97 protein-coding genes, 2 tRNA genes, 1 other RNA gene and 1 pseudogene (2 of these 101 only partly in view) are annotated in these 115,343 nt (G+C 52.2%); 38 read left to right on the forward strand and 63 right to left on the reverse strand.

The window, feature by feature from the left end; genetic code table 11:
- Nucleotides 1–103 carry the final stretch of a DedA family protein gene (locus tag GOB58_RS01340; RefSeq protein WP_086554313.1) on the forward strand. Its footprint begins 560 nt before the window's first position, so the window shows 103 of its 663 coding nt (coding positions 561–663); its start codon lies off the left edge, out of view; the stop codon is at nt 101–103.
- On the forward strand, nt 100–1,050 hold the full coding sequence (locus GOB58_RS01345; RefSeq protein ID WP_086554314.1) for an SDR family oxidoreductase: 951 nt from the start codon (nt 100–102) through the stop codon (nt 1,048–1,050). Before GOB58_RS01340 ends, GOB58_RS01345 begins: the two co-directional genes overlap by 4 nt.
- On the opposite strand, the gene GOB58_RS01350 is transcribed toward GOB58_RS01345, so the two are convergent.
- Nucleotides 1,031–3,430 (reverse strand): helicase-related protein, encoded by a 2,400-nt coding sequence (locus GOB58_RS01350; protein ID WP_173559118.1) that lies wholly within the window; start codon nt 3,428–3,430, stop codon nt 1,031–1,033. The genes GOB58_RS01345 and GOB58_RS01350 overlap by 20 nt on opposite strands.
- Before the next feature lie 298 nt (nt 3,431–3,728).
- Between GOB58_RS01350 and GOB58_RS01355 the strand changes: the two genes are divergently transcribed.
- The 4 genes from GOB58_RS01355 to GOB58_RS01370 are packed head-to-tail and all read left to right on the forward strand — an operon-like array spanning nt 3,729 to nt 8,814.
- Nucleotides 3,729–4,643: a ferredoxin--NADP reductase gene (locus GOB58_RS01355; protein WP_369824724.1), complete on the forward strand. Its 915-nt coding sequence runs from the start codon at nt 3,729–3,731 to the stop codon at nt 4,641–4,643.
- A gap of 49 nt (nt 4,644–4,692) precedes the next feature.
- The gene (gene gorA / locus GOB58_RS01360) at nt 4,693–6,090 is read left to right on the forward strand and encodes a glutathione-disulfide reductase (protein ID WP_173559119.1); all 1,398 of its coding nucleotides are present in this window, start codon (nt 4,693–4,695) and stop codon (nt 6,088–6,090) included.
- 42 nt (nt 6,091–6,132) lie between these two features.
- Nucleotides 6,133–7,482, forward strand: coding sequence for a dihydroorotase (locus GOB58_RS01365; protein WP_173559120.1), 1,350 nt, complete (start codon nt 6,133–6,135; stop codon nt 7,480–7,482).
- Between the two features lie 12 nt (nt 7,483–7,494).
- Nucleotides 7,495–8,814: an Hsp70 family protein gene (locus tag GOB58_RS01370; protein WP_173559121.1), complete on the forward strand. Its 1,320-nt coding sequence runs from the start codon at nt 7,495–7,497 to the stop codon at nt 8,812–8,814.
- Here GOB58_RS01370 and GOB58_RS01375 read toward each other — a convergent pair.
- From GOB58_RS01375 to GOB58_RS01385, 3 genes are read right to left on the reverse strand one after another with little or no spacing between them, the layout of a single operon-like run.
- Nucleotides 8,792–9,256, reverse strand: a complete 465-nt coding sequence (locus tag GOB58_RS01375; RefSeq protein WP_173559122.1) for a hypothetical protein — start codon at nt 9,254–9,256, stop codon at nt 8,792–8,794. The two genes, GOB58_RS01370 and GOB58_RS01375, sit on opposite strands and share 23 nt — an antisense overlap.
- A gap of 12 nt (nt 9,257–9,268) precedes the next feature.
- Nucleotides 9,269–10,402: a DegT/DnrJ/EryC1/StrS family aminotransferase gene (locus tag GOB58_RS01380; protein ID WP_173559123.1), complete on the reverse strand. Its 1,134-nt coding sequence runs from the start codon at nt 10,400–10,402 to the stop codon at nt 9,269–9,271.
- 2 nt (nt 10,403–10,404) lie between these two features.
- Nucleotides 10,405–12,417 (reverse strand): polysaccharide biosynthesis protein, encoded by a 2,013-nt coding sequence (locus tag GOB58_RS01385; protein ID WP_173559124.1) that lies wholly within the window; start codon nt 12,415–12,417, stop codon nt 10,405–10,407.
- 65 nt (nt 12,418–12,482) lie between these two features.
- On the opposite strand from GOB58_RS01385, the gene GOB58_RS01390 reads away from it, so the two are divergent.
- Nucleotides 12,483–13,508: an MraY family glycosyltransferase gene (locus GOB58_RS01390; RefSeq protein WP_173559125.1), complete on the forward strand. Its 1,026-nt coding sequence runs from the start codon at nt 12,483–12,485 to the stop codon at nt 13,506–13,508.
- 171 nt (nt 13,509–13,679) lie between these two features.
- Here the strand turns inward: GOB58_RS01390 and GOB58_RS01395 are convergent, their stop codons facing one another.
- A complete protein-coding gene (locus GOB58_RS01395; protein ID WP_086553500.1) occupies nt 13,680–14,099 on the reverse strand; it encodes a MarR family transcriptional regulator in 420 nt (139 codons plus the stop codon).
- 161 nt (nt 14,100–14,260) lie between these two features.
- Complete coding sequence (locus GOB58_RS01400; RefSeq protein WP_173559126.1) at nt 14,261–15,709, reverse strand: leucyl aminopeptidase family protein; 1,449 nt, start codon at nt 15,707–15,709, stop codon at nt 14,261–14,263.
- Between the two features lie 139 nt (nt 15,710–15,848).
- On the opposite strand from GOB58_RS01400, the gene GOB58_RS01405 reads away from it, so the two are divergent.
- The gene (locus GOB58_RS01405) at nt 15,849–18,386 is read left to right on the forward strand and encodes a helicase-related protein (RefSeq protein WP_173559260.1); all 2,538 of its coding nucleotides are present in this window, start codon (nt 15,849–15,851) and stop codon (nt 18,384–18,386) included.
- A gap of 173 nt (nt 18,387–18,559) precedes the next feature.
- Entirely contained in the window at nt 18,560–18,892 is a 333-nt protein-coding gene (fdxA, locus tag GOB58_RS01410) for a ferredoxin FdxA (RefSeq protein WP_086553502.1), read from the forward strand.
- Nucleotides 18,893–19,067: 175 nt separating this feature from the next.
- Here fdxA and cyoD read toward each other — a convergent pair whose 3' ends face one another.
- The 5 genes from cyoD to GOB58_RS01435 all read right to left on the reverse strand — a co-directional run bounded on the left by cyoD (nt 19,068) and on the right by GOB58_RS01435 (nt 24,289).
- Nucleotides 19,068–19,400 (reverse strand): cytochrome o ubiquinol oxidase subunit IV, encoded by a 333-nt coding sequence (gene cyoD, locus GOB58_RS01415; protein ID WP_086553503.1) that lies wholly within the window; start codon nt 19,398–19,400, stop codon nt 19,068–19,070.
- On the reverse strand, nt 19,400–20,005 hold the full coding sequence (gene cyoC / locus GOB58_RS01420; RefSeq protein ID WP_086553504.1) for a cytochrome o ubiquinol oxidase subunit III: 606 nt from the start codon (nt 20,003–20,005) through the stop codon (nt 19,400–19,402). The genes cyoD and cyoC overlap by 1 nt, the downstream gene beginning before the upstream one ends.
- Nucleotides 20,005–22,002, reverse strand: a complete 1,998-nt coding sequence (gene cyoB, locus GOB58_RS01425; RefSeq protein WP_086553505.1) for a cytochrome o ubiquinol oxidase subunit I — start codon at nt 22,000–22,002, stop codon at nt 20,005–20,007. Before cyoB ends, cyoC begins: the two co-directional genes overlap by 1 nt.
- Nucleotides 22,002–22,931, reverse strand: a complete 930-nt coding sequence (cyoA, locus tag GOB58_RS01430) for a ubiquinol oxidase subunit II (protein WP_086553506.1) — start codon at nt 22,929–22,931, stop codon at nt 22,002–22,004. Before cyoA ends, cyoB begins: the two co-directional genes overlap by 1 nt.
- A gap of 581 nt (nt 22,932–23,512) precedes the next feature.
- Nucleotides 23,513–24,289, reverse strand: a complete 777-nt coding sequence (locus GOB58_RS01435; RefSeq protein ID WP_086553508.1) for a Bax inhibitor-1/YccA family protein — start codon at nt 24,287–24,289, stop codon at nt 23,513–23,515.
- Nucleotides 24,290–24,498: 209 nt separating this feature from the next.
- Between GOB58_RS01435 and GOB58_RS01440 the strand changes: the two genes are divergently transcribed.
- From GOB58_RS01440 to GOB58_RS01450, 3 genes are all read left to right on the forward strand, one after another.
- Entirely contained in the window at nt 24,499–25,044 is a 546-nt protein-coding gene (locus GOB58_RS01440; RefSeq protein WP_086635592.1) for a 2'-5' RNA ligase family protein, read from the forward strand.
- A gap of 182 nt (nt 25,045–25,226) precedes the next feature.
- The gene (locus GOB58_RS01445; RefSeq protein ID WP_173559127.1) at nt 25,227–27,455 is read left to right on the forward strand and encodes a PQQ-dependent dehydrogenase, methanol/ethanol family; all 2,229 of its coding nucleotides are present in this window, start codon (nt 25,227–25,229) and stop codon (nt 27,453–27,455) included.
- Nucleotides 27,456–27,511: 56 nt separating this feature from the next.
- Nucleotides 27,512–28,933 carry a c-type cytochrome gene (locus tag GOB58_RS01450; RefSeq protein ID WP_173559128.1) on the forward strand — a complete coding sequence of 474 codons (1,422 nt, stop codon included), beginning with the start codon at nt 27,512–27,514 and terminating at the stop codon, nt 28,931–28,933.
- A gap of 113 nt (nt 28,934–29,046) precedes the next feature.
- Here GOB58_RS01450 and GOB58_RS01455 read toward each other — a convergent pair whose 3' ends face one another.
- The 7 genes from GOB58_RS01455 to GOB58_RS01485 form a co-directional block, all read right to left on the reverse strand.
- Nucleotides 29,047–30,348: a glycerate kinase type-2 family protein gene (locus tag GOB58_RS01455; RefSeq protein ID WP_173559129.1), complete on the reverse strand. Its 1,302-nt coding sequence runs from the start codon at nt 30,346–30,348 to the stop codon at nt 29,047–29,049.
- A gap of 121 nt (nt 30,349–30,469) precedes the next feature.
- Nucleotides 30,470–31,327, reverse strand: coding sequence for a carboxylating nicotinate-nucleotide diphosphorylase (gene nadC, locus GOB58_RS01460; protein ID WP_086635594.1), 858 nt, complete (start codon nt 31,325–31,327; stop codon nt 30,470–30,472).
- A gap of 30 nt (nt 31,328–31,357) precedes the next feature.
- Nucleotides 31,358–32,353, reverse strand: a complete 996-nt coding sequence (nadA, locus tag GOB58_RS01465; RefSeq protein WP_173559130.1) for a quinolinate synthase NadA — start codon at nt 32,351–32,353, stop codon at nt 31,358–31,360.
- A gap of 131 nt (nt 32,354–32,484) precedes the next feature.
- Nucleotides 32,485–33,018: an adenine phosphoribosyltransferase gene (locus GOB58_RS01470; RefSeq protein WP_086635669.1), complete on the reverse strand. Its 534-nt coding sequence runs from the start codon at nt 33,016–33,018 to the stop codon at nt 32,485–32,487.
- Between the two features lie 163 nt (nt 33,019–33,181).
- Nucleotides 33,182–35,407 carry a response regulator gene (locus GOB58_RS01475; RefSeq protein ID WP_173559131.1) on the reverse strand — a complete coding sequence of 742 codons (2,226 nt, stop codon included), beginning with the start codon at nt 35,405–35,407 and terminating at the stop codon, nt 33,182–33,184.
- Nucleotides 35,408–35,482: 75 nt separating this feature from the next.
- Entirely contained in the window at nt 35,483–36,751 is a 1,269-nt protein-coding gene (locus GOB58_RS01480; protein ID WP_086553516.1) for a multidrug effflux MFS transporter, read from the reverse strand.
- Between the two features lie 109 nt (nt 36,752–36,860).
- A complete protein-coding gene (locus tag GOB58_RS01485) occupies nt 36,861–37,571 on the reverse strand; it encodes a TVP38/TMEM64 family protein (protein ID WP_143216337.1) in 711 nt (236 codons plus the stop codon).
- 118 nt (nt 37,572–37,689) lie between these two features.
- On the opposite strand from GOB58_RS01485, the gene GOB58_RS01490 reads away from it, so the two are divergent.
- The 12 genes from GOB58_RS01490 to GOB58_RS01545 all read left to right on the forward strand — a co-directional run bounded on the left by GOB58_RS01490 (nt 37,690) and on the right by GOB58_RS01545 (nt 56,084).
- The gene (locus GOB58_RS01490) at nt 37,690–38,751 is read left to right on the forward strand and encodes a COX15/CtaA family protein (RefSeq protein ID WP_173559261.1); all 1,062 of its coding nucleotides are present in this window, start codon (nt 37,690–37,692) and stop codon (nt 38,749–38,751) included.
- 129 nt (nt 38,752–38,880) lie between these two features.
- A complete protein-coding gene (locus tag GOB58_RS01495; protein ID WP_173559132.1) occupies nt 38,881–40,386 on the forward strand; it encodes a glycosyltransferase family 25 protein in 1,506 nt (501 codons plus the stop codon).
- A gap of 292 nt (nt 40,387–40,678) precedes the next feature.
- A complete protein-coding gene (locus GOB58_RS01500; protein ID WP_173559133.1) occupies nt 40,679–42,253 on the forward strand; it encodes a 2-isopropylmalate synthase in 1,575 nt (524 codons plus the stop codon).
- A gap of 213 nt (nt 42,254–42,466) precedes the next feature.
- A complete protein-coding gene (locus GOB58_RS01505; RefSeq protein WP_086553519.1) occupies nt 42,467–43,513 on the forward strand; it encodes a rod shape-determining protein in 1,047 nt (348 codons plus the stop codon).
- A 164-nt stretch (nt 43,514–43,677) separates the two neighbouring features.
- Nucleotides 43,678–44,583, forward strand: coding sequence for a rod shape-determining protein MreC (mreC, locus tag GOB58_RS01510; protein WP_173559134.1), 906 nt, complete (start codon nt 43,678–43,680; stop codon nt 44,581–44,583).
- A gap of 15 nt (nt 44,584–44,598) precedes the next feature.
- Nucleotides 44,599–45,165, forward strand: coding sequence for a rod shape-determining protein MreD (locus GOB58_RS01515; RefSeq protein ID WP_086553521.1), 567 nt, complete (start codon nt 44,599–44,601; stop codon nt 45,163–45,165).
- 19 nt (nt 45,166–45,184) lie between these two features.
- Nucleotides 45,185–47,104 carry a penicillin-binding protein 2 gene (gene mrdA / locus GOB58_RS01520; protein ID WP_086553522.1) on the forward strand — a complete coding sequence of 640 codons (1,920 nt, stop codon included), beginning with the start codon at nt 45,185–45,187 and terminating at the stop codon, nt 47,102–47,104.
- Nucleotides 47,105–47,107: 3 nt separating this feature from the next.
- Nucleotides 47,108–48,256: a rod shape-determining protein RodA gene (gene rodA, locus GOB58_RS01525; RefSeq protein WP_086553523.1), complete on the forward strand. Its 1,149-nt coding sequence runs from the start codon at nt 47,108–47,110 to the stop codon at nt 48,254–48,256.
- 248 nt (nt 48,257–48,504) lie between these two features.
- Nucleotides 48,505–49,896, forward strand: a complete 1,392-nt coding sequence (locus GOB58_RS01530; RefSeq protein WP_086553575.1) for a sugar porter family MFS transporter — start codon at nt 48,505–48,507, stop codon at nt 49,894–49,896.
- Between the two features lie 255 nt (nt 49,897–50,151).
- The gene (locus GOB58_RS01535; protein ID WP_086553524.1) at nt 50,152–51,330 is read left to right on the forward strand and encodes an efflux RND transporter periplasmic adaptor subunit; all 1,179 of its coding nucleotides are present in this window, start codon (nt 50,152–50,154) and stop codon (nt 51,328–51,330) included.
- Nucleotides 51,331–51,334: 4 nt separating this feature from the next.
- On the forward strand, nt 51,335–54,541 hold the full coding sequence (locus GOB58_RS01540; RefSeq protein ID WP_086635600.1) for an efflux RND transporter permease subunit: 3,207 nt from the start codon (nt 51,335–51,337) through the stop codon (nt 54,539–54,541).
- 61 nt (nt 54,542–54,602) lie between these two features.
- Nucleotides 54,603–56,084 carry an efflux transporter outer membrane subunit gene (locus tag GOB58_RS01545; protein ID WP_407651725.1) on the forward strand — a complete coding sequence of 494 codons (1,482 nt, stop codon included), beginning with the start codon at nt 54,603–54,605 and terminating at the stop codon, nt 56,082–56,084.
- Here the strand turns inward: GOB58_RS01545 and GOB58_RS13185 are convergent.
- The 9 genes from GOB58_RS13185 to hrcA form a co-directional block, all read right to left on the reverse strand.
- Nucleotides 56,069–56,203, reverse strand: coding sequence for a hypothetical protein (locus GOB58_RS13185; protein ID WP_265792739.1), 135 nt, complete (start codon nt 56,201–56,203; stop codon nt 56,069–56,071). The two genes, GOB58_RS01545 and GOB58_RS13185, sit on opposite strands and share 16 nt — an antisense overlap.
- Nucleotides 56,204–56,262: 59 nt before the next feature.
- The gene (locus GOB58_RS01550) at nt 56,263–57,507 is read right to left on the reverse strand and encodes a hypothetical protein (protein WP_086553526.1); all 1,245 of its coding nucleotides are present in this window, start codon (nt 57,505–57,507) and stop codon (nt 56,263–56,265) included.
- Nucleotides 57,508–57,510: 3 nt separating this feature from the next.
- Entirely contained in the window at nt 57,511–57,951 is a 441-nt protein-coding gene (locus GOB58_RS01555) for an ExbD/TolR family protein (protein WP_086553527.1), read from the reverse strand.
- Nucleotides 57,952–58,077: 126 nt separating this feature from the next.
- A complete protein-coding gene (locus tag GOB58_RS01560; RefSeq protein ID WP_086553528.1) occupies nt 58,078–58,503 on the reverse strand; it encodes an ExbD/TolR family protein in 426 nt (141 codons plus the stop codon).
- 1 nt (nt 58,504) lies between these two features.
- The gene (locus GOB58_RS01565) at nt 58,505–59,536 is read right to left on the reverse strand and encodes a MotA/TolQ/ExbB proton channel family protein (protein ID WP_086635602.1); all 1,032 of its coding nucleotides are present in this window, start codon (nt 59,534–59,536) and stop codon (nt 58,505–58,507) included.
- Nucleotides 59,537–59,637: 101 nt separating this feature from the next.
- Nucleotides 59,638–60,345 (reverse strand): energy transducer TonB, encoded by a 708-nt coding sequence (locus GOB58_RS01570; protein ID WP_233127714.1) that lies wholly within the window; start codon nt 60,343–60,345, stop codon nt 59,638–59,640.
- A gap of 425 nt (nt 60,346–60,770) precedes the next feature.
- A protein-coding gene (gene prfB / locus GOB58_RS01575) for a peptide chain release factor 2 (RefSeq protein ID WP_143216338.1) occupies nt 60,771–61,902 on the reverse strand; the annotation gives its coding sequence in 2 pieces (ribosomal slippage) (nt 60,771–61,832 and nt 61,834–61,902; 1,131 coding nt in all).
- 49 nt (nt 61,903–61,951) lie between these two features.
- Complete coding sequence (locus tag GOB58_RS01580; RefSeq protein WP_086635604.1) at nt 61,952–64,648, reverse strand: penicillin-binding protein 1A; 2,697 nt, start codon at nt 64,646–64,648, stop codon at nt 61,952–61,954.
- Nucleotides 64,649–64,715: 67 nt separating this feature from the next.
- Nucleotides 64,716–65,789 carry a heat-inducible transcriptional repressor HrcA gene (gene hrcA, locus GOB58_RS01585; RefSeq protein WP_086553577.1) on the reverse strand — a complete coding sequence of 358 codons (1,074 nt, stop codon included), beginning with the start codon at nt 65,787–65,789 and terminating at the stop codon, nt 64,716–64,718.
- Nucleotides 65,790–65,955: 166 nt separating this feature from the next.
- Here hrcA and rph point away from each other — a divergent pair, with 166 nt between their 5' ends.
- Nucleotides 65,956–66,684: a ribonuclease PH gene (gene rph / locus GOB58_RS01590; RefSeq protein WP_173559135.1), complete on the forward strand. Its 729-nt coding sequence runs from the start codon at nt 65,956–65,958 to the stop codon at nt 66,682–66,684.
- A gap of 3 nt (nt 66,685–66,687) precedes the next feature.
- Complete coding sequence (gene rdgB / locus GOB58_RS01595; protein WP_086553534.1) at nt 66,688–67,287, forward strand: RdgB/HAM1 family non-canonical purine NTP pyrophosphatase; 600 nt, start codon at nt 66,688–66,690, stop codon at nt 67,285–67,287.
- Nucleotides 67,288–67,343: 56 nt separating this feature from the next.
- On the opposite strand, the gene GOB58_RS01600 is transcribed toward rdgB, so the two are convergent.
- Together GOB58_RS01600 and GOB58_RS01605 are read right to left on the reverse strand one after the other, a co-directional pair.
- Nucleotides 67,344–68,093, reverse strand: coding sequence for a class I SAM-dependent methyltransferase (locus GOB58_RS01600; protein ID WP_086553535.1), 750 nt, complete (start codon nt 68,091–68,093; stop codon nt 67,344–67,346).
- Between the two features lie 32 nt (nt 68,094–68,125).
- Nucleotides 68,126–68,677: a flavodoxin family protein gene (locus tag GOB58_RS01605; RefSeq protein ID WP_086635605.1), complete on the reverse strand. Its 552-nt coding sequence runs from the start codon at nt 68,675–68,677 to the stop codon at nt 68,126–68,128.
- A 116-nt stretch (nt 68,678–68,793) separates the two neighbouring features.
- On the opposite strand from GOB58_RS01605, the gene GOB58_RS01610 reads away from it, so the two are divergent.
- Entirely contained in the window at nt 68,794–69,186 is a 393-nt protein-coding gene (locus GOB58_RS01610; RefSeq protein WP_086553537.1) for a winged helix-turn-helix transcriptional regulator, read from the forward strand.
- A 95-nt stretch (nt 69,187–69,281) separates the two neighbouring features.
- On the opposite strand, the gene rpsA is transcribed toward GOB58_RS01610, so the two are convergent.
- The 3 genes from rpsA to aroA form a co-directional block, all read right to left on the reverse strand.
- A complete protein-coding gene (rpsA, locus tag GOB58_RS01615; protein ID WP_086553538.1) occupies nt 69,282–70,994 on the reverse strand; it encodes a 30S ribosomal protein S1 in 1,713 nt (570 codons plus the stop codon).
- Between the two features lie 301 nt (nt 70,995–71,295).
- Nucleotides 71,296–71,940, reverse strand: a complete 645-nt coding sequence (gene cmk, locus GOB58_RS01620) for a (d)CMP kinase (RefSeq protein ID WP_173559136.1) — start codon at nt 71,938–71,940, stop codon at nt 71,296–71,298.
- Nucleotides 71,937–73,298, reverse strand: coding sequence for a 3-phosphoshikimate 1-carboxyvinyltransferase (aroA, locus tag GOB58_RS01625; protein WP_173559137.1), 1,362 nt, complete (start codon nt 73,296–73,298; stop codon nt 71,937–71,939). The genes cmk and aroA overlap by 4 nt, the downstream gene beginning before the upstream one ends.
- A 251-nt stretch (nt 73,299–73,549) precedes the next feature.
- Between aroA and GOB58_RS01630 the strand changes: the two genes are divergently transcribed.
- The gene (locus GOB58_RS01630) at nt 73,550–73,888 is read left to right on the forward strand and encodes an FYDLN acid domain-containing protein (RefSeq protein ID WP_086553541.1); all 339 of its coding nucleotides are present in this window, start codon (nt 73,550–73,552) and stop codon (nt 73,886–73,888) included.
- 46 nt (nt 73,889–73,934) lie between these two features.
- Here the strand turns inward: GOB58_RS01630 and folB are convergent, their stop codons facing one another.
- The 6 genes from folB to ffs all read right to left on the reverse strand — a co-directional run bounded on the left by folB (nt 73,935) and on the right by ffs (nt 78,265).
- Nucleotides 73,935–74,336, reverse strand: a complete 402-nt coding sequence (gene folB / locus GOB58_RS01635; RefSeq protein WP_086553542.1) for a dihydroneopterin aldolase — start codon at nt 74,334–74,336, stop codon at nt 73,935–73,937.
- A gap of 10 nt (nt 74,337–74,346) precedes the next feature.
- Nucleotides 74,347–75,150, reverse strand: a complete 804-nt coding sequence (locus GOB58_RS01640) for an SDR family oxidoreductase (protein WP_173559138.1) — start codon at nt 75,148–75,150, stop codon at nt 74,347–74,349.
- A 29-nt stretch (nt 75,151–75,179) separates the two neighbouring features.
- Nucleotides 75,180–75,773: a recombination mediator RecR gene (gene recR, locus GOB58_RS01645; RefSeq protein WP_086553544.1), complete on the reverse strand. Its 594-nt coding sequence runs from the start codon at nt 75,771–75,773 to the stop codon at nt 75,180–75,182.
- Nucleotides 75,774–75,779: 6 nt separating this feature from the next.
- A complete protein-coding gene (locus GOB58_RS01650) occupies nt 75,780–76,103 on the reverse strand; it encodes a YbaB/EbfC family nucleoid-associated protein (RefSeq protein ID WP_086553545.1) in 324 nt (107 codons plus the stop codon).
- A gap of 86 nt (nt 76,104–76,189) precedes the next feature.
- Nucleotides 76,190–78,109, reverse strand: a complete 1,920-nt coding sequence (locus GOB58_RS01655; protein ID WP_173559139.1) for a DNA polymerase III subunit gamma/tau — start codon at nt 78,107–78,109, stop codon at nt 76,190–76,192.
- A 58-nt stretch (nt 78,110–78,167) separates the two neighbouring features.
- Nucleotides 78,168–78,265, reverse strand: an RNA gene (gene ffs / locus GOB58_RS01660) — signal recognition particle sRNA small type.
- Between the two features lie 233 nt (nt 78,266–78,498).
- On the opposite strand from ffs, the gene GOB58_RS01665 reads away from it, so the two are divergent.
- Entirely contained in the window at nt 78,499–78,849 is a 351-nt protein-coding gene (locus GOB58_RS01665; RefSeq protein ID WP_143295965.1) for a hypothetical protein, read from the forward strand.
- Between the two features lie 13 nt (nt 78,850–78,862).
- Here the strand turns inward: GOB58_RS01665 and mdoH are convergent, their stop codons facing one another.
- From mdoH to GOB58_RS01680, 3 genes are all read right to left on the reverse strand, one after another.
- Entirely contained in the window at nt 78,863–81,004 is a 2,142-nt protein-coding gene (gene mdoH / locus GOB58_RS01670) for a glucans biosynthesis glucosyltransferase MdoH (protein WP_173559140.1), read from the reverse strand.
- The gene (locus GOB58_RS01675) at nt 80,992–82,557 is read right to left on the reverse strand and encodes a glucan biosynthesis protein (protein WP_086553549.1); all 1,566 of its coding nucleotides are present in this window, start codon (nt 82,555–82,557) and stop codon (nt 80,992–80,994) included. The genes mdoH and GOB58_RS01675 overlap by 13 nt, the downstream gene beginning before the upstream one ends.
- 91 nt (nt 82,558–82,648) lie before the next feature.
- The gene (locus GOB58_RS01680; RefSeq protein ID WP_086553550.1) at nt 82,649–83,002 is read right to left on the reverse strand and encodes a winged helix-turn-helix domain-containing protein; all 354 of its coding nucleotides are present in this window, start codon (nt 83,000–83,002) and stop codon (nt 82,649–82,651) included.
- Between the two features lie 137 nt (nt 83,003–83,139).
- Between GOB58_RS01680 and GOB58_RS01685 the strand changes: the two genes are divergently transcribed.
- Nucleotides 83,140–83,622, forward strand: a complete 483-nt coding sequence (locus GOB58_RS01685) for a GNAT family N-acetyltransferase (RefSeq protein ID WP_242005180.1) — start codon at nt 83,140–83,142, stop codon at nt 83,620–83,622.
- Between the two features lie 2 nt (nt 83,623–83,624).
- Here the strand turns inward: GOB58_RS01685 and recA are convergent, their stop codons facing one another.
- Nucleotides 83,625–84,662, reverse strand: coding sequence for a recombinase RecA (gene recA / locus GOB58_RS01690; protein WP_086553551.1), 1,038 nt, complete (start codon nt 84,660–84,662; stop codon nt 83,625–83,627).
- A 258-nt stretch (nt 84,663–84,920) separates the two neighbouring features.
- Nucleotides 84,921–86,276, reverse strand: a complete 1,356-nt coding sequence (locus GOB58_RS01695; protein ID WP_173559265.1) for a gamma-glutamyltransferase — start codon at nt 86,274–86,276, stop codon at nt 84,921–84,923.
- A gap of 247 nt (nt 86,277–86,523) precedes the next feature.
- Here GOB58_RS01695 and GOB58_RS01700 point away from each other — a divergent pair, with 247 nt between their 5' ends.
- Nucleotides 86,524–87,297, forward strand: a complete 774-nt coding sequence (locus GOB58_RS01700) for a DsbA family protein (protein WP_173559142.1) — start codon at nt 86,524–86,526, stop codon at nt 87,295–87,297.
- 53 nt (nt 87,298–87,350) lie between these two features.
- Here the strand turns inward: GOB58_RS01700 and hemA are convergent, their stop codons facing one another.
- Nucleotides 87,351–88,619 (reverse strand): 5-aminolevulinate synthase, encoded by a 1,269-nt coding sequence (hemA, locus tag GOB58_RS01705; RefSeq protein ID WP_086553553.1) that lies wholly within the window; start codon nt 88,617–88,619, stop codon nt 87,351–87,353.
- A gap of 89 nt (nt 88,620–88,708) precedes the next feature.
- Complete coding sequence (locus GOB58_RS01710) at nt 88,709–89,185, reverse strand: hypothetical protein (protein WP_086553554.1); 477 nt, start codon at nt 89,183–89,185, stop codon at nt 88,709–88,711.
- A gap of 245 nt (nt 89,186–89,430) precedes the next feature.
- On the opposite strand from GOB58_RS01710, the gene GOB58_RS01715 reads away from it, so the two are divergent.
- From GOB58_RS01715 to GOB58_RS01725, 3 genes are read left to right on the forward strand one after another with little or no spacing between them, the layout of a single operon-like run.
- A complete protein-coding gene (locus GOB58_RS01715) occupies nt 89,431–91,422 on the forward strand; it encodes a transketolase-like TK C-terminal-containing protein (protein ID WP_173559143.1) in 1,992 nt (663 codons plus the stop codon).
- Nucleotides 91,407–92,429 (forward strand): type I glyceraldehyde-3-phosphate dehydrogenase, encoded by a 1,023-nt coding sequence (gene gap / locus GOB58_RS01720; protein ID WP_173559144.1) that lies wholly within the window; start codon nt 91,407–91,409, stop codon nt 92,427–92,429. Before GOB58_RS01715 ends, gap begins: the two co-directional genes overlap by 16 nt.
- Complete coding sequence (locus GOB58_RS01725; protein WP_086553557.1) at nt 92,429–93,652, forward strand: phosphoglycerate kinase; 1,224 nt, start codon at nt 92,429–92,431, stop codon at nt 93,650–93,652. Before gap ends, GOB58_RS01725 begins: the two co-directional genes overlap by 1 nt.
- A gap of 50 nt (nt 93,653–93,702) precedes the next feature.
- On the opposite strand, the gene GOB58_RS01730 is transcribed toward GOB58_RS01725, so the two are convergent.
- The 8 genes from GOB58_RS01730 to GOB58_RS01765 form a co-directional block, all read right to left on the reverse strand.
- Entirely contained in the window at nt 93,703–94,365 is a 663-nt protein-coding gene (locus tag GOB58_RS01730) for a tyrosine-protein phosphatase (protein WP_173559145.1), read from the reverse strand.
- Nucleotides 94,366–94,437: 72 nt separating this feature from the next.
- Entirely contained in the window at nt 94,438–94,971 is a 534-nt protein-coding gene (locus GOB58_RS01735) for a GNAT family N-acetyltransferase (RefSeq protein ID WP_322973222.1), read from the reverse strand.
- Between the two features lie 48 nt (nt 94,972–95,019).
- Complete coding sequence (locus tag GOB58_RS01740) at nt 95,020–96,495, reverse strand: hypothetical protein (protein WP_173559146.1); 1,476 nt, start codon at nt 96,493–96,495, stop codon at nt 95,020–95,022.
- 164 nt (nt 96,496–96,659) lie between these two features.
- A complete protein-coding gene (locus GOB58_RS01745) occupies nt 96,660–97,442 on the reverse strand; it encodes a succinate dehydrogenase iron-sulfur subunit (RefSeq protein WP_173559147.1) in 783 nt (260 codons plus the stop codon).
- 36 nt (nt 97,443–97,478) lie between these two features.
- Complete coding sequence (gene sdhA / locus GOB58_RS01750) at nt 97,479–99,290, reverse strand: succinate dehydrogenase flavoprotein subunit (protein ID WP_086553561.1); 1,812 nt, start codon at nt 99,288–99,290, stop codon at nt 97,479–97,481.
- 92 nt (nt 99,291–99,382) lie between these two features.
- Entirely contained in the window at nt 99,383–99,799 is a 417-nt protein-coding gene (sdhD, locus tag GOB58_RS01755; protein WP_086553562.1) for a succinate dehydrogenase, hydrophobic membrane anchor protein, read from the reverse strand.
- A gap of 1 nt (nt 99,800) precedes the next feature.
- The gene (sdhC, locus tag GOB58_RS01760; protein ID WP_086553563.1) at nt 99,801–100,271 is read right to left on the reverse strand and encodes a succinate dehydrogenase, cytochrome b556 subunit; all 471 of its coding nucleotides are present in this window, start codon (nt 100,269–100,271) and stop codon (nt 99,801–99,803) included.
- 147 nt (nt 100,272–100,418) lie between these two features.
- On the reverse strand, nt 100,419–101,438 hold the full coding sequence (locus GOB58_RS01765; protein WP_086553564.1) for an aspartate-semialdehyde dehydrogenase: 1,020 nt from the start codon (nt 101,436–101,438) through the stop codon (nt 100,419–100,421).
- Between the two features lie 169 nt (nt 101,439–101,607).
- Here GOB58_RS01765 and zwf point away from each other — a divergent pair, with 169 nt between their 5' ends.
- The gene (zwf, locus tag GOB58_RS01770) at nt 101,608–103,158 is read left to right on the forward strand and encodes a glucose-6-phosphate dehydrogenase (protein ID WP_173559148.1); all 1,551 of its coding nucleotides are present in this window, start codon (nt 101,608–101,610) and stop codon (nt 103,156–103,158) included.
- Between the two features lie 51 nt (nt 103,159–103,209).
- Here zwf and GOB58_RS01775 read toward each other — a convergent pair whose 3' ends face one another.
- The 6 genes from GOB58_RS01775 to xseA all read right to left on the reverse strand — a co-directional run bounded on the left by GOB58_RS01775 (nt 103,210) and on the right by xseA (nt 108,972).
- Nucleotides 103,210–104,682, reverse strand: a complete 1,473-nt coding sequence (locus tag GOB58_RS01775) for a mannitol dehydrogenase family protein (protein ID WP_173559149.1) — start codon at nt 104,680–104,682, stop codon at nt 103,210–103,212.
- A gap of 145 nt (nt 104,683–104,827) precedes the next feature.
- On the reverse strand, nt 104,828–105,637 hold the full coding sequence (locus GOB58_RS01780; protein ID WP_265792760.1) for a creatininase family protein: 810 nt from the start codon (nt 105,635–105,637) through the stop codon (nt 104,828–104,830).
- Between the two features lie 32 nt (nt 105,638–105,669).
- On the reverse strand, nt 105,670–106,848 hold the full coding sequence (locus tag GOB58_RS01785) for a phosphoserine transaminase (protein ID WP_173559150.1): 1,179 nt from the start codon (nt 106,846–106,848) through the stop codon (nt 105,670–105,672).
- Between the two features lie 34 nt (nt 106,849–106,882).
- Nucleotides 106,883–106,969, reverse strand: a tRNA-Leu gene (locus tag GOB58_RS01790).
- 83 nt (nt 106,970–107,052) lie between these two features.
- The gene (locus GOB58_RS01795; RefSeq protein WP_086553568.1) at nt 107,053–107,394 is read right to left on the reverse strand and encodes a BA14K family protein; all 342 of its coding nucleotides are present in this window, start codon (nt 107,392–107,394) and stop codon (nt 107,053–107,055) included.
- Nucleotides 107,395–107,511: 117 nt separating this feature from the next.
- Nucleotides 107,512–108,972: an exodeoxyribonuclease VII large subunit gene (xseA, locus tag GOB58_RS01800; RefSeq protein WP_173559151.1), complete on the reverse strand. Its 1,461-nt coding sequence runs from the start codon at nt 108,970–108,972 to the stop codon at nt 107,512–107,514.
- Between the two features lie 67 nt (nt 108,973–109,039).
- On the opposite strand from xseA, the gene purD reads away from it, so the two are divergent.
- Nucleotides 109,040–110,314, forward strand: coding sequence for a phosphoribosylamine--glycine ligase (purD, locus tag GOB58_RS01805; protein ID WP_173559152.1), 1,275 nt, complete (start codon nt 109,040–109,042; stop codon nt 110,312–110,314).
- An 85-nt stretch (nt 110,315–110,399) separates the two neighbouring features.
- The gene (locus GOB58_RS01810; protein ID WP_173559153.1) at nt 110,400–110,900 is read left to right on the forward strand and encodes a GAF domain-containing protein; all 501 of its coding nucleotides are present in this window, start codon (nt 110,400–110,402) and stop codon (nt 110,898–110,900) included.
- Between the two features lie 75 nt (nt 110,901–110,975).
- Here GOB58_RS01810 and GOB58_RS01815 read toward each other — a convergent pair.
- Both GOB58_RS01815 and GOB58_RS01820 read right to left on the reverse strand, forming a co-directional pair.
- Nucleotides 110,976–112,469: pseudogene (locus GOB58_RS01815) on the reverse strand (CoA-acylating methylmalonate-semialdehyde dehydrogenase).
- Between the two features lie 47 nt (nt 112,470–112,516).
- The gene (locus GOB58_RS01820) at nt 112,517–113,674 is read right to left on the reverse strand and encodes an iron-containing alcohol dehydrogenase (protein WP_173559154.1); all 1,158 of its coding nucleotides are present in this window, start codon (nt 113,672–113,674) and stop codon (nt 112,517–112,519) included.
- A 167-nt stretch (nt 113,675–113,841) separates the two neighbouring features.
- Between GOB58_RS01820 and GOB58_RS01825 the strand changes: the two genes are divergently transcribed.
- The gene (locus GOB58_RS01825) at nt 113,842–114,741 is read left to right on the forward strand and encodes a LysR family transcriptional regulator (RefSeq protein ID WP_173559155.1); all 900 of its coding nucleotides are present in this window, start codon (nt 113,842–113,844) and stop codon (nt 114,739–114,741) included.
- A 2-nt stretch (nt 114,742–114,743) separates the two neighbouring features.
- On the opposite strand, the gene GOB58_RS01830 is transcribed toward GOB58_RS01825, so the two are convergent.
- Both GOB58_RS01830 and GOB58_RS01835 read right to left on the reverse strand, forming a co-directional pair.
- Nucleotides 114,744–114,819 (reverse strand) — tRNA-Lys (locus tag GOB58_RS01830).
- A gap of 66 nt (nt 114,820–114,885) precedes the next feature.
- Nucleotides 114,886–115,343 carry the end of a ParB/RepB/Spo0J family partition protein gene (locus tag GOB58_RS01835; protein ID WP_173559156.1) on the reverse strand. It continues 466 nt past the right edge of the window, so the window shows 458 of its 924 coding nt (coding positions 467–924); the start codon falls outside the window, past its right edge — the gene reads right to left on this strand; it ends in the stop codon at nt 114,886–114,888.

Here is a 115,343-nt window from a genome sequence, read left to right on the forward strand (position 1 = left end):
CGGCACATCGTTTCTGTTTCTCAAGAAGAATGAAAAACGTCTGACGGAGGAAGCCTTGAAAGCAGCTGAACAAAACGAACATCTGCGGATTCCATCCGCATGAGTGTCTGGCATAAATGGTCTGTCACCTCCAGACAGCCTTCTCTGAGCGGGCGCGTTGCGCTGGTCACAGGGGGCAACAGTGGTCTCGGGTTTGAAACAGCCTGTGGCCTGGCAAAAAGAGGAGCAAAACTCCTGCTGCCGGTACGCAACCCAGCAAAAGGGGAAGAGGCTCTTAAAGCTCTGTCTCAGCGTTGTCCTGGCGTTCAGGCACAGCTATTACAGCTTGACCTTGCGTCTCTCGCTTCTGTCAAAGCCTGTGCTGATTCTGTGTTTAACCACACTGAGCAGCTCGATTTTTTAATTAATAATGCCGGTGTCATGGCTCCCCCGCGCAGGCAGGAAACACTGGACGGATTTGAGCTGCAGTTCGGAACTAACCATCTGGGGCATTTTGCTCTGACAAGCCACCTGCGCCCGCTGCTTCAGGCTGCCAGAGGAGGCGGTACCGTTGTAACTGTCGCCAGCCTGGCCGCTCACAAAACACATATTCATTTTGATGACCTGCAGTTTCGTCATCACTACAGCCCGTTCACAGCCTATCAGCAAAGTAAGCTGGCAAACCTGCTGTTTGCCCGCGAACTTGCCCGCAAAGCCGGAGAGGCAGGCTGGGCACTGCATTCCCGCGCAGCACATCCGGGCTGGTCTTCAACTTCAATCATTGCCAATGGTCCGGCAGCTTCTACGCCCCCGGCTCTGAGTATACTGCAACGCACTGCCGGTGGTGCTGTGCTTCGCCTTATGGGGCAGTCAGCCGCACGCGGTGCCGAGGCCTCGCTTTATGCCGCCCTCTCTCCCGATGCCTGCGATGGTGATTATTATGGCCCGCAGGGCTCTCAGGAAAGACGCGGCCAGCCTGGGCCAGCCCGCGTGCCGGCCGAAGCACGCAAAACCAGCACAGCTGAACGGCTGTGGGATGTTTCCGAGCGCCTTACCGGCGTGGCATGGTAATTTTTTTACGGCCGCCATCTTTTGGCGGCCCGCGACGCTCACGGCTACTGGCTGTGCGGGTATGACTGTGCTGGCGCAGCACAGTTTCAATCCAGTCATTCAGTTTCCGTGTCGTTTCCTCGGCCTCTTCCCGTTCAGGATAAAAATCAGGGAAGCGCAACGCCAGCCACCGCCAGGCCACAAGCCTTTTATGGCGTTTTTCTGCACGCTCAAGCTCTTCACGCCCGGCGCGCTCACCCGGAACCAGATGCCCCGTGCCAGGAGGATGCACACGCCGCCCGGCAGCATGGTCAGCAGCCCAGCCAATAAGGCGCTTAATACCATTATCACGGTCATCAACCGGGCACATGGCATAAGACCAGCGCGTTACCAGGTCGAGGCCTTCCACCCCCTCAAGGGCTGAAGCAATCGCAAAAGCCTGCTCCATATCTGCCAGACGATAATTCGGGTCATCTTTACGCAATACAGCCCGATGAATACGAGCCAGCACACCGTAAAGGCTGTCTGAACCAATTTCAGCCGCCACAGCCTTAATAATATCTGCATCAGGCTGCACATAAGGGCGTAAATCATCAGGAAGCTCTGCGCCGGCTTCAAGCTGACGACGCAAAAAAGCCGGGCTGCCAGCACCGGCCAGCACGGCCACCTCACCCACTTCATGTTTGCCATAACGCCCGGCACGGCCACCAATCTGCTTGACTTCCTGCACACGCAGGTCACGGGTCTGGCTACCATCAAATTTCTTCAGAGCCGCAAAAATAACGCGTTTGATAGAAAGATTAAGCCCCATGCCAATAGCATCAGTGGCAACCAGAATATCTGCACCGCCCGAATTAAAACGCTGTGCCTCAGCACGACGCACTTCAGGGCTGAGTGCACCATAAACTACAGCAACCCGACGACCATGCTGCATAAGCGCAGCCCGCAGATCAAGCACCTCACGACGTGAGAAAGCAATAAGGGCATCACCAGCCACAAGATCAGCCAGCCTGACCGGGTGGCCGGAGGGGTGCAGCGGGCTTTTACGCTCAAGCGTAATTTCATCCAGCGGATCACCACACAGCTCGGCAATACGACGCACCATAGGAATACAGTCCGGCGCACCAAGCACATATAAATGGCGGGCAGGTGCACCCATAATCGCAGCGGTCCATGCCGCACCACGGTCTGTGTCAAATAACATCTGTGCTTCATCAATCACAGCCACATCGACCGGATTATGAAAAGGGCACATCTCAACCGTTGCAGCCAGGTGACGACTCCCCGACACAACAATACGCTCCTCCCCCGTTGCCAGAGAAGCCTCTACACCGCGCGATGCCAGAGCCTCGCGGAACTCATGTGCCAGCAGGCGCAGCGGCGCCAGAGCCAGGCCGCTTTCAGCCTGAGCCAGCGCGTTCAGTGCAGTGTATGACTTACCGCTGTTCGTAGGGCCGGTCACCAGCGTAATACGCCGGTTAAGCGAGCGGGCTGTACGAAAATGCGCGGCATAGCGGTCCAGAGCCGCCACGCGGGCAATCACCGAGTTGGCAACCTTACGGCCCATATCAGGCTGCACTCTGGGGCTGCCTGCAACAGGAGAACCCTGGTCACGCCACTCACTCAGCTTATCACGCAGGGTAATCAGCTCAGCAGGATCAAACTCCCACCGCTCACGCCCGCCCGATTCGCTGACCTTACGCGCAACCGGCAGACGATTCTCGGCAATCCAGCGCAAAGCCTCTTTGTGCGAACACCGCAGCAGACGTGGCACGTCTTTAAAAGAGACAAGACTTGCCTCCCACTCAGCAAGACGCTGCTCTTCGCTCTGACGTCTTTCCTGAGCAGTGCGCTCAATGGCATGAGCTGCCTTCTGCCTCTGAGTTTCTTCACGGCGTACCGTTTCAAGAAATGGATCGCCGTCAGGCAGACCAAACGCAACAGCAACAGCCAGCAGCAGCAGGTCAACCTGACCAGGTGATAATACCCGCCCGGTATCAAGCAGGTCAGCCTGAATCGCATCAAATGCCTTACGCGGTGTGCTGGCGTAGGCACGCAGGCGCGCCTCAGCCACCGGAGCTAATGCCCGCTCAAGGGCTGCATCGTCGGCATCAGGGTCTGTCAGTGTACTGACAGCTTCTTCTATCTCATCACGGGTGACCCAGATACGGCCACTGCGACGTGTCAGATCGATCAGACGGGAGATACGCTTTTTACGTCTGACAACACACAGAATCGAGCGAAAAGCTTCATCAGAAATATCACGGGCACCGGGCTCAAGAGCCCTGGCAACGCGACGCAGAATTTCAGGTTCTTCACGGGCCTCAACAGACAGCCCTGTGCGGGACATAACCTGGACAAAAGCCTCTCGGGCGGGGGACGCATACTGTTCTGATGTCATAGATCACTCATGCGTCATCCTGACGTGAGGAACAATGCCCCTGAGCTCATGCAGGCTCTTTTTTCGAAAAAACTTCATATAAAAATGCATCTCTGAGGCCACATAACGCACACGCAACGGAGAAATTACACTTTAGGACTGGCAGAAACCCGCCTCTGCCCTTAAAAACGCCGCCAGCACCGGAAAAATACGCCCCCGGATTAAAGCTCCTGTGTCATTCGGGCGTAACTGGCCAGAACGCACAGACCAGGTAACCGGGCTTTTTCTTTGATCTGTATAAACGGAGTATAAAGCGGCCATGTCTGTCACCTCATCAGAAACACTGAGCGGACCTTCTTTTGATGCCCTGCCGAAATTCTCTGCCTCTGAAGTGCCTGATGGCGTGCTGCCCGTCGAAGGCCACGAAGGCATGTGGCACCTTGCACCACCGACCAAAGAATATGCGCATCTCTACCCTGCAAAAGTTCTGACCGTTCATCACTGGACAGAGCGACTGTTCAGCTTCACCACGACACGTGACCCGGGCCTGCGTTTTGAAAATGGTCAGTTCGCCATGATCGGGATGGAACTCAACGGCAAGCCACTGCTGCGTGCTTACTCTCTGGCTTCTCCTAACTATGAAGACGAACTTGAGTTCCTCTCCATCGCGGTTGAAGATGGTCCTCTGACATCACGCCTGCGTCACGTTAAAGTGGGCGATACTGTTCTGGTTGGCCGCAAACCAACAGGCACGCTTATTCTTGATAACCTGCGCCCTGGCCGCAACCTATATTTCCTTTCAACCGGCACGGGCCTCGCTCCTTTCATGAGCCTGATCAAGGACCCTGCCTGCTATGAAAAATTTGACCGCGTTATTCTGACCCACACCGTGCGCGTGTCAGGCGAGCTGGCCTATGCCAACCACATTCGCCACGAGCTGCCACAGCATGAGTTCCTCGGGGAAGATATCGCCGCCAAACTGCTCTACTACCCGGCTGTAACCCGTGAAGATTTTGCCGTGACCGACCGTATCACCACACTGATCGAAAACGGGCAGATCTTCCGTGATCTCAACATTCCTGAGCTCGACCCGGAGCATGACCGCGTCATGATCTGCGGGTCACCGGAAATGCTGGCTGACACCGAGGCCCTGCTTGAGGCACGCGGCTTTGACGAAGGCAACATGTCTAACCCTGGTTCTTACGTGGTTGAAAAAGCGTTCGCAGAACGCTGATAAGCTGTTTTTACCCTGCTACATCTCTGCTGCATAAGGAGCTCACACCATGCCCCACGATTTTGACCTTCTTGTTATTGGTGCCGGATCAGGCGGTGTGCGGTGTGCTCGCATAGCAGCGGGGCATGGTGCCCGTGTGGCGGTTGTTGAAAGCCGCCACTGGGGTGGCACATGCGTTAACCTGGGCTGTGTGCCCAAAAAGCTCATGGTGCAGGCCAGCGAATATGGGGCGCTCGTTGACGACAGCGCAGGCTTTGGGTGGTCAAACACCCGGGGCACACACGACTGGAGCAAACTGATTGCCGCTAAAGACAAAGAGATTACACGTCTGAACGGTATCTATATCTCTATGCTCGAAAAGGCTGGCATTACCCTGTTTACGGGTCATGCCCAGTTTGAAGATGCACATACTGTGCGCATCATGCCTTCGGCCCTGGCCCCTGACGCTAAGGCGCAGACTGTGAGCGCAAAAAAAATTATCATTGCAACAGGCTCAGAACCTGTCAGAGCCGACATTCCCGGTGCTGAGCTGGCCATTACCTCTGACGAGGCTTTCTACCTGAAAGAAAGACCCGAATCCGTCGTTATCATCGGTGGCGGTTATATTGGCCTCGAATTTGCCGGCATTTTTGCGGGCCTGGAGTCACGGGTTGACCTGGTCTACCGTCAGCCTGAACCGCTGCGCGGATTTGATCAGGATATGCGAACGGCGGTGAAAGAGGCGGTTAACGCAAAGGGGATTCAGCAACACCCCTCCGCCTCGCCACAGGAAATCATACGAACCGGCACCGGATACGCCGTAACCCTGGATAATGGCACAACACTCAATGCAGACTGCGTGATGTTTGCCACCGGCCGACGCCCTAAAGCTGGTAATCTGGGGCTGGAGAAAGCCGGCGTTAAAACAGAAAAAAGCGGTCGTATTATTGTCGATGATACGCAGGAGACCTCTCAGCCTGGTATTTATGCCATTGGCGATGTGACTGACCGCATTAACCTTACACCCGTTGCCATTGCTGAGGGGCACAATCTGGCTGACAGGCTGTTTGGCAAAGACCCGGCCCGTACATGGTCAATCGACACCACCCCTAAGGCTGTGTTCTTCACCCCTCCTCTGGCTTCTGTCGGACTGAGTGAGGAAGAAGCCGCACGCAATGGTGCAGTTGATATTTATCTCTCGCGTTTTACCCCCATGCGCCACACGCTGAGCGGACGCAGAGAACAGAAAACCGTTATGAAACTGGTGGTTGATCAGGCCAGCCAGAAGGTGGTCGGCGTGCATATGCTGGGCGATGATGCTGCTGAAATTATGCAGGGCTTTGCCGTTGCTGTAACTGCAGGCCTGAAAAAGATCGATTTTGACCGCACGGTTGGCATCCACCCGACCTCGGCAGAAGAGCTGGTAACCATGCGCACCCGCACGCGTGAAACACCACACACACCCTGAGTTATTCTGCCCACCCTTTTTCTTTTTTTCAGGAGCAGCAGCATGCCTCTCTCTCATAGTCATTCTGACGACACCTATGATCTGGTGCTCAAAGGTGGCAGCGTTGTGCTGCCCGATGCCACAGTTATCACCGACATCTATGTCAAAAATGGCCGTATCGCCCGTATTGGTGGCCAGGGCAAAGCTGCCCGTGTGCAGGACTGCACAGGTCTGACCGTTTTACCCGGTGTCATTGATACCCAGGTACATTTTCGTGAGCCCGGTGCGACCGAGAATGAAGACCTCGAATCTGGCAGCCGTGCTGCTGTGCTCGGCGGAGTTACCGGCGTTTTTGAAATGCCCAACACAAAACCCACCACCTCAACCCCTGAAGCCATTGCTGACAAACTCAGCCGCGCGCGTGAACGGATGTGGTGTGAGCATGCTTTTTATGTCGGGGCTACGACAGATAATGCTGATCTGTGTGGTGAGCTTGAAAAATTACCCGGCACAGCAGGCATTAAAATCTTCATGGGGTCATCAACCGGCAACCTGCTGGTGTCAGATGACAGCATTCTTGAGCGGATCATGCGTTCTGGCTCACGTCGCATTGCTATTCATGCTGAAGATGAGGAACGCCTGAAAGAACGACTCGATATTCGTGTCTCAGGTGATCCGTCCTCTCATCCTGTCTGGCGTGATGATGAAACCGCATTACGCGCCACAACCCGTGCTCTGCGTCTGGCGCGTAAGACAGGCCGCAGAGTGCATATTCTGCATGTTACCACCCCGCAGGAGCTGGAACTGATTTCGCAACATCGCGACATTGCCAGCTGTGAGCTTACCCCTCAGCATCTGACACTGGCGGGTGAAGAAGCCTATGCACGCCTGGGCACCTATGCCCAGATGAACCCGCCGATTCGCTCAGGCGCACATCGCGATGGCCTGTGGCACTGGGTCAGCCAGGGGCTGCCTGACATTATGGGGTCTGACCATGCGCCACACTCCATTGAAGCAAAGAGCAAAGAATACCCCGCCACCCCTTCAGGCATGCCTGGTGTGCAGACCTTCCTGCCGCTTATGCTTAACCATGTTGCACAGGGTCGCCTCACACTGCGCCGCCTGGTCGACATGACATCAGCGGGGCCACAGCGCCTGTTTGGCCTTGTACGCAAAGGGCGGATTGCTGTTGGCTATGATGCTGACTTCACTGTTGTTGACCTCAAGGCCACCTGGACAATTGAAGACAAATGGCTTGCCTCAAAATGCGGCTGGTCACCTTTTACCGGCATGAGCATTACCGGCCGGCCAACCGGCACCATCATTCGGGGGCATCAGGTCATGTGGGAAGGCACTCTGGCCGACAAAGCCACTGGTCAGCCCTTTATCTTTGATGCGACTGACCGCAACTAACCCAGCCTGACTATGACTGACATATCAACAATGACTTCTCCTCTCAGCCTTGGGATCGACTTTGGTACAACAAACAGTGTTGTCGTGCTCTCACACCCTGATGGCGCGACCGAAACACTCCGTTTTACCTTCCCTGATCGTGATACACCTTCAGACACCTGCCGCACGCTACTCTGTTTCTGGCAGGAGGAAGAAGGTTCACGCATCATTCAGCACGAAGCCATAGGCGAAGCCGCTATTGATGCCTGGCTGGAAGACCCGGCTGAAACCCGTATGATTATGTCAGTCAAGTCATACCTCGCGCAAAAATCATTCCGCGAAACACAGGTTTTCAGCAAGCGCCTGACACTTGAAACCCTGATTGCCCGTTTCCTTGCCAGCCTGATGAGAGCTGTAAAGCTCGACCCGGCTCAGGTGAGTGTAACTGTCGGACGGCCCGTAACCTTTGCCGGTGACATGCCTGATGATGCTCTGGGCGAGAAACGTCTGCGCGACAGTTTTAAAGCTGCCGGCTTTTCGCATGTCTCCCTGGCCTGGGAGCCAGAAGCCGCAGGCTGGCGCTTTGCCCAGCGCCTCACACAACCCGCCACTATTCTGGTTGGCGACTTTGGCGGCGGCACCAGTGACTTCTCAGTGCTGCATTTTGACCCCGACCGCCCGGATCGTACCCGCCCCCTGGGCCATTCAGGCACAGGTATTGCCGGGGATCAGTTTGATAACCGCATTATCAGCAATGTCGTTGCCCCTCTGCTGGGGCGTGACTGTACCTATCGGGTGATGGGAGGGGAACCTCTGCCTGTACCCATCGAGTGGTATAATGCCCTTGGCCACTGGCACCGTCTGGCCCTGATGCGCACCCCCCGCACCATGCGTGACATGGAAGATGTCTGCCGCACTGTGTCAGAGCCAGATAAGCTACAGGCGTTTATTGACCTGGTTGAAGACCAGCAGGGACAATCGCTCTACCGCGCCGTAAGTGCCGTTAAAACAGCCCTGTCGCATGCAGACAGTGCCGAACTGGTGTTCAGGCATGGTAAGCTTAACATCAGACACACCGTCACACGCTCTGATTTTGAACACTGGATTACCCCAGACCTGGAACGATTTAATGCCACAATAGAACGCGCACTCAACAATGCCGGGCTAAATGCAGCAGAAATCGACAGGGTCTTTCTGACGGGTGGCACCTCTTTCGTGCCAGCGGTTCGTCAGCTATTTATTGACCGCTTTGGGGCAGACCGTGTCGATACCGGTGGTGAATTCGTATCTGTGGCTGAGGGACTGGCCCTTATCAACCGACAGAACCGCGTTATGGAAAATCAGTGCGCCTGAACAGGTGCTGATCAACCAGCATGCGCAGCGGAGCAAACTGTTTTTTTGAAAAATGTTCGCTTCGCACGTGCTGACCATCAGGGCTTTCGACAAACACTGTGTCATTCCAGTCTGCGGCGCTAATTCCGGTCCATAATGTCAGGTCCAGAACCTCTTTGCCCTTATCGTCAAAAAGGGTGACGCGTGAATCACCTGATGAGGGAGGCGTCGTGCTTAGCGGCCCCCACCCCCCCTTATGCTGCGTAAACCATGTATTCAGCATGCTCACCTCTGCATCTGTCAGCATACGTTTATGGCGCATAGGGCCAACTTCTATGCTGCCACTGGCCACCTGTGGAAAAATCACAGGTTTCAGATCAGGTAACGCATATGTCCAGATCAGGATGGGGGTTCCGATCACCAGCACAAAAAAGCCAAGCAGAGCGGCAGCTTTTTTTGACATCTCTTCTCTTTCTTATCCACGCACAGCGGCAATAACCCGGGCGACTTCAGCGTCTGTCAGGTCAGGGTGAACAGGCAGGGCGAGAATACGCGTTGCCAGGTCATCTGACACAGGCAGGGCCTCCCCGTCATGGTGGTCCTGATAAGCAGGCTGACGATGCAGTGGCAGAGGGTAGTAAATAGCAGACGGTACCCCTTTCGCACTCAGGCGGGCCTGCATGGCCTCACGCTCGGCCTGATTTTTCAGCAACACAGCATAAACAGCCCAGGCGCTTGCACTATCTGCCACACGCACCGGCACCTGCACATGCTCTTTCAGCCCTGTATCATAAGCTCGTGCAACATGCTCACGACGGGCAAGGTCTTCTTTGAAAAAATCCAGTTTCGCCAGCAGAACTGCCGCCTGAATCGTATCAAGCCGGCCATTCATACCTGTACGCATCACCTGATAACGTGTTTTACCCTCACCATGTGTGCGCAGCGAGCGATAAAGCTCAGCACGCTCAGGGTCATCTGTCAGAATGGCACCGCCATCCCCATAACCACCGAGTGGTTTAGAAGGGAAGAAAGACAGAGTGGTTGCAACAGCCTCTCGTCCCAGAGGGCGGCCATTAAGTGCGGCACCGAATGCCTGCGCACAGTCGGAAAGAAGAAAGAGACCTTCCTCCTCAGCAATGGAACGTAACTCAGCCCAGGGAGCAGGCTGACCAAACAGGTCAACACCCACAATAGCACGGGGTGTCAGCCTGCCTGCCTGCCGCACAGCTTTGATACGGGCCCGCAAATGCACCGGGTCGATCTGAAAGGTATCGGGGTCAACATCGACAAACACAGGCGTTGCCCCGAGCACCAGAGGAACTTCAGCCGTTGCCGTGTAAGTAAAGGCCGGGAGGAACACCGCATCACCCCGCCCGATATTTTCAGCCATCATCACAATCTGCAACGCATCTGTGCCTGAAGAGACACCGACACACTCAGCCGCGCCGCACCATTCTGCCAGGCGCTGTTCTAGCTCTGCCACTTCAGGCCCCATCACGAAGCGACAATGCTCAAAAACAGCGTCAACCCGCTGCTTTAAGACAGGACCAAGCCGCTTCTGCTGTGCTGCCAGATCAAGAAACGCTACTGGTTTTTCTGCTGCGCTCATTCTTATACCACCTGTTCTGTGTGATCAGACTGTGAAGGATACAACTCCGGAATTTTATCATTTTCTGCGCCCTGGGCAGAATGAACCTGACCATCAGGATTATGCCTGAATTCAGGAACCAGCAATGTCAGCACACGCAGGGCTGCCTGTACGTCACCCTGACGTGCCAGAGATGTGATCTGATCGACCGCGCGGGAAACCTCAGCCAGATCAACTACACGCGGGGTTGCCATAAGCAGGCCGGGGTTATCAGTTGGCACCGGAGCCTCGCGCCCGTGAAAAAGTTCTTCATATAATTTTTCGCCTGGACGCAGACCCGTAAATTTTATGGCAATATCATCATCAGGGCGCAGTCCGGCCAGACGAATCATCTGCCGGGCCAGATCAACAATTTTGACCGGCTCACCCATATCAAGCACAAAAATACCACCATCACGCAGCAGAGCATCTGTGTCTGAGCTGCCGCGCTGACTGCGCACGCCTCTGACACTGGCCTGAAGCACCAGTCCTACCGCCTCAGGCACTGTCATAAAATAACGACACATATTGGGGTGCGTTACGGTCAGCGGGCCACCACGCTCAAGCTGGCGACGAAACAGAGGCACAACAGAGCCTGTCGACCCCAGAACATTGCCAAAACGTACGGTGACACATCGCATCATAGAACGGTCGGTCACAGCCCTGGCCTGAATATCAAGTGCCTGGCAGTACATTTCAGCCGCACGCTTTGCTGCCCCCATCAGGCTGGAAGGGTTAACTGCCTTATCAGTAGAAATAACCACCATGGCCTGTGCACCGTGGCGGGCAGCACTATCGGCAACAACGCGGGTACCATGCACATTGGTCAGCAAACCCTCAGCCGGGTTAGCCTCAACAATAGGCACATGCTTCAGTGCTGCGGCATGAAACACCAGAGCAGGCTGGTGCTGTGCCATAACGCGCTCCATCCGCTCTTCATCACGCACATCGGCAACAACAATGCTGCGCGGCACATGCGGCGCGAGCTCAACAAGCTCAACCTCAATCTGCCAGAGCTCAAACTCACCGTGATCGAGCAAGACCAGATGCTTCGGCTCAAGGCAGGCAATCTGCCGCACCAGTTCAGACCCAATACTGCCCCCTGCCCCTGTGACCAGGACCGTCTGTCCTGTAATCAGCTGCTCCATCCCTTCACGATCAAGCGGGATCTGCGGGCGGTTAAGCAAATCTTCCAGCGGAATGGGGCGAAGTTCCACCCGCTCAGCCGGTGTAAGGGCAGTCAGAGCCGGAATACGCATCACAGCGATATTATATGCAGCCGCTGTGTTAAGCAGGTGAGATAAACCTGCCCCCCTGAACAAAGGCTCAGTCACCACCAGGGTCTCTGGCAGGTTACCGACCCGGGCCAGACGCTCAAGAATGGTCTGTACCTCATCCACATGACCGAGAATCGGAATATTATGTAAACGTCTGCCCGCCTGGTTCGTGCCCAGGGCGATCAGACCAGCCACTTTCACCCCTTCTTCAGGGTTACGCTCCATGGCCCGCAAAAAAAGATCGGCTCCGGCATCGACGCCAACCAGCACAACACAGCGCTGTGCAGCCCGAAACTGCCGCAGCCTGTGCGCCAGGCGGTAGGCGACGCGCAGCCCACCCAGAAGAACAAGCAAAACCAGAGCATAAATAATCGGGAAAGTGAAACTGGGCAGAGGGTAATGCATGACATACAGCCCCAGCGAAAATAACGCTGAGCTGGCCACCGATGCCCCGGCAATACCCATCAGGTCTGACACGCCGGAAAAACGCCAGTACTGCTGTGGCATACGAAATGGCAGGCCACTGACCACCAGAGTAACAGCCCCGCCAGCCAGAAACCACAAAGGGTGCAGCAGACCATCCTGCGGAGCCGCAAGCCAGCGGGCTATAGGCGCAGCAAGGGCGGCCAGCATTCCATCAAGCAAAATGTTGACCAGAATTCTGTTAAGTGGTCGTAATCGGAGATTACGATGCAAAGGCTCTGAACATTGCGGTACCATCACTCTGATCCTATAGCCTAGCAGCACCCATCCTAGAAGCGGTACAACCCTGCGATTTAAGCCCCATGTTACTATCTGATCCCACTCTGGCTGTTTTCTGTCTTTTTTGCGCTGCTTTTTTTGCAGCTGGTCTTGTACGCGTCATGATTAACCTGGCCGTTCTTGATCATCCAGGCGACCGAAGCTCTCACGAAACCCCTACTCCCAAGGGTGGCGGCGTAGGGGTTATGGCCTCTTTTTTCCTCTTTTTTCCGTTAGTGCAGGATATTACAGGACATAGCGTGCTCCGCACAGATGTCTTTCTGACGGCGCTGGCAACTCTTTTCCTGGCCGCTATCTCGTGGTTTGATGATATGTATCAGTGGCCGGCCTTCATTAAGCTGGCAGCACAATGTATCGCTTCCGCTCTGGTCATTGCCGGCGGGACGGCCGTGGCATGGCCTGGTCACATATCAGGCATCATCCTCTCCGTCATATGGCTGCTGTTTATTACCAACGCCGTCAATTTTATGGATGGTCTGAATGGGCTGATTTCAGGCTCGCTGATTGCTGGTAATTTTTTTGTTGCTGCCGTTGCAACTTATTACGGCTTTCCTGATCTGATGTGGTCTGCCCTGATGATGGCAGCGTGCCTGCTGGGCTTTTTGCCTTTTAACTACCCTAAAGCCAAAATTTTTCTCGGTGACATTGGCAGCCAGAGCTGTGGCCTGCTGGCGGGCACATCAGCCCTTTATATGACACGTCATACTCCGCTGCCTTCAGGCTGGCTTCTGGGGCCATCACTACTGTTTCCACTTATTTTTGATGTAACTTTTACTCTGCTTCGTCGCACACTGGCCAGGCAGTCTTTAATGCAGGCCCATCGCGGTCACCTTTATCAGGTGCTGCACCGCAGCGGTATGAATGCGGCGCTAATTACTGTGTGCGAATGCCTTTTTGTTGTGTGGGGCGGTGTTGTTGCTGTTTATGTCGCACACCAGCCACCAGTCAGCGGTGTATGCATAGCCCTGCCCCTGTTGCTGCTGCCACAAATGGGCTGGCTGGCTCTGGCTGTTATACGCACAAAAAAACACCCTGTAGGAAGGTGGTAAGAAACATTTATACTTTTTTACAGGGCACCAGACAGAGCTGTAAAAAACCTTAACGGAATGTATCGCCAGGGCAACACCAGCCGCCACAGGCTAAAACCATAAAAAAACAGCGCCTGCCAGATGGCGAAGCGCTGTCTCTTTCTGCGGGTTGACCGCAATACTCTTCAGATATCAGGCTGCTGCAACGCGCAGGCGGCGACGCACAGGCTGCACCTTCCTGCTCACGTCCTGAGCAACGCTTTCAATGCTTTTGCCAGCTGTTACATCCATAATCGCACAAATCTCTTTAAGATATGCTGCACCTTTAGGTGTGCGCTGCACCAGCACAGAACGACGATCAAGCGGATCAACCTTACGACGTGCCAGGTCAAACTCACCCAGACGGTCAAGAGCACGGGTAATCGCAGGTTTTGATACGTTCAGACTTGAAGCCAGACCACGCACCGTATGTCCGCTCTCATCAAGATAACAGGTCAGAAACACACCCAGCTGACGTGCTGACAGATCAGGGCCTTCACCCTTTACCAGCGCAACCACGGTGTCACGCAGCATTTTAACCAGATCCTGAGCCTGATTCTTATTATTAGCCATGGCCGTTTATCCTTCCTGTTTTAATGCCGATGAGAGTTTTGCAGCAGGCCATCGGCTCCCTGTGACCGGTTCCGGTCGTTATGTCACGATCTTATATAGGAATCGAAACGAATTATAAAAGGACATCAATGCATAACAGGTCTGTAATTTTCACATTTTTTTTATGATTCCGTTTTTTTTGTAATATTCAGAAGGACATCGCACGCGGCAAAAACTGCTCTGATCGCAGGAGAATCGCCACCTTCAGGCCTGCCAGGCCGGGCGCTGTCATTCCAGGCATATGTATCGATATGCACCCATTTCTGGTCTGGTGTCACAAAACGTTCAAGAAACAACGCGGCTGTAACAGCCCCGGCATGCGGTTTATAGGTAATGTTACTCAGGTCAGCGACTGAGCTGTTTATCCAGCCGGCATACCCCTGCCACAATGGCAAACGCCACAGCGGGTCAGCCTGCTGCTGCCCGGCCTCAAGCAAAGCCTGCGCTGCTTTATCGCTGTTCGTAAACAGAGCTGGCAGGTCTGGTCCCAGAGCAACACGGGCTGCACCGGTCAGCGTGGCCATATTCAGCAAAAGGTCAGGCTGATGCTCTCCAGCTTCCGTCAGCAGATCAGCCAGGACGAGTCGTCCCTCAGCGTCGGTATTGCCAATTTCTACCGTCAGGCCTGCACGGCTTTTCACCACATCAAGCGGACGCATAGCCCGGCCTGAAACACTGTTTTCAACACACCCCAGACGCACTTCAAGGCGTATGGGCAGATCCTGCGTCATAATAAGGCGGGCGAGCGCAAGTACTGACGCAGCTCCCCCCATATCCTTCTTCATGCGCAACATGCCTGAAGAGGGTTTCAGGTCATACCCGCCCGAATCAAAGCAAACCCCTTTGCCCACGAGGGATAGTAAAGGCGATTTTTTAGAGGCACCACTTCCCTGCCAGCGTGCAACAGCAACGCGGGGGCGTCGCTCTGACCCCTCACCCACATGTGCAACGAGCGGATAATTTTTACGAAGCTCTTTACCTTTAATAACGTCAACCTCTGCCCCCAGTGAGGTCAGAACGTCATACGCTGCCTGAGCCAGCTGCTTTGGCCCTAACAGGTTAGCCGGCATGTTAATAAGGTCACGGGCCAGCCAGACAGAGCGCGCCGTCTCAACAGCCTGCCCTTTATTTTCTTCTTTCGTAACAATAAGCCGGGTTTTCTGTCCGGGTTTATCCTTTGCTTTAAGAGCATAGCGGTAGGCTCCGAGACAGAAGCCAAGAAGAACATCATCACGCTCAATATCGTCCGGCATTTTTGCCTGCCAGTCACCTGATGGCAGGTCACGTGCCAGCTGGCCGAACTGATAAGGATGCCGCTGCCCCGCAGGCTCAAGCCCTATAAAACAGACAGGCACACCGTTTTTGCCCTGTACATTCAGGAACTGACCAGGCTTGCCGGAAAAATCGCATGCGTGCGCAAAAGCAATACCTTCCTTGCTCAGTACTTCACTGAGAACTGCATCTTCACCGGCGCGTACGCCATAGACAAACCGTTCCTCTGATGCAGAGTCTGCTGTCACGACAAGGCATTCGGCAGCCCGAACATGCAGCTTTTGTTTTTTCTCTGCCATAAAAATGCGCTCCTCTGTGCGTTCTGATACAGAGCCGGATGCAGCAAGCCTTGCTTTTCTTCTCCGGCCGGATGACCATGGAAGCACAATGAATACCCAACGTCACCTGTCTGTTCGCCCCCGCCCGGCCCAGCCAGAAATGCAGGCCCCTGTCAGAGCGATTCTTGGCCCCACCAACACGGGCAAAACGCATCTGGCACTAGAGCGCATGCTGGCACACCCCTCTGGCATTATGGGCTTTCCACTCCGTCTGCTCGCGCGTGAAAATTACGAGCGCATGGTTAAGCTTAAAGGTGTGAGCCATGTCGCCCTGATTACAGGGGAGGAGAAGATTATTCCGCCCGGCGCACGCTGGTTCTCCTGCACGACTGAAGCCATGCCACTCGACAGGCCTGTCAGTTTTATTGCGATTGATGAAATTCAGCTCTGCGCTGACCCTGAGCGTGGGCATATTTTCACTGACAGGTTACTAAACGCCCGTGGACAGGAGGAAACGCTCTTTCTTGGGGCTGAGACCATTGCGCCTCTGCTACGCAGCCTTGTACGCCACATTGAGATTGAAACGCGGCCACGCCTGTCAAACCTGAACTGCACCGGCTTTACCCGCCTCAGCCGCCTGCCACCACGTACGGCAATTGTCGCCTTCTCGGCGGGAGATGTGTACGCCATAGCCGAGATGATCCGCCGCCGCCGGGGCGGATGTGCCATTGTTATGGGGCAGCTCTCACCCCGTACACGCAATGCACAGGTCGCCCTGTATCAAAATCGCGAAGTTGATTATCTGGTTGCGACAGATGCCATAGGCATGGGCCTGAACATGGATATTCACCATGTCGCCTTTGCAGGGTTATCAAAATTTGACGGCTCAGGCCGCCGCTTTCTGAGTGCACCTGAAATTGCACAGATTGCCGGCCGTGCCGGCCGTGGCACTCTTGATGGCACCTTTGGCACCACAGGCGATTGTCCGCCTTTGTCAGAAAACATAACAGAAGCTGTTGAAACGCATCAGTTTGAGCCGCTGCATCATCTTTACTGGCGCAACAGTTCGCTCGATTACAGCTCTCCTGACGCCCTGCACGCCAGCCTGTGCCGCAAAACACCGGCAGCAGGGTTGTGGAGCGCACCCCCCGCCTCTGACCTGCTCACACTCATCGCCCTGATGCGTGATACGACTATACAAAATTTATGCCAGGCTCCCGGGCACGTACAACTGCTGTGGGATGTTTGCCAGATTCCTGATTTTCGTAAACTGGGCGAAGACAGTCATATTCGCCAGTGTGCACAGATTTTTGTCACACTGCGCCGTAAAGGCCGTCTGCCCTCTGACTGGCTGGAAACACGCCTGGTTAACCTTGAACGCACCGAAGGCGACATTGAAGACCTGATGCACCGCCTGATGGGAATTCGTTTATGGGCCTACGTTGCCAACCATATCGACTGGGTTGAAAAGCCCGAACACTGGCGCGCCCGCACCCGCACTGTTGAAGACGCACTCTCTGACCTGTTGCACGAACGCCTGGCCGCACGCTTTGTCGATAAACGGGCCACGAGCCTGGCACGCAGGCTTGAAGAGGCCGACAGTGCCCCTCTGCTTTCAGCTATTACCAGAACAGGCGAAGTCAGCGTTGAAGGCCACCCTCTTGGCAGGATGCACGGCTTCCACTTTGTACCGGATGCTGACGTTTCTGCTCCCGACCAGAAACTGCTGCTGCGTGCCGCACGCCGCGCAGTAAGAAGCGAAATACCTCGCCGGGTCGCACAGTTTCTCCAGACTGAAGATGAAACCCTGACTTTTGACCTCTCTACCGGTGCCTTATTGTGGCAGGGTGATCATATCGCCTCTCTTCAGGCCGGAGAGACACTGTTCAGACCTGGTGTCTGTGTCACTGGCTCTGATTTTTTAGAAACAGCACACCGCGAACGAATTCGCGTACGCCTGAATGAGTTTGTAACAAAGCGCATTATCACAATACTGAACCCGCTCTTTCGGGCTGTTAAAGCTGTTGCTGATGTGCCTGTTCTGCGCGGCATAATGCATGAGCTGCTTGAACAGGGGGGCATTATGCCTCTGCCTGCCGCTGAGTATCTGACGCATAAAAATGCCGCCACTCTCAAAAAATACGGGATCATATCAGGGAGCAGTACACTCTACAGCACAGCGGCCATGCGCCCTCAGGCCATGCACTTACGTGCCCTGCTACTCGCTGTTCAGACAAACCAGCAGCTACCTCCGCTGCCACATGCTGGTGCTGTTTCGTTTAAACATAGCGCACTGCCCTCTGAGACCAGCGCTGCAACGCTCTTATTACTCAGCAAAATCGGGTGGGTCAGAAGCGGACCATTATGGATCCGACTCGATATTGCTGAAGAAACCCGTAAAAGACTGCACACGCTGACCAGAAGCGGTGCCAAACCTATACCGGCTGATATTGCCAGCCGGCTCGGCAGTTCCCGGTCCGCTCTTCCCTCAGTCTTAAAAGGGTTGTCTTTGCGCCTTAAGATGCCTGAAATACTCTCTGAAAATCAGATTGGCCCTCAGGCTCCTGTTCTTTTGTACTCTCAAAAACCAGCAGCCGCGAAGCGCTTCCCCTCACCGCGCAAACGCAAAAGAGTGCAGAACATACCACCTGCATCAGGCCCGTTTGCGGCCCTTGCCGTACTGCAATCACGCTCATAAGGCTATCAGCACCTGACAGGAAAAAAAGAATACATTTTGTAAACCGCTTGCCATGAACGACAAACCGCATCATATCATGCGCCATACTTTGTGGTGCGACTGCCTGTAGTCGTGCCTTGTTTGCCCCCCGGCCAGATATCACGTCAGGCCCCCAGATAATTTCGGAGAAAGCAATGACCTACGTGGTCACTGAAAACTGCATCCGCTGCAAATTCATGGACTGTGTAGAAGTCTGCCCTGTTGACTGCTTCTATGCTGGCGAAAACTTCCTGGTTATTAACCCCGACGAGTGCATTGACTGCGGCGTGTGCGAACCGGAATGCCCGGCTGAGGCTATCTTCCCTGACAGTGACGATCGCGCAACTGCATGGGCAGAGCTGAACGCTTCTTACGCAGAAAAATGGCCCAACATTACCCGTAAGGGCACACCACCTGCTGATGCAGAAGAATGGAAAGACAAGCCCGGTAAGACCGATATGCTTTCTCCCGAGCCACATAAAGCCTGAGGGTTACCGCTTTTATCCTGCGGTTCGGAATGCGCTCTTCCTGTTTCAGGCGAGCGCATTTTTTTTGGGCATATGATTACATGAGCCTGAAGCCGGGCATAAAAAAACCCCGGGGCATTACCCCCGGGGTTTTTTTATTGTTCAGGCCGGCATCATACCAGCCTGAAACTATGTCTTATCGGGACATCATCTGCACAGCAGCATTATTCATAACGAACAATGTACCGATGATTACGATGCTGACAAAGCCAATCGTAAACACGAAGCAGATATTATTCCAGCGATGCTCTGAATGACCACCCATATGCAGGAAGTAGTGCAGATGCACCACAACCTGGATGATAGCCAGAAGAGACAGCGTCAGGATTGTCGCTGAAGGAGACAGGCTGTGCGTTACAACGATAGCAAACGACAGGACTGTCAGGATAACGGCGAGAACAAACCCGATAATGTATGAAGATACACTACCGTGGCTCTCACCGGAGGAGGTTGTGTTATGTTCACTCATCAGATCATGCTCGCCAGATATACGTAGGTGAAAACACAGATCCAGACGATGTCCAGAAAGTGCCAGAACAGGCTCAGGCAGGTGAGCTTGCTCATCATACGTTCCGGGATCGTCTTCGTGCCTGCAAGCTGAACCATAAGGGTCAGAATCCAGAGCAGACCAAAGCTCACGTGCAGACCGTGTGTTGATACCAGCGTAAAGAACGCTGACAGGAACGCACTGCGGTCAGGACCTGCGCCTTCGTGAATCAGACCAATAAACTCTTTCACTTCGAGGCCAACAAAGCCCAGCCCCAGCAGGAACGTAATGCCCAGCCAGACAATAACCTTGTTAATCTCATTTTTATGGGCAGCAATCATGCCAAACCCATAAGTGATAGAGGAAATCAGCAGTAATGCTGTCTCGAGGGCAAGGCCCCCGATTTCGAAAAGCTGGTGGCCATTAGGGCCACCGTTAAACTGGTTACGCAGAACTGCAAAGGTCGCAAAAAGCGTACCAAAGATAATGCAGTCCGTCATGAGGTAGACCCAGAACCCGAACACTACCGGAGACTCGTGGTGGTGCTCGTCGTGGCCTGCGGTCTGAATAGTTGTATCGTGTGCCATTATTCAGCTGCCTGTGCCATCAGTTGACGGGAATACTCTTGCTCAGTGCGGGCAACTTCTTCAGCCGGAATATAGTAGTCGATGTCTTTATCAGCACTACGAATAATAACCGTAGCGATGATGCCAACAAGACCAATAACAGCAAGCCACCAGATATACCAGATCGCAGCAAAACCCAGAACAAAAGCAAATATACCAGCTGACAAACCAGCAGCAGTATTTCTGGGCATGTGAATAGGTGCATACTGCACACCTTCACCAGCACCACGTGTATTAATGCCGTGCTCTTTATCATGCATGTATGCATCAAGCTCATGCACGTGAGGAACGATAGCAAAGTTATATACAGGAGGAGGAGAAGAAGTAGACCACTCCAGAGTGCGACCATTCCACAGATCACCGGTAAGATCACGGTTTTCAGGAAGGTTGCGATCACGGATAGAAACGTAGAGCTGTGTCAGCTGACAGACAATGCCAAGCAGAACCAGAACCGCACCGAACATAGCAACCAGAATCCATGGGTACCAGTTAGGATTGTCATAATGGTTCAGACGACGGGTCATGCCCATGAAGCCAACGACATAGAGTGGTGTGAAAGCAAAGAAGAAACCAAAGAACCAGAACCAGAAGGCAGCAATGCCCCATGATTCATTGAGCTTGAAGCCCATAACTTTGGGGAACCAGAAGTTCATGCCACAGATGTAACCGAAGTAAACACCACCGATAATCACGTTATGGAAGTGAGCAATCAGGAACAGAGAGTTGTGGAGAACAAAGTCAGCGCCAGGAATAGCCAGCATAACGCCGGTCATACCACCAATGGTGAAAACCACCATGAAGCCAACAGCCCAGTACATGCAGGCGTGGAACTGAACGCGCCCTTTGTACATGGTGAACATCCAGTTAAACAGCTTCACACCCGTCGGGATGGAGATAACCATTGTGGCAATACCAAAGAAGGCATTGACATCAGGACCTGCACCCATGGTGAAGAAGTGGTGAACCCAGACGAGGAAAGACAGAATCATGATCGAGCAGGTTGCATAGACCATGGTGGCATAGCCAAACAGAGGCTTGCCTGAAAACGCAGGAACAACTTCTGAGAACACGCCAAAAGCTGGCAGAATCAGAATGTAAACTTCAGGATGCCCCCATGCCCAGATCAGGTTGAGGTAAAGCATCTGATTACCGCCACCGTCATTGGTGAAGAAGTGCATACCCAGATAACGGTCAAGACCCAGAAGTGCCAGAGCAACTGTCAGGACAGGGAACGAAACCATGATCAGAATAGAAGAACAAAAAGCAGTCCAGGTGAAAACAGGCAGTCTCATCCAGCTCATGCCAGGAGCACGCATTTTCACGATGGTCACAAAGAAGTTCACACCGGTCAGCAGCGTACCGACACCAGCTATCTGCAATGCCAGAATATAGTAATCGACACCGACACCAGGACTAAACTGCTTTTCTGACAGAGGCGGATAAGCCAGCCAGCCACACTGTGAGAACTCACCGATAAACAGAGAAACGTTTACCAGAATGAACCCGACAGCTGTCATCCAGAAGCTAAGGTTGTTCAGGAACGGGAATGCAACGTCACGTGCACCAATCTGCAGAGGCACGATGAAGTTAAACAGACCTGTCATGAACGCCATAGCCAGGAAGAAGATCATAATCGTGCCATGAGCACTAAAGATCTGGTCATAGTGTTCAGGCGGCAGATAACCAGGGCTGCCGTTAAATGCCAGAGCCTGCTGGCTACGCATCATAATCGCGTCAGCAAAACCACGGAAAAGAGCAACCAGAGCCAGAACGATATACATTACCGCCAGGCGCTTATGATCGACAGAGGTAAACCACTCTTTCCAGAGGTAACCCCATTTACCAAAATATGTAATCAGCCCCAGGACAGCAAGGCCGACAACGGCAACGCCCGCAAATGTACCGACAAGAATCGGTACATGAATGGGGATAGCCGATAGAGATAATTTCCCTAACATTAATCCTGTTCCTTCATATTCATGCCGGACATTGCAGACTCCATACGACCGTCAGGAGCAACTTTTTTATGCATGACCATACCGTTGTTATATTTACCGACAATTGAGTCGAACATGTCAGGCTCAACGTGAGCATAAAATGCATAAGGATTCTTTACGCTCGGCTTCAGAAGCTGTTCGTAAGTCTCTTTATTCAGCTGATCGGAGGAAGCTTTAACTTTCTCTACCCAGTCTCTGTACTCTTCAGCATTCATAGCAAGAGCTACGAACTTCATGTCAGAGAAACCTTCGCCGCTAAAGTTAGCTGAAAGGCCCTGATACTGACCTGGCTCGCTGGCCATCAGATGAAGCTGCGTCTGCATTCCGGCCATGGCATAAATCATTGAGCCAAGACGTGGAATAAAGAAAGAGTTCATAACGGAATCAGAAGTGATAACGAAATGGACTGGTGTATTAACCGGCATAGCAAGCTGGTTAACTGTCGCAATACCCTCTTCCGGATAAATAAACAGCCACTTCCAGTCGAGAGCGACCACCTCAACCTCAACAGGCTTTGTCGTCGCCTGAGCTTCTAACGGCCTGTAAGGGTCGAGAGAATGACAGGTCTTATAGGTAATCGTGGCAAGAAAGATGATGATGAGAACCGGGATACCCCAGATCACAACTTCAATCTTGTTCGAGTGACACCACTTAGGCAGATATTCTGCACTGGTGTTTGACTGGCGATAATGCCAGGCAAACAGCACCGACAACAGGATAGTCGGGACAACCACAATCAGCATTGCAATTGATGAGGTCACAATAAGAGATTTAATTTCCTCACCAACCGGCCCTTTCGGGTCGAAAACACCTGCATCACACCCGGCAAGCAGCAACGCTGACGATAAGCCACCCAATCGTGCCATCCTCGCCAGTAACTTGTTTTTCATCGCACGCCTCTTGGTTCTGACATAAAATTAACCTCAACTTCAAGCACTTCGCGTAGCCATACAGACTACAGCAACACGAAGAGCACGCTCATGCTCTTCTGCCAGACAATGACGTGGCATAACAGAAGAATGAAAACGCTTTGGGCCTTAGTCTATTCCTAAAGCAGAGATTCTCAATGTCTGAAAAAGTCCATCTGCCCTGCATTTTCTCAGGGGCATCAGGCCTTAAAGCCTTCTTTGCGGTAATATTGCACAGATTTCTGACGGTAACAGTTTGTTGTTTTTAAAGAGCTGACATACTTCACTAATTGTTACGAAATATTTCAAATTCATAAAAAGTGATGAATTAACCATTGAAAAACAGTTAATTAAATAAAAAAAATCATCACATGGATTAAAAATTACAAACATACATAAAATATACAACTACCCCTGATTTTACCTCATAAAAGCATACTCTTTTGGTACTGATTACTATTTTCCTGCAATTGTTTTTTCATAAAAAAACCCGACATTTCTGCCGGGTTTTTACGTTCGAGATGCATAAAAAATTATTACAATATAAAAACAATATAAAAAACTTAACTATCAGAATTACGCACACCCATAAAATTTAACAAAAACTGAAATAGGTTAATGAAGTTCAGATACAGAGCAAGGGCGTCATAAACGCTGCGTTTCGCTGTAATCTCAGGAGCCTCATACATTGCATACTGAGAGTATGTAACGCGAATCCGCTGCGCATCATAAGCTGTAAAAGCCGTAAATATGAACACACCAATCACGCTATAAATAAAATAGACAGCCGGGCTTTTCAGAAAAATATTTACAAAACCAGCAATAATCAGACCAAACAGCCCCATCATCAGAAAAGAGCCAAATTTCATCATATTTGCTTTTGTTGTGTATCCCCACAAAGAGGTCGCAGCAAACATGCAGGACGTCACCAGGAAAACCCGCATAACAGACGTACCGGTATAAAGAACCAAAATACTCGAAAGGCTGGCACCCATCGTTGCGCAAAGCAGCCAGAACAATGTCTGAGCAGCCTGTAACGACAGCCTGTTAATGCCAAAAGACATAACAAGTACAAATGCCAGAGGCGCCATCATAACTACAATGCCCAGCATAGTCGGGCTTTCCACCAGCCCGCCGGCACGTGGCACAGCATGGAAAAGCAGATGCCGCAAACTGCCAGAGGCAACCACATAAGCCACTATAGCAGTAAGCAGCAAACCTGACGCCATCCAGTTATAAACGCGCAGCATGTAAGCCCGCAGGCCGGCATCAAGGCTCGCTCCCTGTGCACCCCACCCCGAGGTGGTGGCTGATGATCGGAAGTCGTGACCAAACGACATGTTTTACTTCTCCTTAAATGATGAAGAGACCAGCTTTTGTTGTCATCTCGTAGTCATTATGCACTATACGATAAAAAGAAGGATTTGTATTGTATTGTGTGCGACCTCTGCCCTGTTTTCGTGCTGCTCTTGAGCGTGACAGCGTCAGGGACAATCAGCTGCTGGCTTTTTTCCTGCCTGAAACATAAGGTTATAAAGACGAGGATTCAATGTATCTTACCCTCGGAATTACACTCCCTGAAAGTATTCGGGCTCCTCTGGCTGAACTCCAGCACTCTTTCTGGACAGAATACTGGGAACCGGTTTCCTTTTTAATGCTGCCACTCTGCATTATCGGCACGTTACCCTCACGCCAGGCAGCGGCCGAACTTGATCACGCGCTCAGCACATTACCCATCACGCCGGATATGCCACTTGAGCCTGAACATTTTGATGTTTTTTCACGTAATGAAACTATTTCACTCGAAGTCAGAGTCCGCTCAGCACAACTCAGACATTTGAGTCTGAAAACAGACACTCTTTTAAAGCGAATCGGTATTAAACCTGTCCGTCCGGCAACCCCTCTGACAATCCCGTTCTGCAAAGTTTCGCAGGTTGCCCCTGAAGATATCAGCGCCTGGATGCAGCTTCACCACGCTTTTCGCCTTCCGGCCACAACAGTAAGTACACTCACACTTTTTAGCTCATGGAAGACAGAACAAACTGTGCACTACACAGAAGAAGAAAGCTACCCTACGCAACTGCATGCCTCATAACCATCCGTTATGTCATGATAGTGAGTTGAAAAGATGGTAATTAACCGTAATAAGAACCGCAAATTCCTGCTCGGTTTCCGTCAGGAAAAAGAGTAGACCATATCGGAACAGTAACGGATAAAACCAGCTGATCCGCTAACATTTTGTTTTTTCCTCACCACCAGCCCGAGGACACGAACGGTATGACCCGATACGCCCCCCTTAAGAGATATTCTCTGCAAGGGTTGCTCGCAGCAGGAACAATTTTTGCTGCATCTATGTCTCTGACACCTCTTTCTGCCCAGGCCGCACCTGTAGCCGACACGGGGCAGGCTATCATCCATGCGGATGATCATCCTGAAAACTGGCTAAGTTACGGTCGCACCTACAGCGAGCAGCGCTATAGCCCCCTGGATCAGATTAACCGCTCAAACGCGGATAAACTGAAACTGGCATGGTATTTTGACCTTGATACCAACCGTGGTCAGGAAGGCACCCCGCTGGTTGTCGATGGCGTCATGTATGCCACAACCAACTGGTCTAAGATGAAGGCACTGGATGCAGCAACCGGTAAACTTCTGTGGGAATATGACCCCAAGGTACCAGGAAACATTGCTGACCGCGGCTGCTGCGATACTGTAAACCGTGGCCCTGGATACTGGAACGGAAAAGTATTTTTTGGAACTTTTGACGGCCGTCTGATCTCTCTCGATGCTAAAACAGGCAAAAAAGTCTGGGAAGTCAACACAATCCCGCAGGATGCCGCTCTGGGCAAACAGCGTTCTTATACTGTTGACGGTGCCGTTCGTATTGCCAAAGGTCTGGTTCTTATCGGCAACGGCGGGGCAGAATTTGGTGCCCGCGGCTTTGTTTCTGCCTTTGATGCAGAAACCGGCAAGCTGAAATGGCGTTTTTATACCGTACCAAACAATAAAAATCAGCCCGACCATGCCGCATCTGACGATGCGCTGATGAACATTGCCTATAAAACATGGAGCCCGACAGGTGCCTGGACACGCCAGGGCGGCGGCGGCACTGTGTGGGACTCGATCGTATATGACCCGGTCACAGATCTGGTGTACCTGGCCATCGGCAACGGCTCTCCATGGAACTACAAATACCGCTCAGACGGTATTGGCGATAACCTCTTCCTGGGCAGCATCGTTGCTATCAGACCTGAGACAGGCGAATATGTCTGGCACTTCCAGGAAACCCCGATGGACCAGTGGGATTATACCTCAGTTCAGCAGGTTATGACCCTGGATATGCCCATCAATGGCGAAATGCGCCATGTGATCGTGCATGCACCTAAAAATGGCTTCTTCTACATTATCGATGCCAAAACCGGTGAATTCATCTCCGGCAAAAACTATGTCTATGAGAACTGGGCTCAGGGTCTTGACCCTAAAACGGGTCGTCCGATCTTCAACCCCGACGCTCTCTGGACCCTGACCGGCAAAGAATGGTACGGCATCCCTGGTGACCTGGGCGGCCATAACTTCGCGGCCATGGCTTACAGCCCGAAGACAAATCTGGTCTATATCCCGGCACAGCAGGTTCCGTTCGTTTATAAAAACCAGGTTGGTGGCTTTAAGCCTCATAAAGATTCCTGGAACCTCGGGCTGGACATGGCCAAAATTGGCCTGCCTGACACACCCGAAGCCCGCACGGCATTCATGAAAGACCTCAAAGGCTGGATTATTGCCTGGGACCCGCAGAAACAGAAACCCGCCTGGACTGTTGACCATAAAGGGCCATGGAACGGTGGTATTCTGGCAACCGGTGGTAACCTCCTCTTCCAGGGTCTCGCTAATGGTGAGTTCCATGCCTATGACGCAACCAATGGCACAGACCTGTTCCATTTTGACGCACAGAGCGGCATCATCGCACCACCAATTACCTATAGCGTAAACGGCAAACAGTACGTTGCGGTAGAAGTGGGCTGGGGCGGTATTTATCCGTTCTTTATGGGCGGCATGGCCCGTACCTCTGGCTGGACAGTTAACCACTCACGTGTTGTCGCTTTCGCACTTGAAGGTAACGCTGCTCTGCCACCACAGAACGACAGGGGCTTCCTGCCGGTTAAACCTCCTGCACAGTATGATACCAAAGTGACAGAGCAGGGTTACTTCCTGTTCCAGACCTACTGTGCTGCCTGCCATGGTGACAACGCTGAAGCCGGTGGTGTGCTGCCTGATCTGCGCTGGTCCGGGTCTATCCGCCACCAGGATGCCTTCTATAATGTTGTAGGACGTGGTGCACTGACCGCCTACGGTATGGATCGCTTCGATGCGAACATGAAGCCTGACCAGATTGACGATATTCGTCAGTACATTATCAAACGCGCCAATGAGACCTATCAGCGCGAAGTTGATGCCCGTAAAAACCAGCAGAACATCCCTGCTAATCCGACTCTTGGTGTCACGCCATGAGATGCGACACGAGTCATACAGTACTTCCGCCCTCAAGCACCTCGCGGGGAAACGCAATGATTAAAGGACTCAAAGCAGCTCTTGGAACCGTCTTTGTGGGTCTTCTGGCAGGCACATCGCTCGCCCATGCCCAGAGCACAGACGGTGAGCTGATTAAAAAAGGCGAGTATCTTGCTCGCCTTGGTGACTGCGTAGCCTGTCATACAAGCCTGCATGGTAAGGTTTTTGCCGGTGGCCTGGCTATTCAGACCCCCATTGGCACCATCTACTCCACCAACATCACACCTGATGCGGCAGATGGTATCGGAACGTATACAGAGGAACAGTTTGCTGACGCCGTAAGACGTGGCATTCGTAAGGATGGCAGCACCCTCTACCCTGCTATGCCTTACCCTTCCTTCTCGAACATTCCTGATGACGACATCAAAGCGATGTATGCCTATTTCATGCACGGCGTGAAACCGGTTGCACAGCCTAACAAAGCGGAAGATATTACCTGGCCGCTTTCTATGCGCTGGCCACTGGCCGTATGGCGCATGATGTTCGCCCCGACACCAGCACCCTTTACACCGGCACCAGGTACAAAACCTGATGTTGCCCGTGGCGAATTTATTGTCACAGGCCCCGGACATTGTGGCGCCTGCCATACACCCCGTGGTTTCGCCATGCAGGAAAAAGCAATGAACGCCTCTGGCGGTCCTGTTTACCTGAGCGGCGGTGGCATTATTGATAACTGGATCGCACCAAGCCTGCGCAGTGACCCTGTTCAGGGCATCGGTCGCTGGTCTGAGGACGATATTGTCGAGTTCCTTAAATCAGGCCGTACTGACCATGCAGCTGTGTTCGGTGCCATGGCTGACGTTGTAGGCTGGAGCTCTCAGTATTTCACAGACTCTGACCTGCATGCCATTGCCAGCTACCTGAAATCTCTGCCTGCTGTACCTGCACCTCAGGGTGACTATAAATACGACCCGTCAACAGCACAGGCTCTTGATTCAGGCAACACAGCTATCACAGCCGGCGCAAAAACATATGTTGAACAGTGCGCTATCTGTCACCGTAATGACGGTGGTGGCGTGCCTCGTATGTTCCCGCCACTCGCAGGCAACCCTGCTGTTGTGTCTGACAACCCGACATCTGTCGCGCATATCGTTGTTGATGGTGGCATTCTCCCACCCACCAACTGGGCGCCATCAGCTGTTGCAATGCCAGCTTACAAAACAACGCTATCTGACCAGCAAATCGCTGATGTTGTGAACTTTATCCGCACCTCATGGGGCAATAAAGCACCAGCTAACGTTACAGCTTCTGACATTCAGAAACTGCGCGTTACGCATACGCCAATCGATGCACCAACACGCACATGGGGCAAAGGTGGTGTTGATACCGCAACATGGGGTCTGTTCTATCCACAGCCTTATGGTGCCGGATGGACGTTTGCACCACAGACCCACACGGGTGAAGACGACGCTCAGTAAGACCTGAGCTAAGACATAGTGCTTCTGATTTATCAGGAGCACACGTCAAAAAGCCCCGCGACGAGCAATCATCGCGGGGCTTTTTTTATAGCGGCTATCAGACCGTGCTATAATTATTGTATAAAAATAATCCGTATATCGTTGACATTCACCATAGTCGGGCCGGTTATCACGAGGTCATCCGTCGCGCTGAAATAACTATAACTATCGTGCCCTTTCAAAAAATCAGATGCACTTAACCCAGCCTGCTGTCCCCGCATTAACGTATCCGGGGTAATGATCGCTCCCGCAGCATCTTCCGTGCCATCAATACCATCGCTGTCACCTGCCAGAGCCCATATACCTGCCTCACCTGCCAGAGCCTGAGCAGCAGCAAGCAAAAACTCTGTGTTGCGCCCTCCACGGCCTGCAGCTTCCCCCTTACGAATCGTCACTGTTGTCTCACCACCGCTCAGCAACACAACAGGCCCGGCAACAGGTAAACCATGCTGCCTGACCGAACGCGCCACCCCTGCCAGTACAACACCAGCGGCAGCGCTCTCGCCTTCTATCGCATCACCCAGGATAAGTGATGCAACACCCGCTTTTTCAGCCTTTTCTGCAACGGCTTTTAAAGCCTGAAGCGGTGTTGCGATCATGTGCACCGCGCCATTAACCTGCCGGGCCTGAGTGCGTTTTTTTTCTGTCTCAGCTTCTTTAAACAACGCGACCCGGGCACTGTCAGGCAGCTCAATGCCATAACGCTCAATAATATGCAGAGCCTCCGCCGCTGTGGCGGAAGAGAATATCGTTGGTCCGCTGGCGATAACCCCCGGGTCATCACCGGGCACATCGCTCATGACAAAAGTTTCAACCCTGGCCGGGTAAGCCGCCTGCGCCAGCTTGCCACCTTTAATAGCTGACAAATGACGACGCACAGCATTCATTTCAGAAATTGTCGCCCCTGAACGCAGGAGCGCTTTATTCACACTCTGCTTTTCCTCCAGGGTTACGCCTTGCACCGGAGACACCAGCAGCGACGACCCGCCACCTGAGATCAGCGCAATAACCATGTCCTCAGGGCCGAGCCCCGATACAGCCTTTAAAATAGCCTGAGCTGCCGATTCGCTACGGGCATCAGGTACAGGATGAGAGGCCTCAAGAATAGTAATATGACGTGTTGGCACCGCATGGCCGTCACGGGTAACGACAACGCCTTCAAGGGGCACATCCGGCCAGGCATTTTCAAGGGCAGCAGCCATAGCAGCTGAAGCTTTGCCTGCCCCGACGACAACGCAGCGTCCTTTCGGTTTCTCAGGCAACATGCCAGCCAGAACAAGAGAGGGCTGCACACTGGCAACGGCCTCTTCAAATAACGAGTGCAAAAACTGTCGCACCTGCTGGTCTGACCAGTATGCCGGGGACTGAGGTGACATATGTCTTACTCCTGATCAACACGAATGCTGATACTGTTCCATAAAGCAATGTCAGCTGTCTTGTCGCAAGCGCGTTACAGCACCCGGTCAGGAAATTACATGCGCGTGAGGCGTAAAGTGCTCAGAGTGCCTTTTCGAAATCAAGTCCGAAATCAAGCGCTTTGACAGAATGAGTAAGCCAGCCCAGCGAGAGCAGATCAACCCCGGTCTGCGCAATAGCAGGAGCTGTTTGCGGGGTAATACCGCCTGAAGCCTCAGCAAGAAACCGGCCATCAATACGCTGCACTGCGGCCCTCAGATCATCGGGCGACATATTATCAAGCAGCACAGCATCTATATGCTTTTCGTTCAGAATCGCATCGAGCTGGGCGAGCGTATCAACCTCAACCTCAATTTTGACCATATGCCCTGCCGCTGCCCGTGCGCGTGCCACAGCGGCGCCCACACTACCTGCCAGCGCGATATGATTATCTTTGATCAGAATAGCATCATCAAGGCCCATACGGTGACTAACACCGCCTCCTGCCCGCACAGCATATTTCTGAATCGCGCGAAAACCCGGCAGTGTTTTACGGGTGCAGCAAATCTGTGCTTTTGTACCTGCAACACTACGCACAACCTCCGCTGTGGCAGAGGCAATACCGCTAAGGTGAGAGAGGAAGTTAAGGCCCACACGCTCGCCCGTCAGCACAGCGCGGGCAGAACCTTCAACAACTGCCACAATATCCCCGGCAGCAAGGGTATCTCCCTCAGCTTTCAGCCGTTCAAAATGCAACTGCGGGTCTGTCAGGTGAAAAGACAGACGCATCAGGTCCAGTCCTGCCAGAACGCCTGCTTCACGGCTTCTGACCACAACCCGCACACGATCGCTCTCGCCAATCAGGGCCCCGGTTGTAATATCCCCTCCACGCCCCAGATCTTCAAGCAGACCGGCACGCACCAGAGGTTCAAGCATAATATCGGGCAGAGGGAATAACATCCGGTGATTTCCTGAAAGAAAAAACAGCGATCAGACAGCGAGCATACGCTCAATAGCCAGGCGGGCCGGTTCGGCTACGGCCTCATCTACCGTAACTGGCACAGTCTGCGTTTCGAGCGCATGACGTATTGCCGCAAGTGTAATGCGCTTCATATGCGGGCACAAATTACACGGACGCACGAAGTTAACATCAGGATGCTGCACAGCGAGATTGTCACTCATTGAGCACTCTGTCACCAGCAGTACACGCGATGATTTTTCAGCTGAAGCAACATAATCTGACATACCCGCTGTCGAACCTGAAAAATCAGCCTCAGCCACTACCTCTGGCGGGCATTCAGGATGAGCCAGCACAACAAGGCCGGGGTAAGCTTTGCGCCACTCACGAATTTCTTGCGGGGTAAAGCGCTCATGCACTTCACAATGACCTTTCCAGGTGATGACTTTCACCCCTGTTTCTTTCGCAATATTCTGCGCAAGAAACTCATCAGGGATCATAATCACTTCCTCAACGCCAAGGCTTTCAATCACCTTTTTGGCGTTCCCTGAGGTACAGCAGATGTCACTCTGCGCTTTTACATCAGCAGATGTGTTCACATAGGTCACGACCGGCACACCGGGGTAACGCTGGCGCAAAAGTTTTACATCATCAGCCGTAATCGACTCAGCCAGAGAGCAACCTGCCTCAGCTGAGGGAATAAGGACTGTCTTTGACGGATTAAGTAGCTTGGCTGTTTCAGCCATGAACTCAACCCCGGCCATAACTATAATATCAGCCTCAACGGTCTGTGCCTCACGAGCCAGAGCCAGCGAGTCACCAACAATGTCGGATACACAATGAAAAATTTCCGGTGTCTGATAATTATGCGCCAGAATGACAGCGTTATGCTCCTCCTTCAGTCTGAGGATCGCTGCGACATCATCCGCAAAAGTGGCCCACTCCATAGCAGGAATAACACCCTTTACCCGCTCATAAAGTGCGCTGGCTCTATCCTGCCAGACAAGATCCTGCGAATGCCGGGTCATTATTTTTTTCAACTCCAGAAATCAAAATATTTCCGGAATGTATCGAAGAGTGATCTTTAGCACCAGCCTTTGCCTCACATGCAAGCTGCACTATCATGTGAGGCAGAAACTACAACGCCGTAATGACTGTATCAGTCTTCATATGAAAGCAAAGTTTTTACTGGTATATCAAGCTTCTCGCGGCCGCCGAGGGCTGTCAGCTCGACCAGAAGAGACGCACCGACAACATTGGCTCCGGCCTTGCGCAGCAGAGCGACAGAAGCTGCCAGTGTACCACCGGTTGCCAGCAGATCATCCATCACAACCACCCGCTGACCAGGCTTAATTGCATCAGCCTGAATCTGAAGTGTATCACTGCCATATTCCAGGTCATACGTATGAGAAATTGTCTCACCTGGCAGTTTACCTGGCTTGCGCATCATGAGCAGGCCACAGCCAAGACGGTCGGCCAGAGGAGCCGCGGTCAGAAACCCACGTGATTCAACCGCTGCGAGCATATCAGGCTGCCATGGTGCAACCTGCCGTGCCACACGTGCCATAGCAATCTGCCAGGCATCAGCATCACGCAGAAGAGTCGAAATATCGTAAAACAGAATGCCTGGCTTAGGAAAGTCCGGAATATTGCGAATATAACGCTTAAGATCGATCTCTTCGCGGTTTGTCATGACTTCTCTGTCCCTTCCTGGTGTCTTCTGAGCTGCAGACATAAAAACGGGTGCACCTCACATCCGCCCTGTCATCCCGCCATCGCAATTGCGGGCAGGCCAAGCCGGCACAGGCTCTACCCCGCCACATGGTCATCAGGCAAGAGAAACCCCGTCAAAGCTGTTAGTTTTTATTCAGAGCTGTTGCAACGGCCTGCACCAGTTCCTTTCGTCTAAAAGGTTTGGCCAGATAAGAGGCTCCCTCAACACCACCTGGCAGATTTGCGCTCTCAGATGTCAGCTCACCCGACATATACACCACAGCCAGCCCCGGATTCTGCCCGGAGAGAACCTGTGACAGAGCAAGACCATCAAACGGTGCCGGAAGCTGGATATCGGTAATCAGCAGATCGAGCTTCTCCTGCTGTGTTGCAATTTCTATCGCCTGCTTACCATCTTCAGCCTCAAGAACTTCATGGCCTGCCATCTGCATAATTGTGACAACGATATCACGAATGGCGGCATCATCCTCAACAACAAGAACACGGGCCTGGCAGGCTTCAGTTTTTACCGCCGTGTCTGCAACCAAAACTTTTGTCTCTTCAAGCTTACAGGTTGTTGCAGCACAAGGCAGCCAGAGTGATACAACCGTACCATGGCCTGTGCCGGTCTCAACCATCACACGACCGTTTACCTGCTGTGAAAAGGCCAGAACCATTGGCATCCCCAGGCCAGTCCCGGCTCCCTCCCCTTTGGTAGTAAAAAACGGCTCAAACAAACGATGCAGCACGTCGTCTGTCATACCGCTGCCTGTGTCTGTCACATCAAGACGAACCCAGTTACCGGCAGGCAGCGGCGTCGGGTCTGACACCACCCGTCGGTGGCGGCCCTCCTCAAGTGGCAAACTCATCAGATCTGTGTTCATAGCAAACACGACATTACGGGCTTCGATTTTGAGCTTACCGCCCTTTGTCATGGCATCACGCGCATTGATAGCCAGATTCAACACAGCACTTTCAAGCTGGGCAGGATCAGCTCTGACTGGCCAGACACCAGCCACATCACAACATTCAACCATGATATGAGAGCCGATAACACGGGCCAGCAACCCGTTAAGAAAAGAGAACAAATCCGAAAACATAAGGGAATCCGGCTTCGTGGTCTGCCGGCGCATAAAGCTTAATAACTGTCCGGTCAGTGCCTCTGAGCGACGGGCGGCATGGGTAGCTGCAAAAATATACTCCTGACGACGTGCAATATCTTCAGGCCCTTCATAATCTGTAACCAGTTCAAGATTACCCAGAATAACCGTAAGAAGGTTTTTAAAATCATGAGCAATGCCTGCTGTGAGCTGCCCGAGGGCTCGCAGTTTCTGCGCTTCACCCAGTGCACGCTCACTACGCAGACGCAGGCTGATATCTGCAATTGTCAGCACAAAACCATGGCGCGATGCGGCACCATCTGCCGCGAAAAAAAACGTACGACACACCTCAAGGTCAGCACCATCGGGGCCTTTACACTCTGTAAGGACGGGCGGAACATCCTCACCTCGGTCGAGAAAGGGCTTAATATGGCCAAAAGGCTCAAGAAAAGACATGTTGCCGGCGACCAGCACAGCATTCAGCTCATCATAATGCAGCCCCAGCTTCAGAAAATCTTTCTTAAGCCCGAGGATCAGAGACAGCTGTTCGTTCCAGTGCCACAGGCGCCCGTCAGCACCAAACACAGCCATGCCCAGGCTCAGGCTGTCGAGCGTTGCACGCAGACGAAGTGCCAGGTCACGTGATGAGGCCTCAGCCCTGGCTGCGACAAGTGAAGAACGGTCAAGAACCCACCCAGCAGCAATAAGACTGAGCACACCAGTCAGAACACCCAGCAACAACAAACGCCGCTGCCAGCCCGTGTTACGCAGCATATCTGCCACACGCCCTGCCTGATTAAGGGTACTGACCCGACTGAGAACTGACAGATTTTCATCAAGAGCGGAAAGAAGGCTCTCACCCCCCTGAGGCATTTCTGTAACACCTGAGGGCCAGGCCGCAATAGCCTGCAAATTTTGCCCTACCATATTGAGTGATTCAATACGATTAGCGCCGACACGCTCCTGAACCGACCTGAAAGAGCTATAATCAGATAAAGCGTTTTCGAGCTCACCAATTGCTTTGCTGTAGCAACTGGCATCATCAGGCTTATTCCGGGCAAGCCAGGCATAATAGCAAATACGCGCACGGCTCGTCGCACGGTGCAACGTGCGCAGATAACTGCCCGCCGTTGTGCTCTGGCGGTCAATATTCCCCCGGCGGGCCATCTCGTTACCAAGCTCGATACTCATAGTACCAAAGGTAACAATTAACAAACCTGCACCAATCAGTGCCAGAATATGAGCTCGTCTCGCCGGATGCCGCGCCATAATTTATCGGCTCTTTCTCATTGGTGTCATACCATCATGTGTTAGATAAAATGCATCAGGGATACAGATTTCTGCTTATACCTGATCTTTCTGTGCATCTGGCCGAAAAAAACTAATCACCAGCATAACCACGGTGCCAAACAGCATACAGCAGGCCATTGGCAGAGCTGAAACCGCAGAAAACTGCCCCAGAACAACACCAGCCAGAGCACCCAGCACATACTGCATTGTACCTGCAAGCGCCGTTGCTGCTCCGGCAAGAGCTGCATGGTCAGCCAGTGCTCCCATCATTGCATTAGGATAAATAATGCCGGTTGGTGCCAGGGTCAGCAGCATAGCACCGATAATAAACAGCACAGAATATGGCCGTATCTGAGGGGATGCGTAATACTGGGTCCAGATCACGACAGCAACCAGAAGAGCCGCACCAGCCACCGCAATTTTAATTGCAATGCCTAACAGTTTGCCAGCATCAATGCGCCCGACCAGCATACCATTAACCTGTGAGGCACCAATCATAAACACTGAGAAAAAGCCAAAAAGCATCGAAAACTGCAATGGCGTAAAGCCATACATTTTAATGAACACAAAAGAGGCAGCAGTCAGGTAACTGAACTGCATAAAAGTCGAAAAGCCGGTAATCCATGCATGTGAACTAAACGGACGATTACCCAGCAACATGGCATAACGCCCAAGCAGCGTCTCGACTGACAGCGTATTGCGACGCACTGGCGGAAGTGTTTCAGGCAGCAGAGTAAGAACGAAAAAAACCGAAAAAGCACCGTAAGCGGCCGAAGCCCAGAAAATAACCCGCCAGGAGGTTACCGCCACAACCAGCCCCCCCAGCATGGGAGCCAGAATAGGCACAACCCCCATGACCATAACCAGCCGTGACATCATTTTTGCTCCGGCATTACGATCTGGCACCACATCTCTGACGCAGGCGGTTGGAATAACCAGACTGGCAGAAGCCCCGACAGACGCAACAAAACGCGCAACAGAAAAAGTCACAATATCAGTTGCAAACGCACAGACAGCCGAAGCCAGAGCATAAATAAAGCAACCAATCAGCAGGGGACCTCTGCGGCCAAACCGGTCAGAAAGCGGGCCAACACTGAGCTGCCCAATGGCAAGACCGACAAACCAGATGGAGAGTGTAAGCTGCACGTTGCCTGCACTTGTATGCAACGTCTGCTGCATAGCGGGGAAAGCAGGCAGATAAATGTCTGTTGAAATCGGGCCAACAGCCGTCAGAAACCCCAGCAGCAACACCAGCCAGCCAGGTATTTTTTCACCAAATGGATGACCTGTCGCCGTTTTTTGTGATGTGGAAGCAGAAGCCATACGGCACTCCAGAAATTAACAAAAATTTGCAATTACAAACAAGGCAACTGAAAGCACTACACTATGCTTTCCTGATATTTTTTAAGTAAAACAAACCGTCAGCACCTGATTATAACCTCTCATCGCGAGGAAAGACTTCTTTTTCAGGTGAAACCAGCCTGCCCAGACGCGAGCCACGCCACAACCATACACCTAGCACAGCAGACAAAACGAATAACCCGCCTCCGGCGACAGCCTGCCATGCGGCATCAAAACGAACACCAGCACCAAGTAAAACAGCAACCAGATTCTGAGGCAGCCCCCCAAGAGCTGTCGCCCCCAGAAAAGGGAAAAACCTCATACCTGAGACGCCACCAAAAATATTCAGCAACAATGAGGATCCTACAGGCAAAAGGCGCAGAGTAAGCACACTCAGAAAAGGCTCCTGCCTTACAAGCACATCAATGCGGCTAAAATACTGCCCCATTTTTTCCCGCGCCCATCCAGGCGCTGCCAGGCGTGACCAGTAAAAACCAGCAGCACACCCGGCACACGAAGCTATAGTTGTCAGCCAGATACCCTCGGCCGGCCCGTAGGCCAGGCCTGCAGCAAAACCAGCAATATGCCGGGGCAGACCAAACGCACACCACAAGGTTGCACCACATATAAAGAGGCACCGCCCTCTGAATCCGTGCCGCAAAAGCTCTGTGCTGCTAAAGATATGATCAAAACCCGGCAGATGGCGCAGCATCACAGCGCCCGCCGCCAGCAAACCAAGCATAATAACGGGACGCAGAACTTTTGTAACGGACTGCATGAAGGTGGGCGAAACAAACGTCATGCACCGGCGCTAGCATTTTCTTGCAGGAACCCGCAAGCAGGGTTTAAACCCTTCAAACAGATATCATCCTGATGACACAAAGGCTGCCATGTCCTCTTCTCCGCTCCGTTCTGCCGATATGGCCCCCCATCATCGCCGGTTAATTTCTGGCTGGCTCTTTGTTCTGAGCTTTATGATTCTGGGGATGATAGCCATTGGCGGCATAACCCGCCTGACTGGTTCGGGCCTGTCAATTATGGACTGGCAGCCTGTCAGCGGTTTTATTCCACCTCTGTCGCATGCCGAGTGGGAGAGGCTTTTTGCACTCTATCAGACCATTCCCCAATATCATCTTCAGCATGAAGGATTTGGTCTGGCCGGTTTTCAGAAAATTTTCTGGGCTGAGTGGATTCACCGTTTCTGGGGCCGCCTGATGGGCCTGGTGCTCATTCTGCCACTCAGCTTGTTTATCTATAAAAAAATGATCACCCGGGCTCTGGGTATCAGGCTTTTTATCTTTTTCATTCTGGGTGGTCTTCAGGGTGGTATTGGCTGGGTTATGGTGGCCTCAGGCTTTCGCCCTGGCAGCACAGCTGTCGAACCTGTTAAGCTGGTGCTGCACCTGAGTGCTGCTCTGATTTTATATGTCGCTATTCTCTGGACAGCATTTTCTGTCCGCTGGCCTGCCCCTGCTGCTGAAACTTCAGCTGAGCCCTCAGCTCCTGCACGGCTGGCAAGTGTAATGCTGAAATTTGGGATGGGACTGATTTGCCTGACCATTATTGCCGGTGGCTTTACAGCAGGTACACATGCAGGCTTTGCCTATAATACCTTCCCACTAATGGAGGGGCACCTTATACCCACAAACTATTCTGCATTAAGCCCGATGTGGATGAACTGGATTGCCAACACCGCAGCTGTGCAGTTTGACCACCGGCTGCTGGCAACTCTGACCGCACTGACAATTTTATCAACCCTGGCCATCGGGCTCAAAGCATTTCGCGTGGGGAGTCGCACCCATAATGGTATGATGCTGCTGGGGTGGGCTGTGCTGATACAATATGCCCTTGGCGTGACGACATTGCTGCTGGTGGTGCCTGTATGGGCCGGGGCTGTGCACCAGACCTTTGCCGCAGTTCTGCTCGGGGTTATGCTCTTTGTGCTGCATAGCCTGCGCGACAGACAGGCTCTCTCGGGCTAACGTTCAGGGGGGCCTCACCTCGCCTGACCGATACAGCCAGAAGGCACAGGCCAGCACCCTCATATTTACCTGCTACCTGGCCATCGTGTATCGAACAGAGACAGCACATAAAAGCAGGGAGCATTCCTCTTGGATAAGCAGACGTCTGACCTGACCTCTCTCCTTGAAGATGCTCTGACAGTCAGGCAAAATCTTTCTTTTTACAGAACTCGCGTCAGAGAGCTCTCCCGGCATTGCGACCAGCAGGAAGCCTCACATAACAAAAGAATAAACGATCTTCAGGCTGAAATTCAGAGCCTGCACCAGCAGGCGGAGGCCTCACGCCATGCACTGGCGAGCCTGAAGGCCTCATCATCATGGCGGCTGACAGCACCACTCAGAGTAATAGCCCGACTGGCACATAAGGGGCTGACCTTTGCAAAGCTTCTCGCGACAGGCCGCTTTGCTGACATCCGCACTCTGTTAAAAAAGGCGGGGGTAACACGTCCCTCCGTTAAAGATTGCGCATATACTCCAGGCGCTATCCTCATTCTTTCCCGACCGGATGATACATCCGGCATGGCACGCGCACTTAGTGCCGCTCTGACGGCTGCTGGCTTGAAAGCTGAGACTGTCAGCTCCATGCCAGATATCTGCACAGCACAGTTCTGTTTTGTCATTAACCCGCAAAAGTTTGAGGAACTTCCTCCCGCTACCCACCGGATATGTGTGCAGCCAGCATTTACACCAGGTTCGCTGCCTGAGAACTATGTGGCAATATTAAAAGACTCACGGGCCGTACTGGCAGAATCACAGCAGGAGATAGAAGCTCTTGCACAGCAGGGCATTACCTACCCCTCAGTATTTTATGTGCCAGAACCCGGTAGTGAAGGTGATTTTCACTTTTTTCTCTGTCGCCTGATGATGGCTCTGGGAGCAACAGATTTCTCAGCCCTCTATGATCAATGCGCGCAGCATGAAATAAAAACTCAGCTTATTGCACTCAGCCTGCCCGAAACCTTTGAACGCCATGAATTATTAAAAAGCAAAACCTCTGCCGCGCTGGTGTTTCCTGGTCTGCGTGCCACACCGGGGTGGGTCGGGGCTGCCTGCAGCTTTAAATACCTTGCCAAAAAACTACTTGAGGCCGGGGTCGAACAGGCTCTTATTTTTGAAGATGATGCTGAGTTTACAGAAGGGATGAACCCCGAAGATATTCTCAGCTTTGCTCTGAAAATCCGCCAGGAGCATTGCAGGTGGGATGTCTTTTCGGCCTTCATCTCTGACCTGCACCCTGACGCCATCATCTCCTCAGTGTTTGAGGCAGACGGACGGCAATGTGTTCTGCTTAACCGCATGGTCGGCATGGTGTGCAATGTCTATTCACGCAACGCACTGGCACTAATCGCAGAATGGGATGAAACAAACCCTGATGTCGGACACAACACGATTGACCGTTACCTTGAAGCACATGATGACCTGAAAATCGTCACGACCTGCCCCTTTCTTGTCGGACATAATGAGGAAATGACCTCATCTTTATGGCACGTAAAAAACAGCACTATGAACCATGCCTTCACGACAAGCTCGAACCTGTTATTCGAGAAAATCTGGCAGTTCAGAACAGAGAAAGCTCTTAAACAGGGTAAAGAATAACTCTCACTTCAAATATAATCACGCTGCTTTTACATCATTTCGCGCCAGAAACTGAGTTGCCTTCGGCTCATCATGCCTATATGGTCACCCGCATGAATTCCGTCCCTTTCGCCGCTGACCTGATGTGGTGTGCCATAATGGCGCAGGCGAAACGCGCGTCTCTGACTTCGGACCTCCTCCTACGACTTATCTGCCCCTGAGCGGTCACAGCGGCCTCGTGCCGTCACGCTTAGGGGATAGTGAACTGTAGCCTGCTTTCCGAACTCAGAATCCGTTTACAAGGACATTTCTCATGTCATTCGATCACCCCTCTTTCGGCAAAATAGACGCAAGCCGCGTCATCATCTTCGACACCACCCTGCGTGATGGCGAGCAGTCTCCCGGGTTCTCAATGAACCTGGCTGAAAAACTGCGTATGGCTGAAGCTCTGGCCACACTAGGTGTGGATGTTATTGAGGCAGGCTTTCCGGTCGCCTCAAAAGGGGACTTCGAATCCGTTAATCAGATCGCCCGGCACACGAAAGGGTCTGTCATCTGTGCCCTGGCCCGCACAGGTGGAGCAAAAGATATTGCCGCCGCAGGTGAGGCACTGGCTCAGGCTGAACGCAAACGTATCCACAACTTTATCTCCACCTCTCCGCTGCATATGAAATATAAACTGCGGATGGAGCCGGAGACTGTTCTGGAACTGATTACCACCGGCAATACAGCAGCCCGCAACCTGACAGACGACGTTGAATGGTCAGCCGAAGACGGCTCCCGCACAGACCCTGACTTTCTGTGTCGCTGTGTTGAAGCTGCTATTAAAGCCGGTGCCACAACTATCAACATCCCCGACACCGTAGGCTATGCCACGCCGGAAGACATGCTGCGTATTTTTTCTATGCTGCGTGAGCGCGTACCCGGTGCTGATCAGGTAATTTTCTCAGCTCATAACCATAATGACCTTGGCCTGGCCGTTGCTAACACACTGGCCAGTGTCGAAGGTGGCGCACGCCAGATCGAATGCACTATTAATGGCATTGGTGAACGTGCCGGCAATGCCGCTCTTGAAGAAATCGTTATGGCATTGCGCACCCGCAACGACCAGTACCCGTTCACAACGGGCATCAACACACCTGACCTGCTGAAGGTGTCACGTATGCTGGCAACCATTACCAGCTTTGACGTGCAGCCGAATAAAGCCATTGTTGGCCGTAATGCCTTTGCTCATGAGAGCGGCATCCATCAGGATGGGGTGCTGAAAAATGCCGCAACCTATGAAATCATGACCCCTGAAAGCGTTGGCTGGACCCGCTCATCACTGGTCATGGGCAAGCACTCAGGGCGTGCAGCCTTCCGTGATAAGCTGAAAAGCCTGGGTTACGATAGCCTGGATGATGCCAAGCTGAACGATGCTTTCTCACGCTTTAAAGACCTCGCAGACCGAAAAAAAGCAGTCTACGATGAAGACATCATCGCTCTGGTAGACGACGAAGTACGTGACCATGCACATATTCGTTTTGAACATCTGAAGCTTGCCTCTGTCTCTGGCCAGCCTTCTGACGCAGAGCTGACGCTTAATGTTGAAGGCAAGGTCATCACAAGTCAGGCAATTGGCAACGGTCCGGTTGATGCAGCATTTAATGCACTTCAGGCTGCATTTCCACATGATGCCAGGCTGGCGCTGTTCTCAGTCGCTGCTGTAACTGAAGGAACAGATGCTCAGGCCCGTACGTCAGTCAGACTTGAAGAAGACGGAAAAATGGTTGATGGCCAGGGCGCTGATGCAGACACGGTTGTCTCTGCCGTGCGGGCCTACGTTCATGCACTGAACAAATTACTGATCAAACGTGACCGTACGGAGCCAGAAGCACTTACAGTCTGAGCTGATTATACCGGGGGTAAAGCCCTCTCCCCCGGTATAGAAAACAATTGTTAATGTTTTTTCGTAATGTTTCTTGCCGAAAAGGTCTTGTGCCTCAGGTGCTGCATAGGTAATTCCTCCTTCATATGAATTAATCTGATCCATGCAGAGAAAAAGGCCTCACTACTCTGCTGTTACGATCACATAGTGCGGCCCTTAAACCAGGAGTCCTGGATGTTATCTCGTCTGCTAGGTCTCATGTCCGCTGACATGGCAATTGACCTGGGTACTGCTAACACTCTTGTCTATGTTAAAGGGCGCGGCATCGTTCTTAATGAACCGTCAGTCGTTGCGATTACCGAAATTAAAGGCAAAAAGCAGGTCCTGGCGGTCGGGGAAGAAGCAAAGCTGATGGTTGGCCGTACACCGGGCAATATTACTGCTATTCGCCCGATGCGCGACGGTGTTATCGCCGATTTTGATGTTGCTGAAGAAATGATCAAACATTTCATTCGCAAAGTACATAATCGCCGGGCCTTTACCAGCCCGCAGATTATCGTTTGCGTACCCTCAGGAGCAACAGCCGTTGAGCGCCGCGCCATTCAGGAGAGTGCCGAAAGTGCTGGTGCACGCCGTGTATTCCTGATCGAAGAGCCTATGGCTGCAGCTATCGGGGCCGGCCTGCCTGTGACAGAGCCCTCAGGCAGCATGATTGTCGATATTGGCGGCGGCACAACCGAGGTTGCTGTTATCTCGCTGGGTGGCATCGTTTATGCCCGCTCTGTACGCGTTGGTGGCGACAAAATGGATGACGCCATTATCTCCTACATCCGGCGTACACATAATCTGCTTATTGGTGAGAGTTCTGCCGAGCGCATTAAAATAAAACTGGGCTCAGCCATGATGCCCGACGACCCGGATGACCAGGGCCCCTGGCTTGATGTCAAAGGGCGTGACCTGATTAACGGCGTCCCCCGCGAGGTACAGGTCTCTCAGGCTCAGATTGCTGAAAGCCTGATGGAGCCGATCAGCCAGATCATTGATGCTGTGAATACAGCACTTGAAAACACCCCTCCTGAACTGGCAGCGGATATTGTCGACAAAGGTATTGTGCTGACCGGTGGCGGTGCTCTGCTTTACCGTCTGAGCGATGTGCTGCGTCTGTCAACCGGTCTGCCTGTCACAGTTGGCGAAGACCCTCTCTCATGTGTTGCTCTGGGCACCGGGCGCGCACTGGAAGAAATGAAACGCCTCCAGAATGTGCTGACATCGATGTACTAATTACTATAGTATCGTCGGGGAGTTCTGTTGAAACAAGATTCTCTGACGATTAATACTATTCTCTTCGGCCTGCGTGACAGAAAGGATGTATCGTAAACCATGAGACAGAGGAGACTTCCCCTCCTGCGTGTCTGCACTTTACGATACAGTGGGGCTGTATAACCGTGATTCCTGTCTCCATTCAGCTCCGCCTGGCCCTGAACAGGCTTACGCTCCCCGCACTCATTCTTCTTTCTGCCGGTATTATAATTGCCGGTCAGGCTGATCGTAAAAGAAGCGAGAAGGTGCGTATGTGTGTGGCCGATGCTCTGGCCCCTGTGTGGTCGGTTGTGACCGCAGCGGAAGAGCGCGCCATTGCTGTCACATCGGCCTTACATGAAGCCAGCCATCTCGCCTCGGAAAATACCCGCCTCAGAACAGAGAATGAGAATTTACGCCGGTGGTATGATGTCGCAGTCTCTCTGACCAGAGAAAACGATTCACTCAAAACGGCCCTGCACTGGATTCCCGAAGACGCTCCAACCTTTGTCACGGGACGAGTCGTTGCAGATAGCGGCAGTATTTATGCGCGTGCTGTCCTGCTGATTGCAGGAGCAGACAGTGGTGTAAAAGCAGGTAATATTGCTCTCGCAGCTAACGGGCTGGCAGGGCGTGTAACAGAAACCGGCGCTCATTCAGCCCGTGTATTGCTGATTACCGATATTTCAAGCCGCCTGCCGGTACTGCTTGAATCAAGCCATGCCCCTGCCATAATGGCAGGCGATAACTCCCCTATGCCCAAACTCATGTATTATGCGCAGGACATACACCCGCTGGAAGGAGAGCGTGTCGTCACAGGCGACCAGGCTGGTGCTTTTCCCGCAGGCCTGCCTGTTGGTACAGTCCATTATATTATGCCGGGACGACCTGTCGTTATACCCTACGCAAAGCTTGATCATCTTGTTTTGCTACGCATTTTTAATTTTGGTCAGGCTCAGGTTGAAGCTCCCGATGCACCAGGTCACGTACCACTGGCACCGCCACATAAAACGCAGGAGCCTCCGTTTACTAAGCTTTTTAACCAGGGATAAGGGCATAATACACTCATGAAGCCCGATTCCTCCCGGAACTCCTGGGAAGCAGAAATTCAGCCTCATCAGACCATCTGGAGCAGGCTGGACCACGGTGCACGGCGATTGTTGCCGGGTATTCTCTGCTTTTTCATCATTATTATCTGCGCGGCACCTCTGCCTGTGCCTGGCATCACTGAGATTTTGCCTGCGTTTATGATCACAACTGTTTTTTTCTGGTCAGCGTGGCACCCCTCTTCTATGACGAGCCCGGTGGTTTTTTTACTTGGCCTTTCTATGGACTTTGTCAATTTCACCCCGCTGGGGGTTAGTGCGCTGCTCCTTTTACTTGTTCATAGTGTCGCTTTTTATTCACGTTTTGGCATTACACGCCTGCCTTTTCTGCTATCATGGCTTATATTCGCTTTTATTGCCCTCGGTGTCTGCCTGCTACAATGGAGCTTTGCCTGCCTGTTCAGACTACACATCCTGACACTGTCCCCGGCTTTATTCGAAGCGACATTGTGCGTTGGTTTCTACCCTGCTCTCTCGGTTCTGTTCTCCTGGGTTATCCAGAAGTTCAACGACCGGGAAGATATCTGATGCAGAAAGATGGTGCATCATGAGGTTCAAACGCCGTAAGCGCGATATAAAGCGCCTTATGCCTGCCAAAACTCAAAAAGACCCATCACGCGGTATTTTTACGCGCAGGGCCTTGCTGATTATGGCCCTGCAAACTGGCGCTCTGGGGCTTCTGGCCCGAAAACTTTATGGTCTGCAGGTTGAAAATGGCGATAAATATGCACGCATGGCTGCAAGCAACCGGGTTAGCAAACGCTACCTGGCACCACCGCGAGGCCATATTGTCGATCGCTATAACGTAGCGCTTGCCAGTAATAAGGAAAACTGGCGCGCCCTTCTGCTGCCCGAAGAAACGACAGATGTGAACGGCACGATTGAGCGGTTTTCAACTATCATTCCACTTGATGAGCATGACCGTGCCCGCATTTTGCGCGAAATGCGCCATAAACGCCGTTTTGTCCCGGTTATGCTGCGAGACTTTCTCTCGTGGGATGAGATGGCCCGCATTGAGCTCAATGCGCCCTCGCTCCCTGGTGTTCTGATCGATGTCGGCACACGGCGCGTCTATCCTGAAGGTGAGTCTCTGGCCCATATTATCGGCTATGTTGCGCCCCCCAACGAGCGCGATGTCGCACGGTCAGCCCTGCTGGCTCTGCCTGGTATGCGTGTCGGGCGTGCTGGTATTGAACAAAGCCAGGACACAACACTCTGCGGCACAGCAGGCTCTGTCGAAATGGAGGTTAACTCAGTCGGCAGGGTTATCTCTGAGCTGAACCGGGCTGAAGGTACATCAGGGACGAAAATTGGCCTGACAATCGACAGCGTGCTGCAGCATGCAGTTCTTGGTCGCATTGGTGATCAGACTGCCTCTGCCGTTGTCATGAATTGCCGCAATGGTGAGGTGCTGGCAATGGCCAGCACACCTTCTTTCGACCCCTCACTCTTCGATAGTGGTGTCAGTCACACACAATGGCTTGAATGGATCAACAACGAACGAACCCCTCTGATCAATAAAGCAGTTGCCGGTGTGTACCCTCCGGGCTCAACTTTTAAGCCTGCGGTTGCCATGGCAGGGCTGAAGGCTGGTCTCATTTCTCCTTCCGACCGGGTCTTCTGCCCTGGTCATCTGGACGTAGGCGGCACGCGCTTTCACTGCTGGTCACGATGGGGGCATGGGTCACTTGACCTGCACCAGGCCCTTAAATTTTCCTGCGACGTGTATTTTTATGAGATGGCACGCCGCATCGGCATGGACCATATTGCAGAAACAGCCCACAGCTTCGGCTTAGGCACTCCGCTTGATATTGAGCTGCCACATACCCGCACCGGCCTCATCCCGACCCCGACCTGGCGACAGGCACACCACCACCACTGGAATGGTGGCGATACCATTGTCAGTGGGATTGGCCAGGGGTTTGTGCAGGTGACCCCCCTGCAACTGGCAACCTATACCTCGCGCCTGGCAACAGGGCGGGCTGTGCAACCCCACCTTGTACGCTCTCTGAATGACGAAACCGGCCCACAGGCAACGGCCGAACACTGGCCGGAACTTGATATGCCCGCTGCCGGGCTGGCTGCCCTGCGTAGTGGCATGTTTGCCGTGGTGAATGAACCCCATGGCACAGCCCCCAAAGCAAAACTGACTATTCCGGGTGTTATGATGGCCGGCAAAACCGGCTCGGCTCAGGTCAGACGCGTATCGCGGGCACTGCGTGAAAGCGGACACTTCAACTCGGCCAATCTGCCGTGGGAATACAGGCCACATGCCCTGTTTATCTGCTTTGCACCCTACGATAATCCACAATATGCAGTCTCGGTCGTTATTGAGCACGGTAACGCAGGTGCAGAAGCCGCGGCCCCGCTGGCACGCGATATCATGACTGACACACTTCTGCGCGACCCGGCAAACCACATCACACCACCACCTGAGCGTGTTGCTGACGCATCAGACACACAATAGACAATGAAATTTCACAAACGTCTGCTGCGCGCCGAACCGAGCTTTCGGCTTTTATCCAAACTCTGGCGTATCAGCTGGCTTTACGTTCTGCTGATCTGCACACTTGCTGCCGCAGGATATATCACACTTTACTCTGCTGCCGGCGGAGCCCCTTACCCGTTTGCAGCACCTCAGGCCGCACGTTTTGCTGTGGGACTGGTGATGATGATCACCATTGCCATGCTGCCACCCAAAGTGCTGATACGCGCCGCGTGGCCTCTTTATATTTTTTCTGTTGCTCTGCTGGCAGCTGTTTTGCACATGGGGCATGTTGGCAAGGGGGCTGAACGCTGGCTTATTATTGGCGGCGTACAGGTTCAGCCCTCTGAATATGCAAAAATAGCTCTGGTGCTTGTTCTGGCTGCATGGTTCCATCGTCTGAACCACAGGCAGATGGGCAACCCGCTCTGGCTGCTGCCCCCGGCCTTTATTGTTCTGCTGCCCGTTGTGCTGGTACTTAAAGAGCCAAACCTCGGCACAGCAACAATTATTGGTGGTATCGGGGCAGCTCTTTTCTTCGCTGCGGGCATGAGGCTATGGCAGATTGTGTTACTTGTACTCCCCGTACCTTATCTGATTAAAGTTGCCTACAGTCACCTGCATGACTATCAGCGCGCCCGGATTACCACCTTTCTTAACCCCGAAAGCGATCCCCTTGGGGCAGGTTATAATATTATCCAGTCAAAAATTGCGCTGGGATCAGGCGGCATGTGGGGACAGGGTTACCTCAAAGGCTCTCAGGGGCAGCTTAACTTTCTGCCTGAAAAACAGACTGACTTCATCTTCACCATGATTGCTGAGGAATGGGGTTATGCCGGTGCATTAACAGTTATCAGCCTGCTGCTTATCATTATCCTTGGCGGTATGCTCATGGCCATACGCAGTCGCAACCGCTTTGGCCGCCTTGTCGCACTGGGGATCAGCGTCAACTTCTTTCTCTATTGCCTGGTCAACCTCTCAATGGTCATGGGAGCGATCCCTGTTGGTGGTGTTCCCCTGCCTCTTGTGTCTTACGGTGGTTCAGCAATGCTCAACGTTATGATGGGTTTTGGCCTGCTACTCTCAACATGGGTGCATCGTGATTCCCGCTTTGGAGAAAGCGAGCCTGACTAAAAACCAGGCCGGTCCCCTGCTACACAAGAAGACCTGTATATCTGTAAACAGATTACTCACTGAGAGTAAGCAATCTTTAACGGCTGCTAAAACCAGAGAAAAATATATCCCTTTTATCACACCGATGTGATAAAAACCCCCGACTGCCGTAGTAAGAAATAAGATAACGCCCCACCCTAAGGGCCAGCGATCTATCTCACGGCATAGTCTGATAAAGAATAATAATGCTGCACGGAAAATCTTGTAATATGCCAGAAACGTCCCCTGATTCTTCAGAGTCCTCTTTTACCGTAAAAAGTGCTGTCATTGGCATACTGGCGGCAACAGCCGGGCTTATGTCCGGACTGGATATCGGTGTGATATCAGGAGCGCTTGATTTCGTCTCACGCGAATTTCATGCCTCGACCATGCAGCAGGAATGGATTGTCAGTGGCATGATGGCCGGTGCGGCTATCGGGGCTATTCTGGCAGGGTGGCTGGCCCGTATTACAGGCCGCAAATGGTCTCTTGTTATCGCCGGTATTATCTTCATATTCGGCTCTCTTGGATGCGCGGTGTCATGGTCAGTCATGAGCATGATTGTAAACCGTGGACTCATGGGGCTTGCCATCGGCATTGCAGCTTTTACCTCTCCTCTCTATCTCTCAGAAATTGCCAGTAAAGAAACACGCGGCGCCATGATCGCCACGTACCAGCTAATGATCACGGTTGGTATTCTGGTCGCTTTTATCAGTGATACATTATTCGCTTATCATGCGCAGTGGCGATGGATGTTTGGTGTTATTGTTATACCGGGCGTTTTATTTGTCATCGGCGTCCTTTTTCTTCCCTACAGCCCTCGCTGGCTGATGATGAAGGGGCGTAAAAAAGAAGCACACAGCGTGTTAGAAGACCTTCGCCCTGATTCACATGATACAGCCGCAGAAATCCGCTCAATTGAAGCACAGCTGACGTCAAGAAAAGGTGGTTTTTCTCTGCTGAAAAGCAACTCTAACTTTCGTCGCTCAGTTGCTCTGGGTGTGTTGCTTCAGGCCATGCAGCAGTTCGCCGGCATTAACGTCATTATGTACTATGCGCCCAAAATTTTTGCTCTGGCAGGCTTTGTCGGCGAATCTCAGATGTGGTGCACGGCTGTTGTCGGATTTGTTAATGTGCTTGCAACGCTGGCAGCCATTGGTCTTGTAGACCGCTGGGGCCGTAAGCCTATTCTGTACTGTGGCTTTGCCACCATGGTTTTCTCTCTGGCCGGCCTGTCATGGCTGAATATAACAGGCATGGAAACCCAGACCGCCAGCATAATGTGCGTATTCTTTGTGATGATCTTTATCAGCGCACACGCTATGTCCGCCGGGCCGCTCATGTGGGTGCTGTGCTCTGAAATTCAGCCCATGAAGGGGCGTGACCTCGGTATTACCATTTCAACACTCAGCAACTGGATCTCCAACATGATCGTCGGGCTGTCTTTCCTCAGCATTCTTAACGGGCTGGGCGGCGGCTGTACTTTTGCTCTGATGGCCGGACTCAACGGTCTTTTTCTGCTCCTGACCTGGCTCTATGTCCCTGAAACGAATGATGTCTCTCTGGAGCAGATTGAGAAAAACCTGATGATGGGTAAAAAATTAAGAAATATAGGTCAGTAACCCATTTTACGCCGGGGGAAACCCCGGTAAAAAATTTAAAACATATATAAATATCAATATGTTATAATAACATTTTACAACCATACCCTTGACACATTCTGAACAAATTCTATATCGTCGCTAACGTGAAACGGTAGAATATTCATTTTATTCCTTATTAACGTTTCCCCAGCTGCAAAGCACCCCATCCCCCGACCCCGTTCAACGGGGTTCCTGCGCACATATTGTTTTTTAAAGACAGGATTCGCCAGAGTGATGACTCCCTATACTCCCCTGCGCCCATTTCTGGCCTCTGCTGTTGCTTTGCTTGCTCTGGCAGGATGTGAACGTAAAAGCACTCAGTCAGGGGCAATGCCGCCACAAAGCGTTGATTACGTAACCATGCATACCCAGTCGGTGGTCATGACCACCAGCCTGCCTGGTCGTACTGATGCTTTTGAAATTGCACAGGTACGCCCTCAGGTAACCGGCATTATACAAAAACGCCTGTTTATTGAGGGGGCTGACGTTGTTGCTGGCCAGCAGCTTTATCAGATCGACCCCTCACGCTACCAGGCAGCCTACACCACGGCAAAAGGTCTCCTGGAAGAGGCAGAGGCAGCTGAAATCACAGCCCGCGCCAAGCTTGACCGTTACCGCAACCTGGTAAAAGACCACGCTGTCAGCCGGCAGGAATATGACGATGCTCTGGCCACTGAAAAAGAAGCTATGGGGCGTATTCTCAATGCAAAAGGTCAGGTTGAGAGCGCACAGGTCAACCTGAACTACACAAAAATGAATGCGCCCATTACAGGGCGTATCGGCCGTACCCTGATTACTGTTGGTGCGCTGGTTACTGCCAATCAGACCAACGACACAGCAACCATTACGCGCCTTGACCCGATTTATGTTGACGTGAATATGCCGGCCATCACACTGCTGCGCCTGAAGCGCGAGCTGGCTGAAGGCCGCCTGAAACGTCAGCCCGATGGCCGGGTGCCTGTCTCTCTTACCCTTGAGGATAATTCGGCTTACGAATTTAAAGGGCGCATGGCGCTGTCTGAGGTTAACGTCAATACCTCGACCTCCTCTGTTGTCATCCGTGCTATTATGCCTAACCCACAGAAGCTGCTTCTGCCGGGCATGTATGTTCATGCCCAGCTTGAAGAAGGTACAGACCCCAACAGCATTCTGGTCCCGCAAAAAGCTGTCAGCCACAACTCACATGGTGACCCTGAAGTCTGGGTTATCAAACAGGACGATACGGTTGAGCGTCGCAAAATTCAGACCAGTCAGGCACTTGGTGACAACTGGCTTGTAACAGCCGGTCTGCAGGACGGAGACCGCGTTGTGGTAACAGGCCTGCAAAAAATCAAACCTGGCGGCCACGTTAAGCCGACTGAGGTTGCCTCAGCACAGCCAGAAACCACAGAAAACCTGAACAGAGGACACTGACCTCATGTCCCTGGCTCGTTTTTTTATTGACCGACCCGTCTTTGCATGGGTCATCAGCCTTATCATCATGTTGCTTGGTGGCCTGTCGCTTTTCCGGCTGCCTATTGCGCAGTATCCCAGCATTGCGCCGCCACAGATAGCCATTTCGGTCACTTACCCCGGTGCCTCTGCTGACACGGTAAACAACACAGTTGTACGCCCCATTCTTCAGCAGATGTTCGGCCTTGACCATCTGGAATATATTTCTGCACAATCATATGCTTCCGGACAGATGGAAATTGACCTGTCTTTTGAGCAGGGCACAAGCCCTGACATTGCCCAGGTGCAGGTGCAAAACAAACTTCAGCTGGCGCAGCCAAAACTGCCGTCAGAAGTTACCGCTCAGGGGCTGAGCATCACCAAAGCTGTTAAAAACTTCATGATGGTGGTCAGCTTCATCTCGACTGACAACAGTATGAATGGCGGCGATATTGCCGACTACGTGGCTTCTAACATCTCAGATCCGCTCAGCCGTATCACAGGTGTGGGTGACCATACGCTGTTCGGCTCAGAATACGCCATGCGTATCTGGATGGACCCTGACAAGCTGTTCAATTACGGCCTGACTGTCACAGACGTACAAACTGCCATTCAGAACCAGAACCTTCAGGTCTCATCAGGTGAGCTGGGTGGCCTGCCGGCACGCAAAGGTATTCAGCTCGATGCCACCATTATCGGCCCGACCCGTCTGACAGACCCTGAGCAGTTTAAAAAGATTCTTCTGAAAGTGCAGCCTGATGGTTCACAGGTGCGCATCAAAGACATCGCCACTGTTGAGCTGGGCCCTCAGACCTACAACACTGACTCTTTCTACAATAACCATCCTGCCTCTGGTATGGCTCTTAAGCTGGCACCTGGTTCAAACCAGCTCTCCACCGAAGCTGCGGTTAAAGAGAAAATCAGTGAACTGGAAAAATTCTTCCCGCCAGGCCTGAAGACTGTTTATCCGCTCGATACGGCGCCCTTCATTGTTCTTTCGATCCAGGAAGTCGTCATTACCCTGCTTGAAGCTATTGGCCTGGTCTTTCTGGTCATGCTGATCTTCCTGCAAAATTTCCGGGCGACACTGATACCAACAATCGCTGTGCCGGTTGTTCTGCTGGGTACTTTTGGCCTGCTGAATATACTGGGCTACTCGATCAACACTCTGACCATGCTGGCCATGGTGCTGGCCGTTGGTCTGCTGGTCGATGACGCGATTGTTGTGGTTGAAAACGTTGAACGTGTGATGACAGAGAGCAAACTGTCACCCGTTGAGGCCTCAAAAGTTTCAATGGATGAAATCTCAGGCGCTCTTGTTGGTATCGTTCTGGTCCTGACAGCAGTCTTTCTGCCCATGGCAGCCTTCTCTGGCTCTGTCGGGGTCATTTACCGGCAGTTCTCAATCACCATTGTTTCTGCCATGTGGCTTTCAGTACTGGTCGCTATGGTGTTAACGCCGGCCTTGTGCGCAACTATGCTCAAAGCTGGCTCTCATGAAAAAACGACCGGTCTTGCCGGATGGTTTAACCGTAACTTTGAAAAGATGACCCGTGGGTACCTTCATGGTGTCAATTTTCTGGTCCGGCATCTGGCCCTGTCATTTCTCGGGCTCTTCCTCGTCACGGGCTGCGTTATCTTTCTCTTTTCAAAGTTGCCTGGCGGCTTCCTTCCTGATGAAGATCAGGGGCTGGTGTTCGGGCAGATTACAATGCCTGTTAACACCCCTATGGAAGAAACCACCCGTATCAACCATGAAGTCACAGATTATATTCTTAAAACCGAGGGAAACCTGGTTGAATCAGTCTATGCTGTGAATGGCTTTAACTTTGCAGGTCAGGGGCAAAGTGCCGGGGCATTCTTTATCCGTCTGAAAGACTGGGATTTGCGTACAAAACCCCAGGAAACCTCAACGGCTATTGCAAACCGCATCATGAATCATTTCTGGACCAATCCTAAGGCCCAGATCTTCGCTGTTAACCCTCCTGCTGTACTGGAACTGGGTAACGCTACCGGTTTTGACCTTGAGCTTGAAGACCGCGGCCACCTTGGACATGAGAAACTGCTTGCTGCACGTAACATGGTTCTGGGCATGGCCGCACAGGACAAGCGTCTGGCAGCTGTTCGCCCGAATGGTATGGAAGATGCATCTCAGTACAACCTCAATATTGACCGCGAAAAAGCTAATGCCCTTGGCATTACAATCGCCAGTATCAACAACACCATTCAGGGGGCACTGGGCTCGATCTATGTAAACCAGTTTCTGCGCAATGACCGCGTAAAGCAGGTTTATATTCAGGGTATTCCTGATGCCCGTATGCTGCCATATGATCTGAACAAATGGTATGTTCATAACGGCAACAGCACCTCAGCTGGCAGCAATAACGCCAGCAGTGTGGTCGTCAATGTCAACGACACAATGACACCGCTGAATGCCTTTATCTCAGCTAACTGGATTGTCGGCCCGCAAAAAGTTGAAAACTATAACGGTTTCAACTCATACGAAATACTTGGCCAGCCTGCACCAGGCTACAGCTCAGGTGATTCAATCGCTGCGATGCTCGACATCATGAAAAAGCTGCCTAAAGGAATCGGCTATGAGTGGACCGGCCTTTCATTTGAGCAGCTGGCCTCCGGCTCTTCAACCGGGCCGCTATATGCGCTGGCAGGCATTATCATTCTGCTCTGCCTTGCAGCATTGTATGAAAGCTGGGCTATTCCGTTTGCTGTTATTCTGGTTGTGCCTCTGGGTGTTCTGGGGGCTATTGCCGCAACCCTGTTCCGCGGCATGGATAACGACGTTTACTTCCAGGTCGGGCTTCTGACCACAGTCGGGCTGGCTGTTAAAAATGCCATTCTGATTGTCGAATTTGCTAAGGCTGCCTTTGAAAAAGGTGAAACCCTGGAAGAAGCAGTAAACACCGCGGCACGTGAGCGTCTGCGTCCTATCCTGATGACTTCTATCGCCTTTGTTGTCGGTGTTTTCCCGCTGGCCATTGCAACCGGTGCTGGTTCGGCCTCTCGTCTGGCCATTGGCACAGCCGTGGTGGGTGGGATGTCAACAGCGACATTACTGGCTGTCTATTTTGTTCCTGTTTTCTTCGTGGCTGTTCTGCGTCTTTTCCGGGTAAAACGCCTGAGTGAAAAGCAGGAGCATACCCAGGATTCACAGCCTTCTCATGGGGGGCACTAAACATATGCCGACTTTACTCTCCTCGTTCACCCCCCTGCGCCTGCAGGCACTCTCCCTTGCTATGGCAGGGGGGATGCTTTCGGGGTGCACCATGATCCCTAAATATAAGCGCCCTGCTCCGCCGCTGGCGACCTCGTGGCCTGCTTACCAGAACACGGGTAACCCACGCCTGCAGCAGGCTGCTACCGACATAGGCTGGAAAGACTTTTTTGTTGACCCGCGCCTGCAGGCCCTGATTACCATTGCCCTGCGCGAAAACCGCGACCTGCGTGAAGCGGCTGCAAATATCAGCGAAGCTCAGGGGCTTTATGATACGCAGCATGCTGGCCTTTTTCCGACAATTTCTGCCACCGGCGGGCCAATGTATCAGGCCCCTTCCGATGCCGCTGGTCTGACCTTTGCACCAGGGCTGGATGCCGGAAAAAGCAATAACGCAGCCTTTGGTGATGGCCGGGTTTTTAAATACTACCAGGGTGGCATTGGCTTTTCGTCTTACGAAATTGACTTTTTCGGACGTATTCGCAGCCTGTCACGCCAGGCCGCTGAAAATGCACTGGCTAAACAGTCCTCTCTGCAGGGCATGCTCATAAGCGTTGTCTCACAGGTTGCTATCGCCTACATCACCTGGCTTGGAGATAAAGAAACCCTTGATCTGGCCAATAGCACTCTTGCCAGCCAGCAGGACACCCTGCGACTCACACAGGCTAAATACCGCAATGGTGAGGCAGATTTACTGACTGTACGGCAGGCTGAAACACAGGTCAGCCAGAGCGCCGCCCTTAAGGCTGATACCCAGCGTAAGCTCGCTCAGGATGAAAACCTGATTGCTCTGCTGATTGGCGCCCCATTACCCGCTGACCTGCCCGCTCCCCGCCCGCTGGGTCAGCAGACATTGCTGGCTGACCTGCCTGCCGGGTTGCCATCAGACCTGCTTGAGCGCAGACCTGATATCGTCGCTGCCGAGCACAACCTTCTGGCAGCTCAGGCAAATATCGGGGCAGCAAGGGCAGCATTCTTTCCCCGCATCACACTGACAGCTAATGATGGTATTTCGAGCCTTCAGTTCAATAAACTCTTTACCTCAGCTGCCACAACCTGGGGCCTTAACCCCCAGATTCAGATCCCTCTGTGGACGTGGGGCATTAACAGCGGCAACCTGAAAACATCGAAAGCCCGACGCAACACGCAGATAGCCACATACGAAAAAACTGTGCAGACAGCGTTCAGAGAGGTCGCAGATGCACTGGCGGCCCGTGAAGCATATCTTGACGAGCAAAAGCAGATGAATGCCCTGGTCAGTGCCTCGGCTGATGCATTTTCTCTTGCACAGAAACGCTTCAATGCAGGGACAGATTCTTACCTGACAACGCTTGTTTCACAACGCTCGTATCTGCAGGCGCGTCAGTCACAGATCACCGTGAATGTTGCTAATTATCAAAACCTGGTCACGGTTTACCGCACACTCGGCGGTGGCTGGAAAGAACACACAACAGAACCCGCCACAAATCAACACACCCGTGAGAAAGGTCAGGCTCCGGCCTGATCTCCTCTCTGAGGTCTGTCGATAAACGGCAAAAGTTTAAGACGTTGTGCATGCAGCAACGCATTACGCTGCAAAATATTTTGCATCGCTACAGCAAATAATAAATTTTCAGGGGTCAAACCAGGTCACCCTGCCTGCGTCTCGGTAATAAAGGGACACAGGCGGGGGATAATAAGCTTTATTTTTTGCCAGCCTGGTGAATAGCAGCAGATTTTAACTTCAGGATCCACAACTGAGCGATGTCATGCGTGCCATCGTCACCTTCAACTGTGTTAAGAGTCTCGATAGCCTGATCTTTCTGACCAGCCTGTAGCTGTGCAAGACCTAACTGCAGGCGAGCAAGATTAACATTGCTCACACCCTTAGCAATTGCCTGCTGCATCAGGTCAAGGCCTTTGCTGGCATCACCAAAAGACACATAATTATAACCTACTGTCAGCAAAGCATCGCCTGTTTTTGCTTTGAGAGCCGTAGCCTCGTCAGCTGCGATTGATGCTTTTTTTGCAGCGATATCTTTTTCAACCAGAGCTTTCAGGCGCGCCTGACGGCTGGCTTCAGCACCCTGGCCCAGAATACCTGCGCTGTAACCCTGATTCATCAGATCAAGAGCCAGCTGAGGCATACCTTTCTGCACAGCGATCTCTGTCATTTCCATAAAATCGCGGGCCTGGGTAATGTTACCGGCAGCGAGGCGAATTCTGTAAACGTCAAGCTGGAGAGCCTGCGGAATTTTTGGGTTTACAATCAGACCATGCAGCAGAAGGTCCCAGTATTCCTTTTTAGGGTAGTAGGTAGCCAGCAGAACATAAGCATGTGTGCTGATAGTATCCTGCTTCAGAGCTGTCGCACTGGCGGCCAGCATTTGCAGCTGAGCTTCAGCTGGTACTTTTTTACTCTTAATCTCAGCAGCGATCCGGGGAGTCAGCAGGTTAACTGTACCCTGATAATCTTTTTGCAGATAATATGACTGAGCGAGCAGTGTATCGAGAACTGGCGAATTGCCATAATCATGCTGATAACGCTGAATAGCCTGAATAGTTGCAGGATAGTTACCTGCTTTATAGGCCATTGTCGCTTCAGACATCAGCATCTGCTCTTTAGCAGCTTTTGTCGTACGGGGTGACGCAATCAGCTTGTCATAGGCTGCGGTTGCCGCGGCCAGATTACCTGTCTGCGATGCAACTGCTGCCCGCATCTGAGCAATGACGTAAGTGTCGTACTCTGAATTTCCCTTTATGGCATCAGCTTTATTAACCGCACTCATCGCCTGGTCATATTTATGACCGGCAAGAGCCGTTTGTGCCTGCTGCAAAGCTGTGGCCACCCCGGCAGAAAGAGTCGTTTCCGCCGCATGGGCAACCGGCTGTGCAACTGAAAAAGCCACACAGGCAGCCAGCGTGATGCGTAAAAGATGAGACGACATAGATTACTGTCCTTCTGTGAATTGCTCGAGGCCTACGATACCAATTTTCCTGACCCCGAGGCGCTGAGCATCAGCCATGATATGGATGACCGTTTTGTAGTCTGCGAGACGGTTAGCCTGCAGATGTGTTTCGGCCTGGTCATCCTCCGGCACAGCCGCGACCTCACGCAAATGCGCCTGCAGATCATCTTCACTGGTAATGGGCGCACCATTCCATGTGATGCTGTTGTCAAAATCAACCGCAATTGTCGCGACAGGAACCTCATGCGTCGGAGGCGGCGGATTCCCCTGAGGCAGGTCAATCGACACAGCCTGTGTCTGCAACGGAATTGTAATAATAAGCATAATCAGCAAAACGAGCATCACGTCAATCAACGGGGTGGTGTTGATATCAACAATGCCTTCGTCTTCAGTCGTGCTGTCTGATCCGAGATTCATGCCCATAAGCTGTTACTTTCTCACCAATGCTCTGTTTTTTCAGTCTGACAACGCGTCATAATCAGACTGAAAAAGCAGAAAGAAGACGGTTTTGCTCCTGCCATAATGGCAAAAGCAAAACCTGACTTCAGTTTAGCCGTCTTTTGGTTTTTCTGTAATGAAGTCGATATGCGAGATACCGGCCTCCTGACAGGATTCAACCAGCTTGCCCACGGCCTCATAACGGGCCTTTACATCACCTCTGATCTGTATCTGAGGCTGGGGCTGCATGCGGGCAACTTTATCCAGATGAGCCATCAGGTCAGCACGCCCCTTGAGGAGCGTCTGGTCCCAGTATGCCTGTCCGTTTTCAGTCACTGCAAGCACAACGTTACCATTTTTGGTCTGCGTCGGCTGGTTCATATCCTTCGGCAGGTTAAGTTTCACCGTGTGTGTTGCAACCGGAATTGTGATCAGAAAGATGATCAGCAACACCAGCATGACGTCAACGAGTGGAGTGGTGTTGATGGCCGAAACGACCTCATCCTCTCCCCCGCCGTCTCCGACAGACATACCCATATCAGCCTACCCGTTCTGAAGTCGTAATTGTGGTCTGTGAATCGTCAGCGCGCACTACGATTTTAGGTGCATTACCATGACGAACACCACCAATCAGAATGGACTGCAGATCAGCAGCAAAATCACGAACTTTATCCATTGCACCTTTGTTACGACGTACCAGCAGGTTGTAACCCAGAACAGCAGGAACAGCTGTAGCCAGACCAATTGCCGTCATAATAAGGGATTCACCAACAGGGCCGGCAACTTTATCGATAGAAGCCTGACCAGCAATACCGATAGCTGTCAGCGCATGGTAAATACCCCAAACAGTACCAAACAGCCCAATGAACGGTGAGGTTGAACCCACTGTACCAAGGAAGGCGAGGCCTTTCTGCAGGTTGTTCTGAATGTTGTTGACTGAGCGCTGAAGAGAAACAGAAGTCCAGCTATTCAGGTCAATAGTCTCCTGCATGGTGCCTTCATGGTGCTCAGCAGCTGAGATACCGGTTTCTGCAATATAGCGGAACGGAGACTTAGGCTGAAGCGCGCTGGCTCCTTCCTGGATAGACGTTTTGGTCCAGAAGTTCTCTGTTGCCTGTTTTGCAGCGCTGAACAGACGTGCCTGCTCAATGAACTTCACGATCATGATGTACCATGTACCCAGTGACATCACCAGCATGATCAGCAGCACACCACGTGCAATCACGTCACCGTTTGACCACAAAGCACCCAGACCATAGGGGTTAGCTTCTTCTTTGGTTTCAGGAGCAGGTGCAGGTGCAGGGGCCGCGGCGTCAGGAGCTACACTCGGAGAAACCTGTGCATCGCCTGCAGCCGGAGCAGCGGCAGAAGCATCAGGGGCAGTGGCAGGAGCAGGTGCCGTACCATCAGCAGGTGCCGGAGCAGGTGCTGATGCAGGATCAGAAACAGCCGGGGCTGCAGGGGCAGGTGCTGATGCATCCTGCGCCAGAACCGGAGCAGTCGTTGCCAGCATGACAGCCAGAGCCGGAACCACAAGACCTGACACCGGAAAACGAGACAGTCTGATCATGAAAACTAAAATCCTTCTTCGTGTTACAAACTGATACCCAGGCTTCTGGTGCGTGGGTATCAGGTAGTTATTTTCCCGAAAGCAATGACAGCGACCGGACTTTAATCGTCCAGTCTGAATTTGATAACGTAGACCTTACGGAGCTCTTTGACAGGCACACCGTTCTTCGTTGCCGGGCGATAACGCGCCTTATGAACGTAATCGAGTGCAGCCTGAGAAAAAGCATCGCCTCCCTGGACCGATTTGACCGAACAGTTGCTGGTCATGCCGGTTGTTTCCACATCACAGACAACAGTCACACGCCCTTCAATGTTTTCCTCTTCCATCTCAGGCGGGTAAACAGGCCGCGCATTATTGAGCGGTGATGTCCCTGCCGTTGTATCCGGAGAGTCAGAAGGTGGTGTATTCGATGCAGCCTCGGTGACCGGTGGCACAGGTGTCGTAACAGTCTGTGGCGGAGACGGCTCCTTTGGCGGCGTACGCGAGACATGCCGGATCGGTGGCTTAGGTGGCGGTGGCACCTCAATCTTCGGCGGCGGTATGAACGGCGGCGGCGGCACAGTCATAACCGGCGGCGGTGGCGGTGGCGGTGGCGGTGGTGGCGGTGGTGGCGGTGGTTCCACAATCCTGGTTTTCACAGGAGGCTTTGGCACAGGCACACTTGTTGTTGCCCCCATTCCCCAGATCAGCCCTGTCACTGCAAAAATATGCAGTAAGACGGTAATAATCAGGGCTATAACACCGACAACAGCTCCTGCTCCGATGGCACGCGACACCGGTTTATGTTGCTGTTGTGCGAGGTCTTGCATGTTTCTGTATCCTCCTTCTTCCACGCCAGCCATCAGATACTGGTCGCATCCTTACTCTCTGACGAAATCTCTTCCGTCGGGTCATAACCCGTTACGCAGCCATCAGCACCAGGACGATCAGACAGCATTATGAGCTACCCGCTCCCTGCCTCCAATTGGCCTATCTGCGGGGCATTATGTCAAGAATGATCTTGTCTAAAAAAAACCCTCATAAGCAAAAAAAATACACATCATCAATTTTTTTCTGAAAAAATAATAAATTTTCTCAATTCACCCTCAGAACAATTCTTCATAAATTTTATTCACTATCGTAATGATACGAAACAAAATCGTATTTTCGTCCTCAAAACACCACATTTTCAGGTAAAAATAAAGCAGGCTATGCGACGCCAGCCTGCTTTGTCATAAAAACTTCTTATCTGATATTAACGTGCGACAGCGCTTGCCTCTGAACGCGTTGCGCCAACTCTTGCAGCAAGAGCCGCCGCCATAAAACTATCAAGATCCCCGTCGAGGACAGCTCCGGGATTGCTGCTTTCAACGTTCGTTCGCAGATCTTTAACCATCTGATATGGTGCAAGAACATAAGAACGAATCTGGTGCCCCCAGCCAATATCAGTTTTGGCGGCCTCAGTCGCTGCGGCAGCAGCCTCGCGCTTTTGCAGTTCAGCCTCATACAAACGCGCACGCAACATCTGCATGGCGGTTGCACGGTTGCGGTGCTGAGAACGGTCCGTCTGACATGCAACTACAATGCCTGTCGGAATATGCGTGATTCGGATAGCAGAATCAGTTTTGTTAACGTGCTGCCCACCTGCTCCTGATGCGCGGAAAGTATCTACTCTCAGTTCCGAATCATTCACTTCGATCTCAATCGAATCATCAATGACGGGATAGACCCATACTGAAGCAAACGAGGTCTGCCTGCGTGCAGCTGAATCGAAAGGCGAAATACGCACCAGACGATGTACCCCGGCTTCGGTTTTCAGCCATCCATACGCATTAGGACCAGATACCAGAATAGTAACAGACTTCAGCCCGGCCTGCTCGCCCTCCGAACTTTCCATCATAGTCACTTTATAACCGTGAGCCTCAGCCCAGCGGGTATACATACGCAGCAGCATTTCGGCCCAGTCCTGCGCCTCTGTGCCACCTGCCCCGGCATTAACCTCAAGATAGCAGTCATTACTGTCAGCTTCACCCGAGAGCAGACTTTCAGTCTCGCGCCGGCTGACTTCTTCAGCATATTCCCTGAGCGTTGCAACAGCTTCCTGCACCACGTCGGCATCGCCTTCCGCTTCAGCAAGCTCAACAAGCTCACAGACATCCTGCACACCCTGCTCAAGGGCCAGAACCCCTTCAATCTGTCCGGCCAGCAGCGTACGCTCACGCATAAGCTCCTGTGCTTTTTCAGGGTTATTCCATAATTCAGGGTCTTCTGCCTGGTTGTTCAGTTCTGCCAGTCTGGCTTCAGCGACATCCCAGTTAAAGATGCCTCCTCAGCAGTGCCACTGACTGCTTTATCTGGTCGTTAAGGGCATCTGTCTCGCTCGACATCGAACCTGTTCTCCTGGTTACTCAAAAAAATTCAGATCTTGTTCAGACCTCAATAAAGGCCACCCATACCAATGTCACCCCCCGAAGGCTGTGACGGCTCAGTTCTTGCTGGCCCACCCGGTGCAGCACCGGTGCCTGAAATATCGCCCGTGCCGGGACCGGCACCCATGTCACTTTCAGACGCAGGCATGTTCTCAGCACCGGTATCAGCGGCTGTCAGCTCCTGAGAGGCACCATTATCTGAAAGGCTGACACTGACGCCTGGAATCTGTCCGGCTTTAAAGCCGTCTATCCCGACACTGCGCCCGGCATTGTATTGAACAAGGGTGATACCCTCCGGCACACGAAAATCGAGTTTGGGATATCCCTCAAAGACTTTCGTCATAATTTTGTTCCACATTGGCGCAGCAAGCACACCGCCGGTCTCATTACGCCCAAGAGAACGCGGAGTATCAAAGCCAACCCATACCACCGTAACGATATCAGGGGAGTAACCAGCAAACCAGGCATCATGAAAATCCTGACTTGTGCCCGTCTTACCTGCAACGGGGTAATCTATACCCTTACCTGCATAATACCCGGTACCATGGCGTATCACGTCCTCCAGCATAGCCGTGACCTGAAACGCGCTCTGGTCTGTCGCGACATGAACGCGGTTGTCCTGCAAAACAGGCATATCATCAACACCAGGCTTTGCTTCATCCGCTGCGGCAAGCGGTGTCACAACATCCTGCGGACCCATACCTGTTGGGAAAATAGCATCAGGCTGACCGGCAGATGCAGCCGGTGTGACGGGGGCGTCCCCCTCTTTAGCAAGGTGCGCATCACGGGCCGGGGCAGTTACAAGAGACAGCTGCTCAGGGTGCCAGAGCACTTTTCCATCCCGGTCCTGCACGTCATCTATTAATGTCGGGGTTACCCTGGCGCCACCGGCAGCAAGCGTTGCGTATGCAGCCGCCTCCCTCAACACAGTTGTTTCTACCGCACCCAGAGCCGCCGGCAAAACATGAGGCATAGACTGTACCAGGCCAATATCCTCAGCCATAGCAGCTACGTTTTTAATGCCGATATGCGCAGCCAGGCGGATAGTCACAAGATTACGGGATTCTCTGAGCGCATCATGCAGCGAGGTAGGCCCCCAGAAATCCTTCTCATAGTTACTTGGGTGCCAGGCTCCATATGTCACAGGCGCATCATCAAACACCTGCGAAGGAGAGATATTCTGCTGCATTGCGACAAGATAAACAAAGGGCTTAAAGGAAGAGCCTGGCTGACGCAGCGCCTGTGTGGCACGGTTAAACTGCGACATACGAAACGACCAGCCCCCTACCAGTGACATCACGCGGCCGGTGCGTGAGTTCATGGTGACAATCGCACCCTCAACCTGGGGAATCTGCATCAGCGCAACGCTCTTCCCTCCGGCCTGAGGCTCAACCATCACGATATCGCCTGCCCGAAGAGGATGAGAGCGCCTGGCCCAGATCAGATCACGTGCAGGGAGGATACCAGTCTGAGAAACACGCACGCCCTCTTCTGCATTACGACGCACAACTGAGCCCTCAAGCCAGCCAATACGCCCTTTAAGCGGGTCAAGCACAATGCCAGAGCGCCACTGCTCCAGCATACCCGGAGGAGCAGCCACGCTACCAAGGGCTTTTACCCACTCTGCCTCCTGCGTGTCCGCACCAATATCAGCAATATGCATAACCGGACCGCGCCAGCCGCCGTGCGATCTGTCATAAGCCATCAGCCCCTGCCTGAGCACGTTCTGCTCATAAAGCTGCAAGGCCGGATCAAGGCTGGTATGTACTTCCAGCCCGCCCTGCATGGTCGTCTCCTGGCCATAGCGCCCGATCAGCTCGCGCCTGACCTCTTCAGCAAACCATTCAGACCCCGGAGCCGGACCAGGACGCACAAACGTATGAGGAATAAGAGGTTCAGCCTGAGCAGCTTTGGCAGCCTCAGCTGTAATGGCTCCGGTTTCAACCATACGTGACAAAACCCAGTTACGCCGTCCAAGAGCAGCCTCAGGGTAGCGGACAGGGTTGTAGTTTGTTGGTGATTTTGGCAGTGCTGCAAGAAAAGCGGCTTCAGCATCATCAAGCTGATCAAGCGGCTTATTAAAATAAGTCTGTGCCGCAGCAGCAATACCGTAAGCCCCGCTGCCCAGATAAATTTCATTAAGATAAATTTCGAGAATTTTCTCTTTCGACAGCACCCCTTCAACACGCAGGGCCAGAAATGCCTCTTTCGCCTTACGCTTCATAGAAAGAGACTGTGTACCCAGCAGCATAATACGTGCCACCTGCTGCGTAATCGTAGAAGCCCCGATCGGTCTGCGCCCTTTATCGCGCGTAAGATCGGTCAGACCAGCACGGATAATCGCCAGGGGGTCAACGCCTTTATGGGTCCAGAATTTCTGATCCTCAGCAGCCAGAAACGCATTACTGACACGTTCAGGAATAGCACTGAAAGGCACAAAAATACGGCGTTCACTGGCCAGCTCAGCGATCATACGATCATCCGAGGCATAGATGCGGCTCATCACGTCAGGCTGATAATTTTTCAGCCCTTCAACTGTTGGCAGTGAGGAGACCAGCTCCTCATACTGATGCCAGACGACAAGGCCACCGCCAGCCATGCCCACAAGCACAATTGCAGCGCCTGCGCCAAGGGCCCGGCGCCAGATACGAAAACGGGGACTGCGCACAGTCAGCTTTTTTTCAGAAGACGAATCTTTTGTCATGCCGGCTTTTTACCCATTATCATATTCTGGCGCGTTCTTTATATTATCGTGTAGCAAACTGACCGACTTAGCCAAGCATTTCACCTAAAAACCGTGCAGTATAATCAACGACCGGAATAATACGCCCGTAATTAATACGTTTTGGCCCTATTACACCAATAGCGCCAACAATACGATTAGTCTCGTTGCGGGCCGGGGCGACCACCATGGACATGCCAGAAGCTCCGAACAAACCGCTTTCAGCCCCGATAAAGATGCGAACACCCTCTGAACTTTCTGCCAGTTCTAACAAACTCAGCATTGTCTCCTGTGCTTCAAGCCGGTCAAATAAAGTCTGTATAGCCTGCAAACGCTCCTGCCCGGCAACATCCGTCAGCAGGCGCGACTGACCTCTGACAATTAATGTGCCACCCCGTTCACCGGTATCTCCGCCCCATATAGCAAGCCCGCGCTCAACCACATCAGCAGTCAGCTCATCAAGCACATGCCTGTTGTCAGAAATTTCTGTGCTCACACGTTCACACAACTCAGACAATGTTGCTCCCTTAAGTCTGGCATTCAGGTAATTAGCCGCTTCAACCAGAGCCGACGCAGGCACCCCTGCCGGAATTTCTGTCACACGGTTTTCAACCCGCCCATCTGTACCAACCAGCACAACAAGGGCACGATTACCGCCCAGAGCAACAAACTCAATATGCTTAACAGCTCCCTCACTTTTAGGCGCTATGACAAGACCTGCTGCGTCAGACATACCTGAAAGTAATGAAGATGCCTCCGTCATTGTATCCTGCAATGAGCGCCCGCGTGCCTCCAGCGTATGGCTGATCCGTGTCTGCTCTTCTTCCGAGAGCGCCCCAAATTGCAAAAGACCATCAACAAACAGACGCAGCCCGGCCTCAGTTGGCAAACGCCCCGCTGAAGTGTGCGGCGAAAAAAGCAGACCGGCTTCGGTCAGAGATGCCATGATATTGCGCACCGTTGCAGGAGACAGCGGCTGGCTCAGCCTGCGTGCGAGCGTACGCGACCCGACAGGCTCACCATTGGCCATATATTCTTCCACCACTTCACGCAAAATCGTGGCAGAACGCCGGTCAAGATCAGGAGGCAAAGCACTGCCAACAGGGAACACACCAGGTCTCATCATCTGCTCTGCTCCTCCTCACCAGGGCTGCATTGTGGGTTTCTTAATCATTTAAAGCAATTTTTTAGCACACACACCATTCTCGTCATACTGAACTGACGATAGTGTCACCTTTGTGTCGTTCGCCTGCCTGGTGAACAAACTATGATTTAAGGAGTTTCTTTACATGCGCCCTTCAGGTCGTCTGCCCAGCGAGATGCGTACTATTACCATCGACACCAGCTTTTCCCACCATGCCGAAGGCTGCGCTCTCATCCGCGTGGGTGGCACAGAGGTACTGTGCACAGCCAGTATTGAAAACCGTGTACCTCCGTTTCTTCGTGGTCAGGGCACCGGCTGGGTCACCGCAGAATATGGTATGCTGCCCCGCGCCACACATTCACGCGGCAGCCGCGAAGCCGCAAAAGGTAAACAGTCAGGTCGCACACAGGAAATTCAGCGCCTTATCGGGCGTTCGCTTCGTGCTGTGACAGATCTGAAAGCCCTTGGTGAAATGAGCATCACCCTCGACTGTGATGTGCTTAATGCTGATGGAGGCACACGCTGCGCGTCAATAACCGGAGCATGGGTAGCTCTGCGCCTGGCTCTGGGCAAACTGGTTGCCAGTGGTGCTCTCCCTCACCTGCCACTGCTGGGTCAGGTTGCCGCGGTCTCGTGCGGACTGACTGAAACCGGCGCCGTACTTGACCTCGATTACGCAGAAGACAGCACAGCAGCAGCTGACACAAACTTTGTGCTGACAGCCGACCGCCGCATTGTTGAAATTCAGGGCACAGCAGAAGAAACACCTTTTACAGAAGATGCCTTTAACGAACTGTTTACTCTTGCACGCATTGGCGTTTCAACGCTGTTTGATGCGCAGACAGCCGCTGTAACACGCGCAGAAAATGGCTGATACATGAGCACACCGCTTTTACACACCGGCGATAAGCTGGTGCTGGCCAGCCACAATGCAGGAAAACTCGCTGAGTTTTCGGCTATGCTGAAACCTTTCGGTATTACCGTAATTTCAGCCGGTGAACTGAAACTGCCCGAGCCGGAAGAAACAGAAACCACCTTTACCGGTAATGCCGCTCTTAAGGCACAGGCAGCGGCGAAGGCCTCAGGCCTGCCGGCATTGTCAGATGATTCCGGCCTGTGTGTGGCTGCACTCAATGGTGACCCGGGCATTTACTCTGCCCGGTGGGCCGGCCCTGACAAAAACTTCCCTGCTGCTATGGCACGCATTCACAATGACATTGGTACGGGCGAGCGGGCAGCATGGTTTATCTGTGTGTTATGTCTGGCTTTTCCTGACGGCAGGCTTCATTTCTTTGAAGGACGGACTGACGGGCAGATTGTCTGGCCACCCCGCGGCACAAACGGGCATGGCTACGACCCCATTTTTGCCCCTGAAGGTAAAACCCTTAGCTTTGCCGAAATGACTGACGACGAGAAAAATGCTCTGAGCCACCGTGCACGGGCCTTTGATCTTTTTCGTAAAGCCTGCCTGGGCTGAATAATCACTGAACCGGGGTTATGAATATCCCGGTTCAGACGACATGCTGGTATATTTTATTCAGGTTTTACAAATACATAAATAAACTGATCTGTTTTACCCCGTATTTTTGAATCAAATACCTTCAGGTGATGGTTATCCTGCGGGTTTGCCAGCAGGCTGCTTTCACCAGCAAACGTAAATCCTGCGGCGAGAATAGCCTTTCTGGCTGTGTCAGGCTCAATACGATGCAGCGTATCAGTTTGCGTCAGACCAGCGCCCGCCACCGCAACATGATCGATAACCACAAATTTTCCGCCCGGCTTCAGGGCCGCAAACACCTGTTTGCTAAAGGCTGTAATATCGGTGTTACCCAGAAAAGGTGTTGGCAGGTCATGCAGGTTCTGAGAAGTAAAAAAAACATCAACCGGCTCGGGCAAATTCAGTGATGGCAAATGCACCTGAAGCGCCGTGACATTCGTTATGCCGGACTGATGAGACAGAGCCGTCATGGTTTTTTCAAACTTTGACCCGGGCGTCACCATAAGTGACGGCCAGATATCAAAAACATGACCCTGCTGCCCCACCACACCCGAGAAAATGCGGGTCCAGTATCCACGACCAGGCAAAAAGTCAGCAACTTTCTGCCCTGGTTTCAGCCCCATAAATGCGACAATCTCCGCCCCGTGACGAGAGGCATCCTTAATTTTATCTGCATGACGCACCGGCGCATTAACTGCCGATGCGACATAGTCAGGCAAAGGGGCAGCCCCGGCCAGGAGTAAACCGGTCAGCCCCAGTGCAAAAAATTTCAGATTATGTCGCATATCAGTGACTCCTGTCCCGCTTTCCTGAGCTGTTAGCTCAGGCGCTGTGTTACATCTGCTATACGTTTACCGTAGAGCTCTGCACTTTTTAAATCACCTTTATGTACTTCATCGACAGATGCATCAGCCGGAGCACGTGTCAGAAGACCGACTGAACCACCAAGGTTATTCACATCATCAGCCGTAGCCGCTTTGGTGTTAGAAGGTGCCTGGCCCAGGCTCACCCATATACCACCATGCTGCGAAGCCAGTGTCTGCAGCGTGATCAGAGCAACCTGTTTATCACCATTCGGACTGGCTGAGTTTGTAAAGCCACCAAACACTTTGTCCTGCCAGCCACGGGTAAACCAGATTTTAGAAGTCGCGTCGGCGAATTTCTTAAACTGCCAGCTTACATTGCCCATATATGTCGGGGCACCAAAAATAAGAGCTGAAGCTTCGTTCAGGCTTGCCCATTCTGCCTCAGTGATATCGCCATTCTCATCAATAGCGATGAGAGCCGCACCAGCACCCTTAGCAACCTGCTCAGCAACAGCGCGCGTGTGACCGTAACCAGAGTGATAAACGACAAAAATTTTGCTCATCGTCGACTTCTTTCAAAAAATATCTCATAAGAGATTAGTTTCTTTTTGAAACTATCTTTCCAAAAGAAACGATAAGAGACCTTTCTGCTCTCAACAAGAAGGCACTTTGAAGACACATGGTTACCACCAGGAAACTACGGGAGGTCCCCTCAGACCATTATAATGTTTTTGCCAAAGAATGTCCTGCCCGCATGGTGCTCGACCGCATAGGCGATAAATGGGCCCTGCTGATTCTTGATCATTTAAAATCAGGCAAAACACGCTTTAACGAGCTGAAGCGAAGCGTTGGCGGCATTTCGCAAAAAGTACTCTCAGGCGTACTAAAAACACTTGAACGTGACGGACTGATTTATCGTGAGGTGTATCCCACTGTGCCGGTCACAGTTGAATACTCTCTCACCCCCCTGGGGGAAACACTCACTGAAGCCATAAGTGCCGTAACGCACTGGGCCGAACTGCATATGAAAGAAATTCTTTCAGCCCGTGAGGCCTATGACCTGAAAGTCTGATGGCCACAAAAAAAGGTGGGGCTGTTACCAGCACCACCCTTTCTGAGCACTCAGCCCCAGTGTGACATCGCCACACCGGGATTGCACGAGATCTCTTAAGCGTCTGTGTTACGACGACGAATAGCCGCACCCAGAATATCACCCAGAGAAGCACCGCTGTCAGATGAACCGTAGTCACTGATAGCCTGCTTATCTTCTTCAACTTCACGACCTTTAATGGTCAGTGCCAGTTTACGGGCTGCGCGGTCAACAGAAACAACCTTCGCATCAACGCGCTCACCAACAGCGAAGCGCTCTGGGCGCTGCTCTGCTTTATCGCGAGCCAGCTCTGCACGACGGATGAAGCCGGTCAGAACGTCGTCAACTTTCACTTCGATGCCGTTAGACTGGATCGCTGTGACAGTGCAGGTAACGATCGCACCTTTCTGAACACTGATCAGAACGTCAGCTGCCGGATCTTCCTGAAGCTGTTTGATACCCAGAGAAATACGTTCTTTCTCTACGTCTACGTCAAGAACCTTGGCTTTAACAACCTGGCCTTTTTCGTAGTTTTTCATAGCTTCTTCGCCGGTTTCTTCCCATGACAGGTCAGACATGTGAACCATGCCATCAATGTCAGCTGAGAGACCAACGAACAGACCAAACTCAGTAATGTTGCGGATTTCGCCTTCTACAACAGCACCGACTTTGTTTTCTTCAGCAAACTGTTCCCACGGATTACGCTGAACCTGTTTCAGGCCCAGAGAAATACGGCGTTTCGTGCTGTCAACATCCAGAACCATGACGTCAACTTCCTGAGAAGTAGCGACAATTTTTCCAGGATGAACGTTTTTCTTCGTCCATGACATTTCAGAAACGTGAACCAGACCCTCAACACCTGGCTCCAGCTCAACAAACGCACCGTAATCAGTGATGTTTGTAACGCGACCTGAATAACGCGCACCTGGCGGATATTTCAGAGCAACATTTTCCCATGGATCAGCTTCGAGCTGTTTCATACCCAGAGAGATGCGCTGCGTGTCAGAGTTGAAGCGGATAACCTGAACGCGAACAGGCTGGCCAATCTGCAGTGCTTCTGAAGGATGGTTGATGCGTTTCCATGCAATGTCGGTGACATGCAGCAGACCATCAACGCCACCCAGGTCAACGAAGGCACCGTAGTCAGTGATGTTTTTAACAACACCGTCAAGGATCATACCTTCTGTCAGGCCCTGGATCAGCTCACTACGCTGTTCAGCGCGTGTTTCTTCCAGAACGGCACGACGTGACACAACGATGTTGCCACGGGCGCGATCCATTTTCAGGATCTGGAAAGGCTGAGGAACACCCATCAGAGGGCCGACATCACGCACGGGGCGAATGTCAACCTGGCTGCCGGGCAGGAACGCCATAGCGCCACCCAGATCAACAGTGAAACCACCCTTAACGCGACCGTAGATGGTACCATTAACGCGCTGATTAGCTTCGAAAGCTTTCTCAAGGCTGGTCCATGCTTCTTCACGGCGTGCTTTTTCGCGTGACAGAACGATGCTGCCGTCGCGATCTTCGTAGCGCTCAACATAGAGCTCAACGACATCACCTGGTTTTACGTCAGGAGAAACGCCAGGAGGAGCGAACTCACGCAGAGAAACGCGGCCTTCGCTTTTCAGGCCAACGTCAACGATAGCGAATTCGTCGGTGAGGCGAACAATACGGCCACGGACAACTGATCCGTCAAAGCCGGCGTCGCGGCCAAGAGTTTCATCAAGAAGGGTAGCAAAGTCTTCGCCACGGAAGTGATCCGTGGTCGGGGTTACGGCTGAAGCCATGTGTTACTGTAAATCCTGCACCAGTCAGCATAATGGCATGAGACTGGTCATTCCTGCGCATTGCACAAAGCAACACGACTTGCCCGAAAACACGCACAGAAGACCATTCTTCAGGGGTTTTACCGAGCCATATGTCAACATTACAGAAATCCGCACACAATGTGCACGGACACTCCTGTTGGCAGAGAAACCATCTCATGGGCGCTTGTCAACATAAACCCTGAGTTTTTTCTCTCAGACTCGGATAAAATGTCAGAAACCGTGTTTTCTCAGTCAGAGCATGTGGCAGCCTGAGCTCCCCTCACCTGGTAAGACGCTCCCGCGCATAAGCCAGAGCCTGGGCAAGCACCTGATCAGCATCAAGATGATCTGTTTCTATCTGCAGCGCATCCCCGGCAGGCTTAAGCGGAGCAACAGCACGCTGAGAATCGGCCAGATCGCGTGCGCTGAGAGCCTCCTGCGTTTCTTTTAAAACCAGGGCTGCATCCGGGGCCTGCATATCACCACCCTGCTGCAGAAAACGCCGTAACGCACGGGTCGCGGCTGATGCGGTGATAAAAAGCTTCACCTCAGCATCAGGAAAAATCACTGTGCCAATGTCACGACCATCAAGCACCGCCCCCTCCGGCCCGACAAAACTGCGCTGCGTAGCAATCAGAGCTTCACGGACAGCTGGCTGAGCAGCCACCTCACTGGCAGCCCGGGTAACATCAGGCGTGCGTAAATCCTTACGTGCCAGATCGGCCGGTGTCAGCCGGGTTGCAAAAGCCTCGGCAGGGTCTGCCGGGTTATCACCCGCATCAAGCACAAGGCGGCCCACCGCACGATAAAGCAAACCTGTATCAAGGTAAGGCACACCAAGCGCCTTAGCCAGGCGTTTAGCCAGAGTACCCTTGCCAGCCGCCGCCGGGCCATCAACAGCAATAACAGGGCCACGCACACTCATGCGGCAAGCCCTGCGCCAATACGGTTCAGCAGTTCAAAGAACCCCGGAAAGCTGGTGTTGATAAAAGTTGTATCATCAACCTCCACAGGCTGATCCGCCACCATACCGAGTACAGTCGCACTCATAGCCAGGCGATGGTCCATATGTGTCCCGACACATCCGCCACCAGGGATGGCGCCCTTTGTACCATGCACAATCAGGTCATCCCCCTCAACGCTTGTGCGCACACCATTAACCTCAAGCAAAGCAATGGTTGAAGCAAAACGATCGCTCTCTTTCACACGCAGTTCACCCAGACCACGGAAACGCGATACGCCCTCAGCATAAGCGGCGGCCACAGACAGAACAGGATATTCATCAATCATAGAGGACGCACGCTCAGCAGGGACGTCGACAGCCCTGAGAGCTGAAGCCTTTACCCGCAGGTCACCTGTTGGCTCACCCGCCTCAATACGCTGGTTAAGCACCTCAATCTGCCCACCCATTTCGCGCAGTGTGTCAAACAGCCCTGTGCGCAACACGTTCAGACCAACATTCTCGATCACGACCTCAGAGCCCGCGACAAGCAAAGACGCCACAACAATAAAAGCGGCTGAAGACGGGTCGCCCGGCACTATCACATCAGCGGCCTTAAGGCTCTGCCCACCCTGCAGACGAATAATACGACCTCCGGCAGATGTTTCCTCAACACTGATCTGCACACCAAAATGCTTCAGCATATTTTCTGTATGGTCACGAGTCGGCACAGGCTCCTCAACACGGGTTTCCCCCTTCGCATTAAGGCCTGACAACAAAATAGCAGACTTAACCTGAGCTGATGCCACCGGCAGGCGATATTCAAGAGCTTTTGGCTCTGCGCTTCCCTGAATAGCAAGAGGCAGCCTGCCCCCTTCGCGGCTCATGAAACGAGCCCCTGTTTCAGAAAGAGGAATGATAACCCGTTTCATTGGTCTGCGACGCAGACTGGCATCCCCCGTCATCACACTCATCATGTTATGACTGGCCAGAATGCCACTGAGTAAACGGGCTGATGTGCCGGAATTACCCATGTTCAGAACATCAGCAGGCTCCTGCAACTGTCCCAGGCCACGCCCTTCAACAGTCCATGATCCGTCTGCATGACGGTGAATAACAGCACCCAGTGCACGCATGGCGTCAGCTGTGCACAGCACATCCTCGCCCTCAAGCAGGCCTGTGATATGGGTTGTACCCTTCGCCAGAGCAGAGAGCATCAGGGAACGGTGACTGATGGATTTATCACCAGGGACGACAGTGGTCCCTGTCAGAGGGGACTGAACGCGGCTGACACGCAACGGGCGAACCGCGGCACCTGAGGGGGAGGTTTCTGACTGTTTCATAGCTGCATTTTCTCGGTATTACGGGGCATCAAGTCAATCCGTCACTGTGCAGAAAACGCCATCAAAGCAAGAAAAAACGATTTTTTGAGCTATCAGGGTTTGACACAAACTCTATGCAATGGCATCTGGCCACGGCTTAATCACCATTATTGAGTCTGCGGTTTCGACTGTCGGAACCGGGATTCGTTCCTTATTCAGGAAGGCTTTGCCGCCTTTCTGATCTCTGCTCATGATCGACAGGTAGTAGCAAGATGTCTCAGCAGCCCGATCTCGGCACCAAACGCGTCTGCGTCTCCTGTGGTGCCCGCTTTTACGATCTCGACCGCCCAACAGCCATCTGCCCGAAATGTGGCACGGCTCAGCCTGATCTCGTGCCGCGCCTGCGTCGCACAAGTGACAGCCTGATTTCCAGCTCGTCTAATACGACACCGGCTCAGAAAGATGAGGATGATCTGGATCTCGGCACAGATACCGATACAGATGCCGATGCAGATCTTGATGATGCACCGGAACTGGATGACGACGACGATGATGATGACATCAGCTCAGATATCGATGTCACCACCGACAAAGAAGATCACGATTCGTGATCTGATAAAAAACCTCATCACTGTCATGGTGATGAGGTTTTTTTATTCAGGCTATTTTTTGCCGGCGTTCAATTTCAACGCCAACCGACTCGATTTCTTCAAACACATCGAGTTTTTCTATTTTCACTCTGACAACCTGCACACGCTGATCAGCCAGCACGCCAGCTGCAATACGCTCGGCCAGTGTCTCCACCAGTCTCACATGCCCTTCAGCAATGATCTGGTGCACAAGCCTGACAACATGCTCGTATGACACCGTACGGCTAAGGTCATCCTGCCCGACCTCAAGGTCGTTTCTGTCAGGAACACCAAAAGCAACAGATACACGAATACGCTGCGTCACATTCAGTTCATGCGGAAAAACGCCAATATAGGCATCAATCAGCATATTATTGATAAACAGACAGCGCAGAGGCTGCTCGCTCACCCAGGGCGCAAAAACAGTCATATTTCTTTTCTCACTCTTCCTGAGCAGACTGCGCTGAAACCGGAGACCACTGTAAATGCTGCCCTCCGTCCAGGGCAAGCATCTGCCCGGTCACAGATGGCAGGGCCAGAAATGCAAGAGCAGCCCGGGCCACTTCGTCGGGTGATGTACCATGCCCAAGCGGCACAGATGCACACTGACGGGCAAACTGTGCGTCACTCTGCCTTGTACTGGCGAGGGCCGGACCAGGCCCTATAGCATTTACTCTGATTTTATGAGGAGCAAGTGCCAGAGCCATAGTTTGTGTCAGAGTCCATAATGCACTTTTTGACACGGTATAACTGACAAAGTGAGGCGTAAGCGACCAGACCCGCTGGTCAAGCATGTTTAAAATTACCCCCTCAGCCTCTGCCGGCAATGCTTTACCAAAGGCCTGCATAAGCACAAAAGGGGCACGCAGGTTAGGCTGCATATGTTCTGCCCAGCTGTCAGCCGTAACTTCATCCCACTCGTCACGTTCAAAAGTCGAAGCATTATTGATCAGCACCCCTAACGGGCCACCAAGAGCCGCAGCGGCACGCGGCAAAAGAGTTTTTGTATCCTCTTCCACCATCATATCCGCCTGAAGCAGACATGCCTTACGCCCCAGAACCTCAACAGCACGCAGGGTTTGTTCTGCCTCAGCTGTCTCTTCCCGGTAATGAATGGCAACATCAAACCCGGCGCGGGCCAGTGCCATGACCATAGCCTGCCCCAGCCGTGCCTTTCCACCCGTCACCAGGGCACGACGCGGCACCGCCTGCGACACAGGCAGAGTATTATGTTCTTCTGACATGATTTCTCCTTTGACAGCAGCGGCTTACACTACGCCGGGCGACGGGCCCCGAGTGCTGCAGCCAGTGTGCCATCATCAAGCACATCAAGGGCGCCACCGGCTGGTACACCCTGCGCAACCCGGCTTAGTGTCACCTCATACTCAGCCAGCCTGTCCATCAGCCAGTGCATGGTTGTTGCACCCTCAACAGTTGCACCCAGCGCAAGAATGATCTCACGCACCTGCCCCGCATCAAGGCGCGCCAGTAAGGACGCAATATTAAGATCTTCAGGACCGACGCCTGCCAGAGGTGACAATGTACCCCCGAGCACCTGATACACCCCGCCATGCACTCCGGCACGCTCAAGCGCCCACAAATCGCCCACTGTTTCAACGACGCAGACAAGCCGCTGATCACGCGTTTCATCTGTGCAAATATGACACGGATCAGAGGTATCAAGATTACCACAGGTGGAACAGGTTGTGACGGCCTGCCCCGTCTGATCGAGTGCTCTGAGCAAAGGCTGCAGGCGAGCCTGCGGGTCACGCAGCAGGTAAAGCACGATGCGGCGCGCCGAGCGTGGACCAAGACCAGGAAGACGCCCGAACAGCCTTATCAGCTGCTGTATTTCGTGCCCGCCCATAAGAGGTCAGAAAGGAAGTTTCATACCGGCGGGCAGGTTCAGACCACCTGTCACTTTTTCCATCTCTTCTGCGGCTTTCACGTCAAGTTTGGTGCGGGCATCAGCACAGGCCGCAACGATCAGGTCCTGAAGCATTTCCATCTCAGCAGGGTCAGCAAGCTTAGGGTCGATCGTGATGGAACGCATATCACCTTTACCGCTCAGAAGAACCGTTACCATACCGGCACCTGAACTGCCTTCAATTGTCATTGCCTCAAGGGTCGCCTGCATGGCTTCCATTTTAGACTGCATCTGAGAGGCCTGTTTCATCAGACCGGCTAAGTTTTTCATTGTGTCTCTCCTGCTGGTGCCGCACAAAGCAGCATTTTTTGTTAAGAAATAAAATAAGCATCTCAGCCCCGTACTGCTACCCCGCCTTAATCAAAAGACAGGCCTGGGTCTGTCGGACGCTCATCTTCATCTGTCAGTTCAGCATCAACCGGTGCAAATATAAGATCGGGAATCTCCTCAGGGGGGAGACCATACTCATCCAGAGCATGATCTTTCACATCCCCCAGCTCCGCCTCAGGGAAAACCTTAAGAATGGCCTGAACCAGGGGATGAGCCTGCACATCCTGGCGCTGAAACTGAATAATTTCAGCACCCTGTTCATCCAGAGTCGGTTCACCTTCCTCCTGAGACAAAGTAATGCGCCATGACATACCGGTCACAGCCTGCAAAACTGTCTGTAAAGGCTTAACAGGATGAGGGGTTGCACCTTCTTTAATGCGAATAACAATATGACCGGGCGCAAACGACACCAGGTGCACAGCATGGCGCAACACGCCATGTAAACTCGCCTGGCGCTCCTGCCTGACCAGAGCAACAACCTCCCGCCAGCTGCGGGGCTGAGCGGATACGGCTTCAGCCTGGGGAGCACTCTGCACCGTATCAGGTTCAGGTAAACGTAAGGCTGTCGCACCACCACCCTGCCCACCAGAAACAACCTGCGGCATAACCCGGCTGCTGCCAGATGGAGGCATGCTCTCAGACGGTGCATCCTGCCTGCGCTCCACCGGAGCCTGCGGCGGCATACCACCAGCAGAAAGCTGCTTAATCACCTCCCCCGGCGATGGCAGGTCTGCAACATAGCACAGGCGGATCAGCACCATATCAGCCGCAGCACGACGATCAGGTGCCTGTTCGACCTCCTGAATACCTTTTACAAGCATCTGCCAGGCACGCATCAGCACAGGCACAGGCAGGCTGTCGGCCAGTGCAGCCCCACGTACACGCTCAGCCTCAGGCATATCCGCGGCATCTCGCAGACCCGGAACGGCCCTCAGACGAGATACTGTGTGAATCAGATCAAGTATATCATTCAGCACGAGGCCGGGGTCAGCCCCGCGTGCATGCGCTGCATCAGCCAGGGCAAGTGCCGTATCAGGCTTGCCGGTCATCACCGCTTCAAGCAGGTCAAACACAACCTGACGGTCAGCAAGGCCGAGCATATCGGTCACAACAGCGGCACTTACCTCATCCTCAGCCGTACCGCGGGTAGCAGCCTGGTCAAGCAGCGACAGGCCGTCACGCACCGAACCATCAGCCGCACGGGCGATAAGAGCCAGGGCATCAGACGAGAGACGAAGTGCTTCTTTTTCGGCAATACGCTGAAAAAGAGCTACGAGGTCAGACTGTGCAACACGCCGCAGGTCAAAACGCTGACAGCGCGACAAAACCGTTACCGGTACTTTACGCAGCTCCGTCGTGGCGAAAATAAAAGTGACCTGAGCCGGTGGCTCCTCAAGAGTTTTCAGCAACGCATTAAATGCATTACGCGAGAGCATATGCACTTCATCAATGATGAAGACCTTCATGCGCCCCTGCATAGGGCGAAAGCGCGTAGCTTCTATAATCTCACGTACATCATCAACACCGGTGCGCGAGGCTGCGTCCATCTCGAGCACGTCTGGATGACGGTCTTTTAAAATAGCAACACAGTTAGCACAGACACCGCACGGGTCGGCCGTGGGGCCACCCTGTCCGTCCGGACCGGTGCAGTTAAGGGCACGGGCGATAATACGGGCTGTTGTTGTTTTACCCACGCCGCGCACGCCTGTGAGCATAAACGCATGTGCCACACGCCCAAGCCTGAAAGCATTGCGCAATGTGCGCACCATAGCGTCCTGACCGATAAGGTCATCGAACGTTGCAGGCCGGTATTTTCGGGCCAGAACACGATAGGGTGCAGCGGGGGAAGAAACCGGCTCTAAAAAACCGTCGGAGAAACCGGGCTGCTCCAGGAGGGAATCGGGAGGCTCCGCCTGAGGAGAGCCGGCATCGGCCTTATCGGTCATTGCGGTTCCGGATAATGGAGACTGGCTCTGCCTGTCCCTTATTTGTAAGGGAATAACAGGTGGAAAGCCGAACAATGACCCGGACGAAACTCACTGTGGCTGCTTCCTTCCGGATCTGACCAGGTCAACAAGGTATCCGTCCACTGCCGACTTTCCGTCGCAAGCGATAACACCAAACTGGCCCTGCTGCCAAGTCCGTATCTGGCACTTCTGCCACTGCGGCACAGATTTTCTTCCTTTACATGGCAAAAAAGAGCACAAAGAGGCTATAGACACAGCCATACTGTTTAAAATTTCTCCGCCAGACATAAGAAAGTGTAAACGTGCTCAGATTAAAAACATCCTCATTTATACCTGTTGTTTTCTCTGCTTTTTGCTGCTTTTCCTCGGTGGCACATGCTGAAAAAAAAGATTCAGTTAACGGTAATGTACCCAATGCTCAGCTGCAGAAAGAGCTCGCTGTTTTACGCTTTCAGCCTGATTCAGCCAGTGAATCCTGTATTAATGCCCTTAAAGAGCTGCACAAAACCCAGGATCTGATTGACAAAAAAGAGCAGCGTTCATCCAGCGACCCTGATCTGGCTATTGCCCATGATGTTCTGGAATCAGATTTCGAAAATGCGATCGAAATGTGCTCCCCTGATGTGCGCAGATTATGTGGTGTGCATGACCCCGACGTAAAGCTTGCCAAAGCCTGTGAAAACGTTGGCAGCCTGCCTGACACGACGCCAGAAAACTAATATTACCCGCTTCTTATTTCTCAGGCAGCGCAACCAGGGCTTCAACCCCTTCGCGGCACCCCAGTACAGCAGCTTTCTCTTTGATCGTCAGAGCATGCTCAGCAACAGCAACACTGGGGGCCTCCTTCACCTTTAGCAGACCAACCAGGCGATCAGCACTGATCGGTTCACCAGGCTGGCGTGGGCGAGGCAGCATCTCAAGATGCGCTTTACGCAATGCCTTATTTTTACGCAGAGCAGAAATTGCACCCTCAGGCAGAATATCTGCCTCGGTTTTCAGTTCATTCTGTACAGTGACCAGGACCTCAGGAGGGTATGTTTCTTCCGGAATAAGCAAAACGCCTGCCCGACGCAGTGCTTCACCTGTCTTGCGACTGCTGGTCAGCACCACGAGAGGGATAGCCAGCAACAGCCCCAGCAGAACAGGTGTCATCCAGAAAAATAAAGCCGATGATACAATCCATGCACCACATCCCAGTACGAGACCAAAGAGTGTGAACTTAGTGTACTGCTTTACGACAATTTTAACCGGAAAATCTCCATCATCACGACGCTGAGCATTCCACCCGGAATCATGCCCGGATAAAATAGAAACCACAGCAGAGGTCTGAATCAGCATAGCAACCGGTGCAATCAACCCGCCGATAAAGGTTTCGACAAGCACAGAAATGGCGGCTCTGATAAAGCCACCGCACCCTTTGCGGGTCGTTTTATCAAAAAGCAAAGCAATATAAGCCAGAAATTTTGGAGCCAGCAGCACCAGCATCGTACCAATAAACACATATTTTGCCTGCACCGGGTCAACATGTGGCCAGTTAGGATAAAGCGTTTTGGTATCGCCAAAATATTCGGGGCGCTGAAAATGGGCCTGCAAAGAAATACAAATACCGGTCAGCAGAAAAATCAGCCACAACGGTGACGTAACATAAGCTCCTATGCCAACAATCATATGCATACGGCTGATCCAGCTCAGCCCTCTGGCTGGCAGAACCTTCATATGCTGCAGATTACCCTGGCACCAGCGCCGGTCGCGAATAGCAACGTCAGTCAGCGAGGGGGGACTCTCCTCATAAGAACCATCAAGAGCCGGCACCATATGAATGGCCCAGCCACCCCGGCGCATCAGCGCAGCCTCGACAAAGTCATGGCTGAGAATATGCCCGCCAAAAGGTGGTCGCCCCGGGACATGAGGCAGCCCGGCCTGAGAGGCAAATGCACGGGTGCGGATAATCGCATTATGCCCCCAGTAATTCCCCTCAGAGCCATGCCACCAGGCAATACCATGTGCAATAACCGGACCATACACACGCCCGGCAAACTGCTGCATGCGGGCAAAAAGTGTACCCCCGCCTACAATCACCGGTAATGTCTGAATAAGCCCCACATTCGGGTGGCGCTCCATCGCTCCTGCCATACGCACCAGTGTGTCACCCGACATCACAGAATCTGCATCCAGCGTGACCATATGCGCGTAAGCACCGCCAAAACGACGCACCCACTCACCAATATTACCGGCTTTACGCTCAGTATTGTTATGACGACGGCGGTAATACACACGCCCGCCCGGCCCTGTGTAATCACGCAAAGCCAGAAAAGCAGCCTCTTCTTCAATCCACACATCAGGCTGCGTCGTATCAGACAAAATAAACAGATCGAACGCACCGATCTGCCCTGTTGCCTTCAGACTGCTATATATAGCTTTAAGGCCTGCCATAACCCGGTGTGGTGATTCATTATAAACCGGCAGCAACAGAGCCGTACGGCTTTGCAGCTCAGGCAATGGTCCGGAACGGGTCAGCCCCAGACCAAGGCCGCCGCGGGTCAGCATAGAAAAAAAGCCCGCACAGGCTGAGGTGAAAGCCAGCCCTATCCAGAAAAACAGCAACACAAAAAGCGCGAGCATCGTAAACCCGAGCAGCGTGACACCATTGGCGTCAAGCACCAGGTGCATATGCCAGGCACCATAGACTGTCAGCGCGAGCGCCGAACCCAGAACAGACAGCCGCCGCAAAACAATAGTGCGGGGCTCTGTTACCGGCGTGCGGGGTCGCCCCTCTTTATCCGGCCGGGCAGAAAAGCTCTGCTCAGGCATAAAAAGAGGTGACTCAGCAGGCAACGCTTCAAAAGCTGAAATGTCAGGTGTTACGGAGTCCATTTATAAAGCCATTTTTCTGAAATAGGCCCGTCATCTGTTGCCAGTACAGCCTGCAATTCAGCCACTTTTTCATTACCAGGAACAAACTCAAATGTTGTACGCCAGCCTTTAATATTAGGATTAGGCTCAACCACAACATTACGGATCGTGCCTGATGTTGTCTGTGGAATAAGGTGAAAATGTGTGTCTGCCGGTAAATGCTTAAACGGCTCACCCGTAAAATCAATTGCAAAGAAACGGGCCGTTTTATCATCCGTCACGGCACCAACACGTGTTGCACCAACGCGCGCCTGTGACGTGGGGAATGGGTTATCAGCCCCCCAGTACATGCGATACGTGAAATTATATTCCTTACCTGCAACCAGCGGTGCTTTAGGCCGCCAGAAAGAGACAATATTATCATTCACCTCATTCGGTGTGGGGATTTCAACCAGGTCAACCCAGCCCTCACCCCAGTCTCCTATAGGTTCAACCCACAAAGAAGGACGTTTTTCGTAATTGAGCGCGAGATCTTCAAAATCATGAAAATTACGACGCCGCTGCATCAGCCCGAAACCATGGGGCGAAACATCAGCAAATGCTGAAAACTGGAGGTCAAGCGGGTTACGCAGAGGGCGGAACAGCTGCTGACCTGCCCCTGTCCAAATTTGCAGAGCCTCGCTGTCATGTGCGGCAGGGCGCCAGTCATCAACATGATTACGATCGTTTGAATCAAAATAGAACATACCCGTCAGGGGAGCGATGCCAGACTGCTTCATCTCTACCCGTGGGAACAAAGACGACTTCACATCGAAAATTGTTGTATCACCTGGGCGGATAGAGAAGCTGAATGCCCCGGTAACTGACGGACTGTCGAGCAGACCATGCACGACGATCGTATCAACATTAAGAGCGGGTTTTTCAAGCCAGAAAGCGCGGAACAGAGCAAATTCCTCACCCTTGGCATCGCCGGTACCGTTCGCAAAGCCACGCGCTGACAAACCGTAATTTTGCCCTTTGGCAACAGCACGGAAGTACGATGCCCCCAGAAAGACGCAGAACTCTTCCATCACACCAGGGGTATTAATCGCTGTGCGCAAACGTAGCCCGGCAAAACCAAGGTTATCCTGCACTTTTAAGGCCGGGTCAGCATAACTGAACAAATCAGGGCTGTAAGGAACCGGCGCTGACTGGCCGTCTTTTACTTCATAAATATCGATACGCGGCCGATAGAGAAAACCACGTGGGAAAAACTCAACATCAAAATCGAGATGCTCGCCGTACCACAGCGCTTTGTCCTCGCGGTATTCAATACCCCGGAACTGATCAAAATTCAGGTTATCAATCGCTGCGGGCAAAGTCTGATCAGGCCCGGCATAAGGAGCCGCAGCAAGACGCTTTGCTATCTGCCGCACAGTATCCTGAGTAAAAGCCCCTGTCGCACCAGCCATCTGAGCAACATGGGATGCTTCAGCTGCACTGGCCTTACGTGCAGAAAACCCCTGCGCCAGCGTAGCGAGAGTAGCTCCGGCTCCACCCTTTATAATGTCTCGTCGCTGTATAGATGACGACACGCCTGATCTCCTGTTATACACCGCTTTATTCTGCGATATTATTTTTCATCCGGACTATGCTGACCATACTTATATGAATTTAGATTTTTTTTTAAGTCTTTGTCTTCTGACCTGCCAGCAAACGGCGTAAACGGGCCATATCCTCAGCACAGGCAACTGCTGCCTCTGCTTCCATTTTGCGATAAAGGGCGAGTACTGCAAGCCCCAGTTGCGTAACCGTAGCGCCGCCGCCGCCGCCCGTGCGTGTTGTCACTACAGGAGAGGAAAAAAGCTGATTGAGGCTGTCAACCAGAAGCCATGTCCGCCTGTAAGACATGCCCATGGCCCGCCCGGCTGCAGAAATAGAGCCCGTTTCGGCAAGTTTTTCAAGTAAACGTATTTTCCCGTGACCCAGCACAGGCGTATCATCTGCATCAAGGCGCAGCGTGAGTCTTACTTCCGGCATGATCTGACAGCTTCAGTTCACAGCAGAGAATATTTGCATGAGACGCTAAACCTCTGAATAGCTATTTTTTTCAACTAAATAAGTCGGGACATTTTAAAATAATGCCTGTTATGTGCCCCTCTAGCATCTGGCGCCTCATGACACCAGACGATCTTATCAGTGTCACCAGCCTGGCCACACAGATACACACTGACTACCCCGAAGATGCGGCAGTTTTTGCCAACCGCCTGCAACTGGCACCTGATGGCTGTTTTGTGCTGAACAAAGGAGCATTGATTGAGGGGTATATTCTCAGTCACCCCTGGTTTGGGTGCATAACACCGAAACTAAATGCCATACTCACAGCCCTGCCTCAGGCCCCTGACCGCTGGTATATCCACGATATTGTATTAAGTCCTACAACAAGAGGGCTGGGACTTGCCGGCACCGGTATTGCTCTGATGGAAACCATAGCCCGAAGCTATGCTCTGCCCTGCATCAGTCTGGTTTCAACACGGCTTGCCCTGAAATTCTGGGAGAAACAGGGATTCACACCAGAAAACATTTCTACGGAAGAAGAAAAAGTGCTGGCTTCTTATGACCCCGAAGCCAGACTTTTATCACGCATAATAGCAGACTAACTCTACTCGTCTGCGTCTGCACTTTCATCAGGCTCAGGTGACGCCATCATGGAATCTGCCACTACACCGGCATGAACACGTACTTTTTGTTCAATATCTGCCGCCATTTCAGGGTGATCACGCAGAAACTGCTTGGCATTTTCACGGCCCTGGCCAATGCGCTGGCTATCGTAGGAGAACCAGGCGCCTGACTTTTCAACCACGCCAGCTTTCACACCAAGGTCAAGCAACTCGCCGACCTTACTCACCCCTTCGCCATACATAATGTCAAATTCAACCTGGCGAAAAGGAGGGGCCATTTTATTTTTAACGACCTTAACCCGGGTCTGATTACCCACGACTTCATCTTTATCTTTAATAGAGCCGATACGACGAATATCGAGACGCACTGAGGCATAAAATTTCAGTGCGTTACCCCCCGTTGTTGTCTCGGGGCTGCCGAACATTACACCGATTTTCAGACGAATCTGGTTAAGGAAAATCATCATGGTGTTAGAGCGTGCGACCGAACCTGTCAGCTTACGCAATGCCTGGCTCATCAGCCGGGCATGCAGGCCAACATGGCTGTCGCCCATATCACCCTCAAGCTCTGCACGCGGCACAAGAGCTGCCACACTGTCGACAACCAGCACATCAATTGCACCCGAACGCACGAGCGTATCGGCAATTTCAAGTGCCTGCTCACCCGCATCCGGCTGGCTGATCAGCAGGTTATCAACATCAACGCCAAGCTTTTTGGCATATCCGGGGTCCAGAGCATGCTCAGCATCAATAAAAGCGCAGGTGCCGCCTTTTTTCTGTGCTTCAGCAATAGCATGCAAAGCAAGAGTGGTTTTACCAGAACTCTCCGGGCCGTAAATCTCGATTACGCGACCACGTGGCAAACCACCAATGCCGAGCGCAATATCAAGCCCCAGAGAGCCGGTAGGAATGACGTCAGCCTGTTCACGCGGGCGCTGGCCCAGCCGCATAACAGACCCTTTACCAAAAGCACGCTCGATCTGCCCGAGTGCACCTTCAAGAGCTTTTGCCTTATCCATACCCTACCCTTCCTGCTGTCTGTCAGACATTATACTGCACAGGCTGCACGGTGCGCCTGTATTTTGATTCTACGGGCGCTTCCTGCTTAAGCGCATGCCTGACAACACCCGTTTCAGCCCGTCATACTGCCTGTTCTGCACACTCAGCACAACGCATTAAGAAACCGTTCTTCTTTTGTTTTATTTAGGAACAAAAGAAGAACATGTGTAGTGAAATTATTGAAAAAATGCAAGCTGTGTATCCGACAGAGCCGTGTCTTATTTTTTCTGGTTATCCTGGTTACCGGAAACCGCCAGACCGCTGCCACGAGGGTCTGTCCAGCCGAAGCATTTTTTTTCATCTCCCGGCAAACCGTCGCGACATGACACAAAATTTGCACGTCCATTGCCATTACCCACTTTAGGTTTCACCCCTAAAATAGCAGCCCTGAGCGCAATTGCTGCTGTATCAGCTGCGACATTTTGCCCTGAAGCTGTTGCGGCAGCATGGAAATAATCTTTGTTTTTATGTGCTATCGCCGCCGCCAGCATAGGCAGAGGTAATCTGGCAGGAGAGGCTGCAAGAACGATACCTGTAGAACCTGCGACACGGCCTGTACCAAACAGATTATTCATTGTCAGAGCACAACCAACAGTCTCTCCCTGGCGGTCAGTCACAATGAAGGAGGTAGATGCCGGCAGAGCACTCAGGTTACCCCCCTGAGGGAAACGCTGCGAATCCACCATAGACTGCGCCATATTTACATTTATCGGCTTACCATTCGTCTGATTACGCCAGCCTGACACGACGGATTCACCAATCAGCACACCCTGATTCTGATGATGTGTCAGAGCCGCCGCCATACCCAGACCACCATCAGCCGGAGGAGGCAGTAAATTCACCCTCAACCCGTTAATATCCAGAGATAAAGGAGCCGAAACCGTTGCGAGGTTGCGCCTCATATCAGCCATAGACACTCCCCCACCGGCATCGTGAGCAGCCTGAGAGAACACCTGACCAAGAGAGCCTGTATATAAATCACCTGTCCCGGCTGTGCGAATGCGCTCAAGAGATCCTGCAAGACGTGACTGCACCATCAGGTCATTCGTCTTCAGAATTTCTCCTTTGCCATTGCTAAAAATCGCCTGTGCTTTTTCATCTGCCAGCAAGGCAGCGTCAACTGTGCTCAGATCTGAAGCCAGTAATGTGCCAACAGGCACACCGTCACGGGCCATATTACGAGCCGGCATCAGCGTTTCGGAGAAATCGACACTGCCATAATGCAACTGCATCAGATAAAAGCCACGCACCAGCATAGGGACCGCAGCAGGACGCTCAGCTCCTGCCTCCGTTCCCGCCGGGGGCAGAAACAGAAAAGCTTCGCCATTCTTCTGCCCGGGTTTCCAGGCAAGACAGGCACCACCGGCTCCCAGTGAAGCACGTGAAGGTAATGTTACAGATAAAGCCAGCCCCAGTGTTGCCGCAGCATCTGCCGCATTACCGCCCCGGGCCAGTACATCACGCGCAGCAAGCGCTGCCAGAGGTTCATCAGCGACAACTTCTCCGACAAAACCAGAAACAGCCGTGAGCTGAGGTGCTGAAGACCCTCCACAACCCGCCAGTAACGCTGCCATAAACAAACTGGCAGCCACACGTGCGGGAGCGGAAAAGATCGATGTACGTCGGGCAGAACCGGGGCTTAAATAACGCTCGGACACGTCAGGATCTCTCCATTTATTCTCAGATACGCTCACAGACAGATTTTAGCTGCCTTCTTTTCGATAGCCATCTTCGGCACACTCAGCAACACATACTCTGCGTTTGTGGTAAAGCTTTCTGTCTGCAATTCCCATTCTAACGCTTCTGCATTAGGGTAAAATCATGAAAAAATCAGTTTTTCCCTCTCTCAGGCAACTTACTTTTGTAACCGGTGCCTGTCTTTCGCTTTCAGGTTTTTCTGTACCAGCTTATGCTGACAGCCAGAGCTTTACACCCGAGCAGCGTAAAGAAATCGTAAACATTGTGCGCGACGCACTTAAAACAGACCCCTCTATTCTGGCAGATGCCGTTGCCTCCATGCAGGCGCAGGCCACAGCAAAGCAGCAGTCTGATGCTCTTGCCGCTGTACGGGCGCACAAAGACCTGTTTGGACAGAGCAACACAGACATTGTTCTGGGCAACCCTCATGGCACACTGGAAGTTGTAGAGTTTTACGACCCACGCTGCCCTTATTGCCGCAAGGTTCTGTCAGACCTGGACAAACTCGTTGCAAGCGAGCATGACCTGCGCCTGGTAGAAAAAATTGTGCCTGTTCTGGGCCCGAACAGTGTTCTCGACGCCCGTGCTATTCTGGCCGCCGGTGAGCAGCATGCTTACAAAGAGTTTCAGCTTGCTCTGATGAGCGACACGGCAAGTCCGTCAACAGATCGTATTCGCCGGGTTGCGCAGCATATTGGCCTGAATGCCAATCAGCTTATAAAAGACATGCAGAGCCCAAAAGTGGCTACCGCCCTGCATAACAACATAGAGCTGGCCCGCTCCATCAACCTCGACGGCACACCAACGTTTGTCTTTGGTGATCTGCAGATTGTTCCCGGTGCGGTTTCTCTCGATGAGTTAAAAACCGCTCTCGCCCGCATGCGAAAAAGCCACTGAAAAATTCAGACATTCCTCCTCGTTTAAGAGCAGGAATGTCTGCCAGCCAAAAGTTAGCCAACACCCTCTGGCTGCGGTTGCCAGGTGTGCACGATACCTTCCTCACGAAACAAAACAGAGAGCGCGCGCACCATATCATCCATCATTTCATCCGTATGTGACGGACCTGGTGTCAGGCGCAGGCGCTCTGTTCCGACAGGTACAGTCGGGTAATTAACAGGCGTTGCGTAATGCCCGAACTCCCGAAGCAGGCGCGCACTGATCCTTTTGCAACGCTCCGCATCACCGACAGGCACAGGTATGATATGACTTGGTGTCATCGTAAAAGGGATACCCGCAGCACGCAGACGCTGCCTGAAAGCATGCACCCGCTCAAAAATAGCATCACGACGCCAGTTTTCTGCCCTTACCTTTTTTACACTCACCAGGGCAGCGCCAACAACAGAAGGAGGCAAAGCCGTAGTGAAGATAAAACCGGATGCTGTTGATCGCAGGAAATCAATAATCTCAGCTGATGCTGTAACATAACCACCATGCACGCCAAAACCTTTAGCCAGGGTACCCTCGATGATATCAACCTGGTCGGCAACCGCATCACGCTGTGATACGCCGCCGCCTTCCTCGCCGTACAAACCAACAGCATGCACTTCATCAAGATAAGTCAGAGCATTATATTTGCGGGCCAGAGCACATGTACCGGCAATATCAGAGATATCGCCATCCATTGAATAAACACTCTCAAATGCAATCAGCTTAGGTGCATCAGCCGGCGCTGCCGCGAGTTTCTCTTCAAGGTCGGCCAGATTATTATGCTCAAAAATAACAGTCTGTGACCCTCTGGCCCCTTTGATGCCTGCAATCATTGATGCATGATTCATCTGATCCGAAAAACAGATCCAGCCTGGCATGGAGGTCAGAATTGTCTGTAATGTTGCCTGGTTAGATACATAGCCAGAAACAAAAAGCAGGCCGGCTTCTTTTCCGTGCAAAGCGGCCAGTTCGGCCTCAAGCTCAGTATGAAGCGGGCTTGAGCCGGCAATATTACGTGTGCCACCTGCCCCGGCACCATGCTCACGCACGGCAGCGACGGCGGCTTCCATCACCTCAGGCACAACTCCCATCCCGAGGTAATCATTGGTTGACCAGACAACAACTTCACGCCCTTCAGGTGGCGGTGCCATTCCCTCTTCATAGACAGGGAAACGGTCTGTCAGCCGCGACAGGGGCGTAAACGTGCGATAACGGCCCTGCTGCCTGATTTCGTCAAGAACCTCATGACACCGTTCATAAAACGGATGTCTGGCGTTTCTGGTTACTCTCACGCTGTTCTCTCCTTGCGTCACCACAGTAACCTGGGCGCGGCGTTTATGGCTTTTCTTTCGGCATTACGTCACATAAAAAAAATTGCGACTTACCGCACATATACCCTGACAACAGGCTTCGTCACTGATGAATCAGGCATAGCTGTTATCTCAACCTGCCCGGGCGGAGCACCCGCTTCTGTCAGAGCCTCAACCATAGCCTGACCATCTGTTTTCACCAGATCTGTCAAAGCAGATCTGTCATGATCCGGCAGCCCGCTTGAAGGCACCAGACATTTCACGGTAAATAAAATGTTTGCTTTGCTCTGCAAAGCCTTTTTTACCATCGTTTCTACAGGGACACGCCATTCTTCTGACGGCGTGCCGGCAACAACCTGAAGCAACGGAGGCACAGGAGGAGGACCTGGTGGCTGTGGCGGAATATAAGGTACAGGAGGTTTGCCCGCCTGTGGATTAAATGTTTTCTGGTCGATCAGCTTACAACCGCTCAGGCACAGAACCGCCCCCAGCAGTGCGCTCACCCTCATAACCGAGCGCTGTGCAGTAATAGAAATAACAGAGGGCATAACAGGCGCATCTCCACAACAGTAGCATCGCTTCTTACGCCCATTCTTCTCCGGCGCAAGAGTTCAAAAAATCATTCCCGGGGATAAGATACCCCTGTTACTCTCTTTTTACACAGTATTTCATTATAAAAGCACAGCGCATAAGGTTTTCTCTTGTCCCGCTGCTAAGGCGGTTTATACTACCGCCATTCTTACAGCGGGACAATCTGACCTGCTGCTGCACTGTCCTCTGAGACGAAAGCATTATGGCGACGTCAGACTCCACACGTCAGGGTCATCAGAAAAAAAATGAGCGGCGCTCTGCCCAGGCTACGGCAGTTTTGCGTATGGCTGGTACGGTCAGGCAACTTTTGTCTGAAACCGGGCATATCCCGCCTGCAAGCCGTGCTCTCGTTGAACTGATGTGTCTTCCGGTTACTGCTTTATGGTGTCGGGTACTGCGCTTTGACCCGCAAGCCCCTACGTGGCCTGACAGAGACCGCTTTCTTGTACCTTCCGCCTCTATGTTGCCACTGCTCGACATTATGCTCAGCCTGACTGGCAGCTCAGGCCCCTACAAAACGCCCCAAAACACGCACACTGAAATTGCCCCCGGGCCTGCCAGCTATGGTATTGCAGCCGCGGCCGGAATGGCACTGGGCGAGCAGACACTCGCCAGTCGCTTCGGCCGCTCTCTCATCAATCACCGGACATGGGCCGTTGTGCAGGATACAGACCTGGCGTCAGGAGCCGCGACAGAGGTCGCTCAGCTCGCAGGACAATCAGGCCTCGACCGGCTGACACTTCTGGTCGCATCACTATCTGACAGTCCCTCTCCTGAACTCATCACTTCACTCGCGCTTTTTCAGGCATCGGGGTGGAATATCCGTAAAATCACAGCGGGCGACCTGTCATCCGTTACATCCGCTCTGGCCGCGGCTCTGCGCTCAAGAAAGCCGACACTAATCGTCTGCTCCCCCTCACCGGCCCGCAAAAGCTCAGATGAGCAAAACTCCCTTCCTCCGGCAGAACTCACGGGGCCATGGAGTCTTACAGCACGGCGAGGCGCATCTGCGCGCCGTTCGTGGCTACGCCGCCTGGTAAGGCACCGGCAGCGCAGCACCTTTCAGCGCGAGCAGATGGAACAGCTGCCTCCCCTTTTGTCCGAAGACTGGCTGCGCACATGGCGCTGGCATATGCGCCGATCTCATGACAGATCAACAAAAAACGCAAGCCTTGTCGCCTTTCATACTCTGGCAGGTCTTCTGCCAGAAATTATGTGCCTCTCATCCTCCGCTCTTCCTCTGCCTTCTGACATCCTGACGGACCATACTTTATCCCCCCCTGAAAATAGCACCGTCATCTGCGGCTCTAAAGCTGAAGGGATGTCAGGTCTTATGATCGGACTCGCTCTGCATGGCGGGTTACTGGCCTGTTGCCAGGCCCCCCTGATAGCGGCAGACCGAATGATGACAGCCCTGCGTATGGTCGCCTTTATGCGCAGAAAAGTGCTGCTTTTGCTGACTGAAAACAAACTCAATCAGGACTGTCTCAGCGGTGGTCTGCTCTCAGCAGAGCAGCTGCCGGCACTGCGGGCCATTCCTCACCTTGCGGTGTTTCGTCCCGCCAATGTGCACGAAACATTTCAGTGCTGGGAGGCAGCTCTTCGCTGGAAAGACGGGCCGTGCGTGCTCAGCCTCACCCCGGATGAAAACCCTGACACCCCTTTTCCCAAAAGCTGTTTTGGCAGCCCATCGCGCGGCGGATATCTGCTGCAGCATCAGCATGCCCCCCAGGTCACCCTTATCGCCTCAGGCTCAGAGGTTGCCATCGCGCTCGAAGCATCGCACCATCTGGCGAAGCAGGAGATTCGTACCGCGGTCGTGTCACTTCCCTGCTGGAAACTTTTTGCGGACCAGCCTGAAACCTATCGCCAGAAGGTTCTGGGCGGATCTGGCATACGAGTCGGTATCGAAGCCGCCTCAGGTTTTGGATGGGAACAGTGGCTTAGTCCCGGTGGAGTTTTTGTAGATATGAACGCTCTGAACATTTCTGCTCAGACCGGCACCTCATATGATCGTTCCGGCAGCATTGCCGAAGCGGTCTGCGAAGTGGTGAAACATCACCTTTTCGCATCAGGCATGATGCGGGACTCTCTCCCGCAGGCAGGCCTCCCCTCCGTGGACAAAAACGCGGAAAGCCACTCTGGCAAAGTCATAAAACAAGAATGGAAAACTCAACAATGGCAGTCAAAATAGCAATTAACGGCTTCGGACGGATCGGGCGTCTTGTCCTGCGTGGACTGATTGAAAGCGGGCGGACAGACGTTGTGCCTGTAGCTATTAATGACCTGGGCAGCGTTGAAGCAAACGCGCATCTGCTCTCATATGACAGTGTGCACGGGCGTTTCCCTGCTGATGTAAAGGTTGACGGCAATAAGCTGATTATTTCTGCCAATGGCCGCACATGGGATCCGATTACTGTCTCTGCCGAACGTGACCCGTCAAAAGTACCTTTCAAAGGTATTGATGTGGCGATGGAATGTACAGGCCTGTTTACATCAAAAGAAAAAGCAAGCCCTCTGCTCCAGGCCGGCGCACGTAAGGTACTGATCTCAGCACCTGGTACTGATGTAGATGCGACAATTGTTTACGGTGTGAACCACGATATTCTGACATCGGATATGACTGTCGTCTCTAACGCTTCATGCACAACCAACTGCCTGGCACCAGTAGCAAAAATACTTGAAGATCATTACGGCATTGAACGCGGCTATATGGTCACCATCCACTCCTACACAGGTGACCAGCGCACAGTTGACACCCTGCACAAAGACCTCCGCCGCGCTCGTGCATCCGGGCTGAACATGATCCCGACATCAACCGGTGCTGCCCGTGCTGTAGGTCTTGTTCTGCCGCACCTCAAAGGCAAACTCGACGGCACAGCCATTCGTGTACCAACGGCTAACGTCTCTCTGGTATCACTTGATATTGTGCCTAAAAAAATCCCTGGATCGGTTGAAGAAATCAATGATCTCTTCAAAAAAGCCTCTGAATCCGGCCCGCTGGCTGGTGTTCTGGCCTATTCAGATGCCCCTCTGGTAAGCTCTGACTTTAACCATGCTATTGCCTCGTCCTCTTTCGATGCAACTCAGACCACCCTGGTTGATGGCGGCAAAATGGTTCGTGTCTGCTCATGGTATGATAACGAATGGGGCTTCTCTAACCGTATGGCTGACACGGCTGCTCTGCTGGGATCTCTGTAATGGCAGAACTCTCCTTCAACACACTCGATAATCTCAACCCGGCAGGTAAGCGTATTCTGCTGAGGGCGGATCTGAATGTACCGGTTAAAGATGGTAAGATTACCGACTTTAACCGTATTGAGCGGATTGTACCCACAATCCGCGAGCTCTCTGACAAAGGGGGGCGGGTTATTATCATCAGTCATTTTGACCGCCCCAAAGGCAAGGTTGTGCCTGCGATGTCACTTCAGCCTATAGCTGAAGCACTGGCCACAAAACTTGGCAAACCTGTCAGCTTTGCGCATGACTGCATTGGCCCGGATGCTGAGGCTGCGGCCATGTCTCTCAAAGACGGCGAAGTGCTGGTACTTGAAAATACACGCTTCTACCCTGGTGAAGAGGCCAATGCCCCTGACCTGGCCACAGCGCTCGCAAAACTGGGCGATGTGTACGTCAATGATGCGTTCTCAGCAGCACATCGTGCCCACGCCTCAACCACAGGCGTAGCAGACCATCTTCCTGCTTTTGCAGGACGTCTGATGCAGGCTGAACTGACAGCTCTCGACACCGCTCTTGAAAATCCTGACCATCCGGTCGGAGCCATTATTGGCGGAGCCAAGATCTCAACAAAACTGACTTTGCTGGAAAATCTTCTGGAAAAAGTTGATGTTCTGATCGTTGGTGGCGCAATGGCAAACACCTTCCTTGCGGCAAAAGGCTATAATGTCGGCAAGTCTCTCAAAGAAGAAGACATGCTGGATACAGCCCGCCAGATTATGGAAAAGGCTAAAGCCAGAAACTGCGAGCTGGTTCTGCCCGTCGACGTCGTGCTGACACAGGATTTTATTGCAGGCGCACCAACAACTGTCGCTGGTGTGGCTGACATTCCTGATGGCTGGATGGCTCTTGATGTTGGCCCTGAAACAGTCACGCTGCTGAAAGAAAAACTGAGCACTCTGAAAACACTGGTCTGGAACGGGCCACTTGGTGTTTTTGAGCTCCCTCCGTTTGATATTGGCACCACGACGATTGCTCTCGAAGCCGCACGCCTGACAAAAGCCGGCACGCTGAAAACGATTGCCGGTGGTGGGGACACAGTCTCTGCCCTGCGTCACGCCGGTGTGCTGCATGACATGACCTATGTCTCAACAGCAGGCGGCGCGTTTCTGGAATGGATGGAAGGCAAAATTCTGCCTGGCCTGACTGCTCTGAGCAGAACGCTTGAGCGCACTATTCCGATTTGACCGAACGATACCAAAGGTCTGGCAGATAACCCTGCCAGACCTTTACCTGTTTATTCGCGCCTGAGCACCTGGTCCGTCATGAAAGAGGCCAGCTTACCCGCCACAAAATCACGCTTCAGGGCCACTTCATCATATTCATCACGCACCCAGTCAAGGAAAGGCAGACGCCCCTCGGCTTCAGCCTGGTAGCGCAGAAAAAAAGCGTCGAGAATACCAGTGCGGGACTGCTTAAAATGTCCGTAACGCCACGACAACTCTTTCATAGCGCGTGCGGCACTTCCCCCTTCGAACACAATAACCAGGGCTGAAGCCAGCCCCGCTCTGTCGGCCCCTGATTTGCAGTGCATCAGCATCGGGAAAGCAATAGTCTTATACAATTCTGCAAAACGCAGAATACGGTCACGATGTGGTGCACCACGACTTTCAAAAGCCATATCCACATGGGTAAGACCCAGCTTTTGGGCAGCCTGACGCGACAGGGCATCAGAACCACATTTGCGGTGCCCGCGCAAATTAACAAGTGTGCGTAACCGGTAGCGATTCATCGCCCGTTTTAAGCGGGCGGGCGTGGGGTGATTACACCGGTATACCTTGCCAGGAACCACCTCCTGAAAATTTGTCCAGACCAGCCTGAAAATAGCATGATCGACAAAAAGACTGTCGACCCAGGCTTTAATACGTCTTGCCGGGGAGGTTATCTGACCATCAAACACAGCGTACACAGCTCCACATCTGTCGGAGTTCGGGCTCCTCTCTTCCCTTAACAGGAAGAAAACGTCAATCTTTTAGCGTGTGCTGCCACAGGGTGGCTCAGGCCACTCATTAAGCCTCAAAGCCAGTAAAGCCAGGTCAAGCCAGCGCCCGAACTTTACACCGGCCTCTTTCACAAGCCCGGCGTCCTCGAATCCAAATTCTTTATGTAATGCTATCGAAGCCGTATTTTCGGCCTCTATACCTGCAACCATGACATGCACAGCTGTCTCACGGGCACGTTTTATCAGTGCCTGCATAAGCAAACGACCGACACCCCGTCGTTGCCACAATGGGTGGACATAAACTGAATTTTCAACCGTATAACGATACCCGTCAAAGGCACGCCATGGACCATAGCTGGCATAACCTGTGATATCTCCCGTTTCAGAGCAAAACGCGACAAAAACAGGAAACCCTGCCTCTTTACGCTGACGCAACCATGCAGCACGCTCAGCGCTCTCGACATATGTATCATTCCAGATCGCCGTCGTGTTCTGCACAGCATCGTTATAGATGCAGGTTATCTCAGGCACATCAGCATAATCTGCATCTCGTATCTGTATCACAACTCAGCTCTGCTCCTGATCTCTCTGACACGGTATGAGCAACAATGTTTATTTGCTCTCTTTTGCCAGACGATAAAGGTCGAGCGAGAAATAAGGAAGCTTTCCTTTACGCTGCGTCAGAGCGTTGACTGAATAAATAAGAGTATAATTCTTCTTCAGTACATCACAGACTGAGCGTTCAGCGTTACCTGTCATACAGGCATTAAATGGGGTCATCACCAAAGGCGGGTGCTGCGCAAGGTCATTCAGATAACGCTTCTCTGCCCCGGCCCCAAACATAATATCAACGTGATCTGTAAACGCGTAGCGGTCAAATGTTCTGAAATCGCCCATGTAAAAAAAAGCCTGATCAGCACGAATATTTAATACACGCTGATGAGCGGCCTCACGGGTTATCAAAGCATAATCAATAAAGGACATATCCCACAGCCAGCGTATATTACGACCGGTACAAAAACCCTGAGAAATAATAGAAACAATACATAAAAATAAAAAGCTATACCGTGGGAATTTAACATTCTGATAAAATAATACAGATGCCATAATAACAAGAGGCACAAAACATAAAATATAATAATGGTTAAAAGGATGACCTGAAAGAACAGTCGCGGGTAATGATGAAATAAACCATAATGGCAATAGAAGCGAAGATGGTTCTCCTGCCCTCATCTCTTCCCGGTATTTGCGATACCAGAGTAGTAAGACCGGAAGAAACATAACTGTATATGCTATAGTGCATAATACACTGGAAATTCTGCTAACAGTATTGCCACCATAATTTTGCAGGAAATCATGCTGCATACGGAAATAACTCTGTAGCGCATTATTCCCTTCTATAAGGTAGGGAGAGAAAGACGTCAGCAGCCCAACTATGCATCCAATCGAAAATATAAAAATATACTGTAATTTAAAAAAACGAGGAGAAAACAAAAGAAACAAAACAGGTAAGAAAAGAGAAACTGCAACCAGATAATTAATATTAATTAAAAGAGGGATCATAAACCCGGGAATGAAATAATTAACAAATCTTTTATTTGATAACCCACTATATAAAACAGCAAGAACAATAGAAGAACCGGCTGTTAAAACATTTTCTGTATTCCCATCGAGAATTCCAAATATATTCCCGAAAAAAACATAAATAAACGATGCTGTAATAATATTAAAAACGCCAAAAAACCGACAAAAATAAAGCGTAACAGCACCAAGAACTAAAGATAAGAAAAAGAAATCGCCGTGGAAAAAAGGACATATTTTATCCCACGCACCATAAAATAAATAAACACCCCACGGTTTATGATCAAATGCATAACTATAAGGTAACATATGGTCGCGAAAAATACCGCGCCCTACCATAGTATAGTAAACAGTATCACCATTACCATATGGAAGATATAAAAAAGACAATATAGCAAGAACTGTTAAAAACGATCCCAGCCAGAACATCCATTTTTTTCCACAAAAAATTGGCAGAGACTCTAAATTATTTAGTGTTTTTATTAAAAAATCTATATTTTGTTTCACAGCAGGCCTGCACAATATTACTCTTAATAATGAGATTACAGGAATGTATCCAAAACCTGCCCCCAACCTTTCCGTTTGTTAACCTTTTTTTTGTGTAAAAAAAACCCCGTACTTTGCTTTCAAACAAAATACGGGGTTTTACTTAACTAACAGATAAGAAGAGATCAGCCCTTACGTTCCAGCTGCAGTTCCTTAATCTGACCAATAGCTTTTGCCGGGTTAAGCCCTTTCGGACAGGCCTGAGTACAATTCATAATCGTACGGCAGGCATAAAGCTTAAAGGTATCTTCCAGCTCATCCAGACGGTCGCCTGTATGTTCATCACGACTGTCGATAATCCAGCGATAAGCAGCCAGAAGCACTGACGGGCCAAGATAACGATCGCCATTCCACCAGTAAGACGGACAGGATGTCGTGCAGCAGAAGCACAAAATACACTCCCACATACCATCAAGCTTAGCACGTTCTTCAATACTCTGACGACGCTCTGAATCAGGCGGCGGAGCACTGTCAGACTTCATCCATGGCTCAATTGAACGCAACTGAGCATAAGCTGCATCAAGGTTTGAAACCAGATCCTTGACGATCGGCATATGTGGCAGCGGATTGATACGCACATCGCCCTTAACGTCTTTAATAGGTTTCAGACAGGCCAGTGTATTCTCGCCATCAATATTCATAGCGCATGACCCGCAGATCCCTTCACGGCATGAGCGCCGGAAAGTCAGCGTCGGGTCAACGTCATTTTTAATATGGATGATTGCATCAAGCACCATCGGCCCGATGTGATCCAGATCGATCTCGTAAGAATCGACGACCGGATTATTGTCATCATCAGGTGACCAGCGATACACCCTGAATGTTTTAACATTTTTAGCCCCGGCAGGAGCCGGATAGGTTTTACCTTTTCCGACCACACTATTACGCGGCAAACTGAATTCGACCATTATTTCCTCCCTTTCTCGCCTGATTGCTTAACCGAATCAGTAAACGCGCTTTTTGGGTGGGAAGACTTCAACTTCATCGGTCAGAGTCTTCATATGAACCGGACGGTAGGTCAGCTTTACCTCACCCTTGTCATTAAGCCATGAGACAGAGTGCTTCAGCCATTCCTTATCATCACGATCAGGATAATCATCACGGGCATGTGCGCCACGGCTCTCATGACGAGCCAGGCCGCTTTCAAGCGTTACCGTGCCGTTTGCCAGGAGGTTTTCAAACTCCAGAGCTTCCATCAGATCGCTGTTCCAGATCAGAGAGGAGTCAGAAACTGAAATGTCTTTCAGCCCACTCCAGATCTCACGAACCTTGTTAACACCATCCTGAAGGCTTTCTTCAGTGCGGAAAACAGCAGCATGAGACTGCATGTCACGCTGCAGGCGTTCACGCATTTCAGAGACTTTTGTTTTGCCATTGGCATAACGCAGACGATCCAGACGATCGAGCGCAGCCTCACCGGCATTTGCAGGCAATGGCTTCACAAAATCTGCTGGTTTCACAACTTCTGCAGCACGACGCGCAGCAGCACGACCAAACACGATCAGATCGAGCAGAGAGTTTGTGCCAAGACGGTTCGCACCGTGCACAGAGACACAGGCTGCCTCACCCACAGCCATAAGGCCAGGAACAACGGCATCCGGGTTATCAGCTGTCGGACGAACAACCTCACCATGAATATTAGTCGGAATACCGCCCATATTATAGTGAACTGTTGGCAGAACAGGCACAGGCTCTTTCGTAACATCAACACCGGCAAACACGCGTGATGTCTCGATAATGCCAGGCAGACGCTGATGCAGCAGCTCAGAACCAAGGTGCTCGAGATGCATCATGATATGGTCTTTTTTCGGACCAACACCACGCCCCTCTTTAATCTCGATCGTCATAGCGCGGGAAACCACGTCACGCGATGCAAGATCTTTAGCCGTTGGTGCATAACGCTCCATAAAGCGTTCGCCCTCAGAGTTCGTCAGGTAAGCCCCTTCACCACGGCACCCTTCAGTCAGCAGACAGCCTGCCGGATAGATACCTGTAGGATGGAACTGAACAAACTCCATATCCTGTGTTGGCAGACCCGCACGCATCACCATCGCATTGCCATCACCAGTGCAGGTATGAGCAGACGTACAGGACTGATAGGCACGGCCGTAACCACCGGTTGCCAGAACCACCATCTTCGCATTGAAGCGATGGATCGTGCCATCATCAAGGCACCATGCGGTAACACCGCGACAGTTGCCCTCATCGTCCATAATCAGGTCGATGGCAAAATATTCGACAAAAAACTCAACGTTATGTTTCAGACACTGCTGGTACAGTGTGTGCAAAATGGCATGGCCGGTACGGTCGGCTGCAGCACAGGCACGGGGCACAGGTGCTTTACCAAAGTCACTCATATGACCGCCGAAGGGGCGCTGGTAAATCTTCCCGTCTTCGGTACGGGAGAATGGCACACCAAAATGCTCGAGCTCATAAACAGCCGGTACAGCTTCGCGGCACATATATTCAATGGCATCCTGGTCACCCAGCCAGTCAGACCCCTTAACGGTGTCATACATATGCCACCGCCAGTTATCTTCAGCCATGTTGCCCAGAGACGCACCAATGCCGCCCTGAGCGGCAACTGTGTGGCTTCGTGTCGGGAAAACTTTTGTCACGCAGGCGGTCTTAAGGCCAGCAGCTCCCATACCCAGCGTGGCACGCAGGCCGGATCCCCCGGCACCTACAACCACAACATCATATGCGTGATCAACAATTCGGTAAGCTCCCCGGGACGGAGAGGTATTGGCATTCATCGTGACGGCGCTCCCATGTGCGTTCGGCCTGTCATATCTTCAGGATTTATGTCTGGCCTGCTATGCAGGCGCAGGCACCAGGTTAATAACTCTCAGGATTTCCGGCTAACGCCTGAAATCACCAGCTTGATGACGGAAAACACGCCCAGAAGGCCGATAAGCGCCGTCGCAGCTTTGACCAGAATACGTGTTGGTTTATGCAGCTTGCCATGCACATAATCGTCAACAATCACCTGAAGGCCGACACCGGCATGGTGGAATGTTGTAATAATCAGTGCTGTCAGCATCGTCGCGTTTACAGGCTTGCCACCCCACTTCACAACGGTGTCGTGTGATGCGCCTTTGAGGCGGAAGATCTGAATAACAAACCAGGCTGACAACGGCAGCAGAGTTGCTGCTGAAACACGCTCAGCCCACCAGTGCTCAGTGCCTGAACCACCAGCACCCAGCCCGCGTGCACGCCCAAGCTGTGAGCGCATTACCTTAATGTGAGAAACAGAAGAGTCCATATCAGGAAGCCTTCCCTACTTTGCTACGGCCGCCTGAACGTCCGCATGTGATCAGCAGTGCAGCGACCAGAAGGACACTCACACCTGCACTTACACCAACAGCAACCGGGCCATCCTTGTTAATTTGTTCTTTTTCGAAACGGTAGCCGCTATCCCACATGAGATGGCGAATACCACCAACCGTATGATACACCACTGAAGTGAGCCACCCGGCCAGAACAAGCTTGCCAAGCGGGTTACCTGTTACTTTACGCGCTGTGTCAAAAGACTTTGGGCCTTTTGCTGCAGCTGAAAGCCATAACACGCCCAGCGTTGCGCCGCCTGTGGCGATCACACCGGTAATACGGTTTAAAATAGAAAGAAACATGGAAAGCCGAAAACGGTACACCTGAAGGTGTGGCGACATTGGTCGCTGTATCAGCTTACCGTCACTGCGGCTTCCCACGAAGAGGGCCTTGCGGATATCCTGCATTGTCAGCCTCGTATCCCGTCCATCAATCCCTACACCGGCCAGGGGCGCCGGTGTTTCTGCATAGACTTTCGTCTACGCCCACCGGCAAAAGTGGTCAATTCACTATGGCTACACGAGACCGAGAGGCCCTTCATTCTTTTTTTACTTTTAGTGTTTAGGCAAAAGGTCCAGAGCAACCATGGTTTCAGCAATCTGTACTGCATTAAGGGCCGCGCCTTTACGCAGATTGTCAGATACACACCAGAATGCCAGACCGTTTGGCACAGTCGGGTCAAGACGCAGACGTGAAACGTAAGTTGCGTCCTCACCGACACACTCTGTTGGTGTCACGTAACCACCATCTACGCGCTCATCACGCAGAATAACGCCATCTGCTTCACGCAGAGCCTCGCGGGCACGCTCAAGATCAACAGGCTCTTCAAATTCTGCCACAACAGCTTCAGAATGTCCGATAAAGACCGGAACACGAACACAGGTCGCAATCACAGAGATATCAGGATCAAGGATTTTCCTTGTCTCAACAGTCATTTTCCATTCTTCTTTGGTCGCACCATCATCCATGAAGCGATCAATCTGAGGAATGCAGTTAAACGCGATCTGTTTCTGAAACTGCTCAATAGCAGGCGGATCATTCACGAAACTACCACGGGTCTGGGCAAACAGCTCATCCATCCCGGCTTTACCGGCACCGGCCACCGCCTGATATGTCGCAACAACAACCCGCTTAAGGGTAAATAAATCGTGCAGTGGTTTCAGAGCGACAACCATCTGAATAGTTGAACAGTTTGGATTCGCAATAATATTGCGTTTCATACCCTTGAGCGCGTTTGGATTCACCTCTGGCACGACCAGCGGTACACCGGGCTCCATACGAAAATGTGATGTGTTATCAATTACGACACATCCTGCTGCGGCAGCAATCGGGGCATATTTTGCAGATACAGAACCTCCGGGAGAGAACAAACCAACATCCCACCCTGTGAAGTCAAATGTCTCAAGGTTCTGAACCTTAAGCACCTTATCGCCAAATGACACTTCACGCCCTGCTGAGCGGGGAGACGCCAGAGCTACAATTTCATCAACCGGAAACTTGCGTTCCTCCAGTGTTTTTAAAATCTCACGCCCTACTGCACCCGTGGCACCAACAACAGCAACCCGATACCCCATCACTTCACCTAACTGTTTTATCCTTGCCAGAACGCCTGACAGGATGAAGAATCTAAACCAAAGACCATATAAATGGAATGAACATCCTCAGGGTAGCCCTTCAGAGTTCTGTTCTTCATAACAGCCAGAACGGGTATTGCGCTATCCTTTAGCAAGGAAACTCCGGCTTATGACTTCTCCTCGCCACAATGCATCCGCTTCTGCTCAGCCCTCTGTTGCTCCGGCAGCACGGCACCCGGCACCCGACGGTACCCTTGTCATTTTAGGAGCAGGCGGAGACCTGACGCATCGCCTTCTGGTGCCAGCCCTTTATGACCTGGCGTGCAGTGGCTTTTTACCTGACGACTTTAAAGTCGTCGGTGTCAGCCTTGAAAAGCAGACTACGGAAGAATGGGTGGCTTCTCTGCGCGCACGCCTGGATGCTTTTACCCGCGATAAACATGCCGAGTTTTACACAACCAAAATCAGCGAAGAGACATGGCAATGGCTGGCAAGCCGCATGACCTATCGTTCCATGAGTTTCGTCTCTGCTGAAGAAATGCAGACCCTCACCGCAGATATCGCCGGACGTAACGCTGTTTTCTACCTCGCCATACCTCCCCGTTTTTTTGAAGAGTCAGTTGTCACTCTGGCAAAAGTCGGACTGCTCACCGAAAAACCTGGAATATTCAGACGGCTTGCCATTGAGAAACCTTTTGGCACCGACCTGGAAACAGCAGGAAAACTCAATGCGCACCTGCTCTCGGTAATGAAGGAAAGTCAGATTTACCGTGTTGACCATTTCCTGGGCAAAGAAACTGTGCAGAACCTGCTGGCCCTGCGCTTTAGCAACCTGCTGTTTCAACCCCTCTGGCACCGTGACTATATCGACCATATTCAGATAACCGCAGCTGAAACGCTCTCCGTTGAAGGGAGAGGTGCATTTTATGATGCGACGGGTGCTCTGCGCGATATGGTGCCTAATCACCTCTTTCAAATTCTTGCTCTTGTCGCAATGGAGCCCCCAACATCTCTCAAGGCTGAGCCTGTTCGTAATGCCAAACAGCAGGTTTTTGATGCAATACGCCCCATCACTCCTGAGAACGCCGTGCGTGGCCAGTACATAAAAGGCAGGAGCGGCGACCGCATTATTCAGGCATATCGCGAGAGTATGGGCGTCGCTCCGGATAGTATAACTGAAACTTATACTGCGTTAAAAATTGAACTGGACACCTGGCGCTGGGCGGGTGTGCCTTTTTATCTACGCACCGGGAAAGGGCTGAGCAACAGCGTGACGCAAATTATTGTGCAGTTTAAGCAAACACCCCTGTCACTGTTTCATACAGAAGATGGACAGCCACAGCCCCCCAACCGCTTTGTTTACAACATCCGCCCGGACAAAGGTGCAGACCTTCATTTTAATGCGAAAAAACCTGGTCCTGAAACTAACATTTCAGAAGTTGTGGCGCAGTTTCGTTATGAAAAATCTTTTGGTAGCCTGCCAAATATTGGATATGAAACACTGCTTTACGATTGCCTTCAGGGTAGCGCTTCACTTTTTCAGAGAGCTGATAATATCGAAGCGGCATGGCGTGCTGTTGACCCCGTGCTGAAAGCATGGGCCAAAGATAAGAAACCTCCCGAATTTTACACAGCAGGAAGCAATGGTCCGGCTGGCGCCGACGAGCTTCTTGCACGAGATGGTCGTTCATGGGGTCCGCTAAATAATATTAAAAAATAATATGTTTTTAAAAATGCCTTCTTTTTCAGGAAGGCATTTTTATCATGACTTTTAATTTCTTATTATTTTCTCAAGCGTTTTAGAAACACCTTTGCTTTTTATATCTTTCCTTAACTGTACAAATTCTTTTATAAAATTATTATTTTTATCCAGATCCCATCCTGAAAAACTATTTATTTGTAATGATTTTTCATAATCATTATCAAGAATAAGATCCTTATCTTCATTACTCAGACGCGGCTCCTGCACAGAGTAACTTTGCCCCTCATCATCCAGCCCTGAAATATAAGAACAGAAACACGCCAGAAGAAATGCAATTCTTCTTATATCTTCACCTTTTTTTACAACATCCATTGCTGTAGGCCTGACAAAAACAGGAAGTTTTGATGCGCTGTCAGATGCAATACGTACAAGCTGATCACTCACAGCTTTATTGCTAAAGCGCGACAGTAGCTGCTGTGCATAAGCAGACAACGTAATACCCGGAGGGGCCTCAATCAGCGGAATGACATCAAGATGTAAAAACTTCTCAAGCAAAGCCGTAAGATGAGGATCTTTCATCGCCTTATTCACCACACGATACCCCATCTGCACAGCAGGCAAAGCAAGCAGAGAGTGTGAGGCATTCAGCATACGCAGCTTCACCTGCTCGTATGGGGCGACGTCCTGAGTGAAGAGCACACCAACCTTCTCCCATGCAGGCCGTCCCTGCGGAAATTTATCTTCCACAACCCACTGAATAAAGTCTTCCGAATAGACTGGTGCACGATCATCAATACCACTGGCCGCATTCAGACGTGTTACATCATCAGCTCTGACAGCAGGGGTAATGCGGTCAACCATGCAGGAAGGGAAAGCGACATGTTCACTAATCCACCCGGCCAGCTCTGTGTTACGCTGATGTGCCCAGCCCAGCACTGCGTTGCGCGTTACCTGGCCATTATGCGGGACATTATCGCACGACAATATAGTAAAAGGCGCGATACCAGCTTTACGTCTGGCGTTAAGCGCCTCAACAAGTAAACCAAAAGCAGTATGCGGCACATCACGCGCAACATCCTGCACAATATCTGGATGATCAGACAGAAAACCTCCTGTCTCATCCATATAATATCCGCCTTCAGTAATAGTCATGGTGACCAGGCGAATGTGCGGGTCAGCCAGACGCTGTATAGCCCCTCTGCGATCATCAGGAGCATAGCAATACTCAACGATTGACTGCACGAGTCTGATCGTATCAGAACTATGTGCAGGGCACTCTGTGAGCGTATATAGCCCCGACTGAGCCTGCAGAGCGCGCGCCTTCTCTTTCTCAGATGCAGACTCAACCAGCCCTATACCCAGAATTCCCCATCCTTCCTGACCAGGAAGGGCCAGAACACGGTCCGTATAAACTGCCTGATGAGCTCTGTGGAAGTTTCCGACACTCAGATGTGCAATACCCGGCCTGACTGCTGTACGGTCGTAAATTTCGGTCACGATGCCAGACGGCAGGTCAGACAGAGTTTCTGCTGTTAACTTCATAAAAATATCCCTTATGGCTGCATCCTGAGGGATAAATTTTTGTAAAACACCCCAGGTAACAGCGAAATGGATGTTTTAACTTAGAAAAACATCTCAATCCGTGCATAAGAAACAATAATAACCAGGCTGTAAACCGTATTTATTATTATGAATTCTTTTCAGTCATATGCCTGACAAGCAGGACACCCGTCTCGACAAGCCTGTCTGTCAGCTTCAGCCCGGTCTGCGCATCACACAAAGCCGGGTCACCGCGGCCAATACCCTGCGTCGCGGTGACATCACCTTCAAAAGGCAGAGAAACAGAAACACCATTAAGGCTTACCTGGCCAAAATCAGCGACTTTAAGACCCCAGGCTTCTTTATCTGGCTCAGGCCTGACAAGCGCCTCTGGTTTCACCAGGTCAGGACACAGATGCATCGCAATACTAAACAACGGATTTGCCCCATGCCCGGCTGACAGTTGTGCTTTTTGAGCACCCAGCAACTGAGGCAGGAGCTCTGATGCTGCACGCCACAGATACAGGTTAGGAATAACCACTTCTGTCTGCTTCATAATCTGTCGTGTGACATCATGAATCATCGCGCTGTTGCCGCCATGACCATTCAGAACAATGATTTTTTTAAAGCCCCGGGTTAACAGACACTCAAAAATATCTGTCAGCACAGCCCGTAATGTTGTTTGGGAAAGCGCTATTCCTCCGGGCATATACCCAAAATAATCAGCACCACCAAAAGGCAGAACAGGTGCGACATACGTCTCATATCCCTGCCCGGTTGCCTTAAGAGCAATACGTTCGGCCACCTTATCTGCCAGCAGATAATCGCCCATTGGCGTGCATGGCCCCTGATCTTCAAAGCTACCCAGAGGCAGGAGAAGAACAGGGGCTCTGGCGGCAATTTCACGCATGTCAGCAGCTGTCAGGCACGCCATATGCACGGTTTTCTTCTGTGTCACAGGAAGACCTTTCTCTGCTGATCTGAGAGTTATTATGCGCGTGGTGTAAGCTGGTGAAACGCCCAGTCAAGCCATGGTAAAAGAGCTCTTACATCGGCACTCTCTACGGTCGCACCACCCCAGATACGCAGGCCGGCAGGTGCATCGCGATAGCTCGCAATATCAAACGCCACACCCTCTTTCTCAAGCAAAGCCGTCAGCTGCTTAACCGTCTTCACCTGTTCTTTACGTTCAAGCGCAAGGAACCACGGTGCGATAATACGCAGGCAAATGGATGTTGATGAACGCTGAGCCGGGTTCTGCGCAAGGAACTCAACCCAGTCTGTTTTCTCTGTCCAGGCCGCTACTTCCGCCAGGTTTGCCTGGCTACGCGCTTTAAGAGCAGGCAAACCTCCGACTGACTCAGCCCATTTCAGGCTGTCGAGTGCATCTTCAACACACAACATAGAAGGTGTGTTGATCGTATCTCCCTTAAAAATCGGCTCGATTAACGCACCTTTTTTTGTCAGACGAAAAATTTTTGGCAAAGGACGATCTGTTTTAAACTGCTCCAGACGCGCCACAGCACGGGGTGAAAGAGCCAGCATACCATGAGCAGCCTCACCACCCAGAGCTTTCTGCCAGGACCATGTTACGACATCCAGACGGTCCCATGGCAGATCCATGGCAAATGCAGCTGATGTTGCATCACAGATCACCAGCCCCTCATGCTGCGCAGGCACAGCATCTGGTGAAGGCACACACACGCCGGAGGTTGTGCCATTCCAGGCCAGAACAACGTCGTGGTCCCAGTTTACCTCTTTAAGGTCAGGTAAGGCACCATAATCAGCACTGAGTACACGTACATCATCAAGCTTCAGCTGAGAAACAATGTCCTGAGCCCACAGAGCTGAAAAGCTCTCAAATGCCAGGACGTCAACCGGACGGGCACCCAGCACAGACCAGAGCACCATCTCCATCGCACCGGTGTCTGACGCCGGTACAATACCAACACGCCAGCCCTCTGGCAAACCCAGCAATGCAGCAGAACGCTCAATCACGTCATTCAGGCGGGCGCGGCCTTCAGCTGAGCGATGTGAGCGGCCTGTGAGTGCACCACTCAAAGCCTCAACACTCCAGCCCGGACGCTTTGCACAGGGACCAGAGGAAAAACACGGATTGGCCGGACGGATGGCCGGACGTGAGGAAACATTATGCTGGGAGATTGTCATGTTTGTTGTCCGGATAAGGAAATGGGACAAACCCTGGTGCGAGAGAGGGGACTCGAACCCCTATGCCCGTAAAGGCGGTCGATTTTGAGCCGACTACGTCTACCGATTCCGTCACTCTCGCAGCTCTGAACCCTCTCGTATCAGCAAAACGCTTTACAGAAAAGTGCAGGCCTGAAAATAAGCAGGGCTTAAGCTAATATTTTGTCAGCGGCAAACCCGCTGCGTACCATCAGAGGCAATGTAGGTACCGGTCTGTGGGTTAAAGCAGGCATTCTGAGTGCAGCTGCTGCCGGCAGAATAGGGCTGAGGATAATTTTGTGCTGCCATGGCCTGAGCTTCACGGGCAGCGGTGCCACATAAAGGTGTATCGGGCGATGCTGAAGGGTCGTTCACCACCATTGATTCACTATATGTTTCGGAGGGCTGTGACACGAGGCCGGGCGCAAATGTCTGGGGTGGCTTACGGGCAGGCTGTGCAGAACATCCGGCAAGAAACGTAATGACTGCACATGTCACCGCACCACGAAATAAAAAACCCTCAGACATTCCTGCCCTCCCTTGATCAGAACGCCCTGGTCAGGACGATAACCACACCAGAATTAAATACGCGCCTGTGCCGCTATGATACGCCACATATGCTCAGCAGCTCAATATGCTTCCTGTTCAGAGATCAAGTAATCCCTGCTCCTGCTTTTGTGCTTTTTTACGACTGATAACAGCCTCTCGCGCACCATCACCAAAGGTCAGCTCAACAGCCTGCCCGGCTTTCAGTGCACCTGATGACGTCACAGGCTGCCCCTGCGCGGTAACGAGTACATATCCCCTGGCCAGAATAGCCTGAGGGGAAACAGCATCAAGCTGCCCGCATATACCAGCCAGGGCAGTTTTACGCTCGCGCAGGCAGGCCTGAAGCGGTGCAGGTGTAAGACGCTGACGCTCAAAACGTATATGCCATTTCTGCATCGTACGGGCTGTGCCGCTTTGTAGTGCTTTCTCAAGATAGGCAACGCGGGCACGCTGACCAGCCAGCAGGGCCGCAGCTGACGGCACAGAACGCTCAGCCGCCACCAGAGCCGCGCGCTTATGGCGCACAAAACCAGGAAGAGCCACTTCAAGCCGGCGCCAGCGTGTATCAAGCTGCATACTCGCTGTTTGCAACAGCCCGGGCAGATCAGGCAAAGCGCTGCCAGCACGCAGCAGGCGCAAGCGCGCTGTTTGCAGGCGGTGTGACAACGCACTCAGTGCGCGCGCACCACGATGTTCAAGGTCGGCCATAACCTCACTTATGACCGGCACAACCATTTCTGCCGCAGCAGTTGGAGTTGGTGCCCTGCGGTCAGAGGCAAAATCAATCAGTGTCGTATCCGTCTCATGCCCGACCGCTGATACAAGCGGAACAGAACAGGCCGCAGCGGCCCTGACAACCTGCTCATCATTGAAAGCCATCAGGTCTTCCAGCGAGCCGCCACCACGTGCAACAATCAGCACATCAGGGCGTGGCACTGCACCCTTACCATCAAGGCGGGAAAACCCCTCAATCGCGGCTCTCACCTGGCTGGCAGCACCCTCACCCTGCACGGCAACAGGCCAGACCACCACATGACGCGGAAACCGCCGGGCCAGCGTGGTGCAGATATCATGCAGCACGGCACCCTGGAGCGAGGTCACAACTCCGATCACATCAGGCAGAACCGGAAGCGATCGTTTGCGCTCACCATCAAACAACCCCTCTTCAGCCAGCTTCAGACGCAACCGCTCAATACGGGCCAGCAGAGCACCCTCACCGGCATACTCCATCCGCTCGACAACAAGCTGATAATTTGAACGCTCGCCATAGGCCGAGACCTTGCCTGTCGCAATAATCTCCAGCCCGTTTTCAGGCACCAGCCCCAGGCGCGAAACTGACCCTCGCCAGACAACACCAGCAATCTTGCCGCGTTCATCTTTAAGCGAGAAATACAGGTGCCCGGAGGGGTAGCGCTTAAACTCTGTTATCTCGCCACGCACACGCACACGACCAAACGTGCCTTCAAGGGTGCGCCTGATCGCTCCGGAAATTTCCGAAACACTATATTCGGGCACATTCCCTGCGGATGGCCGCTCTGCTTCAAACTCTTCGTTCATTCCGCCAACTTATGCTACAGACGCCAGACCTGAAAGAGCTGACAACAAAAGATATGGGAGAAAAATAATGCGGGTATTACTGGTCGGATCAGGCGGGCGTGAACATGCGCTGGCCGCAACACTTGCCCGCTCGCCTCAGCTGGCAGCCCTGTTTATTGCACCGGGCAACCCTGGTACGGCTGATATCGGCACCAATGTTGCCATTAAAGCAGATGATGTGCCGGCTCTGATTGCCTTTGCCAGAGAAAACAACATTGACCTCGTTGTGCCTGGCCCTGAAGCGCCGCTGGTTGCTGGTCTGGCCGATGCCTGTGCCAAAGCAGAGATTGCCTGTGCCGGCCCGACACGCGCCGCAGCGCAGCTGGAAGGCAGCAAGAAATTCACTAAAGAAATCTGCTATGCAGCCAGCATCCCGACAGCGCAGGGCGAATATTTTACGAATGCAGATAAAGCCATCACCTATGTGCGTGAACGAGGTGCCCCTATTGTTATCAAAGCGGACGGACTGGCTGCAGGTAAAGGCGTGGTTGTTGCTCAGACTCTGAGTGAAGCTGAAGATGCTATTCGTCAGATGCTCAACGAAGGCTCAATGGGTGACGCTGGTCGTCATATCGTCATTGAAGACTGCCTTGAGGGCGAAGAAGTCTCTCTTTTCGCGTTTTGCTCCGGCGATAAAGCTGTGCTGATCGGAGCTGCGCAGGACCATAAACGTATTGGAGATAATGATACCGGCCCCAACACAGGTGGCATGGGTGCTGTTTCCCCTCCCCGCGGGTTTAGCCGTGAAGACCAGGAAAAAGCGCTCGACCTGCTGGTTCGTCCGATGCTGCATGAAATGCTGCGCCGTGGCATCTCCTTCCGTGGGGTTATCTTCGCCGGCCTGATGCTGACAAAAACCGGCCCGCAACTGATTGAATATAACGTGCGCTTTGGCGACCCCGAAGCACAGGCACTGCTTATTCGCCTGACCTCTGACCTGCTGCCTGCTCTGAAAGCTCTGGCTGATGGTACGCTTGAAACAGCCTCCATCACCTTCTCAGACAAAGCTGCTGTCAGCCTGGTGATGGCTGCTGAGGGCTACCCTGAAAAACCCGTCACTGGTGCCGTTATCAGTGGTGTGGATGCAGCCGCTGCTCTGGAAGGTGTTCAGGTCTTTCAGGCTGGCACAAAGACAAATGATGAAGGCGACCTGGTTGTCGCTGGTGGTCGTGTACTGTCGGTTTGCGCCCTGGGTGACACGGTGCGTGAAGCCCGTGACAAAGCCTATGCCGGTGTAAAGAAAATCAGCTGGAAAGGCGCACAGTGGCGCACTGATATTGGTGCCCGCGCACTCGAAAGCTAAAGCCTCCGTCCCTCTCCTTCGCGCCACGGTCATCAGCTTCGTAAGCCCGGCCGTGGCACAATTGCCTGAAAGGTGCCTGCCGTTTATGAGTGCGCCCACCCATCACCTTACACCTGAGGATCTGCTCTCTGCCGTGACCGGCATAACTGAGAGCGAGAACGACCTGATTGCGACTTTAGCCAATGTGTCGGCCCTGATTTTTGAAGCTCTGCCAGACCTTAACTGGGCCGGGTTTTATCTGCACAGGCGCGGCGAACTGGTTCTTGGTCCGTTTCAGGGGCGTGTGGCCTGCACACGTATTGCCCTGGGTAAAGGAGTTTGTGGCTCTGCGGCGCAGGAACGTAAAACGTTTCTGGTTGATGATGTACACAGCTTTCCGGGGCATATTGCCTGCGATGCAGCATCAGCCTCTGAAATTGTAGTACCGGTGATTAAAGACGGTCAGCTTATTGGTGTGCTCGACCTCGACAGCCCGCTGAAAAAACGTTTCACACAGCAGGAGCAAACTCTGCTTGAAGCGGTTGTGGCACGCCTGGTGCACACCATTAACACCGACGATCTGAAATGGCTTTCTGGCTCTGCCTGAAAAACCTTACTCTTTTGCCATAACAGAACCCGCCACGGGATTTTTTCCTGTGGCGGGTTTATTATTGTAAAGTGGCTAGCCCAGTGTTGGCATCACAAATTCAGCGCCTGACCTTATTCCCGCTGGCCAGCGCTGCGTCACAGCTTTAAGCCGCGTAAAGAAACGCACACCCTCGGGGCCATGCATGTGGTGATCACCAAACAGAGAATCTTTCCAGCCGCCAAAAGAATGAAACGCCATAGGAACCGGAAGCGGAACATTCACACCCACCATTCCTACATTGACCCTCTGTGTAAATGTGCGTGCGGCATCACCATCGCGGGTAAAAATAGCGGTGCCGTTACCAAACGGACTGTCATTTGTCAGCTTTAGTGCAGCCTCAAAATCTGACACACGCACGACGCACAACACAGGCCCGAAGATTTCTTCTTTATAAATATCCATCTCAGGTGTCACGTGATCAAACAATGTGCCACCGGTAAAGAAACCTTTTTCAAACCCTTTGACACTCACATTACGCCCGTCAACGACCAGCGTTGCCCCCTGATCAACACCTGAATTAATGAGCGTTTCGACCCGAGCCTTATGCTGCGCGGTAATAAGAGGCCCCATCTCAGTTCTGGTATTGGTACCCTCACCTATGACAATCGTTTTGACTTTTTTACCCAGCTCTTCAACAAGGCGATCTGCCACAGGCTCAACCGCCACAGCAACAGACACAGCCATACACCGCTCACCTGCCGAGCCATAAGCAGCACCAACCAGAGCATCGACTGTTTTCTCAAGGTCGCAGTCAGGCATAACAACGGCATGATTTTTTGCTCCGCCCAGAGCCTGCACCCGTTTGCCATGAGCGGTACCAGTTGCATAAATATATTTAGCCACCGGGGTCGAACCAACAAAGCTGACAGCGGCAATAGCAGGGTGTTTCAGAATAGCGTTCACCATATCCTTATCACCATGCACAACCTGAAACACACCATCAGGCAAGCCAGCCTCTTAAAAAAGATCAGCCAGCAAAACGGAAGCTGACGGGTCACGCTCTGAAGGTTTAAGAATAAAGCAGTTGCCCGTCGCAAGTGCGACCGGGGCCATCCACAACGGCACCATAACCGGAAAATTGAAGGGAGTGATCCCTGCGGCAATCCCCAGAGGCTGACGCATGGTCCAGGCGTCAATGCCACGGCTGACCTGCCCGGTATACTCCCCTTTTAATAGCTCAGGCACGCCGGTTGCAAACTCTACAACCTCAAGCCCGCGCATGATCTCGCCTTTGGCATCAGAGAGCGTTTTGCCATGCTCAGCAGTGATAACAGCCGCAAATTTCTCAATATGTTTTTCAAGCAGGTCACGGGATCTGAACAGAATACGCGCTCTTGTGAGCGGCGGTGTATCTGCCCAGGCCGGAAAAGCCGCCTGTGCAGCAGCTACAGCGACATCCAGATCATCAGCAGTGCCAAGCACAACTTTATTCAAACGCTCACCCGTTGCAGGGTTGATAATATCACTATGGTTTTTATTCTGTCCCGGCGTGTGCTGCCCGTTAATGACATGGGGTACAATATTCATTATTTTATGCCTTATTGTTGTTTTTATGAATTTCGAATGGATGCTCTTCAGCGCCATATGGCCTCATAAAGGCGCGATATCTCGCTGTGGTCCGGAACGCGCGGGTTATTAGCGGGAGAGCCTGAGGCCAGAGCCTGTTCAGCCATCTGAGGGATCAGAGCATACCAGCGTTCTTTATCAATGCCGCAGGCTGCTGGTGCAGGCACATCCAGCTCCTGGCTTATAGCTCGCAATGCGTTAACGAGCGCTGTGCAGGCCGCTGTCTCATCTGCAGAAGAAGATGCAATACCCATAATTTTTGCACAGGCTGCATAACGCTCTGGTGCACCACTACATGACCAGGCTGTGATCTCTGGCAAAAGCATCGCATTGGAGAGACCATGCGCCACGTGAAAATGTGCACCTATGGGGCGGCTCATACCATGCACTAAAGCAACAGAGGCATTAGAAAACGCCATACCTGCCTCAAAGGCTCCCTGCATCATCTGCTCTCTGGCATGGTGATTGCCAGGATCTGAGCAGGCCACAGGCAGAGCGTGCCAGATACGTCTCATCGCCGAGAGAGCAAGACCATCTGTAAAGGCTGAGGCACGTTGTGAGACATAAGCCTCTATCGCATGTGTCAGAGCATCAAGCCCTGTATCTGCTGTCAGGCGGCGCGGCATTGTCAGCGTAAGTTCATAGTCAACGATGGCAATTCGCGGCAGATAGGCATAACCGGAGCAGAGCATTTTCTCGTCGGTTTTTTCGTCTGTTATCACCGTGACTTTTGTAGCCTCTGACCCTGTCCCGGCTGTAGTCGGAATGGCAATAACCGGTAAACCGGGTTCATTTTGAATATGTGGCACTTTGAGTGCCGCAGGTGAGCTACCGTGTCTGGCAAGTACAGCAACCATCTTGGCAGTATCAATCGGGCTGCCACCACCCAGGCTAATAACACAGTCATAATGACCTGATTTGAGTGCTTTAAGAGCATTATAAACCGAAGTGACTGTCGGGTCTGGCACAGCGTCACCAAATGAGCCGGCACAGATGCCCTGCTGCTCAAGGCAGGTCACCACACGCCCGAGCACCCCGGTTTTAACCATGAACTGGTCAGTAATAATAAAGGGGGCGTTCAGACCAGCCTGCTGCAGAGCGGCTGGCAACTCATTCAGAGCGCCTCCCCCGATACGCACGAGCGAAGGTAAAAAAAGAGCTGTCATACGTTTGCTCCTGGCGGAAAGGTTACACCCGGGGGTGTTCCTTTCTCTTTTTTGTTTTCTTATGCTGACTATCAGGGTGCAAAATAACTACGAAGAAAACCTGGTATTTTTCTGCATCCCCTGTGTGTTTTTGCACAGAGGCCATAAAACCAAAGGAGCAAAACGCTATGAAACGCGGCCTGGACTGGAGAAATCTGCAGTTTTTTCTTGCTGTCGCCCGCTCCGGGTCACTGTCAGAAGCAGGCCGTTTAATGGGCGTTGATCACGTAACTGTGGCCAGGCACATTACCTCACTTGAAGAATCTGTCGGGAAAATACTGTTCGAACGGCACCAGCGCGGTTACGCCCTGACACGATATGGCGAAGACCTGCTTGCTGTAGCAGAAGAAATTGACCAGAAAGCACTTCAGATTCCAAAGGCTAACAGCCCTGCCAGCGGGCTTGCCGGTATAGTACGCATCAGCTCACTTGAGGGGTTCTCAAACTTCTTTCTTGCCCGGCGTATCGCAAGCCTGTTGAGCAGCCACCCGACATTAACTGTCGAACTTCTTACTATTCAACAGATTATTGCGCTCTCCCGCCGGCAGGCTGACATTGCTGTTACGGTCACTCCATCCTCTGACAACCGTTTTATCTGCGAGAAACTCACAGCCTATACCCTCGGCATTTATGCAACCAGAGATTATCTCTCACGTGAAAAACCTATCAGAAAGCCATCTGATATCTCTGACCATCTTTTTGCAGGCTATGTTGATGAGATGATTTTTATGCGTGAGCTTGACTACCTGGAGGAGCTGGGTGTTTCACGTCGCATGGTACGTATTCAGAACTCAAGCGTGCAGGCACAGATGGCCGCTGTACGCTCGGGCGTTTGCCTGTCTGCCCTGCCCGCCTTTGTGGCAGCAGGCTGCCCGGATCTGATAAGAGTTTTACCAGATGAGCTTAAAATACAGCGACATTACTGGCTTAATCTGCGGGCAGACGAACAAAGCGTGCCTCGCATAAAATATCTTTGTGATTTTATACGTCAGGAAGTTGAAAAAGAAAAAGAGTGCTTTCTTTCCTGATATGGTGGGCGCACAAGGGCTCGAACCTTGGACCCGCTGATTAAGAGTCAGCTGCTCTACCAACTGAGCTATGCGCCCTCACAGTATTTAACTGTAAGTGGAGAATTTTTTATCATTCTCCCCTGCCAAATACAAGACAGAAATTCAGGCCTTGAGCAACGCCAGAACAACATCCAGCTGATCAAGACTTTTATAATGGATCTCCAGTGAGCCTTTTTTCTGACCGTCAAAATTGACCGTCACATTAAGGCCAAGACGATGAGCAAGATCGCGCTCAAGAGCTACAATCTCCGGATTCTTTTCTTTTTTTTCCGGTTTTTTCGCAGACGCCTTATCCCCCTGCTCAAGAACAGCCTGAACATAAGCCTCGGTCTGTCTTACTGAGAGCGCTTTTTCAAGCACATATTCCGCCCCGGCAGCTGGGTCAGGGTGTGTCAGCAACGCCCTGGCATGACCAGCTGAAAGAACACCACCGCCAACTTTTTTTCTGACCAGTTCAGGTAAGCGCAGCAGACGTAGTGTATTAGCAATATGAGGGCGAGATTTGCCAATAGCCAGCGCAAGTTCATCCTGCGTCAGACTATAATCCTCAATAAGGCGGC

Source organism: Acetobacter thailandicus (genome assembly GCF_011516655.1).
Lineage (GTDB): Bacteria > Pseudomonadota > Alphaproteobacteria > Acetobacterales > Acetobacteraceae > Acetobacter > Acetobacter thailandicus.

Bases quoted from the DNA above. Each gene is read 5' to 3' on its own strand.
- sdhC (WP_086553563.1), bottom strand. From the start codon at position 100,271: ATGCAGGATATCCGCAAGGCCCTCTTCGTGGGAAGCCGCAGTGACGGT.
- GOB58_RS01385 (WP_173559124.1), bottom strand. From the start codon at position 12,417: ATGGTACCGCAATGTTCAGAGCCTTTGCATCGTAATCTCCGATTACGA.
- GOB58_RS01540 (WP_086635600.1), top strand. From the start codon at position 51,335: ATGTCCCTGGCTCGTTTTTTTATTGACCGACCCGTCTTTGCATGGGTC.
- GOB58_RS01535 (WP_086553524.1), top strand. From the start codon at position 50,152: ATGACTCCCTATACTCCCCTGCGCCCATTTCTGGCCTCTGCTGTTGCT.
- mdoH (WP_173559140.1), bottom strand. From the start codon at position 81,004: ATGGACTCCGTAACACCTGACATTTCAGCTTTTGAAGCGTTGCCTGCT.
- GOB58_RS01580 (WP_086635604.1), bottom strand. From the start codon at position 64,648: ATGACAAAAGATTCGTCTTCTGAAAAAAAGCTGACTGTGCGCAGTCCC.
- sdhA (WP_086553561.1), bottom strand. From the start codon at position 99,290: ATGAATGCCAATACCTCTCCGTCCCGGGGAGCTTACCGAATTGTTGAT.
- GOB58_RS01785 (WP_173559150.1), bottom strand. From the start codon at position 106,848: ATGACAATCTCCCAGCATAATGTTTCCTCACGTCCGGCCATCCGTCCG.
- cyoA (WP_086553506.1), bottom strand. From the start codon at position 22,931: ATGAAAAACAAGTTACTGGCGAGGATGGCACGATTGGGTGGCTTATCG.
- GOB58_RS01555 (WP_086553527.1), bottom strand. From the start codon at position 57,951: ATGGGCATGAATCTCGGATCAGACAGCACGACTGAAGACGAAGGCATT.
- GOB58_RS01640 (WP_173559138.1), bottom strand. From the start codon at position 75,150: ATGTCAGAAGAACATAATACTCTGCCTGTGTCGCAGGCGGTGCCGCGT.
- rdgB (WP_086553534.1), top strand. From the start codon at position 66,688: ATGAGCACACCGCTTTTACACACCGGCGATAAGCTGGTGCTGGCCAGC.
- gorA (WP_173559119.1), top strand. From the start codon at position 4,693: ATGCCCCACGATTTTGACCTTCTTGTTATTGGTGCCGGATCAGGCGGT.
- GOB58_RS01550 (WP_086553526.1), bottom strand. From the start codon at position 57,507: ATGTCGTCTCATCTTTTACGCATCACGCTGGCTGCCTGTGTGGCTTTT.
- folB (WP_086553542.1), bottom strand. From the start codon at position 74,336: ATGACTGTTTTTGCGCCCTGGGTGAGCGAGCAGCCTCTGCGCTGTCTG.
- GOB58_RS01475 (WP_173559131.1), bottom strand. From the start codon at position 35,407: ATGGCGCGGCATCCGGCGAGACGAGCTCATATTCTGGCACTGATTGGT.
- GOB58_RS01545 (WP_407651725.1), top strand. From the start codon at position 54,603: ATGGCAGGGGGGATGCTTTCGGGGTGCACCATGATCCCTAAATATAAG.
- GOB58_RS01765 (WP_086553564.1), bottom strand. From the start codon at position 101,438: ATGGGGTATCGGGTTGCTGTTGTTGGTGCCACGGGTGCAGTAGGGCGT.
- fdxA (WP_086553502.1), top strand. From the start codon at position 18,560: ATGACCTACGTGGTCACTGAAAACTGCATCCGCTGCAAATTCATGGAC.
- cmk (WP_173559136.1), bottom strand. From the start codon at position 71,940: ATGAGTGTGCGTGGCCCTGTTATTGCTGTTGATGGCCCGGCGGCGGCT.
- GOB58_RS01715 (WP_173559143.1), top strand. From the start codon at position 89,431: ATGGCGACGTCAGACTCCACACGTCAGGGTCATCAGAAAAAAAATGAG.
- GOB58_RS01825 (WP_173559155.1), top strand. From the start codon at position 113,842: ATGAAACGCGGCCTGGACTGGAGAAATCTGCAGTTTTTTCTTGCTGTC.
- GOB58_RS01380 (WP_173559123.1), bottom strand. From the start codon at position 10,402: ATGAGCGCAGCAGAAAAACCAGTAGCGTTTCTTGATCTGGCAGCACAG.
- GOB58_RS01820 (WP_173559154.1), bottom strand. From the start codon at position 113,674: ATGACAGCTCTTTTTTTACCTTCGCTCGTGCGTATCGGGGGAGGCGCT.
- xseA (WP_173559151.1), bottom strand. From the start codon at position 108,972: ATGAACGAAGAGTTTGAAGCAGAGCGGCCATCCGCAGGGAATGTGCCC.
- GOB58_RS01455 (WP_173559129.1), bottom strand. From the start codon at position 30,348: ATGTCACCTCAGTCCCCGGCATACTGGTCAGACCAGCAGGTGCGACAG.
- GOB58_RS01400 (WP_173559126.1), bottom strand. From the start codon at position 15,709: ATGGCAGAGAAAAAACAAAAGCTGCATGTTCGGGCTGCCGAATGCCTT.
- rpsA (WP_086553538.1), bottom strand. From the start codon at position 70,994: ATGGCTTCAGCCGTAACCCCGACCACGGATCACTTCCGTGGCGAAGAC.
- GOB58_RS01505 (WP_086553519.1), top strand. From the start codon at position 42,467: ATGTTATCTCGTCTGCTAGGTCTCATGTCCGCTGACATGGCAATTGAC.
- GOB58_RS01605 (WP_086635605.1), bottom strand. From the start codon at position 68,677: ATGAGCAAAATTTTTGTCGTTTATCACTCTGGTTACGGTCACACGCGC.
- GOB58_RS01700 (WP_173559142.1), top strand. From the start codon at position 86,524: ATGAAAAAATCAGTTTTTCCCTCTCTCAGGCAACTTACTTTTGTAACC.
- GOB58_RS01500 (WP_173559133.1), top strand. From the start codon at position 40,679: ATGTCATTCGATCACCCCTCTTTCGGCAAAATAGACGCAAGCCGCGTC.
- GOB58_RS01685 (WP_242005180.1), top strand. From the start codon at position 83,140: ATGACACCAGACGATCTTATCAGTGTCACCAGCCTGGCCACACAGATA.
- GOB58_RS01480 (WP_086553516.1), bottom strand. From the start codon at position 36,751: ATGGCTTCTGCTTCCACATCACAAAAAACGGCGACAGGTCATCCATTT.
- GOB58_RS01350 (WP_173559118.1), bottom strand. From the start codon at position 3,430: ATGACATCAGAACAGTATGCGTCCCCCGCCCGAGAGGCTTTTGTCCAG.
- cyoC (WP_086553504.1), bottom strand. From the start codon at position 20,005: ATGGCACACGATACAACTATTCAGACCGCAGGCCACGACGAGCACCAC.
- GOB58_RS01490 (WP_173559261.1), top strand. From the start codon at position 37,690: ATGGCCCCCCATCATCGCCGGTTAATTTCTGGCTGGCTCTTTGTTCTG.
- GOB58_RS01450 (WP_173559128.1), top strand. From the start codon at position 27,512: ATGATTAAAGGACTCAAAGCAGCTCTTGGAACCGTCTTTGTGGGTCTT.
- GOB58_RS01570 (WP_233127714.1), bottom strand. From the start codon at position 60,345: ATGCAAGACCTCGCACAACAGCAACATAAACCGGTGTCGCGTGCCATC.
- GOB58_RS01795 (WP_086553568.1), bottom strand. From the start codon at position 107,394: ATGTCTGAGGGTTTTTTATTTCGTGGTGCGGTGACATGTGCAGTCATT.
- GOB58_RS01745 (WP_173559147.1), bottom strand. From the start codon at position 97,442: ATGGTCGAATTCAGTTTGCCGCGTAATAGTGTGGTCGGAAAAGGTAAA.
- GOB58_RS01365 (WP_173559120.1), top strand. From the start codon at position 6,133: ATGCCTCTCTCTCATAGTCATTCTGACGACACCTATGATCTGGTGCTC.
- GOB58_RS01485 (WP_143216337.1), bottom strand. From the start codon at position 37,571: ATGACGTTTGTTTCGCCCACCTTCATGCAGTCCGTTACAAAAGTTCTG.
- GOB58_RS01565 (WP_086635602.1), bottom strand. From the start codon at position 59,536: ATGATCAGACTGTCTCGTTTTCCGGTGTCAGGTCTTGTGGTTCCGGCT.
- recR (WP_086553544.1), bottom strand. From the start codon at position 75,773: ATGGGCGGGCACGAAATACAGCAGCTGATAAGGCTGTTCGGGCGTCTT.
- GOB58_RS01680 (WP_086553550.1), bottom strand. From the start codon at position 83,002: ATGCCGGAAGTAAGACTCACGCTGCGCCTTGATGCAGATGATACGCCT.
- GOB58_RS01435 (WP_086553508.1), bottom strand. From the start codon at position 24,289: ATGTCGTTTGGTCACGACTTCCGATCATCAGCCACCACCTCGGGGTGG.
- GOB58_RS01445 (WP_173559127.1), top strand. From the start codon at position 25,227: ATGACCCGATACGCCCCCCTTAAGAGATATTCTCTGCAAGGGTTGCTC.
- GOB58_RS01610 (WP_086553537.1), top strand. From the start codon at position 68,794: ATGGTTACCACCAGGAAACTACGGGAGGTCCCCTCAGACCATTATAAT.
- GOB58_RS01695 (WP_173559265.1), bottom strand. From the start codon at position 86,276: ATGGCAGCGTTACTGGCGGGTTGTGGAGGGTCTTCAGCACCTCAGCTC.
- GOB58_RS01390 (WP_173559125.1), top strand. From the start codon at position 12,483: ATGTTACTATCTGATCCCACTCTGGCTGTTTTCTGTCTTTTTTGCGCT.
- purD (WP_173559152.1), top strand. From the start codon at position 109,040: ATGCGGGTATTACTGGTCGGATCAGGCGGGCGTGAACATGCGCTGGCC.
- GOB58_RS01515 (WP_086553521.1), top strand. From the start codon at position 44,599: ATGAAGCCCGATTCCTCCCGGAACTCCTGGGAAGCAGAAATTCAGCCT.
- GOB58_RS01630 (WP_086553541.1), top strand. From the start codon at position 73,550: ATGTCTCAGCAGCCCGATCTCGGCACCAAACGCGTCTGCGTCTCCTGT.
- GOB58_RS01345 (WP_086554314.1), top strand. From the start codon at position 100: ATGAGTGTCTGGCATAAATGGTCTGTCACCTCCAGACAGCCTTCTCTG.
- GOB58_RS01810 (WP_173559153.1), top strand. From the start codon at position 110,400: ATGAGTGCGCCCACCCATCACCTTACACCTGAGGATCTGCTCTCTGCC.
- GOB58_RS01470 (WP_086635669.1), bottom strand. From the start codon at position 33,018: ATGACAAACCGCGAAGAGATCGATCTTAAGCGTTATATTCGCAATATT.
- GOB58_RS01655 (WP_173559139.1), bottom strand. From the start codon at position 78,109: ATGACCGATAAGGCCGATGCCGGCTCTCCTCAGGCGGAGCCTCCCGAT.
- cyoD (WP_086553503.1), bottom strand. From the start codon at position 19,400: ATGAGTGAACATAACACAACCTCCTCCGGTGAGAGCCACGGTAGTGTA.
- hrcA (WP_086553577.1), bottom strand. From the start codon at position 65,789: ATGAGACCTGGTGTGTTCCCTGTTGGCAGTGCTTTGCCTCCTGATCTT.
- gap (WP_173559144.1), top strand. From the start codon at position 91,407: ATGGCAGTCAAAATAGCAATTAACGGCTTCGGACGGATCGGGCGTCTT.
- GOB58_RS01710 (WP_086553554.1), bottom strand. From the start codon at position 89,185: ATGCCCTCTGTTATTTCTATTACTGCACAGCGCTCGGTTATGAGGGTG.
- mrdA (WP_086553522.1), top strand. From the start codon at position 45,185: ATGAGGTTCAAACGCCGTAAGCGCGATATAAAGCGCCTTATGCCTGCC.
- GOB58_RS01440 (WP_086635592.1), top strand. From the start codon at position 24,499: ATGTATCTTACCCTCGGAATTACACTCCCTGAAAGTATTCGGGCTCCT.
- rph (WP_173559135.1), top strand. From the start codon at position 65,956: ATGCGCCCTTCAGGTCGTCTGCCCAGCGAGATGCGTACTATTACCATC.
- GOB58_RS01600 (WP_086553535.1), bottom strand. From the start codon at position 68,093: ATGCGACATAATCTGAAATTTTTTGCACTGGGGCTGACCGGTTTACTC.
- sdhD (WP_086553562.1), bottom strand. From the start codon at position 99,799: ATGGACTCTTCTGTTTCTCACATTAAGGTAATGCGCTCACAGCTTGGG.
- GOB58_RS01725 (WP_086553557.1), top strand. From the start codon at position 92,429: ATGGCAGAACTCTCCTTCAACACACTCGATAATCTCAACCCGGCAGGT.
- cyoB (WP_086553505.1), bottom strand. From the start codon at position 22,002: ATGTTAGGGAAATTATCTCTATCGGCTATCCCCATTCATGTACCGATT.
- GOB58_RS01775 (WP_173559149.1), bottom strand. From the start codon at position 104,682: ATGAAGTTAACAGCAGAAACTCTGTCTGACCTGCCGTCTGGCATCGTG.
- nadC (WP_086635594.1), bottom strand. From the start codon at position 31,327: ATGTTATTCCCTCTGCCCGATATTATGCTTGAACCTCTGGTGCGTGCC.
- nadA (WP_173559130.1), bottom strand. From the start codon at position 32,353: ATGACCCGGCATTCGCAGGATCTTGTCTGGCAGGATAGAGCCAGCGCA.
- GOB58_RS01355 (WP_369824724.1), top strand. From the start codon at position 3,729: ATGTCTGTCACCTCATCAGAAACACTGAGCGGACCTTCTTTTGATGCC.
- GOB58_RS01650 (WP_086553545.1), bottom strand. From the start codon at position 76,103: ATGAAAAACTTAGCCGGTCTGATGAAACAGGCCTCTCAGATGCAGTCT.
- zwf (WP_173559148.1), top strand. From the start codon at position 101,608: ATGACTTCTCCTCGCCACAATGCATCCGCTTCTGCTCAGCCCTCTGTT.
- GOB58_RS01370 (WP_173559121.1), top strand. From the start codon at position 7,495: ATGACTGACATATCAACAATGACTTCTCCTCTCAGCCTTGGGATCGAC.
- GOB58_RS01560 (WP_086553528.1), bottom strand. From the start codon at position 58,503: ATGGGTATGTCTGTCGGAGACGGCGGGGGAGAGGATGAGGTCGTTTCG.
- recA (WP_086553551.1), bottom strand. From the start codon at position 84,662: ATGGATAAGGCAAAAGCTCTTGAAGGTGCACTCGGGCAGATCGAGCGT.
- aroA (WP_173559137.1), bottom strand. From the start codon at position 73,298: ATGAAACAGTCAGAAACCTCCCCCTCAGGTGCCGCGGTTCGCCCGTTG.
- GOB58_RS01405 (WP_173559260.1), top strand. From the start codon at position 15,849: ATGCAGGCCCCTGTCAGAGCGATTCTTGGCCCCACCAACACGGGCAAA.
- GOB58_RS01530 (WP_086553575.1), top strand. From the start codon at position 48,505: ATGCCAGAAACGTCCCCTGATTCTTCAGAGTCCTCTTTTACCGTAAAA.
- GOB58_RS01395 (WP_086553500.1), bottom strand. From the start codon at position 14,099: ATGGCTAATAATAAGAATCAGGCTCAGGATCTGGTTAAAATGCTGCGT.
- rodA (WP_086553523.1), top strand. From the start codon at position 47,108: ATGAAATTTCACAAACGTCTGCTGCGCGCCGAACCGAGCTTTCGGCTT.
- GOB58_RS01375 (WP_173559122.1), bottom strand. From the start codon at position 9,256: ATGTCAAAAAAAGCTGCCGCTCTGCTTGGCTTTTTTGTGCTGGTGATC.